Origin of the sequence: Caballeronia pedi, from assembly GCF_001544915.2 — a bacterium.
Classification (GTDB): Bacteria; Pseudomonadota; Gammaproteobacteria; order Burkholderiales; family Burkholderiaceae; genus Caballeronia; species Caballeronia pedi.
Genome location: NZ_FCOE02000011.1, coordinates 1 through 115,343, shown reverse-complemented (window position 1 = coordinate 115,343; position 115,343 = coordinate 1). Strand labels below are relative to the sequence as shown.

The 115,343-nt window shown below is 64.6% G+C and carries 106 protein-coding genes and 2 tRNA genes (1 of these 108 running past the window's edge); 73 read left to right on the top strand and 35 right to left on the bottom strand.

Translation table 11 applies throughout. The features are described 5' to 3' along the window. Positions 1-1,014, top strand: the 3' portion of a protein-coding gene (locus AWB80_RS18675; protein ID WP_061176146.1) for a PepSY-associated TM helix domain-containing protein. The gene continues 426 nt to the left of window position 1, outside the view; only the last 1,014 of its 1,440 coding nucleotides appear in the window; its start codon lies off the left edge, out of view; it ends in the stop codon at positions 1,012-1,014. A gap of 24 nt (positions 1,015-1,038) precedes the next feature. Here AWB80_RS18675 and AWB80_RS18670 read toward each other — a convergent pair whose 3' ends face one another. Next, on the bottom strand, positions 1,039-2,187 hold the full coding sequence (locus AWB80_RS18670) for a glycerate kinase family protein (protein ID WP_061176145.1): 1,149 nt from the start codon (positions 2,185-2,187) through the stop codon (positions 1,039-1,041). A 525-nt stretch (positions 2,188-2,712) separates the two neighbouring features. Between AWB80_RS18670 and tig the strand changes: the two genes are divergently transcribed. The 8 genes from tig to AWB80_RS18625 all read left to right on the top strand — a co-directional run bounded on the left by tig (position 2,713) and on the right by AWB80_RS18625 (position 11,925). Beyond that, the gene (tig, locus tag AWB80_RS18660; protein WP_061176143.1) at positions 2,713-4,059 is read left to right on the top strand and encodes a trigger factor; all 1,347 of its coding nucleotides are present in this window, start codon (positions 2,713-2,715) and stop codon (positions 4,057-4,059) included. A 139-nt stretch (positions 4,060-4,198) separates the two neighbouring features. Then, positions 4,199-4,852: an ATP-dependent Clp endopeptidase proteolytic subunit ClpP gene (gene clpP, locus AWB80_RS18655; protein WP_061176142.1), complete on the top strand. Its 654-nt coding sequence runs from the start codon at positions 4,199-4,201 to the stop codon at positions 4,850-4,852. 174 nt (positions 4,853-5,026) lie between these two features. Then, positions 5,027-6,298, top strand: coding sequence for an ATP-dependent Clp protease ATP-binding subunit ClpX (clpX, locus tag AWB80_RS18650; protein ID WP_061176141.1), 1,272 nt, complete (start codon positions 5,027-5,029; stop codon positions 6,296-6,298). A gap of 186 nt (positions 6,299-6,484) precedes the next feature. Then, positions 6,485-8,908: an endopeptidase La gene (gene lon / locus AWB80_RS18645; protein ID WP_061176140.1), complete on the top strand. Its 2,424-nt coding sequence runs from the start codon at positions 6,485-6,487 to the stop codon at positions 8,906-8,908. A 219-nt stretch (positions 8,909-9,127) separates the two neighbouring features. After that, a complete protein-coding gene (locus AWB80_RS18640; RefSeq protein ID WP_225936243.1) occupies positions 9,128-9,454 on the top strand; it encodes an HU family DNA-binding protein in 327 nt (108 codons plus the stop codon). A gap of 75 nt (positions 9,455-9,529) precedes the next feature. Continuing rightward, positions 9,530-9,605 (top strand) — tRNA-Val (locus AWB80_RS18635). Between the two features lie 26 nt (positions 9,606-9,631). Further along, a tRNA-Asp gene (locus AWB80_RS18630) sits at positions 9,632-9,708 on the top strand. 294 nt (positions 9,709-10,002) lie between these two features. Further along, positions 10,003-11,925 carry a SurA N-terminal domain-containing protein gene (locus tag AWB80_RS18625; RefSeq protein WP_061176138.1) on the top strand — a complete coding sequence of 641 codons (1,923 nt, stop codon included), beginning with the start codon at positions 10,003-10,005 and terminating at the stop codon, positions 11,923-11,925. A 104-nt stretch (positions 11,926-12,029) separates the two neighbouring features. Here AWB80_RS18625 and AWB80_RS18620 read toward each other — a convergent pair whose 3' ends face one another. Then, a complete protein-coding gene (locus AWB80_RS18620; RefSeq protein WP_061176137.1) occupies positions 12,030-12,371 on the bottom strand; it encodes a hypothetical protein in 342 nt (113 codons plus the stop codon). A gap of 127 nt (positions 12,372-12,498) precedes the next feature. Further along, positions 12,499-13,170 (bottom strand): arylesterase, encoded by a 672-nt coding sequence (locus AWB80_RS18615; protein ID WP_061176136.1) that lies wholly within the window; start codon positions 13,168-13,170, stop codon positions 12,499-12,501. Here AWB80_RS18615 and AWB80_RS18610 point away from each other — a divergent pair. Further along, positions 13,169-13,870, top strand: coding sequence for an ABC transporter ATP-binding protein (locus tag AWB80_RS18610; RefSeq protein WP_061176135.1), 702 nt, complete (start codon positions 13,169-13,171; stop codon positions 13,868-13,870). The genes AWB80_RS18615 and AWB80_RS18610 overlap by 2 nt on opposite strands. 49 nt (positions 13,871-13,919) lie before the next feature. Here the strand turns inward: AWB80_RS18610 and pgi are convergent, their stop codons facing one another. The 3 genes from pgi to AWB80_RS18595 all read right to left on the bottom strand — a co-directional run bounded on the left by pgi (position 13,920) and on the right by AWB80_RS18595 (position 18,673). Continuing rightward, positions 13,920-15,554 (bottom strand): glucose-6-phosphate isomerase, encoded by a 1,635-nt coding sequence (gene pgi / locus AWB80_RS18605; protein WP_061176134.1) that lies wholly within the window; start codon positions 15,552-15,554, stop codon positions 13,920-13,922. Between the two features lie 191 nt (positions 15,555-15,745). Next, positions 15,746-17,308, bottom strand: coding sequence for an NAD(P)H-hydrate dehydratase (locus AWB80_RS18600; protein WP_061176133.1), 1,563 nt, complete (start codon positions 17,306-17,308; stop codon positions 15,746-15,748). 72 nt (positions 17,309-17,380) lie between these two features. Continuing rightward, entirely contained in the window at positions 17,381-18,673 is a 1,293-nt protein-coding gene (locus tag AWB80_RS18595) for an FAD-dependent oxidoreductase (protein WP_061176132.1), read from the bottom strand. Positions 18,674-19,125: 452 nt separating this feature from the next. Here AWB80_RS18595 and purL point away from each other — a divergent pair, with 452 nt between their 5' ends. After that, positions 19,126-23,163 carry a phosphoribosylformylglycinamidine synthase gene (purL, locus tag AWB80_RS18590; protein WP_061176131.1) on the top strand — a complete coding sequence of 1,346 codons (4,038 nt, stop codon included), beginning with the start codon at positions 19,126-19,128 and terminating at the stop codon, positions 23,161-23,163. 870 nt (positions 23,164-24,033) lie between these two features. Next, positions 24,034-26,466, top strand: a complete 2,433-nt coding sequence (locus AWB80_RS18585; protein ID WP_061176130.1) for a family 20 glycosylhydrolase — start codon at positions 24,034-24,036, stop codon at positions 26,464-26,466. 75 nt (positions 26,467-26,541) lie between these two features. Here AWB80_RS18585 and AWB80_RS18580 read toward each other — a convergent pair whose 3' ends face one another. From AWB80_RS18580 to AWB80_RS18560, 5 genes are all read right to left on the bottom strand, one after another. After that, a complete protein-coding gene (locus AWB80_RS18580; protein WP_061176129.1) occupies positions 26,542-27,324 on the bottom strand; it encodes a peptidylprolyl isomerase in 783 nt (260 codons plus the stop codon). Positions 27,325-27,406: 82 nt separating this feature from the next. Next, entirely contained in the window at positions 27,407-27,721 is a 315-nt protein-coding gene (locus tag AWB80_RS18575; RefSeq protein WP_061176128.1) for a BolA family protein, read from the bottom strand. Next, entirely contained in the window at positions 27,718-28,254 is a 537-nt protein-coding gene (locus AWB80_RS18570) for a septation protein A (protein WP_061176127.1), read from the bottom strand. Before AWB80_RS18570 ends, AWB80_RS18575 begins: the two co-directional genes overlap by 4 nt. A 131-nt stretch (positions 28,255-28,385) precedes the next feature. Then, a complete protein-coding gene (gene msrB, locus AWB80_RS18565) occupies positions 28,386-28,802 on the bottom strand; it encodes a peptide-methionine (R)-S-oxide reductase MsrB (protein ID WP_061176126.1) in 417 nt (138 codons plus the stop codon). A 46-nt stretch (positions 28,803-28,848) separates the two neighbouring features. Continuing rightward, positions 28,849-30,441, bottom strand: a complete 1,593-nt coding sequence (locus tag AWB80_RS18560) for a protein adenylyltransferase SelO (RefSeq protein WP_061176125.1) — start codon at positions 30,439-30,441, stop codon at positions 28,849-28,851. 88 nt (positions 30,442-30,529) lie between these two features. Between AWB80_RS18560 and AWB80_RS18555 the strand changes: the two genes are divergently transcribed. The 10 genes from AWB80_RS18555 to AWB80_RS18510 all read left to right on the top strand — a co-directional run bounded on the left by AWB80_RS18555 (position 30,530) and on the right by AWB80_RS18510 (position 40,372). Then, positions 30,530-32,188, top strand: a complete 1,659-nt coding sequence (locus AWB80_RS18555) for a 3-(methylthio)propionyl-CoA ligase (RefSeq protein WP_061176124.1) — start codon at positions 30,530-30,532, stop codon at positions 32,186-32,188. Positions 32,189-32,359: 171 nt separating this feature from the next. Next, positions 32,360-34,444, top strand: coding sequence for a 3-hydroxyacyl-CoA dehydrogenase NAD-binding domain-containing protein (locus AWB80_RS18550; RefSeq protein WP_061176123.1), 2,085 nt, complete (start codon positions 32,360-32,362; stop codon positions 34,442-34,444). Further along, on the top strand, positions 34,437-35,087 hold the full coding sequence (gene pncA, locus AWB80_RS18545; RefSeq protein WP_425266867.1) for a bifunctional nicotinamidase/pyrazinamidase: 651 nt from the start codon (positions 34,437-34,439) through the stop codon (positions 35,085-35,087). Before AWB80_RS18550 ends, pncA begins: the two co-directional genes overlap by 8 nt. Beyond that, on the top strand, positions 35,084-36,262 hold the full coding sequence (locus tag AWB80_RS18540) for an acetyl-CoA C-acyltransferase (protein ID WP_061176121.1): 1,179 nt from the start codon (positions 35,084-35,086) through the stop codon (positions 36,260-36,262). Before pncA ends, AWB80_RS18540 begins: the two co-directional genes overlap by 4 nt. A 72-nt stretch (positions 36,263-36,334) precedes the next feature. Then, positions 36,335-36,637, top strand: a complete 303-nt coding sequence (locus tag AWB80_RS18535) for a Dabb family protein (protein ID WP_061176120.1) — start codon at positions 36,335-36,337, stop codon at positions 36,635-36,637. Between the two features lie 5 nt (positions 36,638-36,642). Beyond that, the gene (locus AWB80_RS18530; protein WP_061176235.1) at positions 36,643-37,122 is read left to right on the top strand and encodes a PaaI family thioesterase; all 480 of its coding nucleotides are present in this window, start codon (positions 36,643-36,645) and stop codon (positions 37,120-37,122) included. 25 nt (positions 37,123-37,147) lie between these two features. Beyond that, entirely contained in the window at positions 37,148-38,152 is a 1,005-nt protein-coding gene (locus tag AWB80_RS18525; RefSeq protein ID WP_061176119.1) for an NADP-dependent oxidoreductase, read from the top strand. Between the two features lie 17 nt (positions 38,153-38,169). Next, a complete protein-coding gene (locus AWB80_RS18520; protein WP_061176118.1) occupies positions 38,170-39,030 on the top strand; it encodes an SDR family oxidoreductase in 861 nt (286 codons plus the stop codon). A gap of 50 nt (positions 39,031-39,080) precedes the next feature. After that, complete coding sequence (locus AWB80_RS18515) at positions 39,081-40,040, top strand: alpha/beta hydrolase (RefSeq protein ID WP_061176234.1); 960 nt, start codon at positions 39,081-39,083, stop codon at positions 40,038-40,040. A 107-nt stretch (positions 40,041-40,147) separates the two neighbouring features. Continuing rightward, positions 40,148-40,372 (top strand): hypothetical protein, encoded by a 225-nt coding sequence (locus AWB80_RS18510; RefSeq protein ID WP_061176117.1) that lies wholly within the window; start codon positions 40,148-40,150, stop codon positions 40,370-40,372. Here the strand turns inward: AWB80_RS18510 and AWB80_RS18505 are convergent, their stop codons facing one another. Further along, a complete protein-coding gene (locus AWB80_RS18505; protein ID WP_061176116.1) occupies positions 40,373-41,191 on the bottom strand; it encodes an NRDE family protein in 819 nt (272 codons plus the stop codon). Positions 41,192-41,203: 12 nt separating this feature from the next. Continuing rightward, positions 41,204-42,190, bottom strand: coding sequence for a CAF17-like 4Fe-4S cluster assembly/insertion protein YgfZ (gene ygfZ, locus AWB80_RS18500; protein WP_061176115.1), 987 nt, complete (start codon positions 42,188-42,190; stop codon positions 41,204-41,206). 115 nt (positions 42,191-42,305) lie between these two features. On the opposite strand from ygfZ, the gene mltG reads away from it, so the two are divergent. The 9 genes from mltG (at position 42,306) to AWB80_RS18455 (ending at position 51,284) form a co-directional block, all read left to right on the top strand. Next, a complete protein-coding gene (mltG, locus tag AWB80_RS18495) occupies positions 42,306-43,316 on the top strand; it encodes an endolytic transglycosylase MltG (protein WP_061176114.1) in 1,011 nt (336 codons plus the stop codon). Next, positions 43,317-43,937 (top strand): dTMP kinase, encoded by a 621-nt coding sequence (gene tmk / locus AWB80_RS18490; protein WP_061176113.1) that lies wholly within the window; start codon positions 43,317-43,319, stop codon positions 43,935-43,937. It abuts the gene before it with no gap. A gap of 18 nt (positions 43,938-43,955) precedes the next feature. After that, positions 43,956-44,993 carry a DNA polymerase III subunit delta' gene (locus tag AWB80_RS18485; protein WP_061176112.1) on the top strand — a complete coding sequence of 346 codons (1,038 nt, stop codon included), beginning with the start codon at positions 43,956-43,958 and terminating at the stop codon, positions 44,991-44,993. Between the two features lie 48 nt (positions 44,994-45,041). Continuing rightward, a complete protein-coding gene (locus tag AWB80_RS18480) occupies positions 45,042-45,827 on the top strand; it encodes a TatD family hydrolase (protein WP_061176111.1) in 786 nt (261 codons plus the stop codon). Between the two features lie 54 nt (positions 45,828-45,881). Then, complete coding sequence (locus AWB80_RS18475) at positions 45,882-46,652, top strand: ankyrin repeat domain-containing protein (RefSeq protein WP_244206587.1); 771 nt, start codon at positions 45,882-45,884, stop codon at positions 46,650-46,652. 113 nt (positions 46,653-46,765) lie between these two features. Next, complete coding sequence (locus AWB80_RS18470) at positions 46,766-47,122, top strand: Rap1a/Tai family immunity protein (RefSeq protein WP_014191314.1); 357 nt, start codon at positions 46,766-46,768, stop codon at positions 47,120-47,122. Positions 47,123-47,277: 155 nt separating this feature from the next. Further along, a complete protein-coding gene (locus tag AWB80_RS18465) occupies positions 47,278-48,501 on the top strand; it encodes a mechanosensitive ion channel family protein (RefSeq protein WP_061176109.1) in 1,224 nt (407 codons plus the stop codon). Positions 48,502-48,577: 76 nt separating this feature from the next. Continuing rightward, entirely contained in the window at positions 48,578-49,963 is a 1,386-nt protein-coding gene (gene otsA / locus AWB80_RS18460; RefSeq protein WP_061176108.1) for an alpha,alpha-trehalose-phosphate synthase (UDP-forming), read from the top strand. Positions 49,964-50,213: 250 nt separating this feature from the next. Further along, a complete protein-coding gene (locus AWB80_RS18455; RefSeq protein ID WP_061176233.1) occupies positions 50,214-51,284 on the top strand; it encodes a glycosyltransferase family 4 protein in 1,071 nt (356 codons plus the stop codon). A gap of 93 nt (positions 51,285-51,377) precedes the next feature. Here the strand turns inward: AWB80_RS18455 and AWB80_RS18450 are convergent, their stop codons facing one another. From AWB80_RS18450 to AWB80_RS18440, 3 genes are all read right to left on the bottom strand, one after another. Further along, on the bottom strand, positions 51,378-51,968 hold the full coding sequence (locus tag AWB80_RS18450) for a BPSL1445 family SYLF domain-containing lipoprotein (RefSeq protein WP_061176232.1): 591 nt from the start codon (positions 51,966-51,968) through the stop codon (positions 51,378-51,380). A 402-nt stretch (positions 51,969-52,370) separates the two neighbouring features. Then, positions 52,371-52,841, bottom strand: a complete 471-nt coding sequence (locus tag AWB80_RS18445; RefSeq protein WP_061176107.1) for a hypothetical protein — start codon at positions 52,839-52,841, stop codon at positions 52,371-52,373. Positions 52,842-53,062: 221 nt separating this feature from the next. Continuing rightward, a complete protein-coding gene (locus tag AWB80_RS18440; protein ID WP_061176106.1) occupies positions 53,063-53,359 on the bottom strand; it encodes a PsiF family protein in 297 nt (98 codons plus the stop codon). A 257-nt stretch (positions 53,360-53,616) separates the two neighbouring features. Here AWB80_RS18440 and AWB80_RS18435 point away from each other — a divergent pair, with 257 nt between their 5' ends. From AWB80_RS18435 to AWB80_RS18370, 14 genes are all read left to right on the top strand, one after another. Beyond that, a complete protein-coding gene (locus AWB80_RS18435; RefSeq protein ID WP_061176105.1) occupies positions 53,617-53,898 on the top strand; it encodes a hypothetical protein in 282 nt (93 codons plus the stop codon). A gap of 254 nt (positions 53,899-54,152) precedes the next feature. Further along, positions 54,153-55,115 (top strand): sugar ABC transporter substrate-binding protein, encoded by a 963-nt coding sequence (locus AWB80_RS18430; RefSeq protein WP_061176104.1) that lies wholly within the window; start codon positions 54,153-54,155, stop codon positions 55,113-55,115. A 98-nt stretch (positions 55,116-55,213) separates the two neighbouring features. Next, positions 55,214-56,815 carry a sugar ABC transporter ATP-binding protein gene (locus tag AWB80_RS18425; protein ID WP_061176103.1) on the top strand — a complete coding sequence of 534 codons (1,602 nt, stop codon included), beginning with the start codon at positions 55,214-55,216 and terminating at the stop codon, positions 56,813-56,815. Next, positions 56,816-57,805 (top strand): ABC transporter permease, encoded by a 990-nt coding sequence (locus tag AWB80_RS18420; RefSeq protein WP_061176102.1) that lies wholly within the window; start codon positions 56,816-56,818, stop codon positions 57,803-57,805. Between the two features lie 207 nt (positions 57,806-58,012). Next, the gene (locus AWB80_RS18415) at positions 58,013-59,038 is read left to right on the top strand and encodes a LacI family DNA-binding transcriptional regulator (RefSeq protein ID WP_061176101.1); all 1,026 of its coding nucleotides are present in this window, start codon (positions 58,013-58,015) and stop codon (positions 59,036-59,038) included. Positions 59,039-59,062: 24 nt separating this feature from the next. Further along, positions 59,063-59,995, top strand: a complete 933-nt coding sequence (gene rbsK / locus AWB80_RS18410) for a ribokinase (RefSeq protein WP_061176100.1) — start codon at positions 59,063-59,065, stop codon at positions 59,993-59,995. 256 nt (positions 59,996-60,251) lie between these two features. After that, on the top strand, positions 60,252-61,976 hold the full coding sequence (locus AWB80_RS18405; RefSeq protein WP_061176099.1) for a methyl-accepting chemotaxis protein: 1,725 nt from the start codon (positions 60,252-60,254) through the stop codon (positions 61,974-61,976). A gap of 106 nt (positions 61,977-62,082) precedes the next feature. Then, a complete protein-coding gene (locus AWB80_RS18400) occupies positions 62,083-62,844 on the top strand; it encodes a hydratase (protein ID WP_061176231.1) in 762 nt (253 codons plus the stop codon). Between the two features lie 397 nt (positions 62,845-63,241). Further along, entirely contained in the window at positions 63,242-65,164 is a 1,923-nt protein-coding gene (locus tag AWB80_RS18395; RefSeq protein WP_061176098.1) for a PrkA family serine protein kinase, read from the top strand. Positions 65,165-65,368: 204 nt separating this feature from the next. Next, a complete protein-coding gene (locus AWB80_RS18390) occupies positions 65,369-66,634 on the top strand; it encodes a YeaH/YhbH family protein (RefSeq protein WP_061176097.1) in 1,266 nt (421 codons plus the stop codon). Further along, on the top strand, positions 66,631-68,295 hold the full coding sequence (locus AWB80_RS18385; protein WP_061176096.1) for a SpoVR family protein: 1,665 nt from the start codon (positions 66,631-66,633) through the stop codon (positions 68,293-68,295). Before AWB80_RS18390 ends, AWB80_RS18385 begins: the two co-directional genes overlap by 4 nt. A 225-nt stretch (positions 68,296-68,520) precedes the next feature. Continuing rightward, positions 68,521-69,252 carry a LysM peptidoglycan-binding domain-containing protein gene (locus tag AWB80_RS18380; RefSeq protein ID WP_061176095.1) on the top strand — a complete coding sequence of 244 codons (732 nt, stop codon included), beginning with the start codon at positions 68,521-68,523 and terminating at the stop codon, positions 69,250-69,252. Further along, positions 69,249-69,671, top strand: a complete 423-nt coding sequence (locus AWB80_RS18375) for a lysozyme inhibitor LprI family protein (RefSeq protein WP_061176094.1) — start codon at positions 69,249-69,251, stop codon at positions 69,669-69,671. Before AWB80_RS18380 ends, AWB80_RS18375 begins: the two co-directional genes overlap by 4 nt. Before the next feature lie 72 nt (positions 69,672-69,743). Beyond that, entirely contained in the window at positions 69,744-70,280 is a 537-nt protein-coding gene (locus tag AWB80_RS18370; protein WP_244206586.1) for a lysozyme inhibitor LprI family protein, read from the top strand. Here AWB80_RS18370 and AWB80_RS18365 read toward each other — a convergent pair. Continuing rightward, entirely contained in the window at positions 70,234-71,286 is a 1,053-nt protein-coding gene (locus tag AWB80_RS18365) for an AI-2E family transporter (protein WP_061176093.1), read from the bottom strand. The genes AWB80_RS18370 and AWB80_RS18365 overlap by 47 nt on opposite strands. Before the next feature lie 224 nt (positions 71,287-71,510). Between AWB80_RS18365 and rarD the strand changes: the two genes are divergently transcribed. Next, positions 71,511-72,386, top strand: a complete 876-nt coding sequence (gene rarD, locus AWB80_RS18360; protein ID WP_061176092.1) for an EamA family transporter RarD — start codon at positions 71,511-71,513, stop codon at positions 72,384-72,386. A gap of 8 nt (positions 72,387-72,394) precedes the next feature. On the opposite strand, the gene AWB80_RS18355 is transcribed toward rarD, so the two are convergent. Together AWB80_RS18355 and AWB80_RS18350 are read right to left on the bottom strand one after the other, a co-directional pair. Then, positions 72,395-73,390 (bottom strand): aldo/keto reductase, encoded by a 996-nt coding sequence (locus tag AWB80_RS18355; RefSeq protein ID WP_061176230.1) that lies wholly within the window; start codon positions 73,388-73,390, stop codon positions 72,395-72,397. A 55-nt stretch (positions 73,391-73,445) separates the two neighbouring features. After that, positions 73,446-74,831: a DHA2 family efflux MFS transporter permease subunit gene (locus AWB80_RS18350; protein ID WP_061176091.1), complete on the bottom strand. Its 1,386-nt coding sequence runs from the start codon at positions 74,829-74,831 to the stop codon at positions 73,446-73,448. A 161-nt stretch (positions 74,832-74,992) separates the two neighbouring features. Between AWB80_RS18350 and AWB80_RS18345 the strand changes: the two genes are divergently transcribed. Beyond that, a complete protein-coding gene (locus AWB80_RS18345; RefSeq protein WP_061176090.1) occupies positions 74,993-75,853 on the top strand; it encodes a LysR family transcriptional regulator in 861 nt (286 codons plus the stop codon). 191 nt (positions 75,854-76,044) lie between these two features. After that, positions 76,045-77,640, top strand: coding sequence for a tannase/feruloyl esterase family alpha/beta hydrolase (locus tag AWB80_RS18340; RefSeq protein ID WP_244206590.1), 1,596 nt, complete (start codon positions 76,045-76,047; stop codon positions 77,638-77,640). Between the two features lie 12 nt (positions 77,641-77,652). On the opposite strand, the gene AWB80_RS18335 is transcribed toward AWB80_RS18340, so the two are convergent. Continuing rightward, positions 77,653-78,060, bottom strand: a complete 408-nt coding sequence (locus AWB80_RS18335) for a DUF2917 domain-containing protein (RefSeq protein WP_061176089.1) — start codon at positions 78,058-78,060, stop codon at positions 77,653-77,655. A gap of 337 nt (positions 78,061-78,397) precedes the next feature. Between AWB80_RS18335 and AWB80_RS18330 the strand changes: the two genes are divergently transcribed. The 4 genes from AWB80_RS18330 to AWB80_RS18315 all read left to right on the top strand — a co-directional run bounded on the left by AWB80_RS18330 (position 78,398) and on the right by AWB80_RS18315 (position 82,242). Next, the gene (locus AWB80_RS18330; RefSeq protein ID WP_061176088.1) at positions 78,398-78,751 is read left to right on the top strand and encodes a YciI family protein; all 354 of its coding nucleotides are present in this window, start codon (positions 78,398-78,400) and stop codon (positions 78,749-78,751) included. Positions 78,752-78,848: 97 nt separating this feature from the next. Next, positions 78,849-79,247, top strand: coding sequence for a VOC family protein (locus AWB80_RS18325; protein ID WP_061176087.1), 399 nt, complete (start codon positions 78,849-78,851; stop codon positions 79,245-79,247). Next, entirely contained in the window at positions 79,244-80,548 is a 1,305-nt protein-coding gene (locus tag AWB80_RS18320; RefSeq protein WP_061176086.1) for an RNA polymerase sigma factor, read from the top strand. The genes AWB80_RS18325 and AWB80_RS18320 overlap by 4 nt, the downstream gene beginning before the upstream one ends. Positions 80,549-80,853: 305 nt before the next feature. Beyond that, the gene (locus AWB80_RS18315) at positions 80,854-82,242 is read left to right on the top strand and encodes a glycosyltransferase family 9 protein (protein ID WP_061176085.1); all 1,389 of its coding nucleotides are present in this window, start codon (positions 80,854-80,856) and stop codon (positions 82,240-82,242) included. Between the two features lie 6 nt (positions 82,243-82,248). Here AWB80_RS18315 and AWB80_RS18310 read toward each other — a convergent pair whose 3' ends face one another. Together AWB80_RS18310 and AWB80_RS18305 are read right to left on the bottom strand one after the other, a co-directional pair. Further along, positions 82,249-82,755, bottom strand: coding sequence for a CBS domain-containing protein (locus AWB80_RS18310; protein ID WP_061176084.1), 507 nt, complete (start codon positions 82,753-82,755; stop codon positions 82,249-82,251). A 94-nt stretch (positions 82,756-82,849) separates the two neighbouring features. Then, positions 82,850-83,167, bottom strand: coding sequence for a TFIIB-type zinc ribbon-containing protein (locus AWB80_RS18305; RefSeq protein WP_061176083.1), 318 nt, complete (start codon positions 83,165-83,167; stop codon positions 82,850-82,852). Positions 83,168-83,411: 244 nt separating this feature from the next. Between AWB80_RS18305 and AWB80_RS18300 the strand changes: the two genes are divergently transcribed. From AWB80_RS18300 to AWB80_RS18290, 3 genes are all read left to right on the top strand, one after another. Next, positions 83,412-84,113: a carbonic anhydrase gene (locus tag AWB80_RS18300; RefSeq protein WP_061176228.1), complete on the top strand. Its 702-nt coding sequence runs from the start codon at positions 83,412-83,414 to the stop codon at positions 84,111-84,113. Between the two features lie 41 nt (positions 84,114-84,154). After that, positions 84,155-84,385, top strand: a complete 231-nt coding sequence (locus AWB80_RS18295) for an FmdB family zinc ribbon protein (protein ID WP_061176082.1) — start codon at positions 84,155-84,157, stop codon at positions 84,383-84,385. A gap of 188 nt (positions 84,386-84,573) precedes the next feature. Further along, complete coding sequence (locus AWB80_RS18290) at positions 84,574-84,849, top strand: DUF1488 family protein (protein WP_061176081.1); 276 nt, start codon at positions 84,574-84,576, stop codon at positions 84,847-84,849. Positions 84,850-84,880: 31 nt separating this feature from the next. Here AWB80_RS18290 and AWB80_RS18285 read toward each other — a convergent pair whose 3' ends face one another. Further along, positions 84,881-85,336, bottom strand: a complete 456-nt coding sequence (locus AWB80_RS18285) for a response regulator (RefSeq protein ID WP_061176080.1) — start codon at positions 85,334-85,336, stop codon at positions 84,881-84,883. 91 nt (positions 85,337-85,427) lie between these two features. Continuing rightward, complete coding sequence (locus AWB80_RS44615) at positions 85,428-85,892, bottom strand: ElaB/YgaM/YqjD family protein (RefSeq protein ID WP_061176079.1); 465 nt, start codon at positions 85,890-85,892, stop codon at positions 85,428-85,430. 335 nt (positions 85,893-86,227) lie between these two features. Here AWB80_RS44615 and AWB80_RS18275 point away from each other — a divergent pair, with 335 nt between their 5' ends. After that, the gene (locus AWB80_RS18275; protein WP_061176078.1) at positions 86,228-87,163 is read left to right on the top strand and encodes a DMT family transporter; all 936 of its coding nucleotides are present in this window, start codon (positions 86,228-86,230) and stop codon (positions 87,161-87,163) included. A 9-nt stretch (positions 87,164-87,172) separates the two neighbouring features. Here AWB80_RS18275 and AWB80_RS18270 read toward each other — a convergent pair whose 3' ends face one another. The 3 genes from AWB80_RS18270 to AWB80_RS18260 all read right to left on the bottom strand — a co-directional run bounded on the left by AWB80_RS18270 (position 87,173) and on the right by AWB80_RS18260 (position 88,416). Then, positions 87,173-87,706, bottom strand: a complete 534-nt coding sequence (locus tag AWB80_RS18270; RefSeq protein ID WP_061176077.1) for a cupin domain-containing protein — start codon at positions 87,704-87,706, stop codon at positions 87,173-87,175. A 71-nt stretch (positions 87,707-87,777) separates the two neighbouring features. Then, positions 87,778-88,026, bottom strand: coding sequence for a hypothetical protein (locus tag AWB80_RS18265; RefSeq protein ID WP_244206584.1), 249 nt, complete (start codon positions 88,024-88,026; stop codon positions 87,778-87,780). A 30-nt stretch (positions 88,027-88,056) separates the two neighbouring features. Beyond that, positions 88,057-88,416 carry a hypothetical protein gene (locus AWB80_RS18260; protein WP_061176227.1) on the bottom strand — a complete coding sequence of 120 codons (360 nt, stop codon included), beginning with the start codon at positions 88,414-88,416 and terminating at the stop codon, positions 88,057-88,059. Between the two features lie 213 nt (positions 88,417-88,629). Here AWB80_RS18260 and AWB80_RS18255 point away from each other — a divergent pair, with 213 nt between their 5' ends. The 7 genes from AWB80_RS18255 (at position 88,630) to AWB80_RS18225 (ending at position 99,709) form a co-directional block, all read left to right on the top strand. Beyond that, positions 88,630-89,583: a LysR family transcriptional regulator gene (locus AWB80_RS18255; protein WP_061176075.1), complete on the top strand. Its 954-nt coding sequence runs from the start codon at positions 88,630-88,632 to the stop codon at positions 89,581-89,583. Positions 89,584-89,736: 153 nt separating this feature from the next. Further along, positions 89,737-92,043: a two-partner secretion domain-containing protein gene (locus tag AWB80_RS18250; RefSeq protein WP_244206583.1), complete on the top strand. Its 2,307-nt coding sequence runs from the start codon at positions 89,737-89,739 to the stop codon at positions 92,041-92,043. Continuing rightward, entirely contained in the window at positions 92,016-93,779 is a 1,764-nt protein-coding gene (locus AWB80_RS18245; RefSeq protein ID WP_244206581.1) for a ShlB/FhaC/HecB family hemolysin secretion/activation protein, read from the top strand. The genes AWB80_RS18250 and AWB80_RS18245 overlap by 28 nt, the downstream gene beginning before the upstream one ends. 8 nt (positions 93,780-93,787) lie before the next feature. Continuing rightward, a complete protein-coding gene (locus tag AWB80_RS18240; RefSeq protein ID WP_061176073.1) occupies positions 93,788-94,441 on the top strand; it encodes a FecR family protein in 654 nt (217 codons plus the stop codon). A gap of 11 nt (positions 94,442-94,452) precedes the next feature. Beyond that, positions 94,453-96,675 (top strand): SLC26A/SulP transporter family protein, encoded by a 2,223-nt coding sequence (locus AWB80_RS18235; protein ID WP_143328080.1) that lies wholly within the window; start codon positions 94,453-94,455, stop codon positions 96,673-96,675. Next, entirely contained in the window at positions 96,672-98,900 is a 2,229-nt protein-coding gene (locus AWB80_RS18230) for a CHASE2 domain-containing protein (RefSeq protein ID WP_061176071.1), read from the top strand. Before AWB80_RS18235 ends, AWB80_RS18230 begins: the two co-directional genes overlap by 4 nt. 20 nt (positions 98,901-98,920) lie before the next feature. Beyond that, entirely contained in the window at positions 98,921-99,709 is a 789-nt protein-coding gene (locus tag AWB80_RS18225; RefSeq protein WP_061176070.1) for a 3',5'-cyclic-nucleotide phosphodiesterase, read from the top strand. A 14-nt stretch (positions 99,710-99,723) separates the two neighbouring features. On the opposite strand, the gene tehA is transcribed toward AWB80_RS18225, so the two are convergent. The 3 genes from tehA to AWB80_RS18210 all read right to left on the bottom strand — a co-directional run bounded on the left by tehA (position 99,724) and on the right by AWB80_RS18210 (position 102,292). Next, the gene (gene tehA, locus AWB80_RS18220) at positions 99,724-100,761 is read right to left on the bottom strand and encodes a dicarboxylate transporter/tellurite-resistance protein TehA (protein WP_061176069.1); all 1,038 of its coding nucleotides are present in this window, start codon (positions 100,759-100,761) and stop codon (positions 99,724-99,726) included. Between the two features lie 129 nt (positions 100,762-100,890). Beyond that, complete coding sequence (locus tag AWB80_RS18215) at positions 100,891-101,160, bottom strand: hypothetical protein (protein WP_061176068.1); 270 nt, start codon at positions 101,158-101,160, stop codon at positions 100,891-100,893. A gap of 157 nt (positions 101,161-101,317) precedes the next feature. Next, entirely contained in the window at positions 101,318-102,292 is a 975-nt protein-coding gene (locus tag AWB80_RS18210) for an alpha/beta fold hydrolase (protein ID WP_061176067.1), read from the bottom strand. 111 nt (positions 102,293-102,403) lie between these two features. On the opposite strand from AWB80_RS18210, the gene AWB80_RS18205 reads away from it, so the two are divergent. Further along, positions 102,404-102,727: a hypothetical protein gene (locus AWB80_RS18205; RefSeq protein WP_061176066.1), complete on the top strand. Its 324-nt coding sequence runs from the start codon at positions 102,404-102,406 to the stop codon at positions 102,725-102,727. 6 nt (positions 102,728-102,733) lie between these two features. Here the strand turns inward: AWB80_RS18205 and AWB80_RS18200 are convergent, their stop codons facing one another. Further along, positions 102,734-104,215, bottom strand: coding sequence for an NCS1 family nucleobase:cation symporter-1 (locus AWB80_RS18200; RefSeq protein ID WP_061176065.1), 1,482 nt, complete (start codon positions 104,213-104,215; stop codon positions 102,734-102,736). A gap of 152 nt (positions 104,216-104,367) precedes the next feature. Here AWB80_RS18200 and AWB80_RS44035 point away from each other — a divergent pair, with 152 nt between their 5' ends. From AWB80_RS44035 to AWB80_RS18175, 5 genes are all read left to right on the top strand, one after another. Then, complete coding sequence (locus tag AWB80_RS44035; RefSeq protein WP_160147457.1) at positions 104,368-104,538, top strand: hypothetical protein; 171 nt, start codon at positions 104,368-104,370, stop codon at positions 104,536-104,538. An 82-nt stretch (positions 104,539-104,620) separates the two neighbouring features. After that, positions 104,621-105,532 (top strand): YihY/virulence factor BrkB family protein, encoded by a 912-nt coding sequence (locus AWB80_RS18190; RefSeq protein ID WP_061176063.1) that lies wholly within the window; start codon positions 104,621-104,623, stop codon positions 105,530-105,532. A 67-nt stretch (positions 105,533-105,599) separates the two neighbouring features. Continuing rightward, a complete protein-coding gene (locus AWB80_RS18185; RefSeq protein ID WP_061176062.1) occupies positions 105,600-106,484 on the top strand; it encodes a DMT family transporter in 885 nt (294 codons plus the stop codon). Positions 106,485-106,926: 442 nt separating this feature from the next. After that, positions 106,927-107,667 (top strand): hypothetical protein, encoded by a 741-nt coding sequence (locus AWB80_RS18180; RefSeq protein ID WP_061176225.1) that lies wholly within the window; start codon positions 106,927-106,929, stop codon positions 107,665-107,667. A gap of 46 nt (positions 107,668-107,713) precedes the next feature. Next, on the top strand, positions 107,714-108,763 hold the full coding sequence (locus AWB80_RS18175) for a GGDEF domain-containing protein (protein ID WP_061176224.1): 1,050 nt from the start codon (positions 107,714-107,716) through the stop codon (positions 108,761-108,763). Between the two features lie 8 nt (positions 108,764-108,771). Here the strand turns inward: AWB80_RS18175 and AWB80_RS18170 are convergent, their stop codons facing one another. Then, on the bottom strand, positions 108,772-109,683 hold the full coding sequence (locus tag AWB80_RS18170) for a recombination-associated protein RdgC (RefSeq protein WP_061176061.1): 912 nt from the start codon (positions 109,681-109,683) through the stop codon (positions 108,772-108,774). Positions 109,684-109,734: 51 nt separating this feature from the next. Next, entirely contained in the window at positions 109,735-110,673 is a 939-nt protein-coding gene (locus AWB80_RS18165) for a DMT family transporter (protein WP_061176060.1), read from the bottom strand. Positions 110,674-110,785: 112 nt separating this feature from the next. Between AWB80_RS18165 and AWB80_RS18160 the strand changes: the two genes are divergently transcribed. Together AWB80_RS18160 and AWB80_RS18155 are read left to right on the top strand one after the other, a co-directional pair. Then, a complete protein-coding gene (locus AWB80_RS18160) occupies positions 110,786-111,256 on the top strand; it encodes an Lrp/AsnC family transcriptional regulator (protein WP_061176223.1) in 471 nt (156 codons plus the stop codon). A gap of 63 nt (positions 111,257-111,319) precedes the next feature. Then, the gene (locus tag AWB80_RS18155; protein ID WP_061176059.1) at positions 111,320-111,640 is read left to right on the top strand and encodes a hypothetical protein; all 321 of its coding nucleotides are present in this window, start codon (positions 111,320-111,322) and stop codon (positions 111,638-111,640) included. A 77-nt stretch (positions 111,641-111,717) separates the two neighbouring features. Here AWB80_RS18155 and AWB80_RS44030 read toward each other — a convergent pair whose 3' ends face one another. Next, the gene (locus tag AWB80_RS44030) at positions 111,718-111,873 is read right to left on the bottom strand and encodes a hypothetical protein (RefSeq protein ID WP_160147456.1); all 156 of its coding nucleotides are present in this window, start codon (positions 111,871-111,873) and stop codon (positions 111,718-111,720) included. A gap of 149 nt (positions 111,874-112,022) precedes the next feature. Between AWB80_RS44030 and AWB80_RS18150 the strand changes: the two genes are divergently transcribed. Together AWB80_RS18150 and AWB80_RS18145 are read left to right on the top strand one after the other, a co-directional pair. Continuing rightward, positions 112,023-113,417, top strand: a complete 1,395-nt coding sequence (locus AWB80_RS18150) for a selenium-binding family protein (RefSeq protein ID WP_061176058.1) — start codon at positions 112,023-112,025, stop codon at positions 113,415-113,417. A 20-nt stretch (positions 113,418-113,437) separates the two neighbouring features. Next, positions 113,438-114,061: a hypothetical protein gene (locus AWB80_RS18145; protein WP_061176057.1), complete on the top strand. Its 624-nt coding sequence runs from the start codon at positions 113,438-113,440 to the stop codon at positions 114,059-114,061. A 57-nt stretch (positions 114,062-114,118) separates the two neighbouring features. On the opposite strand, the gene AWB80_RS18140 is transcribed toward AWB80_RS18145, so the two are convergent. Continuing rightward, a partial coding sequence (locus AWB80_RS18140; protein ID WP_061176056.1) for an efflux transporter outer membrane subunit occupies positions 114,119-115,343 on the bottom strand: 1,225 nt, incomplete at its 5' end.

The window sequence follows — 115,343 nt, the reverse complement described above, 5'->3', positions numbered from 1 at the left end:
GTGCGCAATCTGCATCGCGGGCTGATGCTCGGCAAGACCGGCGAGCTCGTGATGGAGCTGGCGGGCTGCTGGACGCTCGTGATGATCGGCACGGGCATCGCGCTGTGGTGGCCCAGCCGGTCGAATGCCCGACAGGGCGGTGTGTGGCTGCCGCGTCTGTCGCTGCAGGGCCGCGCGTGGTGGCGCGATCTGCATGCGGTCGGCGGCGTGTGGCTCGCCATCGGCGCGTTGTTCTTCGTGCTGTCGGGATTGCCGTGGTCGGGATCGTGGGGCAAGCAGTTCAAGGCGCTCGCGACATCAGCATCGCTCGGTTATCCGAAGGGCGCGTGGGGCGAGGCGCACGTGCATTCGACCGCGCCCGGCGCAGCGGGAAAGCCAGGCGATGAACACGCGATGCACGGTATGCAGATGAAGATGGACGATCTGCCGTTGCAGCAGACGCCGTGGGCCGTCGGTGCGACGAACCTGCCGGACAGCGCGCATGCGCCGGCGCCGGCCGCGCGCGTCTCGATCGACGACGTAGTCGCGCTCGCCGCGAAAAACGGCGTCACCGACGACTACGGCATCGCGCTGCCGGCCAAACCGTCCGGCGTCTACACGGTGTCGTATTTTCCCGCCGATCCGCGTGACGAGCGCACGCTGCATATCGATCAATACAGCGGCCGCGTGCTGTCCGATATCGACTACGCGAGCTATGGAGGCGTCGCGCAGTGGATTTCGTATGGCACGTCGCTGCATATGGGGCGCTACTTCGGGCTCGCGAACCAGATCGTCTGCTCGGCGATCTCGCTCGGGCTCGCCGCGCTCGCGGTGACGGGCTTCATCATGTGGATGAAGCGCCGGCCCACGCGCGAACTCGGCGCGCCGGCACGGCCGGTCAAGCGTGCGCCCATGCGCGCATGGCGCGGCGGCCTGACCGTGCTCGGCATGATCTTCCCGCTGATGGGCGCGACGATGCTCGCCGTCTGGTGCCTGGACCGGCTTGCGTTCGGCTTGAGGCGCGCGGTGGCCTGAGGCGCCCGCGCGCGTCGTCCGGACTCAGACCGAACCGAACCTCAGCCGCGTGAGCTGCTCGGCTTCGTTGGCGAGCAGGCGCGCGGCGTCCCGGATCGCCGTGTCGAGTGTGATCGGGCCCGGCGCGGGCGAGAAGCAGCCGCTGAAGAATTCGGAAAGGCGCGGCAGCGCGGCCGAATCGACGGCGCCCGACAGCAGCGTCGCTGGCACGCCCTGGTCGCGCGCGTGCTTGCAAGCGATGAACGGCGCCTTGCCGTGCAGCGTCTGCACGTCGGAGCGGCCTTCGCCGGTGATCAGCCAGTTCGCGCCTTCGAGCGCGGCATCCAGCCCGATTTCGCGCGCGACCACTTCGGCGCCCGTCTCGAAGCGCGCGCCGAGCATATGCAGCGCGAAGCCGAGCCCGCCCGCCGCGCCCGCGCCGGGTTCGTTGCGCTTCGCGACGCCCATCGCGGGTTCGAGCAGATCGGCGAAATGGGCGAGGGCGGCGTCGATCGTCGCGACCTGTTCCGGCGTCACGCCTTTCTGCGGACCGAAGATCGCGGTCGCGCCGTGATCGCCGTTGAGCGGATTGTCGACGTCCGACATGCCGACGAACTGCGCATCCTTCACGCGCGGATCGAGCCCCGACGCGTCGATGCGCGCGATCTGCGCGAGCGCCGACGGCACCGGCGCCAGTTCCTTGCCGGCCGCATCGAAGAGCTTCAGACCGAGGCCGACGAGCAGGCCCGCGCCGCCGTCGTTCGTGCTGCTGCCGCCGAGCGCGACGTAGAACGTGCGCGCGCCGGAATCGAGCAGCGCGCGAATGGCTTCGCCCATGCCGAGCGTGCTGCGTTCGGTGACGGGCACCGCCATCCCGTCCGGGTCCGTGATGCCGACGACTTCCGCCGTCTCGACGATCGCGCCGCCGTCGGCGAGCAGACCCGTGGCGGCATCGCGGCGCGCGGCGGCCGCGCCGCGCACGTTCAGCATGCGGCGCTCGCCGCCCGCCGAGAGCATCGCGTCGAGCGTGCCTTCGCCGCCGTCGGCCATCGGGCGGATGCGGATGTCGGCGTCCGGCCGCGCGCGCCTGATGCCTTCCGCGATGGCGTTCGCGACCCCTTCCGCGGACAGCGAGCCCTTGAAAGAGTCGGGAGCGATGACAACTACAGGAGCAGCAGACGTGGCGTTAGGCATGGTGTCTCGAATGTTCTGGTGTTGAAGGAGCGATCGGAAGCGCAGCGAGGCCCGATTCATGCACTTGTTGCATGCTTCTCATGCCTTGCGGCAATGGATTGCGCGCCGCGCGGCTTCGTCGCGTGAATCATGCGCCGGCAAGCTTATCAGCGCGGCGCGCGACGCAAAATAGCGGCGCGCCGATAGCGGGAATTGTGCGCGCGCGAGCGCGTCGGGAAAACGCGGATTTACGCCAGAATCCGTCCCAAAAACGGGCGCTTTTTCGGCCAAATTCAGCAGAAACGGCAGGTTCGCGGCTCCGTTGTCCGGCCCCTCGCCATTTGTTTGCTAAAATGCTTGGCTCTGTTGACTGACACCGTGTCGGGCGACGACCCGGCACCGCCGCGAGGCGCGCATTGCGTGCGCTTCGGGCGCCTGGCGTCGCTTTCGGCCGGCTCACGCAGAGTCCGCACCCGGACCCGCGCCTTTAGAACCGCGGAAGAACCGAACACCGAATTTACGATTTACTCTAGGACGATTTCAGCCATGGCTAACGTAGTTGAGAACCTCGGCAAGCTCGAACGCCGCGTGACCATTTCCCTGCCGAAGGACACCGTGCAGAAGGAAGTGGATTCGCGCATCCGCCAGTTGGCCAAGAACGTGCGCATGCCGGGTTTCCGCCCGGGCAAGGTGCCGCTCAAGATGGTGACGCAGCAGTATGCCGGTCAGGTCGAGGCCGAAGTGCTGAGCGACAAGGTCGGTAAGGAATTCTTCGACGTCACGCGCGCCGAGAACCTGCGCGTCGCGGGCCAGCCGAGCTTCGCGCCGAAGTCGGAAGACGCCACCGACGCCTACGCGTTCGACGCGACCTTCGAGGTCTATCCCGAAGTGAATCTCGGCGACGTGGCCACCGCTGAAATCGAACGCACGGTCACGACCATCTCCGAAGCCGAAGTCGACCGCACGCTGGACATCCTGCGCAAGCAGCGCGTGCACTTCCACGCACGCGGCGAAGCCGGCGAGCACGGCGACGGCGGCCCGAGCACGGCAGCAGCCGACGGCGACCGCGTGACGCTCGACTTCGTCGGCAAGATCGACGACGTCGCGTTCGAAGGCGGCAGCGCGCAGGACTTCGCGTTCGTGCTGGGCGAAGGCCGCATGCTGCCCGAGTTCGAACAGGCCGCAACGGGCCTGAAGGCAGGCGAATCGCGCGAATTCGACCTCAAGTTCCCCGAGGACTATCACGGCAAGGACGTGGCGGGCAAGACGGCGCAATTCACGATCACGCTCAAGAAGATCGAATGGCCGCATCTGCCGGAAATCAACGCGGACTTCGCGAAGTCGCTCGGCATCGAAGACGGCGATCTCACGAAGATGCGCACCGAGATCAAGGACAACCTGGAGCGTGAAGCCAAGCGCCGCACGCAGCAGATCGTGAAGAATCAGGTCATGGACGCGCTGCTCAAGATTTCCGAGCTGGACGTGCCGAAGGCGCTGATCGAGCAGGATCAGCAGCGCCTCGTCGAAATGGCCCGCCAGGACCTGCAGCAGCGCGGCGTGCCGAACGCCGCCGACGCACCGATCCCGGCTGAAATGTTCGCCGAGCAGGCCGAACGCCGCGTGAAGCTGGGCCTCGTGCTGGCGGAACTCGTGAAGGCCAACGAACTGCAGGCGAAGCCCGAGCAGATCCGCGCTGAAGTGGACGAATTCGCCAAGAGCTACGAAGACCCGAAGGAAGTCGTCCGCTGGTATTATTCGAACCAGCAGCGCCTCGCCGAGATGGAAGCGTACGTCGTGGAAAGCAACGTCGTCGATTTCGTCCTGGGCAAGGCCAAAGTGACCGACAAGGAAGTCAGCTTCGAGGAACTGGCCAGCGCAACGGCGCAAGCCTGACGCGATAGGCAGGGGGCGTGCGGAGTCGTCGGACTGACGGCCCGCACGCCTTTTTTGCATTAAAGTTTGGGCGTTTGCATGCCGTTCTACTGGATGTTCCTTTGTCGTTCAGTATCCCTATTCCGAACAAGGAAATTGCATGACCTTTCGCGCTGAATTGCTCGATACGTTGGCGTCCCACGCAACGCGGGACTTCGAAGCCCAGGCGCTCGGCCTCGTTCCGATGGTGGTGGAGACGAGCGGCCGCGGCGAGCGAGCCTATGACATTTACTCGCGCCTCCTGAAGGAGCGCGTGGTGTTTCTCGTCGGCGAGGTGAACGATCAGTCGGCGAACCTCGTCGTCGCGCAGCTGCTGTTCCTCGAAAGCGAGAACCCGGACAAGGACATCAGCCTGTACATCAACAGCCCGGGCGGCTCGGTCTCGGCCGGCATGGCGATCTACGACACCATGCAGTTCGTGAAGCCGGACGTGTCGACGCTGTGCATGGGACTTGCCGCGAGCATGGGCGCGTTCCTGTTGGCGGCGGGCGCGAAGGGCAAGCGCGTCGCGCTGCCGAACGCGCGCGTGATGATCCACCAGCCGCTCGGTGGCGCACGCGGTCAGGCATCGGACATCGAAATCCAGGCGCGGGAAATCCTGTACCTGAAGGAACGTCTGAATCAGTTGCTGTCGCATCACACGGGTCAGCCGGTCGAGCGCATCGCGCGCGACACGGATCGCGACAACTTCATGTCGGGTGACGACGCGCAAGCTTACGGCCTCGTCGACCAGGTGCTTCACAAGCGTCCCTGACGGCGTCCGGAGCGGCGCCGCGCCGGCGCCCGGAGACGGTGCCGGCCCAGTAGCGAAGTCGCGCATGCGGCGCAACGCCAGAACGCGCTTCGTTCGCTATCGCAAGGTGCGAATCTGCGAGGGCGAATCGAAGGGCGTATCATGTAACAAGAGTGTCCGGAGGCTTACACATTTATGGCGGACAAAAAAGGTTCCAGTAGCGAAAAGCTGCTGTATTGCTCGTTCTGCGGCAAAAGCCAGCATGAGGTGAAAAAACTCATCGCTGGGCCGTCGGTGTTCATCTGCGATGAATGTATCGACCTGTGCAACGAGATCATTCGCGACGAGGCGGCTGGCGCGGCGGATGAGGCCGGGCTGACCAAGTCAGACCTGCCGAGCCCGCAGGAAATCAGCGATATCCTCAATCAGTACGTGATCGGCCAGGAACGCGCGAAGAAAATTCTCGCGGTGGCCGTGTACAACCACTACAAGCGTCTCAAGCATCTCGACAAGAAAGACGAAATCGAGCTGTCGAAGAGCAACATCCTCTTGATCGGACCGACCGGTTCGGGCAAGACGCTGCTCGCGCAGACGCTTGCGCGCATGCTGAACGTGCCGTTCGTGATCGCGGACGCAACGACGCTGACCGAAGCCGGTTACGTCGGCGAGGACGTCGAGAACATCATTCAAAAGTTGCTGCAGAACTGCAACTACGAAGTCGACAAGGCGCAGCGCGGAATCGTTTACATCGACGAAATCGACAAGATCAGCCGCAAGTCCGACAACCCGTCCATCACGCGCGACGTGTCGGGCGAGGGCGTGCAGCAGGCGCTGCTCAAGCTGATCGAAGGCACGATGGCGTCGGTGCCGCCGCAAGGCGGACGCAAGCACCCGAATCAGGATTTCATCCAGGTCGATACGACCAACATCCTGTTCGTGTGCGGCGGCGCGTTCGACGGCCTGGAAAAGGTCATCACCGATCGCACGGAGAAGACTGGTATCGGTTTCGGCGCGAGCGTGAAGAGCAAGCAGGATCGCGACGCGGGCGAAGTGCTGCGTGACGTCGAGCCGGAAGATCTGATCAAGTTCGGCCTGATTCCCGAGCTGATCGGCCGTCTGCCCGTCGTGGCGACGCTCGGCAAGCTCGACGAAGCCGCGCTCGTGAAGATTCTGATCGAGCCGAAAAACGCGCTCGTGAAGCAGTATCACAAGCTCTTCGCGATGGAACGCGTAGAACTGGAGATCCGTCCGGCGGCGCTGCAGGCCATCGCGCAGAAGGCGATTCGCCGCAAGACCGGCGCGCGCGGCCTGCGTTCGATTCTGGAACAGGCGTTGCTCGACGTGATGTACGAACTGCCGACCATGAAGGGCGTTTCGAAGGTGATCGTCGACGACAACACGATCGACGGCGACGGCAAACCGCTGCTCATCTACGAAGACGCACCCAAGGTAGCTGGATCGAACTGAAGCAGGCTGTGTGTCGGCGAAAGGCCGTTCATGGCGACGTGAACGGCCTTTTATTTTTTTCGGTTTATCTTGTGGACGTTACTGACGCGATCTTTGACTACCGACTTTTCCCTTCCGATAAAGGCTTGCAATAGCTCTGAACGGCCTTACTTACGACTGAACTGATTCCATTAATGGGGAAATGAAATGTCAGGAACCCAACTCCTCCCGCAGGAACGCATTACGCTGCCGCTGCTCCCGCTGCGCGACGTAGTCGTTTTCCCGCATATGGTGATTCCGCTCTTCGTCGGGCGGCCCAAGTCGATCAAGGCCCTCGAAGCCGCGATGGAAGGCGGCAAGCACATCATGCTCGTCGCCCAGAAGACGGCGGCGAAAGATGAACCGACCGAAAAGGACATGTACGAAGTGGGATGTGTCGCCAACATCCTGCAAATGCTGAAGCTGCCTGACGGCACGGTGAAGGTGCTCGTCGAAGGCCTGCAACGCGCCAAAACGCTCTCGATCGAAGAGCAGGAAACGCAGTTCTCGAGCGACGTGATGCCGCTCGAGCCGGATCACGCCGACAGCGCTGAAACCGAAGCGCTGCGCCGCGCGATCGTTTCGCAATTCGATCAGTACGTGAAGCTCAACAAGAAGATTCCGCCGGAGATCCTGACCTCGCTGTCGGGTATCGACGAAGCGGGTCGTCTTGCCGACACCATCGCCGCGCATCTGCCGCTCAAGCTCGATCAGAAGCAGCACATCCTCGAGATGTTCCCTGTGATCGAGCGGCTGGAGCATTTGCTCGCCCAGCTCGAAGCCGAGATCGACATTCTTCAGGTCGAGAAGCGCATCCGTGGCCGCGTGAAGCGCCAGATGGAAAAGAGCCAGCGCGAGTATTACCTGAACGAACAGGTCAAGGCCATCCAGAAGGAACTGGGCGAAGGCGAAGAGGGTGCGGATCTCGAGGAACTCGAGAAGCGCATCACCGCCGCGCGTATGCCGAAGGAAGCCAAGAAGAAGGCCGATGCCGAGCTCAAGAAGCTGAAGCTCATGTCGCCGATGTCCGCGGAAGCGACCGTCGTGCGCAATTACATCGACACGCTGATCGGCCTGCCGTGGCGCAAGAAGAGCAAGGTCAACAACGACCTCACGAACGCCGAGCGCGTGCTCGACGAAGACCACTTCGGTCTCGAGAAAGTGAAGGAACGCATTCTCGAGTATCTCGCGGTTCAGCAACGCGTCGAGAAGGTGAAGGCGCCGATTCTGTGCCTCGTCGGGCCTCCGGGCGTCGGCAAGACCTCGCTCGGGCAGTCGATCGCCCGCGCGACGAATCGCAAGTTCGTACGCATGGCGCTGGGCGGCGTGCATGACGAGTCGGAGATTCGCGGTCACCGTCGTACGTATATCGGCTCGATGCCCGGCAAGATTCTGCAGAGCCTGTCCAAGGTCGGCGTGCGCAATCCGCTCTTCCTGCTCGACGAAGTCGACAAGATGGGCATGGATTTCCGCGGCGATCCGGCTTCCGCGCTGCTCGAAGTGCTCGATCCGGAACAGAACCACACGTTCGCGGACCACTACATCGAAGTGGACTTCGACCTGTCGGACGTGATGTTCGTCGCGACGTCGAACTCGCTGAACATTCCGCCGCCGCTGCTCGACCGGATGGAAGTCATCCGCCTGTCGGGTTACACGGAAGACGAGAAGGTCAGCATCGCGACGCGTTACCTGTTGCCGAAGCAGAAGCGCAACAACGGCCTGAAGGACGGCGAGATCGACGTCACGGAGCAAGCCATCCGCGACATCATTCGCTACTACACGCGTGAAGCGGGCGTGCGTTCGCTCGAGCGTGAAATATCGAAGATCTGCCGCAAGGTCGTGAAGATGCTGCTGTTGAAGAAGGCCGAAGGCGCGGTGAAGGTCGACGGTTCGAACCTCGACACCTTCCTCGGCGTGCGCAAGTACGACTTCGGTCTGGCCGCGAAGGAAAACCAGATCGGTCAGGTGACGGGCCTCGCGTGGACGGAAGTCGGCGGCGATCTGCTGACGATCGAAGCGGCGGTGATGCCCGGCAAGGGCGGCGTGATCCGCACGGGTTCGCTCGGCGACGTGATGAAGGAATCCGTCGAAGCGGCGCGCTCGGTGGTGCGTTCGCGCTCGCGGCGTTTGGGCATCACAGATGAATCCTTCGAGAAGAAGGACATTCACATCCACGTGCCGGAAGGCGCGACGCCGAAGGACGGTCCGTCCGCCGGTATCGCGATGACCACGGCGCTGGTGTCGGTGCTGACGGGCATTCCGGTTCGCGCGGATGTCGCGATGACGGGCGAAATCACGCTGCGCGGCGAAGTGCTGCCGATCGGCGGGTTGAAGGAGAAGCTGCTTGCGGCGCATCGCGGCGGCATCAAGCTCGTGCTGATCCCCGAGGAAAACACGAAGGATCTGGCCGACATTCCCGACAACGTGAAGAACGCCATCGAGATCGTGCCGGTTCGCTGGATCGATCGCGTGCTGGAATTGGCGCTCGAACGCACGCCGGAATCCTTGCCTGAAGAAGAGGCGAAGGCGACGCCGGTGGCGGCCGAGCAGCAGAAGGACGCGCCCGCATCGGGTGAGTTCGTGAAGCACTGACGCGCGCATCGGGCAGCACGGCTTTATCGCCGTGTTGCGTGATCGACGCTAAAACCCGCGGGCTCACGCTCGCGGGTTTTTCTTTTTGCGCGCGGCTTTTCGAAGAGGTCTTCTAAAGCACCGCAAACCCTCGCCGAATAAGGCTCAACCCCCGTTGACACGGTTCTTTCGGCTAAGTTAAATGAGCGCCGCATCCAAACTTATCGAGATGCCATTCGCATCGATGCGGGACCAGATCGATTACAACGTGCCAATACTGATTCGGGGATCACAATGAACAAGACGGAACTGATCGACCATATCGCGCAGCATGCCGATATCTCCAAGGCCGCTGCCGGCCGCGCGCTCGAAGCGGTGATCGGCGGCGTGCGCGCGACGCTGAAGAAGGGCGGCACGGTGACGCTGGTCGGCTTCGGCACGTTTGCCGTTGGCAAGCGCACCGCGCGCACGGGCCGCAATCCGCGCACCGGCGATGCGATCAAGATCAAGGCCGCGAAGGTCCCGAAATTTCGCCCTGGCAAAGCGCTGAAGGATGCGCTAAACTAGCGGACTCGCTGGATACGGGCTTCGCAAAACGAAGTTTTGAATTCAGCGCTGCGCAAACCGGATGAATTGCGAACCGGGTGCTTAGCTCAGTTGGTAGAGCGGCGCCCTTACAAGGCGTAGGTCGGGAGTTCGAGCCTCTCAGCACCCACCAGGTTTCAATTCATTGCGCGCTACCCAGGAGCGGTAGTTCAGTTGGTTAGAATACCGGCCTGTCACGCCGGGGGTCGCGGGTTCGAGTCCCGTCCGCTCCGCCAGAATCGAACATGAAAGTCCCGCAGGCTGCGAAGCGTGCGGGACTTTTTGTTTTTCGCCGCGCGCTTGTCGCGTTTGCCTCTCCATCAAGAGTGCTAATCATCACAGCGCGACGATTACGCAATTTGACCCAATCGCGGGTTAAATGCCTGATAGATAAAACAATTCGCATCGATTCGAGGGTTCGACTCCGCATCTGTCGTCTGCCGGAAAGTCCATTCGCCCACCACCTTTCGCCTTTTCCTCTGCCACTGTTGTAATATCGAGCGTTTTGTTCTGACTACGCAGCGCTACGCATGCTCGACTTCTTCCGTAATCACCAGCGCCTGATGATGGCTCTGCTGATCCTGATCATCGTGCCCGGTCTGGGCATGGTCGGGATCCAGGGATTCAGCAACTATTTCGACGAAAGTTCTTACGTCGCCAGCGTAAACGGCCACAAGATCACGCGCGCCGAATTCGACAGCGCTTTCCGCCAGCAAGTGGATCGCGCCCGCTCGATGCTCGGTTCGCAGTTCGACGCCAAGATGTTCGATTCGCCCGAAACGCGCGCCGCGATGGTCGACAGCCTCGTGCAGCAGCGCGCCATGGCCGACGAAACGCAACGCCTGCATCTGACCGCGTCGGATGACGCCGTGCGTCGCGCGCTGCTTTCCGATCCGGTGATCTCGTCGCTGAAGAATCCCGACGGCACGATCGACCTCGAACGCTACAAGCAACTGCTCGCCATGCAGGGCATGACGCCCGCGCAATACGACGAACGCATGCGCTATCAAATCGCGACCGACCAGATTCCGGGCAGCATCCAGGCGACGTCGTTCACGTCGAAAGCGCTCGCGCAGAGCCTGACTGAACTCGCCGAGCAGAAGCGCTCGGTGCAGGGTCTGTCCTTGCGCGCGGCTGACTACACCGCGAAAATCCAGCCGACGGACGCGCAGCTCACGGCCTACTACGAAGCGCATCGCAACGACTTTGCGACGCCGGAGACCGCCACGATCCAGTACCTCGTGCTGTCGCCGTCGTCGATCGCTGCAGCGTCGAAGGCGACCGACGCCGATCTCAAGAAGTATTACGACGACAACATCCAGCGCTATCGCACGGAAGCCCAAGTGCGCGCGAGCCACATTCTCGTGAACGCACCGAAGGACGCGAGCGCGGCCGACAAGGCGAAGGCAAAACAGAAGGCCGAAGAACTGCTGGCGCAGGTCAAGGCGCATCCGGACCAGTTCGCGCAAGTCGCGCAGAAAAATTCGGACGATCCGGGCTCGGCGAGCAAGGGCGGCGATCTCGGCTACTTCGCGCGCGGTCAGATCGCCGGCGGCAAGGCTTTCGACGACGCCGCCTTCGGTCTCAAGAAGGGCGAAGTGAGCAATATCGTCGAGTCGGACTTCGGCTATCACATCATCCAGGCGACCGACGTGAAGCCTGGCGCGACGAAACCATTCGATGAAGTGAAGGATGCGATCGCGAAGGACTACGCGGCTCAGCAAGGCACGAAGGGCTTCGCTGACAACGCGCAAGGCTTCACCGATCTCGTCTATGAGAAGGCGAAGACGCTGCAACCCGCGGCCGACAAATACAAGCTGACGATCCAGACCGCGACAGTCGGCCCGAAGCCGAACCCTCAGTTGCCGCAGGACAGTCCGCTCAACAATCCGAAGTTCCTCGCAGCCGTCTTCGCGCCGGACTCGGTGAAGGACCGCAACAACACGCAGGCGATGGATGTCGGCAACAGTACGCTGATCGCCGCGCGTGTGACCGACTACAAAGCGTCGACCGTTCCCCCGTTCGACGTGGTGAAGGAGGACGTGCGCAAGAAGGTCATTGCGGAAATGGCCGCCGCCATGGCGAGGAAGGAAGGCGAGGCGAAGCTCGCGGACCTGCAGAAGTCGAAGTCCACCGAAGGCTTCACATCGCCGATCACGGTATCGCGTAACGACGCGCAGGGCTTGCCGCCCGCCGCGCTGAGCGCGATCTTCAAGGCGGATGCGTCGAAGCTGCCGGCTTATGTCGGTGTGGACCTCGGTGCGAGCGGTTACGCGATCTACCGTGTGAACGGCATCGAGAAAGCGGCGCCGGTCGCAGCCGACCGTCTCACGGGCGCGCAACAGCAGGTGGCGCAGGTGTATGCGCAGGCCGAAATGGAAGCGTATCTCAACTCGTTGAAGGCGCGCTCGAAGGTCAAGCTGAGCCAGGCTCCGCCGCCGTCATCGAACTGATCGGCTCCGCGATCATGGAAAAAGCCCCGCATCTGAAAGGATGCGGGGCTTTTGTTTGGGCTATGCCGCCATGAACGCGCGGCAAGCGCACAACCGAGCGCTGCTTACAGGCAAGCCTGAATGTCGCCGGTTGCCTGACTGCCGGCCGCACCCGAGGCGCGGAAACCGACCCACGAACCCGGACCGGACCACGCCGGGTGAATGATGGCCGCTGCGCCGTTCGGCGGCTGCTGGCCGGGAACGTACACGTCGACGGCCTTGTCGTTCGCGAGCGTATCCTGCGAAACGACCTGCTGCTGCGACTTGTCGGCCCACTTCTGGGCGACGCATTGCGCAATGACCTTCGGCTCTTTCTGGCTCGTGCCGACTTGCTGCACGCCGGCGGGCGGTTGCGCGGCGCACGCCGAGATCGCAACGGTCAGGGCGAGAAGAGGGGCAAGTTTCACGTGACCTCCTTGTAGAGTCGCTCATATGACGAGCGGGGTTATAAGAGTGACGCGAAAGTCTCAGATGACTGAATCGTGGCCATGTTCCGCGTTGTTGGAAAAGCTGTCGCGGGCCGGCGCGTCGTCTTCAATGCGCGGCGCTTGCGCCCAGCAAGGGTTTCAAGATTGGCCAGACGTTATCCAATAGCAATGGCTGGGCCTGCACTGTCGGATGAATCTGGTCGGCCTGAAACATGGCAGGCTTGTCAGCAATGCCGGCAAGCAGGAAGGGCACGAGCGACACTTTCTTTTCCTTCGCGATGCGCTCGTACACCGCGTGGAACTTTTGCGAATAGTCGGGGCCGTAATTGGGCGGAACGTACATGCCGATGAGTAAAACCTTCGCATGCGCCGCCTGCGACGCATCGACAATACCGCGCAGATTCGTTTCCGTCGTGGCAAGCGGAACGCCGCGCAGCGCATCGTTCGCGCCGAGCTCGACGATCACGACGTCCGGCTTGATGCGGGACAGCACGGCGGTCAGCCGCGCGCGGCCGCCGCTCGTGGTGTCGCCGCTGATGCTCGAATTGGCGACGCTATAATCGAGACGCTCCTTCGCCAGACGCTCGCGCAAGAGATTCACCCAGCCCGTGTCGCGCGGCAGGCCGTATTCGGCCGACAGGCTATCGCCTAGCACGACGATCGCGGGTTTGGGTTGCGTGGCTGCCTGCGCATCGGCGGCATGCGCGGTCCCGGACCATGCCGCCATCAATGCGATTGCGGGAACGAAGCCGCGCCAGTTCTTTTTCAGAGTGTCCATGCAAAACAATATCGAGCCGGTCATCGAAGTACGGGGTTTAAGCAAGCGGGTGAAGGACGCAACGGGCGAGCTCACGATTCTCGATCAGATCGATCTGTCGATCGCGAAGGGCAGCAGCGTGGCGATCGTCGGCGCATCAGGCTCGGGCAAGTCGACACTGCTCGGTCTGCTTGCCGGGTTGGACAGCGCGAGCGAGGGCTCGGTTCGTCTGCTCGGCAAGGAACTGTCCGCGTTGAACGAAGACGAGCGCGCCGCGCTGCGCAGCGGCGCGGTCGGTTTCGTGTTCCAGTCGTTCCAGTTGATGCCGCATCTGACCGCGCTCGAAAACGTGATGCTGCCGCTCGAATTGCGCGCGGAGATACCGCACGGCGAAATCGCGGCGCGCGCGCGATCGCTGCTCGATCAAGTCGGGCTGTCCCAGCGCACCGGCCATTATCCGAAGCTGCTTTCGGGCGGCGAACAGCAGCGCGTTGCGCTCGCGCGTGCCTTCGTCACGCATCCGGCCGTACTTTTCGCCGACGAACCCACCGGCAGCCTTGACGCCACCACCGGCTACGCGATCATCGACCTGATGTTCGAGATGAACCGTCGCAATGGCGCGACGCTCGTGCTCGTCACGCATGATGCCGAGCTGGCCGAGCGTTGCGACGCCACGGTGACGATCGAAGCCGGGCGGCTCGTGAACGGCCTGAGCGTATGAAAAAGCCCGCAACGCCGAAGCACTGCGGGCCACGAACCTACAGCGAGCCTTAACGCTTCAACGCCGCGCGCGCACGCGCGATCAACGCGGACGTCGACGAGTCATGCTTGGCCGGATCGGCGCTCGCGGCGGTGATATCGGCCTCGACGACCTTGCCGAGAATCTTGCCGAGCTCCACGCCCCACTGATCGAACGAGTTGATGTCCCACACCGTGCCCTGCACGAGCACCTTGTGCTCGTAGAGCGCGATGAGCGCGCCGAGCGTTTGCGGCGTGAGGGCGTCGAGCATGATCGTCGTGGTGGGCCGGTTGCCGGGGAAGCTCAGATGCGTCGCCAGTTCTTCCTTGCCCGGACCCGCCACTTTCTTCGCTTCTTCCAGCGTGCGGCCGAGCATCAGCGCCTCGCTTTGCGCGAAGCAGTTGGCGAGCAGTTTCGCGTGATGATCGACAAGCGGATGTTCCGGCGTCAGCACCGCGATGAAGTCGATCGGAATGATCGTCGGGCCCTGATGCAGCATCTGGAAGAACGCGTGCTGGCCGTTCGTGCCCGGCTCGCCCCAGATCACGGCGGCGGTCGGATAGTCGACCATCTTGCCGTCTAGCCGCGCGGACTTGCCGTTGCTTTCCATCTCCAGTTGCTGGAGATACGAAGGCAGATAGTGCAGCGCCTGCGAATACGGCGCGACCAGATCGCTTTGCGAGCCGAAGAAGTTGCGATACCAGATGCCGATCATGCCCATCAGCACGGGCAGATTCTTGTCGAGCGGCGCGGTGCGGAAGTGCTCGTCCATCGCCGCCGCGCCTTGCAGCAGCGCGTCGAAATTCTGCGGACCGACCGACAGCATGATCGAAAGGCCGACCGCCGACCACAGCGAGTAGCGGCCACCGACCCAGTCCCACATCTCGAAGACGTTTTCCTTGGCGATGCCGAACTTCACGACCTCGGCCGGATTCGCCGATACCCCGACGAAATGCTTCGACAGTTGATCTTCGGGACAGCCGGACTTCAGGAACCAGTCGCGCATCGAGTGCGCGTTGGTCATCGTTTCGAGCGTCGTGAAGGTCTTGGAGACGATGATCGCGAGCGTCTCTTCGGCGTCGACTTGCTGAAGGACGTTCCAGAGATCGGCGCCGTCGACGTTCGAGACGAAGTGCGTGTCGAGATCTTTCGAGGCGAGATGATGCAGCGCGTGCACGACCATCTTCGGCCCGAGGTCCGAGCCGCCGATGCCGATGTTCACCACATGGCGGATGCGTTTGCCGGTATAGCCTTTCCAGGAGCCGTCGCGCACGCGATCGGAGAAGGCGGCCATTTTGGCCTTTTCCTTCTGCACCTGCTCGTAGAAAGGCGCGTCGGGCGACTGCGCGCGCAGCGCCGTATGCAGCACCGCGCGCTGCTCGGTGATGTTGACGATATCGCCACGGAACATCGCGTCGCGGCGTTCGGTGACCTTGGCCTGCTGCGCGACCTCGACGAGCAACTTCAGCGTTTCGTCCTTGACGCGGTTCTTGGAGAAGTCGATTGCGAGGCCGCCGCCCTGAAAGGTGAGGCGCTCGGCGCGCGTCGGCGCGGCATCGTTCTGCGGCGCGAACCAGTCGCGCAGGCGCTCGCCGGAAATGGCATCGTAATGCGACTGGAGCGCCGACCAGGCAGGAAGCGAGTTCAGCATCGAGTTTTGGGTCATGAGCGGTCCGTTAGTCTGAGGGTGACAGAGGAATACGTTCGTGCGATTGCGGCTCGGCTCGCCTGTGCGTGTCGTGTTTGGTGAACGCAAGTGAACGCGACTAAACGGCCGCGGTTGCCCGAATCAAAAAAGAGTATAGCGACGATGCATGAACGGATGCTTGCAAAGCGTCACAACGCCTTCGCGGGCCGTCAGCTTCGCGCGTGTTCGGCGTAAAAACGCCGGTTGATGAGCTTGCGCACCGCGGGCGCGAGCTCGCCCGCCGTCAACCCCGCCGGGCCGATGCCGTCGTCCGTGAGCGTCTGCGCGGCGAGACCGTGGAGATACACGCCCGCGAGCGCGGCTTCGTAGGCGGGCAGTTTCTGCGCGAGCAATGCGCCGATCAATCCGCCGAGGACGTCGCCGGTGCCGCCGGTCGCGAGCCCGGCGTTGCCGGTCGGGTTCACCGCGACGCGGCCATCGGGCGAGGCGATCACCGTGCCCGATCCCTTGAGCACCGCGATCGCCGCATAGCGCGCGGCCAGTTGACGCGCGGCGGCGATGCGGTCGGCCTGAACCGCTTTCGCGTCGGTTTGCAGCAGACGCGCCGCTTCGAGCGGATGCGGCGTCAGGATGCACGGGTCGCCCTGTGCGCCGCGCGCCGCGACCGCGGACGCGAGCGCGTCGTCTTTCGCGATGAGATTGAGCGCGTCGGCATCGAGGAGCTTGGGCACGTCGAGCGTCAGCGCGTTTGCGAGCAACTGTTTCGCGCGCTCGCCCGCGCCCATGCCGCAGCCGATCGCGAGCGCGTCCATCTTATCGAGCGCGAAGCCGTCGGCGCAATGCAGCATGAGTTCCGGATGCGGCGGGTCGTAGGGCGGAAAGCCTTCGCCCAGGAACGCGACGTTCACCTTGCCCGCGCCGCCGTACAGCGCCATGCGTGCCGCGAGAACCGGTGCGCCGCACATGCCCGTGTCGCCGCCGATCACCGCGAGCGAGCCGAACGTGCCCTTGTTGGTCGCGTTGTCGCGCGGCGGCATGCACGCGCCGAAGAGTGCGGGCGCGTTCAGCACGATCGACGGCGCGGCGCTCGCGTCGACATCGAGCGTCGATACGAAAAGACGCCCAGTCAGATCGCGGCCTTGCGACGTGAAATGCCCCGGCTTCGCGCCGATGAACGTGATGGTTTCCGTCGCGCGGACGGCTTCGCCGCCGTTCACGGGCGCGCCGGTGTCGCTGTTCAGGCCGCTCGGAACGTCGAGCGCGAGCACGCGGCCCGCTGAGCGCGCACGCCGCGTGAGACGCGCGGCCACCTCGGCGAACACGCCGTCGAGCGGACGCGTCAGGCCGATGCCGAACATGCCGTCGACGAGCCAGCCGAAACCGTCGAAGGTCGCGGGCGGCTGGGTGTCGATCGGCACGCCCGCGGCGCGCGCCGATTCGAGCGCCCAGCGCGCGTCGTCCGGCTTCACTTCGACCGGCATGCACACGCGCACGGCGACGCCCGCGCGATGCAGGCGCTCGGCCATCACGAGCGCGTCGCCGCCGTTGTTGCCGGGTCCCGCCACGAGCCACACCGGCAGCGCGCGGGCGTCCGGAGCATGTTCGGATGCATCGATCAGGTATTGGGCGGCGGCCGCGCCCGCGCGCGCCATCAGCGTGTGAGGCGGCAGCGCGGCGGCAGCGCGCGCTTCGAGGTTGCGCAGCTCCGCGAGCGTCAGGAGCGCGAGCGGTTCGTCGCGCGGAGAGAACCAGGGTGAGCGGGCAGCGGTCATGGCGGCAGGCGGAAGGGCGTTTCGAGATTCGAGTCGTCGGAGCCCCGCGCCCGCAGCAACCGTGCCTGTCCGCTAGAAGCGTTCGACGCTCAGCGCGGCAAGGGTATCGGCCGGGAGATCGGGCGTGACGCCGGAAACGAGGTCCGCGACCACTTTAGCAGACCCGCACGCGAGGCCCCAGCCCGCCGGACCGTGCGCCGCGTTGACGAACAGCCGTGGATGGCGCGTCGCGCCGACGATCGGCAGGCCGTCGGCGGAAATCAGGCGCAACCCTTCCCACGGGCGCGCGACGGAAACGCGCGCCGCGCCCGGAATCCAGTCGTGCGTGCCTTGGCCGAGGATATCGAGCGCGCGGCGCGAAAGCGTGGCGTCGAGCGGTTTATCGGCCTTGGATGCGCTCTGAAACACGCCCGCGCCCGCAACGCGCAGCCGCTGGCTCACGCGCGTCATCGTGATGCGCTTGATCGAATCGACGACCGTCAGATGCGGCGCGCGCTCCTCGTACGCGACGGGCGCGGTGAGCGTGTGCACGCGCAGCGCAAAGAGCGACGCCGCCGATTTGATGCCGCCGATGAGCCCCGGCGTGCCGACGCCCGCTGCGACGACGATCGCATCGGCCGTGATCAGTTCGACCTCGGCGTGGCGCTTTTTGCCTTCGTTCGGATTGGCGAGTTCGACCGCGGCGCGCGCGCCCTCCAGACGCACCGACGCCACCGCGCGATGCATGCGGAACTGCACGCCATCGTCCTCGAGCACCTGCTTCAGCTGCTTGGTGAAGAGCGGGCAGTTGCCGGTGCGCTCCTCCGGCAGCAGCACGCCGCCCGCGAATTCGGGGTAATCGGGCACGGAAGGCTCGACGGCGACGCATTCCTCGGGCGTCAGTACCCGATACGGCACGCCGCAGCCCTTCAACAGGTCGATGGCCGGTTGCGCCTCCTCCAGCTCGCGCGGCTGGCGGAACACATGCAGCATGCCGCGGCGCTGTTCGAAATCGAGTTCCAGCCGGCCTTCGATAGACGCGATCTCGCGCCGCGACGCATCGACGAGCGGTTGCAGATGCGCGTACTGCGCGGCGAACGTTTCGGGATCGCGCAACGTCGCGAGTTGCTTGAGAAAATCGCGCGCGGCCGCGTCGAAGCCGGTCTTGACCGCCATGCCGCTTTGCTTCGAGCGGCTCGACACCATGAAGGTCGGCCCGAACCAGACATCGAGCGGCGAGGGCAGGAGCGCGCCGCCCTGACCATAGGTGGCGCCTTGCGCGACGGTCGCGTGGCGCTCTACTACGCAGACGCGGTGTCCGGCCGCATGCAGCTGATACGCGGTGGCGATGCCGGCGATTCCTCCGCCGATGACGATGACATCCATGACTTTTTTGTGCCCGAAGGCGCGAGATTGCAGTGGTGCGCGGCGTGACGCGCGGGCGGAAGCGCCCAATGCCGCGCGCCTTGACGATGAAACCTCGGGCGCGGCGGCGCGACCCGGCGCGCGTCGTACCCGAAGAAAGCGCGCCATGATAGCGCCAAAATCGTGTGCCAGGGACACGCAAGCCGCCCGGACATGCGGCCCGCCGACCGCTCCGTCCCGCACGGCCAGGCGGGCACGAGCGGGCGCGAAGTGATTTCGGGATGCGCAGCGCTGTCGCGCGGCGCTCCGACGGACCGCCCGGGCCGATTTCGAGACGCATCCGGGGTATAATCGCGGTCTTCCTTTCGCCTCACGCCGTATCGCGTGCTCGAATCCGAATTTGCGAATTTCCGGATTTGCAAACAGCGAGCGTCGCGCGAGCGGCACACAGACGTCATCGACGCACCGTCACAATGGCCCACTTCTCGTGTTTCCCCGGCGCTTCGGCCCTCTCCGATTTCCGTCAGACCCGCCTCCTCGAAACGCTCGCCCGCATCGACGCGAATATCGTCGGCGTGCGCGGTCAGTTCCTGCATTTCGTCAACGCGTCCGCGCCGCTCACGGACGATGACAACAGCCGCATCGAGGCGCTGATGCACTACGGCGCGCCGTTCGAGGAATCGAAGGAACGCGGCCACGTCGAGAGCTTCATGGTGGTGCCGCGCTTCGGCACGGTCTCGCCGTGGGCGAGCAAGGCGACCGACATCGCGCATCATTGCGGGCTCGACAAGGTGCGGCGCATCGAGCGTGGCGTCGAGTACTCGGTCATCATGAAAAGCGGCTTTCTCGGCGGCAAGAAGGCGCTGTCGGACGAAGCGCGCGCGGCCGTCGCGGATGCGCTGCACGACCGCATGACGGAAAGCGTCGCGGCATCGCGCGATCAGGCGCTGCATCTGTTCGATGAACTGCCCGCCAGGCCGCTGCAGACGGTCGACATCATCGGCGCGGGACACAAGGCGCTCGAAGCGGCGAACGCGGAACTCGGCCTCGCGCTCGCGGACGACGAAATCGACTATCTGGTGAACGCGTTCGAAGGCCTGAAGCGCAATCCGACCGATGTCGAGCTGATGATGTTCGCGCAAGCCAACAGCGAGCATTGCCGCCACAAGATCTTCAACGGCGAATGGACCATCGATGGCGACAAGCAGGACATGTCGCTGTTCCAGATGATCCGCAATACGGAAAAGCTGAATCACGAAGGGACGATCGTCGCGTATTCGGACAATTCGGCTGTCATGCGTGGCGGCGTCGCCGAGCGCTGGTTCCCGCGCGGGACGGACGAGCAGTATCGGCGTCACGTCGAACTGACGCATACGCTGATGAAGGTCGAGACGCACAATCACCCGACCGCGATTTCCCCGTTCGCGGGCGCGGCGACGGGTTCCGGCGGCGAAATCCGCGACGAAGGCGCGACGGGCCGCGGCGCGCGTCCGAAGGCCGGTCTCGCGGGCTTCACCGTGTCGAACCTCGACCTGCCCGACGCGCGCGAGAAATGGGAGAACGCACGCGATTCCGCCGTGCCGCTCGCCTCGCGCAATCCGGCCGACCAGCACGAGCCGTATGGCAAGCCCGAGCGCATCGCGTCGCCGTTGCAGATCATGATCGACGGGCCGATCGGCGCCGCCGCGTTCAACAACGAATTCGGCCGCCCGAACCTCGGCGGCTATTTCCGCACCTACGAGCAGAACGTCGCGGGCCGCGTGCGCGGCTATCACAAGCCGATCATGATCGCGGGCGGCATCGGCAATATCTCGGATCAGCACACGCACAAGAACGATCTCCCGGCGGGCACGCTGCTGATCCAGATCGGCGGCCCGGGCATGCGTATCGGCATGGGCGGCGGCGCGGCTTCGTCGATGGCGACCGGCGCGAACACCGCCGAGCTCGACTTCGACTCGGTCCAGCGCGGCAATCCGGAAATCCAGCGCCGCGCGCAGGAAGTCATCAACACCTGCTGGCAGATGGGCGAGGGCAATCCGATCCTGTCGATTCACGACGTCGGCGCGGGCGGCATCTCGAATGCGTTCCCGGAACTCGTCGATGGCGCGGGCAAGGGCGCGCGCTTCGATCTGCGCAAGGTGCAACTGGAAGAAAGCGGCCTGTCGCCGCGCGAAATCTGGTCGAACGAAGCGCAGGAGCGTTACGTGCTGGCCATTTCGCCCGCCGATCTGCCCGCGTTTCAGGCAATCTGCGAGCGCGAACGCTGCCCGGTAGCAGTCGTCGGCGTGGCGACGGAAGAGCGTCAACTGAAACTGATCGACGAGGCCAACGACGGCCAGGAACCCGTCGACATGCCGATGGACGTGCTGCTCGGCAAGCCGCCCAAGATGCACCGCGATGTGAAGCGCGAGAGCGCGCAATTCACGCCCGTCGACGTGACGGGGCTGCCGCTGTCCGAAGTCGCCGTCGACGTGCTGAAGCATCCGACGGTCGCGAGCAAGTCGTTCCTCATCACCATCGGCGACCGCTCGGTCGGCGGCACGACCGCGCGCGACCAGTTCGTCGGCCCGTGGCAGGTGCCCGTCGCCGATTGCGCCGTGACGACGATGGATTACGCGGGCTACCGCGGCGAAGCGATGACGATGGCCGAGCGCACGCCGCTTGCCGTCATCGACGCGCCCGCATCGGGCCGCATGGCGGTGGGCGAGGCGGTGACGAACATCGCGTCGGCGCCGATCGAGTCGTTGAACAAGCTGAAGCTGTCGGCGAACTGGATGGCCGCGTGCGGCAGCGCGGGGGAAGACGCCGCGCTCTACGACACCGTGAAGGCCATCGGCATGGAGCTGTGCCCGGCGCTCGGCATCAGCATTCCGGTCGGCAAGGATTCGCTGTCGATGCGCACGAAGTGGCAGGACGCGCGCGGCGGTGCGCGCGAGGTCGTGTCGCCGGTGTCGCTGATCATTTCGGCGTTCGCGCCGGTCGAGGACGTGCGCCGTCATCTGACACCCCAGCTCGTCAACGACACGAACACGGTGCTGATCGCGATCGATCTGGGCCGCGGCCGCAACCGCATGGGCGGCAGCATCCTCGCGCAAGTAACGCAGCAGGTCGGCGACACGGTCCCCGATGTCGACGATCCCGAAGACCTCAAGCGCTTCTTCAACGCGATCCAGGCGCTCAACGCCGATGGCAAGCTGCTCGCCTACCACGACCGCTCCGACGGCGGCCTGTGGGCGACCGTTTGCGAGATGGCGTTCGCGGGTCACGTGGGCGTGTCGCTGAACATCGACATGCTGACGCTCGACGCCGAACACGAATCCGATTACGGCGACGCGAAGGACTGGGCCAAGCAGACGAGCGGCCGCCGCGAAGACCGCACGATCCGCGCGCTGTTCTCCGAAGAACTCGGCGCGGTGGTGCAGGTGCGCGCAACGGAGCGCGATGCGGTGCTCGCCGCGTTGCGCGAACACGGTTTGTCGGCGTGCTCGCATGTGATCGGCAAGCCGAACGAGAGCGGCGCGATCGAGATTTATCGCGATGCAAAGAAGATTTTCGATGCACCGCGCGTGGAGTTGCATCGCGCGTGGAGCGAGGTGAGCTGGCGCATCGCGCGTCTGCGCGACAACCCGGCCTGCGCGGATGCCGAATACGACGCACTGCTCGATGCGGCTGATCCCGGCATCGCGCCGGTGCTGACCTTCGATCTGGCGGAAGACGTCGCCGCGCCCTTCGTTTCGACGCAGGCGCGGCCACGCGTCGCGATTCTGCGCGAGCAGGGCGTGAACTCGCATCTGGAGACGGCGTATGCATTCGACCGCGCCGGCTTCGACGCGCACGATGTCCACATGAGCGACCTGCTCGAAGGCCGCGCGACGCTCGCCGATTTTGCGGGCGCGGTTGCGTGCGGCGGCTTCTCGTACGGCGACGTGCTGGGCGCGGGCGAGGGCTGGGCCAAGACGATCCGTTTCAACCCGCGTCTTGCCGACATGTTCGCCGCGTTCTTCGGCCGCGCCGATACTTTCGCGCTCGGCATCTGCAACGGCTGCCAGATGATGTCGAGCCTGGCGTCGATCATTCCCGGCGCGGAGAACTGGCCGAAGTTCACGCGCAACAAGTCGGAGCAGTTCGAGGCGCGCTTCTCGCTCGTCGAAGTGCAAAGCTCGCCGTCGATCTTCTTCGCGGGCATGGAAGGCTCGCGCATTCCGGTCGCGGTCGCGCATGGTGAAGGCTTCGCTGACTTCTCGCAGCAGGGAGATCAGGCGAAGGCGCTCGTCGCGATGCGTTATGTCGATCATCGAGGTAATGCGACGGAGCAGTATCCGTTCAACCCGAACGGCTCGCCGCAGGGCATCACGTCGGTGACGACGCCCGATGGGCGCTTTACAGTGCTGATGCCGCACATGGAGCGTGTGCATCGCAATGTGCAGATGAGCTGGACGCCCGATGAGTGGACCACCGATGGCAGCCCTTGGTTGCGGGTGTTTCAGAACGCGCGGCGGTTCCTCGGGTGAGTGTTTCGGCTTACGCCGGATCCCGTTTTCGTGTCGGTGTATTAGCGTTGCCCCTGTGCGGGGCGGCACCTACTTTCTTTGCTGCTGCAAAGAAAGTAGGCAAAGAAAGCAGCTTGTCCCATCCTGAACGCTTCAAGCCGGCCGCGGCACAGGCGAGCGAGATTGGGCACAGCCGTAGCGAGTGCCTTCATAGGTCTAACCGGGCGTGGACCGCGCACGGTCTGACTCATCGCACCTCAACACAAACTGGTTCAGCACGAAATGGCTCCGGCCCGCTTCGCGGCCGATGGGTACATCGGGTCTGCGTGTGCGTGTGCTGCTTCGGTTCTCTTTGCACTTTTCTCGTCGGTTTCCCTTGCAAACCCAACGGCAGCGCGTAGCGCTGTGCCGAAGCTATTTCGTGCTGAACCAGCGCGCTAAAACGACTAGCTTGTCAGACCGTGCGCGGTCCACGCCCGAGGTGGCCTATGAGGGCACTCGCTACTGCTGTGCCCTAGCCGTTCGCCTGTGCCGCGGCCGGTGTGAGGCGTTCCGGATGGGGAAAGCTGCTTTCTTTGGTTACTTTCTTTGCAGCAGCAACGAAAGTGACTGCCGCCCCGCACAGGGGCAACGCTAACAGACCGACGCGCAAGCGGGATCCGGCGAAAGCCGAAAGTGTGCCAAGGCACTCCAACGTCAACTTTTCGACCGCCTCACCATTGCCTTCCAGCAGCTTTCTCAAAATTACCAACCTGTAAGTTACAGGTATAGTGCATCAGCGCGTCGTCATCAGACGCGTTGAATCACGGAGGAGAAATGAGGCAATTTCGAAAAAAATGTTCAGGTATGCAAAATTTATTGTCAGCTGCGCTAATGGCGATAGTGTGTCTGATGACCGCAGCCTGCGGCGACAGTTCTGACTCAAGCGCGACAAATCTGTCACCAACGGCCCGCGCAGCCGCCCTCGGCGAGAACCTGAAGGTACGCGTCGAGATCGACGCCAACGATGCCGCAAAATCCGGGACGAACTGCGCCGACCTCGGCGCCGACTGGGCGAGCTGCGCCCGCGGCAAGCTGATTCTCGAAAACACCGGCGGCCGCAGCCTCGCGTCAGGCGGCTGGACGCTGTACGTACACAGCATCCGGCGCATCCTGATGGTCGAGCATCCCGCATTCGCGTGGAAACATATCACCGGCGACCTGTACGCGCTCACGCCGCGTGCCGGCGCGTTCACGCTCGGCGCGGGCGAGCGCGTCGAGGTGCCGTTCGTCGGCGAGTACTGGTATCAGCGCTACAGCGACCTGTTGCCGCGCGCGTACGTCGTCGCCGATGGCAATGCGACGCCCGCCATCCTCAAGCACAACGATACCGATGACGAAACGCAGTACGTCGACCGCATTCCGCCGAGCGCGGACGACGCAGCCGCGTTCGCCGCAACGCCCGCGCAAGTCCAGCGCGCCCGCGCGGAAACCGCGCCGCCCTCATTGCAGCAAAGCGCCGCGCGCGCCGTGCCGGCCGTGCTGCGCGAGACGGCGGGCGAAGGCGCGGTGCAAGTCGGCGGGATCGATCTGTCAATGGCGGGATTGACGTCGTCGCAAGCGGCAGCGCTCAAATCGCGCGTGACGACGCTCGGCCTGAACGGCGCGGCCGTGCGCGTGAACGGGCAGATCGTCGGTGGCGCGCTGCCCGCCGATATCGCGCGCTCGGGCGGCTATCGCCTGACCATCGCGCAGAGCGGCGTGAACGTCGACTCATTCGATGCCGCCGGGCTCTTCTACGGCGTGCAGACGCTGCTGTCGCTCACGCCGGCGGGCGGCGGCAGCGTGCCGGCAACGACGATCGAAGACGCGCCGCGCTATGTTTATCGCGGCATGCACGTGGATGTCGCGCGCAACTTCCGCCAGCCCGCCACGCTGCACCGCCTGATCGACCAGATGGGCGCGTACAAGCTCAACCGGCTGCATCTGCATCTGTCGGACGACGAAGGCTGGCGCATCGAGATTCCAGGTCTGCCCGAACTCACCGACATCGGCGCGAAGCGTTGCCACGACCTCACCGAAACGAAGTGCCTGTTGCCGCAACTCGGCTCGGGACCGGATAACCGTTCGGGCGGCGGCTATCTGAGCCGCGCCGACTATGTCGCGCTGGTGCGCTACGCGGCGGACCGTTTCGTCGAGATCATCCCCGAGATCGACATGCCCGGGCACTCGCGCGCCGCGGTCGTATCGATGGAAGCGCGCTATCAGCGTCTGAGCGCGCTGGGCGACACGGGAAGCGCGAGCGCATACAGGCTGCTCGATCCGGCGGACACGTCGAACGCGACGACCGTCCAGTTCTACGATCGCCGCAGCTTCATCAATCCGTGCTCGGCCGGCGCGCAGCGTTTCGCGTCGAAGGTGATCGGCGAAATCGCGTCGATGCATCGCGAGGCCGGCGCGCCGCTTTCCGTGTGGCACTTCGGCGGCGACGAAGCGAAGAACATCCTGCTCGGCGCGGGCTTTCAGCCGCTCGACGGCACCGATCCCGGCAAGGGTCACGTGAATCTCGCGGCGCAGGACAAGCCGTGGGGACGCTCGCCGCAGTGCGCGGCGCTGATCGCGTCGGGCAAGGTGGCATCCGTCGATGAATTGCCGTCGATGTTCGCGCGCCAGGTGAGCCAGATCGTTCACGCGAACGGCATCGGCACGATGGCCGCGTGGCAGGACGGCATCAAGCACGCGAACGGGCCGCAGGATTTCGCGACGTCGAGCACGATGGTGACGATGTGGGACACGATCTTCTGGGGCGCATCCGACACCGTGCAGACGCTCAGCAGTCAAGGCTACAAGACGGTGCTCGCGTTGCCGGACTATCTGTACTTCGACTTCCCGTATGCGTTCGATCAGCCTGAGCGCGGTTACTACTGGGGGTCACATGCTACAGACGGCTTCAAAACCTTCTCGCTCGCGCCGGACAATCTGCCGCAGAACGCGGAGATCATGGGCGACCGTGACGGCAAGCCGTTCGAGGTGACGAGCGCGGGACCGGCGCCGCGCATCGAAGGCATTCAGGGGCAGGCCTGGGCCGAGGTGATGCGCACGGATCAGCAGTTCGAGTACATGGTGTATCCGCGTCTGCTCGCGCTGGCCGAACGCGCATGGCATCGGGCGGCGTGGGAGCGGCCGTACGTGCAGGGCGAGCGCTACAAGCTCGGCGATACCGATAAGGTCGACAAGGCCGCGCTCGCGCAGGATTGGGCGAGCTTCCTGAGTGTGGTGCAGAACCGCGAGTTGCCGAAGCTGTCGCGCTCGGGTGCTGTCACGAGGGCGAAGCTGGGCGGTTGATGGTGCTGGAAACGACAAAGCCGCCCGAGGGCGGCTTTGTCTTCGATCGCATCGCGAAAGGAAAGGCGAGGGCGCTTACTTCACCACCGCCTTGTTCCGCAGACCCTCTTCGAACGTCTGCAGCTTCTCCTGCTGAATCTGCTGCGCAATCTGCGCCTTCACCTGCTCGAGCGGCGGCGGGGCGACTTCACGCGAATCATCCAGGCGGATGACGTGCCAGCCGAACTGCGTCTTCACCGGCTGAGGCGTCACTTCACCCTTTTTCAGCTTCTCCGCTGCCGCACCGAACTCGGGCACGTAAGCCGAAGGCGACGACCAGTCCAGATCGCCGCCGTTCTTGCCCGATCCCGGGTCCTTCGAATATTGCTTCGCGAGATCCTCGAAGCTTGCGCCGCCCTTGATCTTCGCGATCAGATCCTTCGCCTGCGCTTCGTCCTCGACGAGAATGTGATGCAGATGCAGTTCCTTGCCGCCGCCGTTCTGCTTGACGAGCTGGTCATAGCGCGCCTTGATCTCGGCGTCGGTCGGCGTGTTCTTCTTCACGAAATCTTCGATCAGCGCGCGCAGCACCACGGTCTGTTGCGCGACGGCGACTTGCGCCTTCACATCGGGGCGCGTCGCGATGCCTTCGCGCGCCGCTTCCTGCATGAGGATTTCGCGGTTGATGAGTTCCTCGCGCACCGCCTGCTGAAGTTGCGGCGAATCCTGTTGACCCTGCGCCACGAGCTGTTTAACGAGCGCATCGGCGCGCGACGTGGGAATCGGCGTGCCGTTGACGACGGCGATGTTTTGCGCAAACGCGGGAGCAGCCGCGAATGCAGCGAGCAACACCCAGACGCGGGGTTTTTTCAAAGTCATCGAAGGTTCCTAACTGAGCAGACTGACGCCTTCAAGGGCGAGATTAAAGAGGCAAGGCTTGATTGATGAACCGCGCGTGTGTCTATTGGAATTGTTCTGCGAACTCCTGCGGCGTGTAAGCCCGGATCGCGAGCGCGTGCACGCCGCGCCGCATTTCCTCGGCCAGCGCATCATACACCAGCCGATGTCGCGCCACGCGCGCCCGGCCGGCGAAGCATTCCGCGACGATCGTCACCGTGTAGTGGCTGCCCGCCGCAGCGCCGGCATGGCCCGCGTGCGCGGCGCTGTCGTCGTCGATGTGTACCGAATGCGGTTGCAGTGCGGCGTTCAGGCGCGCTTCGAGATGCGCGATCTTGTCCGCCGCCGATGCGTTGGTGAAATCGAACGATGCGCTCATTGCCCGTCCTCCTTCATGTATTTCGCGAGCCAGAAGCTTTGCGCGACGATGAACACGACCAGACATCCCGTCGCGCCGAACAGCTTGAAGTTCACCCACTGATCGGTGGTGAAGTTATACGCGACGAACAGGTTCACGATGCCGAGCAGCGCGAAGAACACCGCCCACGCGACATTCAATTGTCCCCACACGCGATGCGGCAACACGATCTGCTTGCCCATCATCGCTTCGATCAGATTCTTTCTGAAACCGATCTGCGCGACGATCAGCGCGAACGCGAAGAGCCAGTACAACGCGGTCGGCTTCCATTTGATGAAGGTATCGTTGTGCAGCACGAGGGTCGCGCCGCCGAACACGACGACGACACCGAGACTGACCCACAGCATCGCATCGACCTTGCGATGCCGGAACGCGACCCAGGCGATCTGCACGAGCGTCGCGGCGATCGCGACCGCCGTCGCGGTATAGATGCCCCATACCTTGAATGCGACGAAAAAGAGGATGATCGGAAACAGATCGAACAGAAATTTCATTGGCGGCCGGAGGTGATGGGCACCGGATGCGGTGCAGGGCGCGCGAGTGGCGAGCGCCCGACCGGTAAAGGTGCGGGCGTCGATGCGACGGAATGCGGAGCGCTACCGGGCGCCCCGTGCCGGACTCGCGCTTACTTGGGTTCGAATTGTAGCGCAGCCGAGTTGATGCAATACCGCAAACCGGTCGGCGCGGGGCCGTCTTCGAATACGTGGCCGAGATGCGCGCCGCAGTTCTTGCACAGCACTTCGATACGCAACATGCCGTGCGTGCGGTCGGTTTTTTCCTGGATTACTTCGCCGTTGATCGGCTTGAAGTAGCTGGGCCAGCCGCAGCCTGCATCGAATTTCGTGTCGGATTCGAAAAGCGGTGTGCCGCAACACACGCAGTCATAGATGCCGCGCTCGTCGTGATCCCAGTATTTGCCGGTAAAAGGGCGTTCGGTCACGGCGTGGCGCGTGACCTGGTACTGCATCTCGTCGAGTTCGCGACGATAAGTGGCGTCGTCCTTTTGCAGCGGATAGCTCGTCGGGGTGTCGTCGTGGCTCATGTGATTCCTTTGATGTGGCCGCAAGGCCCTGTATATAAGGGCGATCCTACGAAGAACAACTGACTTCGAGATCGCCTGCCCAGTCGGGAGGCAGGCCAGCATAGGCCTCGTACTGGGGCTGTTCGTCGTACGGATGGCGCAGCACGTCCAACAGGCGTGCGACTTCCGAAAAGCCCTTCTCGTTCGCCTGGCGGATCGCCTGTTCCGCCAGATGATTGCGCAGCACGTATTTCGGATTCACGCGATTCATCGCCTCGGCGCGCGCGGCGTCGTCGCGCGGCTCGTGGGCGAGGCGTTCTCGATACTGCGCAGCCCACGCATCGAAGGCGGCGCGGTCGAGGAACAGGTCGCGCACGGGCGCATCGTGACTCGCGTCGGATTTCGAGAGCTTCGACAAGTTCCGGAACGTCAGCGTGAAGTCCGCGCGATTCGCGTGCATGATTTCGAAGAGGCCGTTGGCGAGCTTGTCGTCGCCTTCGCGCTCGATGTCGAGGCCGAGCTTCGCGCGCATTTTCGCGACGAGCGCGGGCCCGAAACGTTCCTTGTAGCGTTCCATCACTTTCTGCGCCTCTTCGACCACGCGCTCGGAGCGTCCTTCTTCCGGCAGGTTTTCGCCGAAGAGCGGCACGAGCGCCTGCGCAAGACAGAAGAGGTTCCAGTACGCGACCTGCGGCTGGCGGCCATACGAATAACGTCCCTGCGTATCCGAATGATTGCAGACGTGATGCGCGTTGAACGCGTCCATGAAGCCGAACGGGCCGTAGTCGATCGTAAGTCCGAGGATCGACATGTTGTCGGTGTTCATCACGCCGTGGCAGAAGCCGACGCCTTGCCACTCCGCCATCAGATCGGCGGTGGAGCGCACGGCTTCATCGAGCAGCGCGAGGTAGGGATCGTCCTGCTCCCTGCAATGCGGATAGAAACGGTCGATGACGTGATCGGCGAGCTTGCGCAGATCGTCGATGCGATCGTTCGCATAAAAATGCTCGAAGTGGCCGAAGCGCACGAAGCTCGGCGACACGCGCGTGACGATGGCCGCCGTTTCGATGCTCTCGCGGCGCACCGGCAGATCGGAGCCGATGACGGCAAGCGCGCGCGTCGTCGGGATGCCGAGATGGTGCATCGCTTCCGAGCACAGGAACTCGCGGATCGACGAGCGCAGCACCGCGCGGCCATCGCCCATGCGCGAGTAGGGCGTGCGGCCCGCGCCCTTCAGTTGCACTTCGACGCGCGCGCCGTCGTGCTGGACTTCGCCGAGCGTGAGCGCGCGGCCATCGCCCAACTGGCCCGCCCACACGCCGAACTGATGCCCCGAATAGACGGCGGCATAAGGCAACGCATCGCTGGGCCAGTCGCGCGTCGGATTGCCGGCGAAGTACGCTGCGAATTCATTCTTTTCAGGACCGGTGGCGATGTCCGGATCGAAACCGAGCGATTCGGCCATTTCGCGCGACAGCCCGATGAGATAGGGATCTGGCACCGGCGCGGCGGGAAGAGGCGTGAGAAATGCGCTGCCGAGCGCGGCGAACGAGTCAGCCAGACCGGCCTCGATCGCGCTCGCAATTTCGCGCATGGAACGCGCATCGGCTGGCGTCTCGTCGCGCGCCGCGCGCACGGCATTGCTTGGGGAAAACGACATATTGAGCGCCTCAGAGTTAAACGATATTGTAAATCCGCGTCCGCGGGCCTGCAGGAGCCGGCCCGTCAACCCATCGAGGACATTGCCTATGACGTCGCCGCTCTACGGCCAGATGATGGAAGTACCGCTGCTCGCGTCGTCCCTGCTGTCTTATGCCTCGCGCCACTTCGGCGACAACGAGATCGTGTCGCGCCGCATCGAAGGCGATATCCACCGTTATACCTACCGCGATTGCGAAAAGCGGGCGAAACAGCTTGCGCAGGCGCTGGTTGCGCTCGGCGTTGAACAGGGCGAGCGCATCGGCACGCTCGCATGGAACGGCTACCGGCATCTGGAGTGCTATTACGGCGTGAGCGGCATGGGCGCGGTCTGCCACACGATCAACCCGCGCCTCTTTCCCGATCAGATCGCGTTCATCATCGATCACGCGGACGATTCGTACATCTGCTTCGACATGACTTTTGGCCCGCTCGTCGAACTCATCGCGCCGCAGTGCCCGAACGTGAAAGGCTGGATCGCGCTCGGCGACGCCGCGTGCATCGGCGAGCATCTGTCGAACATGAGCGTGCCGGTGATGAGCTACGAGAGCCTCATCGGCGAGCAGGACGGCGACTACGAATGGCCGATGCTCGACGAACGCCAGGCTTCGTTTCTCTGCTACACGTCGGGCACGACGGGCAATCCGAAGGGCGCGCTGTACTCGCATCGCTCGACGGTGCTGCATGCCTACGGCGCGGCGCTCCCCGACGCGATGGGCGCATCAGCGAGCGATGCGATTCTCCCCGTCGTGCCGATGTTCCATGTCAACGCGTGGGGCATTCCGCACGCCGGGCCGCTCGTCGGCGCGAAGCTCGTATTTCCCGGCAAGGACCTCGACGGCAAGTCGCTCTATGACTTGATGGAAGCGGAGGGCGTCACGTATTCGGCCGGCGTGCCGACGGTCTGGATGGGCCTGCTCGCCCACATGAAGCAGCAGAACCTGCGCTTCTCGACCCTCAGGCGCACGGTGATCGGCGGCTCGGCGTGCCCGCCCGCGATGCTGCGCACCTTCGAGGAAGACTACGGCGTGCAGGTGATCCACGCGTGGGGCATGACGGAGATGTCGCCGCTCGGCACGCTCTCGCGCCTCTCCTTCAAGCAGAAGCAGCGCCCGCTCGAAGCGCAGCGTCAGTCGCTGGAGAAGCAGGGCCACGCGATCTGCGGCGTCGACATGAAAGTGGTCGGCGACGACGGCCGCGAACTCCCGTGGGACGGCCAGTCGTTCGGCGATCTGTATGTGCGCGGACCGTGGGTCATCGACCGCTATTTCCGTCGCGACGACTCGCCGCTCATCGATGGCTGGTTCCCGACCGGCGATGTCGCCACCATCGATTCGGATGGCTTCATGCACATCACCGATCGCAGCAAGGACGTGATCAAGTCCGGCGGCGAATGGATCAGTTCGATCGATCTGGAGAACGTCGCGGTGTCGCATCCGCAGGTCGCGGAAGCGGCGTGCATCGCGTGCTCGCATCCGAAGTGGACGGAGCGGCCGCTGATCGTCGCGGTACTGAAACCGGGCGCCACGGTGACACGCGAGGAACTGCTCGCGCATTTCGAGGGCAAGGTCGCGAAGTGGTGGATTCCGGACGATGTCGTGTTCGCGCAGGAATTGCCGCATACCGCAACCGGCAAGCTGCAAAAAGTGCGGCTGCGCGAGCAGTATCGCGATTACGTATTGCCGGGCGCGGCCGAGAATCCCGTTTAACGCCGATCGCCTTTTCAACGCCCCGGTCCGCGCGAGCGGAGCCGGGGCTTTCTGCTTTTTCGGCGCTGTTGATCCGCGCGAATTCTTCAATTGAACGATCGTGCTTTTTTGTGTATTCTGCGCCCATCACCGACAATTCAATCAGTATCCAGCCGAAAAGGAGACACCTTCATGGCAGTGGATTACGCGATACGCGGCGATGTCGCCGTACTCACGCTCGACAATCCGCCCGTCAACGGGCTTGGGCATTCGACGCGCCTCGGCATCGTCGAAGGCATCGAGCGCGCGAACGATAGCAACGAGGTGCGAGCCGTCGTCATCATCGGCGCGGGCAAGGCGTTTTCGGGCGGTGCGGACATCACCGAATTCAACACGCCGAAAGCCACGCAAGAGCCGACGCTCATGACCGTGATCAAGGCGCTCGAAGCGAGCACGAAGCCCGTGATCGCGGCGATCCACGCGGTCGCGATGGGCGGCGGTCTCGAACTTGCGCTCGGCGCGCATTACCGCATCGCCGCGCCCGGCGCGCAGATCGCGCTGCCGGAAGTGAAGCTCGGTTTGCTGCCCGGAGCGGGCGGCACGCAGCGCCTGCCGCGCGTGGTCGGGCTGGAAACCGCGCTGAACATGATCGTGTCGGGCACGCCGGTGCTGTCCGAGAAGCTCGCGCAAACCGCGCTCTTCGACGAACTCGCCGAAGGCGATCTGCTGGAGCACGCGCTGTCGTTCGCAAAGCGCGTCGCCGAGCGCGGCGCTCCTTATCCGAAGGTGCGCGATCGCAAGATCGAACATCCGAATGCCGAAGGCTTCATCCAGTTCGCGCGGAACGGCGTCGCGGCGGTCGCGAAGCATTTCCCGGCGCCGCACAAGTGCATCGACGCCGTCGAAAAAGGCGTGAAGGAAGGCTTCGAGCGCGGCCTCGCATTCGAGCGCGAGTGCTTTCTCGCGCTCGTGCAGACGCCCGAAAGCCGCGCGCTGCGACATGCGTTCTTCGGCGAGCGCGCGGCGGCCAAGGTCGCCGATGTGCCGTCGAATACGCCTGTCAGGAAGATCGAACGCATCGGCGTGATCGGCGCGGGCACGATGGGCGGCGGCATCGCGATGAACTTCCTCAACGCGGGGCTGCCCGTCACGCTGCTCGAAACGAAGCAGGACGCGCTCGATCGCGGCATCGCCACGATTCGCCGCAACTACGAAGCGCAGGTCAAGAAAGGCAAGCTCACGCAGGAGCAGGTCGAAACGCGCATCGCGCTGATTCAGCCGACGCTCGCCTACGCCGACCTCGCGCACGCGGACCTCATCATCGAAGCCGTGTTCGAAGAGCTGAGCGTGAAGGAACAGGTGTTCCGCCAGCTCGATGACGTCGCGAAGCCGGGCGCGATCCTCGCATCGAATACGTCGACGCTCGATCTGAACCGCATCGCCTCTTTCACGAAGCGCCCCGGCGATGTGATCGGCATGCACTTCTTCAGCCCCGCGAATGTGATGAAGCTGCTCGAAGTCGTGCGCGGCGCAAAGACGGAGAAGGACGTGCTCGCGACCGTCATGCAGCTCGCGAAGAAAATCAAAAAGACGGCGGTGGTGTCGGGCGTGTGCGACGGCTTCATCGGCAACCGCATGATCGAGCAGTACATCCGGCAAGCGCTCTTCATGCTGGAAGAGGGCGCGCTGCCCGCGCAGATCGATCGCGCGATCGAGACCTTCGGCTTCGCAATGGGCCCGTTTCGCATGAGCGATCTCGCGGGCAACGACATCGGCTGGGCGATCAGGAAGCGCCGCTATCGGGAGCAGCCGGATCTGCGTTATTCGCGCGTCGCGGATCGTCTCTGCGAAATGGGCCGCTTCGGACAGAAGACCGGCGCGGGCTGGTACGACTATCAGGCGGGCAAGCGCGATGCGGCGCCCTCGAAACAGGTCGATGAAATGATCGTCGCGTATTCGAAGGAGCAGGGCGTCGAGCGGCGCAAGATCGGCGATGAAGAGATCGTCGAGCGTCTCGTGCTCGCGCTGGTCAACGAAGGGGCGAAGATTCTCGACGAAGGCATCGCCGGCAAGGCGTCGGATATCGACATGGTCTATCTGACGGGCTATGGCTTTCCGATCTGGCGCGGCGGTCCGATGCTCTACGCGGACACCATCGGCCTCTACAACGTTGAACGCGCAATGCGCAAGTACGCGAAGCAGACCAACGGCGAAGCGTGGCAGCCTGCCGCGCGCGTGACCGAACTCGCGCAATCGAATGGACGCTTCAATGACTGAGATGAAACCCGTCGAAGATGTATTCCTCGTCGTCGATGTGCAGGTCGACTTCATGCCGGGCGGCGCGCTCGCGGTCGCACGCGGCGATGAAGTCGTGCCCGTCATCAACCGGCTTGCGCGCCGGTTCTCGCACGTCGTGCTGACGCAGGACTGGCATCCGCGCTCGCACGTCTCGTTCGCCGCGAATCACGCGGGCCGCCAGCCGTTCGAGATGATGACGCTGCCCTATGGCGAACAGGTGCTGTGGCCGGTGCATTGCGTGCAGGACACGCAAGGCGCGGCGCTGCATCGCGATCTGCATGTGCCGCACGCGCGCCTCGTGATTCGCAAGGGGCATCACGAGCACGTCGATAGCTACTCGGCGTTCATCGAAGCGGATCGCGCGACGCCGACAGGCCTCGAAGGCTATCTGCTCAATGTAGGTGCGAAGCGCGTCTGGCTCGCGGGACTCGCGACCGACTATTGCGTCGCGTGGTCCGCGCTCGATGCGCGCGCGGCGGGCTTCGAGGTCATCGTGATCGAGGACGCGTGCCGTGCAATCGACCTGAACGGCTCGCTCGACCAGGCGTGGCGCGACATGCGCGCGGCCGGCGTGCAACGCGTGAATTCGGACGACGTATTGAAAGCAAGGGAGACGACATGACCGATGCAGTCATCGTAGCGACGGCGCGCACCGCGCTCGCCAAATCGTGGCGCGGCGCGCTCAACATGACCCACGGCGCGACGCTCGGCGGCCATGTGACGAAGGCCGTCGTCGAGCGCGCGGGCATCGATCCGGCGCGCGTCGAAGACGTCATCATGGGCTGCGCGAATCCCGAAGGCGCGACGGGCATGAACATCGCGCGGCAGATCGCGTTGCGCGCCGGCTTGCCGGTTTCCGTGCCGGGCATGACGGTGAACCGCTTCTGCTCGTCGGGCCTGCAGACCATCGCGCTCGCCGCGCAGCGCGTGATGGCGGGCGAGGGCGATGTGTATGTCGCGGGCGGCGTCGAATCGATCTCGTGCGTGCAGAACGAGATGAACCGCCACATGCTGACCGATGGCTGGCTGAACCAGCACAAGCCGGAGATCTACTGGTCGATGCTGCAGACCGCCGAGAACGTCGCGAAGCGCTACGAGATATCGAAGGCGCGGCAGGACGAATACGGCGTGCGTTCGCAACAGCGCGCGGCGGCGGCGCAGGCGGCGGGCAGATTCGCCGATGAAATCGTGCCGATCACCGTGCTCGCCGGCATCGCCGACAAAACGACGGGGCGCATGTTCACGCAGGAAGTGACGCTCGCCGCCGACGAAGGCATCCGCGCCGATACGACGCTCGAAGGCGTATCGAACATCCGCACCGCGCTGCCGGGCGGCGTCGTCACGGCGGGCAACGCGAGCCAGTTTTCCGATGGCGCATCGGCGTGCGTCGTGATGAGCGCGGCGCTCGCCGAGAAAGAAGGGCTGGCTCCGCTCGGCATCTTCCGCGGCTTCGCGGTCGCGGGCTGCGAGCCGGACGAAATGGGCATCGGTCCGGTGTTCGCGGTGCCGAAGCTGTTGAAGCGCGCGGGCCTGTCCGTCGACGATATCGGCCTGTGGGAATTGAACGAAGCCTTCGCCGTGCAGGTGCTTCACTGCCGCGACACGCTGGGCATTCCCGACGAGCGCCTGAACGTGAACGGCGGCGCGATCGCGGTCGGGCATCCGTATGGCGTCTCGGGCGCGCGTCTGACGGGGCATGCGCTGATCGAAGGCAAGCGGCGCGGCGCGAAGTTCGTCGTGGTCACGATGTGCATCGGTGGCGGACAGGGCGCAGCGGGCTTGTTCGAAATCGTGTGACGGTTGCGCGCGTTGTTCGGCGCACGGCGATTTTTGCTACGCTTCAGTTCTCGTTCGAAAACAGGAGTCGCCGTGCTACGTCACATCGTCATGTGGAAGCTGAAGGAAAACGCCGAGGGCGCGAGCCGCGCCGAGAATGCCCAAAAGCTGAAGGCGAAACTCGAAACCTGCCGCAGCATCGTGAAGGGGCAAGGGCATTTCGAAGTCGGCACCGCGCAGCCGGGTTTCGATTGCACGTATGACGTCGTGCTCGTGTCAGACTTCGACGACAAAGCCGCGCTCGAAGCCTATCAGGTTCATCCGAAGCATCTGGCGCTGAAGGATTTCGTCGCGGCGGTGCGCGAAGAGCGTCAATGCGTCGACTACGAAGTGTGAGCGCGATGTCCTCTTCCGATAAGCCGGCGAGCAACGTCTCCATCGAAAGTCCGTTCATCGACGCGCTCGGCGTGCAGCTCGTCAAGGCCGCCGACGGCGAAAGCGAAGTACGCATGCCGCTTCAGGAAACGCACCTCAACACTTGGGGCATCGCGCACGGCGGCGTCACGATGACGCTGCTCGACGCCGCGCTCGCGCTCGCCGCGCGCAGCGTCGCGGGCGATGGCATCGGCGTTGTCACTGTCGAGATGAAAGTCAACTTCATGCAGCCGGGGCGCGGTGAATTGCGCGGTTATGGCCGCGTGCTGCATCGCTCGACGACGATGGCCTATTGCGAAGGCGAGATCCGTGACAGCGAAGGCCATTTCGTCGCGAAGGCGCTCGGCACGTTCAAGTACATGAAGCGGCTCGCGGTCGGGCGCGACATCGTCCGGCAGAAGATGCGCTCCGATCCGAAGGCGACGCCGGGACCGAGCGACGCCTGAACTCAACTCGCGAAGGAGAATTCGCATGGCAGATGCACAGATCAATCGCCAGATATGGCTCGTGTCGCGCCCGCAAGGCGAGGCGTCGGTGTCGAACTTCAGGCTGGTCGAGATGCCGCTCACCCCGCTTCAGGACGGCGAAGTGCGCGTGCGCAATCACTATCTTTCGCTCGATCCGTACATGCGCGGCCGCATGGACGACGCGAAATCGTACGCCGCGCCGCAGCCGCTCAACGAAGTGATGATCGGCGGCACGGTGGGCGTCGTGGCCGAATCGCGCAATCCGGCGTTCAAGACGGGCGATAGCGTCGTCGGCGTGCTCGGCTGGCAGGAATACGGCACATCCGATGGCAAGGGTTTGAACAAGGTCGATGCGTCGCAAGTGCCGCTGTCCGCCTATCTCGGCGCGCTCGGCATGCCAGGCGTCACGGCGTGGTACGGCCTGAACGGCATCATCGAGCCGAAGGCGGGCGAGACGGTCGTCGTGTCGGCGGCGAGCGGCGCGGTGGGCAGCGTCGTCGGGCAACTGGCGAAGGCGGCCGGCTGCCGCGCGGTGGGCATCGCGGGCGGGGCGGAGAAGTGCCGCTATGTCGTCGAGACGCTCGGTTTCGACGCGTGCGTCGACTACAAGGCGGGCAAGCTGTACGAGGATCTGAAGGCCGCGACGCCCAATGGCATCGATGGCTACTTCGAGAATGTCGGCGGCGAAGTGCTCAATGCGGTGCTCGCGCGCATGAAAGCGTTCGGGCGCGTCGCGGTGTGCGGCATGATCTCGGGCTACGACGGCAAACCGCTGCCGATGGACGCGCCCCGGCTCATTCTCACGCAGCGGCTCAAGCTGCAGGGCTTCATCGTCTACGAGCATCTGGATATCTGGCCGCAAGCGCTGAAGGAGCTCAGCGAGCGCGTCGTCTCGAAGAAGCTGCATTTTCGGGAGAGCATCGCCGAAGGGCTCGAGAATGCGCCCGAAGCGTTCCTCGGGCTCTTGCGCGGGAAGAACTTCGGCAAGCAACTGGTGAAGCTCGTCTGATAACGAAGGAACGCCACGTGGATCGTTTCGAAGGCAAGGTTGGCGTCATCACCGGCGCGGGCAGCGGATTCGGTCGCGAGTTCGCGAAGCAAGGCGCGGCGCTCGGCATGAAGCTCGTGCTCGCCGATCTCGACACCGCCGGACTCGCGGCGACCGTAGAAGCGGTGCGCGCGGAGGGCGGCGATGCGATCGGCGTTACCACGGACGTGTCGGACGCCGCTCAGGTCGAGGCGCTCGCGCGCGCATCGCTCGATACGTATGGCGGCGCGCATCTGCTCTTCAACAACGCGGGCGTCGGCGCGGGCGGCTTCGTGTGGGAGAACAGCGCGAACGACTGGCAATGGGTCTTCGGCGTGAACGTGATGGGCGTAGCGAACGGCTTGCGCGCGTTCGTGCCGATCATGCTGAAACAGAACGAGCCGGCGCATATCGTCAATACGGCGTCGGTGGCGGGCCTGCTCGCCGCGCCCGCGATGGGCGTGTACAACGCGTCGAAGCACGCGGTCGTCGCGCTGACGGAGACGCTGCATCATGACTTGCGGCTCGCGGGGGCGTCGCTGGTCGGGGTGTCGCTGCTGTGTCCCGCGTTCGTGCCGACTGGGATCGCGGATGCCGAACGCTCGCGGCCTGAAGCGCTCGCCAACGCGACGCCCTATACCGCGTCGCAAAAGCTCGCGGCGCGGCAACTGACCAGAGCGGTGGAGGGCGGCAAGCTCTCGGCGCGCGATATCGCCGAACTGACCTTCGACGCGGTGCGCGAGCGGCGCTTCTATGTCATCACGCATCCGAACATCATGCCGTCGGTGCAATTGCGGCTCGACGATATCGCGCAACTGCGCAATCCGACCGATCCGATGTCGCTGAAGCAGCCGCGCTAGGCGGCCGTGCTTCATGGCATCATCGTGTCCCTTTGATGCTTTTTCCGCCGATGCCGCTCAATCCGAAGATCGCGCAAATCCTGGAGATGGTCGCGCGCGCCAATCGACCGCCGTATCACACGCTCACGCCGCAGCAGGCGCGCGCCGCCTACGCGATGAGCGCGCAGATTCTCGATATCGCGCCGCTGCCGATGCACAACATCGAAGACCTGCGCGTGCCGACGCGCGATGGCGCGAGCATCGGCGTGCGCGTGTATTTTCCGGTCGAACCGGGCTGGGCCGCGCCTTCTGCGGCGCTGCTGTATCTGCATGGCGGCGGCTTCACGGTCGGCAGCGTGGCGACGCATGACGCGCTGTGCCGCAAGCTCGCGCATGACGCGGGCTGCGCGGTCGTATCGGTCGATTATCGACTGGCGCCCGAGCACCGGTTTCCCGTCGCGGTCAACGACGCATTCGACGCGCTGCAATGGCTCGCGCGCGAAGCGCCGACGCTCGGCATCGATCCGGCGCGGCTCGCGATCGGCGGCGACAGCGCGGGCGGCACGCTCGCGATCGTGTGCGCGGTGCTCGCGCGCGACGCGGGCATCGATTTGCGGCTGCAACTGCTGATCTATCCGGGTACGAGCGCGTGGCAGCAGAGCGCGTCGCATGCGCGGCTCGCAGAGGGATATTTGCTGTCGGGCGAAACGATCCAGTGGTTCTTCGCGCAGTATTTGCGCGATGACCGCGACCGCGACGACTGGCGCTTCGCACCGCTCGACGCGGCGGGCGGCGTGCCCGAATTCAAGGGCGTCGCGCCGGCGTGGATCGCGGCGGCGGATCACGATCCGCTCTATGACGAGGACATCGCGTTTGCGGCCAAACTTGAAGAAGCGGGCGTGCCGGTCACGCTCATGCGCTACGAAGGCATGATTCACGAGTTCTTCAAGATGGGCGGTTTCGTGCCGGAAGTCGCCGAGGCGCATGCGGAAGCGGTGAAGGCGTTGCGCGCGGCGTTCGACAGCGTGTAGTTGCCGGAAGGCAGACGAAAATCCGAATTCTCCCCTGCACAGAATCCGCGCTGGATCGTTAAATGGCGACCCTTGCCATTCGATCCGGTTTTCCTGTGCATATCAGAATGTTACGTCGTTCGAGCTACGCGGCCTTGCTCGTCATCGCCGTGCTCGTCGGCGCATTCAACCTGTTCAGTCTGAACGAAGCGTACGGCGACGGTCCGCCGTACTACGCGCGCACGACGAACATGGACAAATGGACCGATCCGCTACCCATCCTCGCGGCGGTCGATGCCTTCGCGCTGCTGGTCATCTTCGCGTCCTTGTGTCTGGCGCTACGAAAACGCTGATCACGCAATCCCGAATGCAAACGCCCGCTCGAACGCTCCGGGCCGCACGATGCGATGCGAACCGTCATCGTCGCTGCGCTCCTTGATGTCCAGCGACAACCCTTGCGCCGACGGACTCACGCGCAGCGCCGTCGTGCTGCGCGTCCCGTACTCCGGCGTTTCGATGAACGCCGCCGACAGCACGCGCTCACGCTCGATCGAAATTCCCGTCGATGGCAGATGCTCGTCGTTCGCGATGCGCGGATCGCGCAGGGTCTCGATCAGCACATCGAGCGACGGGCGTTCATCGGCATGAATCAGATCGCACAAGGCCTCGCGCTGCGCGACGAGTTTCGGCCACGGCGTGTTCAACAGGCTGTTCGATAAACCGTGCACGCCCGCGTCGAGCAGGGCGGGCGGCGAATCGGCGCGATTGCCGTACCAGCCGAGTTCGCGGCGCATAAAGTCTCCGCACAGCAGGTTGAAGCCGTTGTAGCGATGTCCGTCTTGCGCCACGCCATGCAGATAATCGAGCGGCGCAATGCGCTCGCCCGCTAGAAACGCGCTCACGAGCGTGCCGCGCGTCGGCGCGTTCGGCTTCATGTCATCCGGCGCGCGATAGTTCGTCAGCGCGGCGAAGCGGCCGTCGCGCGAGACGCCGAGCCACGTTCCGCCGCCCGTCAGATCGCGGCCGGCGAGCACGCCGGGGGCATCGGTCCACCAGTGCATCGGCTCGGCATCGCGGCGAAAGAATTCGTCGCGGTTGGCCGAGAGCGTCAGCAAGGCGCGGCCGTCGTCGTGCGAAGCCGTGGGCTGCCAGTCGAAGACGATCAGACACATGCGCGTGCGGCCTCAGGCATCGACGGGAAACGCGTAGGGCAGCGGCACGAAGGTGAGCGCCGGGCCTTCGGCGGAACCGACGTGCACCGAGCCGTTGTCGAGCGCGGCGAGCTTGATCTCGACCAGACAGTCGACGCCGCCATGCTCCGCGGGCGCCACGTTGACGACGAGTCCGCACGGCTGGCCGGGATCGTCGGAATGAAAGAGTTCCGCACCGGGCGCCGCCGCTTCGACGTGCGCGAGCGCCGTGCGCCGCTTGATCGTGCCGCGATACTGGCTGCGCGCGACGATCTCCTGTCCCGGATAGCAGCCCTTCCTGAAGTTCACCGCGCCGAGCACGTCGAAGTTCACCATCTGCGGGACGAACTGCTCGACCGTCGCGTGCGTGATGCGCGGCTCGCCCGCGTGGATATCGAGCCAGTCCCACATCGTTTCGGGCGCGCGTTGCAGTTTTTCATCGAGTTTCGCGAGTTGCGCCTCGACATCGGCTTTCGGGCCGACCCACAGAAAGCGCGGACGATGCGCCGCGTCCGGCACGCGGATCAGCGAGCCATGCGGGCCTTCCACCTTGACGTGCACGCCGTCGGGAAGCGCATCGAAGATGCCGGAAAGCGCCGCGCGCACATCGCCGGCGAAGCCGACCGCCGCCACTTCGGGCGTCGCGTCGGTGAGTTTCGCCTTCGAGCGCAGCACGAACATCGAAAGGCGTTTCTGCACGGCGGCCTGCACGTCCCGCGCGATCAAGAGGCGCACCGCGTCCGCCGTGCGCCACATCAGGAACGAGCCGAGCAGGCGGCCCTTCGGCGAGCAGTAGCCCGCGAGGCGCGCGGTGGAGGCATCGAGATGCTGGACATCGTTCGTGACCTGGTTATGCAGGAAAGAGGCGGCGTCCTCGCCCCTGACGTCGATCACGCCGAACTGTGTAAGCGGCATGTAGACGCCCGCGGTCTTGACGGATTCGTAATCGGAGGCGGCGAGAGCTGTGGTCTGGGAATTCATGAAATGAGCATGAGGTGGGCGGCTGTCAATCCTATCGTTTGGGCTCGGGTCGGCGAAAGCGACTCTGACGCAGGCGGCAAGTTATTATATTGGTCTTATCTCAAGCGTGTTTCGCATGTCCTTTCTGAAGAAATGCGTCGTGGCGGCGGTGTTCGCCGCGATGCTCGCGGCGGCCGTCGCGGGCGGCGTGTACTGGTGGGCGAATCGGCCCATGGAACTGTCGACGCCCGAACTCGACGTCACCATCAAGCCCCACAGCAGCCTGCGCAGCGTGAGCGCCCAGTTGAACCGCGGCGGCGTGCCGGTCGAACCGGAGCTGTTCGTGCTGATGACGCGCGTGCTCGGCCTGTCCTCACAGTTGAAGTCGGGCAATTACGCGTTCAAGAGCGGCATCACGCCCTACGAGGTGCTGGAGAAGATCGCGCGCGGCGACGTCAACGAATATGTCGCGACCGTCATCGAAGGCTGGACGCTGCAGAAAATGCGCGGCGAACTGGACAGCAATCCCGCGCTCAAACACGACACGGCGGGCATGACCGACACCGACCTGCTGCGGGCGATCGGCGCGGCCGAGGTCGACAAGGCGTCGGCAGAAGGGCTGTTCTTCCCGGATACCTATCTCTTCGACAAAGACACGAGCGATCTCGCCATCTACAAGCGCGCGTACCGGCTGATGCAGTCGCGCCTCACCGAAGCGTGGAACACGCGCGCCCAGAATCTGCCTTACAAGACGCCTTACGAGGCGCTCATCATGGCGTCGATCGTCGAGAAGGAGACAGGGCGCCCGCAGGACCGGCCGCTCGTCGCGGCGGTGTTCGCGAACCGGCTGCGCATCGGCATGCCGCTGCAGACCGATCCGACCGTGATCTACGGTCTCGGTCCGGCCTACGGCGGCAAACTGAAGAAAAAGGACCTGCAGACGGACACTCCGTACAATACCTACACGCGCATGGGCCTGCCGCCGACGCCGATCGCGCTGCCCGGCGTGGCCGCACTGAACGCCACGCTCAATCCCGCCGCGAGCGGTGCGCTGTATTTCGTGTCGCGCGGCGACGGCAGCAGCATCTTTTCCGACAATCTGGGCGACCACAACAAGGCCGTCGACAAATACATCCGGGGTCAATGAATGGCGCGCGGCAAGTTCATCACGTTCGAAGGCATCGACGGCGCGGGCAAGACCACGCATCTCGACTGGTTCCGCCAGCAACTCGCCGCGAAGCTCGAAAAGAGCGGACATCAGGTCGTGATGACACGCGAACCGGGCGGCACGCCGCTCGGCGAAACGTTGCGCGGCATCCTGCTCAATCAGCCGATGGATCTGGAAACCGAAGCGCTGCTGATGTTCGCCGCGCGCCGCGAGCATCTGGCGCAGGTGATCGAGCCGGCGCTTTCGCGTGGCGACTGGGTGCTGTCGGACCGTTTCACGGACGCGACCTTCGCGTATCAGGGCGGCGGGCGAGGCCTGCCGCGCGACAAGCTGGAAGCGCTGGAACGCTGGGTGCAGGGCGGCTTTCAGCCCGATCTGACCGTGCTCTTCGACGTGCCGACCAACACCGCGAGCGAGCGCCGCTCGGCGGCCCGCGCGCCGGACAAGTTCGAGAGCGAGTCGGACGCGTTTTTCGAGCGCACGCGCAGCGAGTACCTGCGCCGCGCGGCGGAATCGCCGCAGCGCTTTTTCATCGTCGATTCGACTCGTTCCATCGGCGATATTCGTGAAAGACTTGAAGAAGTAGTCTCAAGCCTCTGATTTAACTTGAGAATATCGATGATTTACCCTTGGCAGACCGATGACTGGCAACGTCTCCAGCAATTGCGCGCGCACTGGCCGCATGCGCTGCTGCTGCACGGAGAGGCCGGCATCGGCAAGCTTCAGTTCGCGCAGCATCTGGCGAAGGGACTTCTTTGCGAAGCGCCCACGACAAACCACGAGCCGTGCGGCGCGTGTCCGGCATGCCTCTGGTTTTCGCAAGGCAATCATCCCGATTACCGCGCGGTGCTGCCTGAAGCGCTCGCCGGGCTTGCCGCCGGAAGTGCCGACGCCGCCGATTCAGCCGAAAAAGCCGACAGCGACGAGGGCAAGAAGACTCGCACGCCCAGCAAGGAAATAAAGATCGAGCAGGTGCGCGCGCTGCTGGATTTCTGCGGCGTCGGCTCGCATCGTGGCGGCCTGCGGGTCGTGCTGCTGTATCCGGCGGAGGCGCTCAATGTCGCGGCGGCCAATGCGCTCCTGAAGACGCTCGAGGAACCGCCTTCGGGCGTCGTGTTCCTGCTGGTGTCGGCGCGCGTCGACCGGCTGTTGCCGACCATCATCAGCCGCTGCCGCCAGTGGCCGATGAGCGTGCCGCCGCAAAAGGAAGCGAGCGCGTGGCTCGCGTCGCAAGGCGTCGACGATCCGGCGGGACTGCTCGCGCAGGCCGGCGGCGCGCCGCTTGCCGCGCTTGCGCTGGCGAACGACGAGCATCGCGCCTTGCGCGACTTCACGCTTGCGCAACTGGCCGCCGGACCGAACTGCGATGCCTTCGCGTGCGGAGAGAACTTGCAGAAAGTGCCCGTGCCGCTCGTGCTCGGCTGGCTGCAGCGCTGGCTCTATGATCTGCTCGCGGAGCGCACGGCGGGCCGGCCGCGCTATTTTCCCGGCGCGGCGAAAGCGCTCGCCCGTTGCGCGCAGAGCGCCGATTCCGCCGCGCTCGCGCGCTATATGAAGACCGTCACGCGTCAGCGCGCGGTCGAGAACCATCCGCTCAACGCGCGCCTCGTGTTCGAGGAACTGTTCATCGGGTATCGCGGGATTTATACGGCCTGACGCGTTCGCGCCGCGCCGTAGTGGAAGAATTGCATCAAGGAGCACCGGATGTTCGTCGATTCACACTGTCATATCAACTTCGAAGGGCTCGCCGACCGTCTGCCCGACGTGCTCGACAAGATGCGCGCGCACGCGGTCACGCATGCGCTATGCGTGTCGGTCGATCTGGAAACGCTGCCTTCGGTGCTAGACATCGCCGAACGGTACGAGAACGTGTATGCCTCCGTCGGCGTGCATCCGGATCACGAAGACGCGAAGGAGCCGAGCGTCGCCGAGCTGGTCGAACTGGCCGCGCATCCGAAGGTGTGCGCGATCGGCGAGACGGGGCTCGACTACTATCGGCTGGAAGGGCGCAGCATCGACGAGATGGAATGGCAGCGCGAGCGCTTTCGCACGCACATTCGCGCCGCGCGCGAGACCGGCAAGCCGCTGATCGTCCATACGCGTTCGTCCTCGGAAGACACGCTGCGCATCATGGCCGAAGAGCGCGCCGACGTGCCCGGCGGCGTCATGCATTGCTTCACCGAGCCCTGGGACGTCGCCGAAAAGGCGCTCGCGCAGAATTTTTATGTTTCGCTGTCGGGCATCGTCACGTTCAAGAAGGCCACGGACGTGCAGGAGGTCGCGCGGCGCGTGCCGATCGAGCGGCTGCTGATCGAAACCGACTCGCCGTATCTCGCGCCAGTGCCGTATCGGGGCAAGCCGAATGAACCTGCGTATGTGAGTTATGTCGGACGTTTCATCGCGCAGTTGCGCGAGCAGCCGGAAGAGGCCGTCGCGCAGGCGACTACCGAGAACTTCTTCCGGCTCTTCAAGATCGCGCGGCCAGCCTGAGGGCGGCCGGACCGTGCGCAAAAAAACTGTTTCAAGGCAATCCGAAGGTCACTTATGAACAATTCCCCGATGGTTTCCATTCTGTCCGCGTCGAGCGCGCCTGACGTTTCCCGCGCACGCGCTGCGCGCCGTGCCGTGCGCGGTCTGGTCGCCGGCACGCTGCTCGCGGCGTGCGCGCTCGCGCAGCCGGTCTGGGCCGCGTCCGTGGACTCGCTCATCAAGGCGGTCAAGTTCGACGACATTTCGGCTGTCAAGAAACAGCTCGCGCAGGGCGCGGACCCGAATACGGTCGACAACACCGGCACGCCGATCATCGTGATCGCGGCGCGCGAGAAGTCCGACAAGGTCGGCCAGTTGCTCGCCGACAATCCGAAGACCGATCTGGAGAAAACCGACCCCGCCGGCGAAAACGCAATGATGCTCGCCGCGCTCAACGGCGACGCCACCTTCGTGAATCTGCTGATCGCGAAGGATGCCGAAGTGAACAAGAAGGGCTGGACGCCGCTGCACTACGCGGCGACCAACGGTCATGACGATATCGTGAAGATCCTGGTCGACCATTCGGCGTACATCGACGCGGGTTCGCCGAACGGCACGACGCCGCTGATGATGGCGGCGCGTGGCAATCATCTTTCGACCTGCAAGCTGCTGCTCGACGAAGGCGCGGATCTGCGCGTGAAGAATCAGCTCGGCATGACGGCGGTGGACTTCGCCCGCAAGTACGAAGCGCGCGACGTCGCAGAAGGTCTGCAGGCGCGCCTGGATTCGATGCCGCAAGGCGCGGGCGGCAGCGCTCCGCAAAGCGGCTCAAACGGTGCAAAATAGCGCAGCGCGAATCTCGAGCGGGGCAAGGGCGGTCAGGCGCGGCCGCGCATTGCCCCGATTGCCCCGAACCCGTCGCCCCAACACAAGCCGCCGCTCAACATACAAGGAAGATCATGCTGCGGGAATTCGTCATCGCCTGTGCTCTCGCGACGCCCGTGTGCGCGTTCGCGTTTACCGGCAACGATCTGAACAAGCTCTGCACCAAAACGGATCCCAATTCGCGAACCGCCTGCGCAGCCTACATCGAAGGGGCGGCGGACGGCATCTACAACACGATCGAGGCGATCGGCGGAACCTCCGGGCCGCAGATCGGCCAGTATTTCTGCCTGCCGGCCGACGTAAAGCCGCAGCAGCTCACGGACGCGGTGCGCAAGTACATCGCCAATAATCCCGACAAGGCCGATTTCAACGCGACGACGATGGTCTCGCTCGGTCTCGGCAAGGCGTTTCCCTGCAAGGCGGAACGCTGAACGCGCGTTCGACGCCGGTACGCCGTCGCGCGCACCGGCGTCGCGCTTGCTGAAGCGCCCGGACGGCCATCGCAGCAACGTCCCGCATCCGCGCGATGCGACCGCCGTATCCACCTCGACGCCGTCACTTTCACGAGGCTGATCCCGCGACGCTCATGCTTTCACTCGATCATTTCCTCGACCTGGCCGAACGGCCGCTCGGCACCTGGCCCGGCGCGCTCGTCGTCGCGGTCATCGCCGTGGCCGTCGCGGTGGGCGTGCATCGTATCGGCGCGCGCATTCTGACGCGCATCGCGCGGCCTTATCCGCTGATGAGCGTCGTGCTGCGCTACATCGACACGCCTGCGCTCATCCTGCTCATCATCCTCGGCATCGGCTTCATGATCTTCGAGGCGCCCGATGCGCTGCCGTTCATCGGCGTGCTGCGCGATCTCGAAACGGTCGCGCTGATCGCCGCGCTCACGTTCCTCGCGGCGCGTTCGGCGGGCGCGGTGGGCGAGGCGATCGTGCAGGCGCATCCGCTCGACACCGACGACAATCTCAACGCGCGCCGCATCCACACGCAGGCGCGCGTGCTCGCGCGCTCGGTGATGGTGGTGATCGTGATCATCGGCTTCGGCGCGGCGCTGATGGCGTTTCCGAGCGTCAGGCAGATCGGCGCGAGCCTGCTGGCTTCGGCAGGCGTCGCAGGACTCGTCGCCGGGATCGCGGCGCGGCCCGTGCTCGGCAATCTGATCGCGGGCTTGCAGATCGCGCTGTCGCAGCCGATCCGCCTCGACGATGTCGTCGTGATTCAGGGCGAGTGGGGGCGCGTCGAGGAAATCACCGGCACGTATGTGTCGATCCGGATCTGGGACCAGCGGCGGCTCATCGTGCCGTTGCAGTGGTTCATCGAGAATCCGTTCACGAATTGGACGCGCAACAGCTCGCAGATCATCGGCACGGTGTTTCTGTATGTCGATTACCGCATGCCGATCGCGCCGCTGCGCGAGGAACTGGAGCGCATACTCGCGCACGCGCCGGAATGGGACGGCCGCGTACAGGTGCTGCAAGTCACCGACGCCACCGATCGCGCCATGCAACTGCGCGTGCTCGTCAGTTCCTTCGATTCGGCGCTCAACTGGGATTTGCGCTGCCGCGTGCGCGAAGGCCTCGTGAACTTCGTGCAGGCGGCGTATCCGCAGTATCTGCCACGTGCGCGCGCGGATTTGTCGACGGACAAGGACCGCCACGTCGATTTCGCGCCGCCGCTGGAGCGCCCGGGCGCGGCGCAGGCGGCCAGCACGGCGAACACGCCCGCCGATCCGGTCGCGAGCCGTGGCGAGCCGGGCGGGCCGGACCCGCGCGCACACTCGGTGGCATCAACCGGGAAGACCTGAACCCGCACAGCATTCTCCAGTCGAAAATTTCGGGTTTATGCTGAAAAATAACGTCGGAAGAGGAAAAGGAAAGCATATGAGCCGTCTCGTCGTCGTATCCAACCGGGTCGCCACGCCGACCGAAACCAAGGGCTCCGCAGGCGGGCTCGCCGTCGGCGTCTTCGGCGCGCTGAAGGACAGCGGCGGCGTCTGGTTCGGCTGGAGCGGTGACGTGGTGACCGAAACCGTCGCGAACCAGGGGCCCAAGCTGGAACAGGACGGCGCGGTGACCTTCGCGACCGTCGGCCTGCCGAAGAAGGACTACGACCAGTACTACCGCGGCTTTTCCAACGCGATGCTGTGGCCGGTTTTCCACTATCGCAACGATCTCGCCGTCTATGACCGCGACGAATACGCGGGCTACCGGCGCGTGAACGCGTGGCTCGCGCACAAGCTCATCAAGCTGCTCGAACCCGGCGACGTCATCTGGGTTCACGACTATCACCTGATCCCGTTCGCCGAGGCGCTGCGCTCGGCGGGCATCACCAATCGCATCGGGTTCTTTCTGCACATTCCGTTTCCGTCGCCGCAGATTCTCCTGAACATCCCGCCGCACGAGGAACTGGTGAAGTCGCTGTGCTGCTACGACGTCGTCGGCTTTCAGACCGAGCGCGATCGCATCGCGTTTCACGATTACATCGTCCGGCACGCGCACGGCACCGCTACACCCGACGGCCACGTCGAAGCGTTCGGCAGAACGCTCACGACGAACGTGTATCGCATCGGCGTGTTTCCGGACGAGATCGCCGAACAGGCCGAGCGCGGCGAAGCGCGTCAGGACGTGATGGACCTGAAGCAGAGTCTCGAAGGGCGCAAGCTCATCATGAGCGTGGACCGGCTCGATTACTCGAAGGGGCTCGTCGAGCGCTTTCGCGCGTTCGAGCATTTCCTGGAGAAGTCGCCGGAGTGGCGCGGAAACGTCACGCTCGTGCAGATCGCGCCGCCGACGCGCTCGGATGTCGAGACCTATCAGCAGATCCGCCAGAACCTGGAATACGAAGCGGGGCGCATCAACGGCCGTTACTCGGGGCTCGACTACACGCCGATCCGCTATCTCAACCAGCGCTATGACCGCTGGAAGCTGATGTCGCTGTTCCGCGAATCGCAGATCGGTCTCGTCACGCCGCTGCGCGACGGCATGAACCTCGTCGCGAAGGAATATGTCGCCGCGCAGAATGCCGATGATCCCGGCGTGCTTGTGCTGTCGCAATTCGCGGGCGCGGCCGATGAAATGACGGGCGCGGTGATGGTCAATCCGCACGATATCGTCGGCACGAGCGAGGCGATCGGGCGCGCGCTCGCGATGCCGCTTGCCGAGCGCAAGCAGCGCTACGAAACCAACATGACGGCGCTGCGCAAGCACGATCTGGGCGTGTGGCGCGACGACTTTCTCGCCGATCTGCGCGGCGCGCCGAAAGCGTAACCGGCGCGCGAAACGAATGTTTCGCCCCTGTAACAGAGCGATGAAAGTGCAAGAATCGCCCGCGATGTTCACTTCGGCACCCGATAATGCGCTCATCACGGCACTCATCGACGGACAGCGCGAGACGGAATAACGCGTAAGGGCAAACCTCGTTGCCCCGCCTTACGGCCCGCTGTCATACTCGATGCGCGCCGCGGCCGGCTCGCAAAGCGTGGCGCCGCACGTCGATATCCGCATGGAGACGAGAACGATGAGAATTGCCCAGATTGCTCCGCTGACCGAATCGGTGCCGCCGAAGCTTTACGGCGGGACCGAGCGCGTCGTGTCGTACCTCACCGAGGCGCTCGTCGAGCTCGGTCACGAGGTGACGCTGTTCGCAACCGGCGATTCGCAGACCAGCGCCAACCTGGAACCCGTGTGGCCGCGTGCATTGCGGCTCGATCCGGCGATCCGCGACCGCATCGCGCCTCACATGCTGCTGATGGAACTGGTGCGCCGGCGCGCCGAGGAGTTCGACGTCCTGCATTTCCATATGGACTATTACTCTTTTTCGCTTTTCAAGCGTCAGGAGACGCCGTTTCTCACGACCATGCACGGCCGCCTCGATCTACCCGAGCAGCAGCCGGTATTCGATACCTTCAACACGGCGCCCGTCGTCTCCATTTCAGACTCGCAACGGCATCCGCTGCCGCAGGCGAAGTGGATTACCACGGTCTATCACGGCTTGCCTGAAATGCTCTACACGCCGCAGCCGGTGGAGCAGAAGTATCTCGCGTTCCTCGGGCGCATTTCGCCCGAAAAGCGCGTCGATACCGCGATCCGCATCGCGGGCCGTTGCGGCCTGCCAATCAGGATCGCCGCCAAGGTCGATGCCGCCGATCATGAGTACTTCGAGCGCGAGATCGCGCCGCTGCTGGAGTTGCCGTACGTCGACTATGTCGGCGAGATCAACGACAGCCAGAAGGCCGAATTCCTGTCGGGCGCGCATGCGCTGCTGTTCCCGATCGACTGGCCGGAGCCGTTCGGCCTCGTGATGATCGAGGCGATGGCGTGCGGCACGCCGGTCATCGCGTTCAATCGCGGCTCGGTGCCGGAAGTGCTGGATGAGGGCGTCTCGGGCTTCATCGTCGAGGATGAAATCGGCGCGGTGGCCGCGGTGAACCGGCTGCATACGCTGCCGCGCGAGCGTGTGCGCGCGCGCTTCGAGGAACGCTTCACGTCGCATCGCATGGCGCGGCAGTATATCGACGCCTATCAGGCGGTCGTACGCGCGCAAAAGCGTGCGCGCTTCAAGCTGATCGATCGCGCGACGTCGACCTGACAGGTCCGAAAAAACAGAAAAAAACCGCCGTGTGCCGCGACCCGAAGGTCGCGTCACACGGCGGCTTTGCATTCGCCGCGAAGCGGCGCGCGCTCAGTACTTGATGCGCGACACCTTCGTGCCTTGCAGCGAGACATCGGCCATCAGACCGGCATTGGTCAGCACGATGGCTTCGACCGGCTTGGTGGCGGTGGTCGTGTCGATCACGCCGTTCGCGCCCATCTTCACGAGCGCCACGGAGGCATCCGCACCCGCCGACCAGCCGTCGGAATTGCGGAATTTGTCGAGCGCGTCCTGCGTCATGAACAGGAAGATCAGCGCCTTCGATTGCGCACCCGCCTGCAGACCGAACGAGCCGGACGTCGTGCTGTAATAGCCGACGGTGCCGCCGCCCACGCGCAGCGCGCCCTTGCCGTACTGCGCACCGACGATGAAACCCGCCTGCAGCACCGACGGGAACACAAGCACGCCCCGCGCCTTCGCGACCAGTTCGCGCGAGCCGCCTACGGTGGAGTAGAGACGCTGCATGGTGCTGTCGACATCGGCGTCGATGGCGCGGCGGTCATCGGCGGCGCCCGCGGCTGCTTCGGCGCCGGTGTTCTTGTTGGCCGTGCAGCCGGCAAGCGCGAGGCCTCCCAGTGCCAGAACGGCGGTCGACTTGAGCATGAAGTTTCGTCTTTGCATCATTGTTCTCCATCGTGGAATTTAGGAAACCCCATAAGAGCGGGAGGGTGAGGCACGCAAAGTTATAGCACAGCAACGTGAAACACGAGCCTCGCCCCATGCGCCCAAAGCCTTGTCACGCTTGGGTTGTCAGGCTCCGCAACATTTCGGGCTCGATCAATCGAAATTAGAGCTTACTCCGACTTCGGCCGCGAACCGCCAGCCGGGACGGCAAATTACATAAAACTTTCGATTGTTTGATCCGCCTCATATCAGGGTAGACGAAGCTTCGACTAAACCGAAGAGAAACGGCGTTTTCGCCCGAAGGCGCCACCTCGTGGCAGGGATAATTTTCATGGCCCCTGCCGTCTGGCATTGCGAAAACCGCAAAGGCAAGTAGCAACGACCGTACCCGGCCATCGGTCAGGGGTGAGTCGTCGTTTTTACTTCGGCATGCGACGGCGACGGCGCATGCTGTGGACGCCGCAGCGCGCGCCTGATTCCGCCGATCAACATGCCGAGCACGAGCAGAAACGCCGCCGGCACGACCCAGTAGCCGACGAACGCGTGCCACAGGTAATCCGCGAGCGTCGCCTTGCGATGCGCGAATTCGTCGAGCGCTTCCTGATGCTTGACCGCGTTGGCCGCGAGAATGTCGGCGGGGCAGCCGGCGGCGCGCGCTTCGTCGGGCGCGCCGTGGCAGCGCGCGGCGGCGCCGGCGGCGCGCTGCGCGTCGGTCAGTTCCCAGGTGGAAAGCGACTTCTGGAGATCGACGTTGTTGTACGCCATCTCCTCGCGCACTTCATTGACCGCGACGATCAGCACCGGCACGAACCAGAACGTGATCACCACGAGCCACCGCCTGAACCAGCGGTTCTTGTGTCTCCATGCCATCCAATGCCTCCATGCGTGGCGTGTCGCCTCGCTCGAAACGGCGGCGGCCGATGGCGTGTTTCTTGTATTGGTGAGGGGGCCGCCTCCGCACCATCTTATGAGAAAAAGACGAAGGTGCGAATCAATTGCTTGGGTGCAGTGCAATAACAGCGGCAGAAACGGGTAAATACGAAAGACGCCGCGCGCGAACGGCGCGGCGGTAAAACAGACGCCGCCGCCAATCAGCCCTTGTTGCTGAGGCAGCTCTTCATGAACGCCTTGCGGTCGTCGCCTTTCTTGTCGGCCGCCTGGCTGTTACACGCGGTCATCTTCTGCTGTTGCGTCATCGGCGCGGAGGCGGCGGCCGGCGCCGCGGACAGGCAACTCTTCATGAACGCCTTGCGGTCGTCGCCTTTCTTGTCGCCCGCCTGCTTGTTGCAATCGGACATCTTGTTCTGCTGGCTGTTGGCGGCAAAGGCTGCGTTCGCACCGAGCGTCAGGCTCAGCACGGCGATGAGGGCGGTGGCTCGAATGGTCATGTGACGCTCCCTGGTTTGACTGACGGTTATTTTTTCGAGGCGGGTGTCGAAGCGGCATGCCGCCCGGGGCATTATGGCAAACCCAATATGAACGGTGTGCGGCATAGGGTGAAATCGGGAGGGCGGGAATGATGCTTGCAGGAAGCTTTCATGACCGGCATCAACGATGCAGTGCCGTGCATCGCAGCCGATCCGCACGAAGCAGCCTGCCGACGTATGATCGTGCGACGCATGTCCAACGCTCAAGGAGACGGTTCATGTCCACGCCGCTGTCCGACCATTACAAAGGCTTCGAAATCAAGGTGCAGGCATTGCGGCGCGCGAAGGAGCGCGACGAACCGGACGACGGTCCGCGTCACTTCGATATCGTCGTGACGATCGCGAAGAGCGCGCACGGCGACAGCGGCCGCTCGGTCATGTTCGGCGTGCCCGAACAGGAACCCTTCGACAGTCCGATCGATGCAACGCGCGCGGGCATCGACTACGCGCGCGACATCATCGACAACAAGGTGGAAGGGCAGTCGGTCGAGGATCTCTGACGCGGGCAGCGAGTCACAAAAGTTCTACACGTTAGCCCGATTGACCTCACGCGCCTCTCCAACGAGAATCGACGGCGAGCAAACGTTGAAACCGCGCCCCACAGGGCGACTGAAGGCTTGCGGTGTGTAATCGGGCGCGCGCGACAGGGCGCGCGCTGACCGCTTTCCCAGGCCGTCCGCGCGGCTCGACGCTCGGCTCACGTTCGCTGCATCTCGCATGACCAACAAACCAGAACAAAGCACTGGAGATCCGCATGAACCGAACCATCCGCCGGCGCGTCGTCAAGGCCGCCGTCGCGCTCGCCGTGTGCACGGCACTGCCGCTCGCCTCGTCATCCGTATTCGCGCAAACGCCGGCCAAGCCGAAAGTCGCGCTCGTCATGAAGTCGCTCGCCAACGAGTTCTTCCTGACGATGGAAAACGGCGCGAAAGACTATCAGGCGCACAACGCCAGCCAGTTCGACCTGATCACCAACGGCATCAAGGATGAAACCGACACCGCCGCGCAGATCCGCATCGTCGAGCAGATGATCGTCTCGAAAGTCGACGCGCTCATCATCGCGCCGGCCGATTCGAAGGCGCTCGTGCCGGTGATCAAGAAGGCGGCGGACGCGGGCATCATCGTGGTGAACATCGACAACCGGCTCGATCCGGACGTGCTCAAGTCCAAGGATCTGAACGTGCCGTTCGTGGGCCCGGACAACAAGAAGGGCGCGCGCAAGGTCGGCGACTATCTCGCGCCCAAGCTCAAGAAGGGCGATGAAGTCGCGATCATCGAAGGCGTGACCACCACCACGAACTCGCAGGCGCGCAGCGCGGGCTTCAAGGAAGCGATGGACGCGGCCGGCATGAAGGTCGTCGCGCTGCAGTCGGGCGAATGGGAAATCGACAAGGGCAACGCGGTCGCCTCGCAGATCCTGAACGCCAATCCGAACGTGAAGGCGCTCCTGTGCGACAACGACAACATGGCGATCGGCGCGGTCTCGGCGATTCGCGCGGCGGGCAAGGCGGGCAAGGTGCAGGTGGTCGGCTTCGACAACATCGGCGCGATCAAGCCGATGCTCAAGGACGGCCGCGTGCTCGCGACCGCCGACCAGTACGCGGCGAAGCAGGCGGTGTTCGGCATCGACGTGGCGCTGAAGGCGATCGCCGGCCACAAGAAGCAGTCGGAGCTGTCGCAGGTCGTGGAAACGCCTGTCGATCTCATCACCAAGTGAGCCGGCGCGAAAGCCTCAAGTTCGCGGCCATCGTGCCGATAACATGCTGACGTGCCCGTGAACCCAGCGAGGATGCACAGCGAGCCTTGAAGCGCCCCATGACCGGATCGAACGATGCGAACGTACTGACGGTGACGGGCATCGGCAAGACTTACGTCGAGCCGGTGCTGGCGGACGTGTCGCTCGAACTCGTCGCGGGCGAAGTGCTCGCGCTGACCGGCGAGAACGGCGCGGGCAAGAGCACGCTGTCGAAGATCATCGGCGGGCTCACGGACCCGACCACCGGCACGATGACGCTCGCCGGCCAGCCGTACGCGCCGAAGACCCGCTCGGACGCCGAGGCGCTCGGCGTGCGCATGGTGATGCAGGAGCTCAATCTGCTGCCAACCTTGTCGGTGGCGGAGAACCTGTTCCTGAACCGCCTGCCGCGCCGGGGCGCGCTGGGCCAGCTCGGCTGGATCGACCGCAAACGGCTGGCCGACGACGCGCGCCACGCGATGGCGCAAGTCGGGCTCGACGCGATCGCCCCGGACACGCTCGTCGGGAGCCTCGGCATCGGGCATCAGCAGATGGTGGAAATCGCGCGCAATCTGATCGGCGATTGCCGCGTGCTGATCCTCGACGAACCCACCGCGATGCTCACCGCGCGCGAAGTCGATCTGCTGTTCGAGCAGGTCGAGCGGCTGAAGGGGCGCGGCGTCGCGCTCGTGTATATCTCGCACCGGCTGGAGGAATTGCGGCGCATCGCCGAGCGCGCGGCCGTGCTGCGCGACGGACGCCTCGTGCACCTCGGCCCGATGGACGAACTCACGAGCGATCGCCTCGTCACGCTGATGGTCGGGCGCGAGATCGGCGAGCGCATCGATCTGGGCGAGCGCCGGATCGGCGGCGTCGCATTGAAAGTGGAAGGCATGACGCGCGGCGCCGTGGTGCGCGATGTCTCGTTCGACGTGCGCGCCGGCGAAATTTTCGGCGTGAGCGGGCTGATCGGCGCGGGCCGCACCGAGCTGATGCGGCTCATCTACGGCGCGGATCGCGCGGACGCGGGCACGGTGTCGATCGCGCGTCATGGCGAGGCGCTGCGGCGCGTGTCGGTGCAATCGCCTTCGGATGCGGTCGAGGAAGGCATCGCGCTGATCACGGAGGACCGCAAGGGCGAGGGGCTGTTGCTCAGCCTGCCCATCGCCGCGAACGTTTCACTGGGCAATCTGGGCGCGGTGGCGCGGCGCGGAGTCGTCGACACGCGCCGGGAAGCGGCGCTCGCGCAACGCCAGATCGACGCGATGCGTATCCGCACGTCGGGCCCGGCGCAGGCGGTGTCGGAGCTGTCGGGCGGCAACCAGCAGAAGGTCGTGATCGGCCGCTGGCTCGCGCGCGATTGCTCGGTGCTGCTGTTCGACGAGCCGACGCGCGGGATCGACGTCGGCGCCAAGTTCGATATTTACGGGCTGATGGGCGCGCTGGCCCGTGAGGGGCGCGCGCTCGTCGTGGTGTCGAGCGATCTGCGCGAGCTGATGCTGATCTGCGACCGGATCGGCGTGATGTCGGCCGGACGCATGACGGGCGTGTTCGAGCGCGCGAACTGGACGCAGGACGCGCTGCTCGCGGCGGCGTTCTCGGGCTACGCGAAGCGCGAGGCGATCCTGCACGAGCCTATCGTGCCCGACGCGAAAGCGCCCGAAGACAACGTGGAGCATTGAATGAGCGAAGCGAACCTGCCCGCCGACGCGCCGAAGAGCACGAAAGGCGTCGGCACGCGCCTGGGCATTTCGAATTACCTCGGTCTCGCGGGCGCGCTCGCCGCGATGATCGCGCTGTTCTCGGTGCTGAGCCCGCACTTTCTGACGTACGACACGTTCAGCACGATCGCGAACCAGATTCCGGATCTCGTCGTGATGTCGGTGGGCATGACGTTCGTGCTGATCATCGCGAGCATCGATCTTTCGGTGGGTTCGGTGCTGGCGCTGGGCGCGTCGGTGGTGAGCGTGGCCGCGCTCAAGTGGCACTGGCCGGCGTTTCCCGCCGCGCTGATCGGGCTGGCGGCCGCCGCGCTCACGGGCGCGGTGACCGGCCTCGTGACGGTGGCGTGGCGGATTCCGTCGTTCATCGTGTCGCTGGGCGTGCTGGAAGGCGCGCGCGGGCTCGCGTATCAGATGACGAACTCGCGCACGGCGTACATCGGCGATGCGTTCGATTTTCTGTCGAATCCGATCGCGTTCGGCATCTCGCCCGCGTTCCTGATCGCGGTCGCGGTGATGATAGTTGCGCATCTGGTCTTGACTCGAACGGTTTTTGGCCGATATCTCGTAGGGATCGGCACGAACGAGGAAGCGGTGCGGCTCGCGGGCGTCAATCCGCGCCCGTACAAGGTGATCGTGTTCGCGTTGATGGGCGCGCTTTCTGGCCTTGCGGCACTGTTTCAGATCTCGCGGCTGGAGGCCGCCGATCCGAACGCCGGCGCGGGGCTGGAACTGCAGGTGATCGCGGCGGTCGTGATCGGCGGCACGAGCCTGATGGGCGGGCGCGGCTCGGTCATCAGCACGTTTTTCGGCGTGTTGATCATCTCCGTGCTGGCTGCGGGACTCGCGCAGATCGGCGCGAACGAGCCGACCAAGCGCATCATTACCGGTGCGGTGATCGTGGTGGCGGTGGTGCTGGACACATACCGCAGCAGACGCAAACGTGTGTAATTGGCGACTGAGCGCCGACTGAGCGATGACTAATTGAGGGACGGCGACGGCGCGCGCTCCGCACGGGGTGGAGAAGCGGCCGGCGACGGTAGTGAGCATGAAGCAGGCAGGGCGCGGGGAAAGCAACGCGGCGCATGAAAATCAAGCGCCGCACGCCTTACGACCAATAAGAGAGCAGCAGGACCTAAGAAAAGCGAAGGACGATGTATGGCGACGATCAAAGACGTGGCAGCCATTGCCGGGGTGTCGTTTACGACGGTATCCCACGTAGTGAACAATTCGCGGCCGGTATCGGCCGACGTGCGGGCGAAAGTCGAGCGGGCGATTCTCGAACTCGACTACGTGCCGTCGGCGGTCGCGCGCTCGCTGAAGGCGCGTTCGACGGCGACCATCGGCCTGCTGGTGCCGAACGCGACCAATCCGTATTTCGCCGAGCTTGCGCGCGGCGTCGAGGACGGCTGCGCGAAGAACGGCTATTGCGTGTTCTTCTGCAACTCCGACGACGATCCCGCGAAGCAGCGCAGCTATCTGCGCGTGCTGCAGGAAAAGCGCATCGACGGGCTGGTGATCGCGTCGGCGGGCGAGGACGCGGTGCTCGCGCAATGTCTCGCGGGGGCGCGCGAACCACTCGTGATCGTCGATCGCAATATCGAGGGGTTGCAGTCGGACCTCGTTCAGATCGATCACGAAAAGGGCGCGTATCTCGCGACGCGGCACTTGCTGCAACTCGGGCATTCGCAGATCGGCTGCATCACCGGGCCGGTCGCGACGGCCGTTTCCGCGATGCGCCTGCACGGCTTCATCCGCGCGATGGCGGAACGCGGCATCGAGATCGAGCCGAACGCGATCGTGCAGAGCGACTTTTCCGCGACGGGCGGTTACGCCGCGGCCTCGCAATTGCTCGACAACATGAAACCGACGGCGATCTTCGCGTGCAACGACATGATGGGCATCGGCGCGCTGCGTGCGGCGGCCGAGCGCCACATCAACGTGCCGACGGATTGCTCGATCATCGGCTTCGACGATGTCGAGCTGTCGCGCTACACGTATCCGGCTTTGTCGACGGTGGGACAATCGGTGCGCGCGCTCGGCGAAATGGCCGCGCAGACACTGATCGACCGCATCACCGGCAAGCTGACCGGAACGACGCGCCGGCGCGTGGTGCCGCCGCGCCTCGTGCTCCGCGAATCGACCGCGGTCGTGCCGGAAGCGCGGCGCGCCGCGAATGGATAACGAAAGCTGTTGAAAGGAAGCAAGATGGGCGATGCAGGCAAGACCGGCCGCGTGACCGTGGTCGGCAGTCTCAACATGGATCTCGTCGCGCGCGCGCCGCGCCTGCCGCGGCCGGGCGAGACGCTGGCCGGGCACGCGTTCGCGCAGGTGCCGGGCGGCAAGGGCGGCAATCAGGCGGTCGCGGCGGCACGGCTCGGCGCGCAGGTCGCGATGATCGGCTGCGTCGGCAACGACTCGAACGGCGCGACGCTCAAAGGCAGCCTGGAAGCGGAAGGCATCGACTGCACGGCGCTCGCGACCAGCGCGGACGCGCCGACGGGCGTCGCGCTCATCGTCGTCGATGACGCGAGCCAGAACGCCATCGTCATCGTCGCGGGCAGCAATGCCGAAGTATCGCCCGCGCGCATCGAGGCGCACGAAGCGCTGATCGCGCAAGCCGACGTCGTCGTCTGCCAGCTCGAAACACCGCTGGAAACCGTGCGCGCCGCGCTCGCCACCGGCCGGCGGCTCGAACGCGTGACCGTGCTCAATCCCGCGCCCGCCGCGCGCAAACTGCCGCCGGACTGGTTTCCGCTCATCGACTATCTGATTCCGAACGAACTGGAAGCGGCGACGCTGTCGGGCGTCGCCATCGAGACGCCGGACGACGCGCGCCGCGCCGCGCAGGCGCTCAAGGCGAAGGGCGCGCGCAACGTGATCGTGACGCTCGGCGCGCAAGGCGTGCTCGCGCTGCTCGACGGCGCCGGCGACGACGGCGCGCATCTGCCGTCGCCGCAAGTCGAAGCCGTCGATACGACCGCCGCCGGCGACACCTTCATCGGCGGCTTCGCGGCGGAACTCGCGCGCGGCGCCGCAGCAATGGACGCGATCGCTTTCGGCCAGCGCGCCGCCGCCATCGCGGTCACGCGCGAAGGGGCGCAACCGTCGATTCCGCACCGCAGCGAAATTTCCGCATAACTTTTCAATGTTCGTTGAAAAACGGCGCGCCTGACGCGCCGTTTTCTTTTCATACGAAACAATTCCCTCAAGTCATGATGCTTTCGCGCCGTTTACGTCGATAGCGGACGCGCGACCTCGCGCGCACGTTCATCGACGGAAATGACGGCGCGCTTCGGCCGCGCGGACGTCAGCGGCGCGCTTTGGGCAAGGTCCCGTGCGCCGGCCGTCAAATCGGCCGGGAGACCCGCTCGCAAGCGGCATCAGGGAAAACTCAATGAAAAAGGCTTTGACGATCAAGGCGCGCCTCGGCATCTCGATGGCGTTTCTGGGCGCGCTGCTCATCGCGATCGGCGCGCTGGGGCTCACCGGCATGAGCCATTCGAACGGCGCGTTCCTCAACACCTACGCCGTGCAGATGCCCGCCGCGATCGCGGTCGGCAACGCGGAAATGTACGCGGCGCGCGAGCGGCTCGTGTTCGATCGCGCGGCGCTGCTCGCGGGCACACCCGAAGTGGCGGCGACCGTCGAGCGCGCGCGCATGATGCGCGAGCGCGCCGACGGCTTCTGGAAGGAATACACGTCGCTGCCGCAGTCGCCGGAGGAAAAACGTCTCGCCGAGGTTGCGCAGGACCGGCGTCTTGCACTGCAAGGCGTCGTCGACAAGGGCATCGCGGCGGTGCTGGCGAATGACCACGACGGCATCATCGCGAACGCCAAGTCGATGCAGTCCACCTATAACGAACTCGCCAACGCGAACGACGCGCTGCGCAAGTTTCTGACCGAGGCGTCGAAGAAGAGCTACGAGGAGACGCAAAGCCGCTTCCTGTGGTTCTGCGCGCTGAGCCTCGCCGCCATCGCGCTCGGTATCGCGGCGGCCGCGTTCGCGTGGGTGTCGCTGCGGCGCGCGATCGCGCGGCCGCTCGAAGCCGCGCTCGGCCATTTCGACGCAATCGCCGCCGGCGATCTGCGCCGCGAGGTCGTCGTCACGTCGCGTGACGAAATGGGGCAATTGCTCGAAGGCCTCGCCAGGATGCGTACGAGCCTGCTGACGACCGTGCGCACCGTGCGCTCGGGCAGCGAATCGATCGCCTCGGCGACGCAGGAGATCGCGGCGGGCAACACCGATCTGTCGTCGCGCACCGAGGAACAGGCGTCGGCGCTGCAGGAAACCGCGTCGAGCATGGAAGAACTGACGGGCACCGTCCGCCAGAACGCCGACAACGCGCGGCAGGCGAGCGCGCTCGCGGCGAACGCGTCGGAAATCGCGGGCAAGGGCAGCGCGGTGGTCACGCAGGTCGTCGATACCATGCGGGAGATCAACGGCAGCTCGTCGAAGATCGCGGACATCATCACGATCATCGAGGGCATCGCGTTCCAGACCAACATTCTCGCGCTCAACGCGGCGGTCGAGGCGGCGCGCGCGGGCGAGGAAGGGCGCGGCTTCGCGGTGGTCGCGGGCGAAGTGCGCAGTCTGGCGCAGCGCTCGTCGGCGGCGGCGAAGGAAATCAAGGAACTGATCGACACGTCGGTGGCGCGCGTGCGCACGGGCACGACGCTCGTCGACGAAGCCGGCCGCACGATGAACGAGATCATCGGCGCGGTGCAGCGCGTGACCGACATCATGGGCGAAATCGCGGCGGCGTCGGAGGAGCAGTCGAGCGGCATCGAACAGGTGTCGCGCGCCGTCACGCAGATGGACGAGGTGACGCAGCAGAACGCGGCGCTCGTCGAGGAGGCGGCGGCGGCTGCGCAGTCGCTCGAAGATCAGGCCGCGCGGCTGCGGCAGGCCGTGGCGGTGTTCCAGGTCGCGGACGGCGTCGCGCCCGCCGTGACGAGATCCACGCCGGCGGCGAACATTGCATCGCCTGCAACGGTGGTCGCGCGCGTCGCGCGCAAGCCCGTGGCGACGGCGCCGGCGAAGCGCGCCGCGCCCGTGCCGGCGAGCGCGCCCCGCGCCACAGCGACGGCGGATACAGGCGGCGACTGGGAGACCTTCTAAGCGCGCATGACGCGAATGCGCGCGAATCCACACGCGCGCGACCAATGCCGATCCGGTAACCCGTACACTGGGGGATATGCGTCACCGTTCACTCGAGGATATGAACATGACCGGATCGACACTCGCCGCGAAACTCGCGGACGCCCGCCGCCGGCATCAACTGATCGACGTGCTGGAGCCCGCCGACATTCCGGCCGATGCACCCACCGCCTACGCGATCCAGCACGAGATGCTGAGGGAGTCGGATGGGCGCATCGGCGCATGGAAGATCGGCGCGCGCGCGCCCGACGCGCTCGCCACGGGCGCGCCGATCGACGCCACGCTGGTTCATGCTTCGCCCGCGCGGCTGCCCTTCGAATCGTTCTTTCGCGTGCTGGTGGAACTCGAGATCGCGTTTCGCTTCGCCTACGCGCTGCCCGCGCGGCACGATCCTTACACACGCGAGGAAGTGTTCGATGCGATCGGCGGCGTCGCGGTCGCGCTCGAAGTGGTCGACAGCCGTTTCGCGCAGTGGCCCAATCTCGATCCGCTTGCCCAGCTTGCGGATTCGCAGAACAACGGCGCGCTCGTCGTGTCGGGCATGGAGCCTTACGACGTGATCGCGCCGGGCTTCGACTTTCTCACGCCGCGCCTGGAATTCACGCTCGATGGCGTGTCGATCGCGCCGGCCGCGCTCGGCAATCCGGCGGGCGATCCGCGCGAATTGCTGCCGTGGCTCGTCAACCATTGTTCGCGCATGGGTTTGACCGTCGAGCCCTTCTGGACGATCACCACAGGCTCCTACACAGGCGCGGTTCGCGTCGACGGACCGGCGATGCTGCATGGCGCGATCGATCGCATCGGCGAACTGGAACTGGTGCTCGCATGATGACGGAAACACCATACATCGGGAACGGTTATTGATGATGCTGCGCGTCGAGGTAATTGCATTTCATGACCGCGGGCGAACGTATGGATGCATCCTTCTATACGGGAACACGCGAGCGTGATCTACGTCGCATTGGCGGACAAGACCAGTGGATATGTAGCGGCGAGCGCGCGGCAACGAACAGGCAGGAACGATGTCGAGCAAGAGGATAGCGACATTGGGATGAGGATTGTAGGTGAACGAAAATAACTCACCAAGCTAGGAATTCTTCGAAGCAAATGAACAACGCAAGTGCGTGAAAAAAAATTCGAAAGGGTTTAGGATGATTTCAAGCGATGTCGTTTCGATTACGCGCGTTGCGCACGGCATAGCTTTCTGACTTAGGCGAGGAGGTAGCATGGATATCTACAGCAGTTTCGCGACCCGCTTCGAAAAAACCCGCGAGGAGGAATTCTCGCTCGAAGAGTATCTCGCGCTCTGCAAAGAAGATCCGGCCACATACGCAACAGCGGGCGAACGCATGTTGACGGCCATCGGGGAACCGGAGATGGTCGACACTCGCCTCGACCCGCGTTTATCGCGTGTGTTTGCAAACAAGAACATCAAGGTGTACCCGGCGTTCCGCGAGTTCTACGGCATGGAGGACGTGATCGAGAACGTCGTGTCGTACTTCCGGCACGCGGCGCAGGGTCTGGAAGAAAAGAAGCAGATTCTTTATCTGCTGGGTCCGGTGGGCGGCGGCAAGTCGTCGATCGCCGAACGGCTGAAGCAGCTCATGGAGCGCGTGCCGTTCTATTCGCTCAAGGGCTCGCCCGTCAACGAATCGCCGCTCGGCCTCTTCGATTACGACGAGGACGGCCCGGTGCTCGAAGAGCAGTACGGTATTCCGCGCCGCTACCTCAAGAGCATCCTCTCGCCGTGGGCCGTCAAGCGCCTGCATGAATACAACGGCGACATCCGCAAGTTCCGCGTGGTGCGCCGCTATCCGTCGATCCTTCGCCAGATCGGCATCGCGAAGACGGAACCGGGTGACGAGAACAATCAGGACATCTCGTCGCTCGTCGGCAAGGTGGACATCCGCAAGCTCGAAACCTATTCGCAGGACGACGCGGACGCATACAGCTATTCCGGTGGCCTGTGCCTCGCCAATCAGGGCCTGCTGGAATTCGTCGAAATGTTCAAGGCGCCGATCAAGGTGCTGCACCCGCTGCTGACCGCGACCCAGGAAGGCAACTTCAAGGGCACGGAAGGCTTCGGCGCGATTCCGTTCGACGGCGTCATCCTCGCGCACTCGAACGAGTCGGAGTGGAAGGCGTTCCGCAACAACAAGAACAACGAAGCACTGCTCGATCGTATCTTCGTCGTGAAGGTGCCGTACTGCCTGCGCTACGGCGAAGAGATCAAGATCTACGAGAAGCTGCTGCGCAATTCGTCTCTTGCCGAGGCGGTATGCGCACCGGGCACGCTCAAGATGATGGCGCAGATGGCCGTGCTCACGCGGCTGCACGAACCTGAGAACTCGAGCCTGTTCTCGAAGATGCAGGTCTACGATGGCGAGAACCTGAAGGACACGGACCCGAAGGCGAAGTCGTATCAGGAGTATCGCGATTACGCGGGTGTCGACGAAGGCATGACGGGCGTCTCCACGCGCTTCGCGTTCAAGATCCTGTCGCGCGTCTTCAACTTCGATTCGAGCGAGGTCGCCGCCAACCCGGTGCATCTGATGTACGTGCTCGAACAGCAGATCGAGCGCGAGCAGTTCCCGCCGGAAACGGAGCAGAAGTATCTCTCGTTCATCAAGGACGTGCTGGCTTCGCGCTATGCGGAGTTCATCGGCAAGGAGATTCAGACCGCTTATCTGGAGTCGTATTCGGAGTATGGACAAAACATCTTCGACCGCTATGTGACGTACGCCGATTTCTGGATTCAGGACCAGGAGTTCCGCGATCACGACACCGGCGAGAGCTTCGACCGCGCGGCATTGAACGCCGAGCTGGAGAAGATCGAGAAGCCCGCGGGCATCAGCAACCCGAAGGATTTCCGCAATGAGATCGTGAACTTCGTGTTGCGCGCGCGTGCGGCCAACGGCGGCAAGAACCCCGCGTGGATCAGCTACGAAAAGCTGCGCGTGGTGATCGAGAAGAAGATGTTCTCCAACACCGAAGAACTTCTGCCGGTGATTTCGTTCAACGCAAAGGGTTCGGCCGAAGAGCAACGCAAGCACGAGGACTTCGTCAATCGCATGGTCGCGAAGGGCTACACGCCGAAGCAGGTGCGCCTGCTGTGCGACTGGTATCTGCGCGTACGCAAGTCGTCGTGATGTAGAGTAGGGAATCGACGGGAGTGAGCGCTTTGGCGCTCGCTCCGGTCCCGCGCAAAGCGATAGTTAGCATGTCCATACCGCTCAGGCGTGCGGATTGCGACCGGGTGGTCCGATGGACACTTTGCGAGACGAAAGACGCCGCGCACCGCCGTTGGCTCGCGCAGCGCCTCTCAACCTCGCCAATAACGCGGGAGACTGGATGTGCTGCACCAAATCATCGACCGCAGGTTAGCCGGCAAGAACAAGAGCATCGCCAACCGCGAACGCTTCCTGCGACGCGTCAAGAGTTACATTCGCCGCGCGGTTTCCGACGCGGTGCGTGATCGCAGCATCAAAGACATTCAAAGCACGCAAAGCATCACCATTCCCAAGAAGGACATCTCCGAACCGTCGTTCCGTCACGGACCGGGCGGCAAGCGCGAGTACGTCCATCCGGGCAACGCCGATTACATTCGCGGCGACAAGATTCCGCGTCCGCCGGGCGGCGCGGGCGGCGGCGGCAAGAGCGCCAGCAACGAGGGCGAAGGGCAGGATGATTTCGTCTTCGAACTCTCGCGCGAAGAATTCATGCAGTATTTCTTCGACGATCTCGAACTGCCTCGCCTCGTGAAGACCCAGCTGCTGGCCGTGCCGACGTGGAAGAACGTGCGCGCGGGCTGGGCGGCGGAAGGCACGCCGAACAATATCGATGTGGTGAGATCGCTGCGCAGCGCGCTCGGGCGTCGCATCGCGCTGGGCTGGCCGCTCGCGTCGCAATTGCGCGAAATGGAACGCCAGCTCGAACAGTTGAAGGAAGAGGGCGCCGAGCCGGAAGAGATCGCGCGGCTCGAAGCAGACATCGTAATCATGCAGGGCCGCATCACGCGCATTCCGTTCATCGATCCGTTCGATCTGCGCTATATCAATCGCGTGAAGCAGCCCACGCCATCGAGCAAGGCGGTGATGTTCTGCCTGATGGACGTTTCAGGCTCGATGGACGAGCAGCGCAAGGACTTGTCCAAGCGTTTCTTCATCCTCCTGTACCTGTTCCTTCAACGCAACTACGAAAAGATCGAAGTCGTTTTCATCCGGCACCATACGCGCGCCGAAGAAGTGGACGAAGACACCTTCTTCCATTCGACGGAAAGCGGCGGTACGGTCGTTTCGAGCGCGCTCGAACTCATGAAGAAGATCATGGACGAGCGCTATTCGCCGACTGAATGGAACATTTACGGCGCGCAGGCATCCGATGGCGACAACTGGACGGACGATTCCCCGAAGTGTCGCAAGCTGCTGTCGGACGACATCCTGCCGAAGGTCCGGTATTTTGCCTATATTCAAGTAGCGCCGGAAGAGCAGAATCTCTGGCTGGAGTATGCTCAGCTTGCCATGGGCGCGCCCGAACTGGCGATGAAGAAAGTCGATTCGGCTGCGGACATCTACCCGGTATTCCGTGAGCTGTTCGAAAAGCAGCAGGCGGCCGCATGACGAGCGGGCATTTGCAAAACGAAACGCGGGGGTATCAGCTGGAAAGCACGGACGATCGTGCCGCTTCCCGGCTCGGTCCCGAAGCGGGACAACGCAAGGCGTCCGCAGAAATGGAAGAGGCGCACGAGGAAGGCAGAATGAATGTTGCAGAGAAGCGGCGGCCATTGCCGTGCCCGTCTGACTGGACGGTCGAGCTGATCGAGGAATACGACGCCGAGATTTCTCGCGTCGCGAATCGCTATGGGCTCGACACTTATCCCATCCAGCTCGAGATCATCAGCTCCGAGCAGATGATGGATGCGTATGCTTCCGTCGGCATGCCGGTGAACTATCGGCACTGGTCGTTCGGCAAGCACTTTCTCGCGACGGAGAAAGGCTATCGGCGCGGGCAGATGGGCCTCGCGTACGAAATCGTGATCAACTCGAATCCCTGCATCGCGTATCTCATGGAAGAGAACACCATGACGATGCAGGCGCTCGTGATCGCCCACGCGGCGTACGGGCACAATTCGTTTTTCAAGGGCAACTATCTGTTTCGTCTGTGGACGGACGCGCACGCGATCATCGATTACCTCGTCTATGCGAAGAATTACATCGCCGAGTGCGAGGAGCGATATGGTCTGGACCGCGTGGAGGAACTGCTCGATTCGTGTCACGCGCTGATGAATTACGGCGTCGATCGCTATAAGCGGCCGCAGAAGCTGTCGCTGGCGAAGGAAGCCGCGATGCGGCGCGAACGTGAAGCGTATCTGCAATCGCAGGTCAACGAACTGTGGCGCACGCTGCCGAAGGGCAAGGAGCCGACCGCGGAAGAAGCCGAGAGCCGCTATCCGCCGGAGCCGCAGGAAAATCTGTTGTACTTCGCGGAGAAGAACGCGCCGTTGCTGGAGCCGTGGGAGCGCGAGGTCATTCGTATCGTGCGCAAGGTCGGCCAGTATTTTTATCCGCAGCGGCAGACGCAGGTCATGAACGAAGGTTGGGCGACGTTCTGGCATTACACGCTGCTGAATACGCTCTACAACGAAGGCCGTCTCGAAGACAGCTTCATGATGGAGTTTCTGCATTCGCATTCGAATGTCGTGTATCAGCCGCCGGTGACGAAGCCGTATTACAGCGGCATCAACCCGTACGCGCTCGGCTTTTCGATGATGAGCGATATTCGCCGCATCTGCGAAAACCCGACGGACGAAGACCGCGAATGGTTCCCGGAACTTGCGGGCAGCGACTGGCTGGAGTCCCTGCATTACGCGATGCGTAATTTCAAGGATGAGAGTTTCATCGCGCAATATTTGTCGCCGCACCTGATTCGCGAGATGCGTCTATTCTCGATTCTCGACGACGACATGCGCGACGCGCTGGAAGTGTCGGCGATTCATGACGGCAGCGGGTATCGGTATGTGCGTCAGGCGTTGTCGCGGCAGTATGACATTCATCATCGCGAGCCGAATATTCAGGTGTATTCGGTGAATACGCGCGGTGATCGGAGTCTGACGCTGCGCCACTTCATGACCGATAACCGCCATCTCGCGAACGATAGCGACGAAGTGCTCAAGCATATGGCGCGCTTGTGGCAATTCGATGTTTATCTGGAAAGCGTCGATGAGAATGGGACGGTGAGGAAGCGGTTTGATTGCCGGTATGTGGCGCCGAATACGCGGTAGGGTTTGTTTCGTTGAAGGCAAGTTGAACCGGCTCCTCGTGGGCCGGTTTTTTTATTGGTGGTTCTCGTTGGGCTCATTCTGTCGCAGAAAATTCTGTTTTGGCGTTTTCGCTCAAAAAATAAGAGAAATCGTGCAGACACGCGCAGACAAACAAGTGAGAATTAGTGCGCGGTACTGATCAATATTGTCAAGAATTAAACCAACGAATTAGCTAAAGAGGCGAAAATGGCCGTTGAAGAACAAATAAAAAATAAGCTCGAAATTTGGAAAGAAGAAAGAAGAGTTGCGACGAGAGATAAAAATTGGAATAGTTGGGATAGTGAAATCCAGACGGCTGTCAGTGAGTATAACCACCATCTTTTTGGTGAGTCAGGTTACTTCTTCCTGGACTGGCGCATAATCAAGGCGATGGTGTGGGTTGAGTCCAACGCAAACAACCCGTCTTGGCAGACCAAGCCAATGCAGATCGGGGTAGGTAACGACCCAGGATTGACGTCGTTTCTTTCAGGTAAAGAGGGCGGTGATTTGATCGTACCTCCGATGTGGCGGGGGCGTCTCACGATCGCGTCGGTTCGATCGACTCCTGCTCATAACATTCGTGCTGGCATTGGCTACTTACTCATGCGTATGGCCAATTTCAAGCATCAGAGCGTATTGAACACCGACTCGGCAGTTTATGATGTTACGGTCAAAGTGGGCGATAGCCTTGAAAAGATTGCCAAAACACAAGGAAGCACGGTCGAGGTAATGAAGCGCTTGAATCCGACCGTAAGTGTTCTGCGTCCCGGGCAGGTATTGAAATACCAGAAAGCGTCGATACAAAGAGTCATCACGGGCTGGCAGCACATCTCACCGACGTCTATAGCGAATTTCTATAACGGAGGCGGCGATCCCAACTACGCGAACAAACTCCAATTTGTATTGGATTTGATTTATTCGCCAATGGAGGGGCAATGAATAAGGTCTCTGCAGGCTTGGCAATTATCTGCTTCTCGACAACCGTCCTTGCGGCCCCTACGAATCGTTCCTTGCGCGAAGAATGCAGCGAGTTTTCTCAGGGAGAAATGCGGGAATGTCTAGCCAAGAAAGCCGACGAAAGCCAACAAGCACTCACACGTGCCGAAAATTATGCGGTCGGCGCACTCACGCAATGGAACGAAGACGATAAGTATATCCGAGCCGCCAAAGCCAATCTCGCCAAGTCGAACAAAGCATTCGCTCGATATCGCGAAGCACAGTGCGGCTTCTTCCGTTCGCTCGGCGGTGGCGCGATTGGCAATGCGCTCGAGATCCGGCGGTTCGCATGCGTTGCCGAACTGAACGGCAACCGCGCCGAACAGTTGCACGACGCTGCGTCCGAACTACATACCAAATAGACGGCAATCAGACGGCAGGCGAACACCCGCTACGTGGTCGTCTGATCCTGTGAGAACGAATGTCAACTCGCCATGAACAGAGCCGACACCAACAACCCGTTTTCGAGGGGAATGAATAACGTCTCTGCAACCTTTGCAGCGCTTTGCTTCTCGACAGTCGTCCTCGCGGCTCCCACAAATCATGCCTTGCGCGAAGAATGCAGTGAGTTTTCTCAAGCAGGCATGCGGGACTGTCTAGCCAAGAAGGCTGACGAAAGCCAACAAGCACTGACGCGCGCCGAAAGCAATACGACCAGCGCACTCGCCAAATGGGACGAAGATGATAAATACGTCCGTGCGGCCAAAACCGATTTCGCCAATTCGAACAGAGCATTCGCTCAATACCGTAGCGCTCAATGCAAATTCTCGGCGTCGCTCAGCGGTGGTGGGGCTGGGAACGCTCATGAAATTCAGCGGTTCGCATGCGTCGCCGAACTGAATGACAACCGCGCCGAACAGTTACGCGCCGCTGCGTCTAGGTTGCCGCGAAATAGACAACAAGCAGACGACAGGCGAACACACACTACGCACTCGCCTGATCCTGCGAAAACAAATCCCAGCTCGCCATAAAAAGCGCCGCCACCAGCGGCCCGATCACAAACCCGTTGATCCCGAACAACGCCATCCCGCCGAGCGTGGAAATCAGCACGACCCAATCGGGCATTTTCGTATCCTTGCCGACGAGAATCGGCCGCAGCACGTTATCCACGAGCCCGATCACCACCACGCAGAACACGACGAGAATCAGCCCCTTGAAAATCGCTCCCGTCATGAAGAAATAAAGCGCCGCGGGTACCCAGACGATCGCCGCGCCAACCGCGGGCAGCAGCGAAAGAAACGCCATCAGCACGCCCCACAGCAGCGAGCCGCCGATGCCCAGAATCCAGAAAATCATCCCGCCGAGAAACCCCTGCACCGCCGCGACGGCGATATTCCCCTTGACCGTCGCGCGCACCACCGTGGTGAACTTCACGATCAGATGTTGCTTGGGCTCCGCATCGAGCGGAATCGCGCGCCGGATGCGCCGGCCGATCTCGCCGCCATCGCGCAGCAGAAAGAACACGAGATACAGCATTACGCCGAAACTGACGACGAACTGAAACGTGTTCTGTCCGATCGACAGCGCCTGCGTCGCTGCAAACTGACTGATCTGCGAAGCGCCTTCCATCAGCTTGTGCTGTATGCCGGGGATATCGTCGAGCCCGAAACGCCCGAGCAGTTGCTGAACCGATACCGGCAGCGCATGTAGCACATGCTGAAAGTACAGTCCGAAGTTCAGCTCGCCGCTCTTGATGCGCGCATAAACGAGGGCGATTTCCTGCACCAGCGTCACCGCGACGACCGCCAGCGGAATGATGACGATGAGAATCGCAGCGGCCAGCGTCGTCAGCGCGGCGAGGTTGCGGCGCTTGCCGAAGCGCGCGGCGAGATAGCGCTGCATCGGCTGAAACAGAATCGCGAGAATCGCACCCCAGAAGATCGCGCCGAAAAACGGCAGCAGCACCCACGCGAGCGCGAGCGTGACGACGAACAACAGGATGTGAAAGAAATTCTGATGTACGGTGTGGTTATCCATTATCGACCGGTAGGGCGGGCAGAAAGCGAGATACGTTCGCGCGAGGCGGGCCATGCTAGCACGGCCGTCGAACGGCTTTCGCGCTCCGGGTTCGAGCAAGAATCTCTCCAAGGGTTCGCGCGCCGCTGGAGCCTGACCCCGCGCGTCGACTAAAATCCGGCTTCCATTCCTTGCGGATCGCTTCCGGCCAGCCGGGAAACCATTTCCGCTCTACGCATCGAACAATGAATCCAGGCGTCGTCTACGCATTCGCGGCCTTTGCCATCTGGGGCCTTTTCCCGATCTACTTCAAGGCCCTGCATTCGATCGGCGCGGTCGAGATGCTCGCGCATCGCATGGCGTGGTCGATGGCCTTCCTGCTGATCGTGCTGACCGTGCGCCATCAATGGAAGTGGCTCGGGCCGGTTCTGCGCGACCGACGCCTGCTCGCGCGCTTTGCGGCGAGCGCCGTGCTGCTGTCGGCGAACTGGGGCATCTATATCTGGGCGGTGAACGACGGGCGCATCGTCGAGGCGAGTCTCGGCTACTTCATCAATCCGCTCATCAACGTGCTGTTCGGAATGGCGTTCCTGCACGAGCGGCTGCGGCCGCTGCAATGGATCGCGGTGACGATCGCCGCGCTCGGCGTCCTGTGGCTGACCTGGGTGAACGGTGCGCCGCCGTGGATCAGCCTCGCGCTCGCGCTGACCTTCGGCGGTTACGGCCTCTTGCGCAAGACCGCGTCGCTCGGCGCGCTGGAAGGGCTCACGCTCGAAACCATGCTGCTGTGTCCGGTCGCGCTGCTCTATCTGTTCTTCCTGAACTCGCATGGCGGCAGCGGCTTCGCGCACGCGTCGCTCGGCGTGAAGCTGCTGCTCGCGGCGGCCGGGCCTGTGACCGCCGTGCCGCTGCTGCTGTTCGCGGCCGGCGCGCGGCGCATTCCGCTATCGATGCTCGGCCTCATCCAGTACATCACGCCGACGCTGCAACTGCTGATCGGCGTAGTCATCTATCAGGAGTTCTTCGGCCACGATCAACTGATCGGTTATGGCGCGATCTGGACCGCGCTCGCGATCTATTCGCTCGAAGGCTTCTTTCGGGCGCGCGCGGCCCGCGTCTGACGCAAGGATCAGCGCAAGGCGTCGCCGAAACGATATTCGAGCGTCGCCTCGTCGAGCTTCGCCTTGATTTCCGGATCGATCGGCTGATCGACGGCCGCGAGCGTCTCGTTCAACTGATCCGGCCGGCTCGCGCCGATGATCGCCGACGTCACCGCCGGATTCGCCAGCACCCACGCGAGCGCCGTGCTCGCGAGCGAACGTCCCGTCGGCGCGACGATCTGGTTGATCTGCTCGATGGTGTGAAACTCCCGTTCGTGCCAGTAGCGCTCCGTGTACGTCACGCCCGCCTTGCCGACCGCGCCGGTAAAGCGGCCTTCGCTCGGACCGGCATCGTAGCGGTGCTTGCCTGTCAGTAATCCGCCCGCGAGCGGGTTGTACGGAATCACGGCGAGATTTTCCTCGGTCGCGAGCGGCAGCAGTTCGCGTTCGATCTGCCGGAACAGCAGGTTGTAACGCGGCTGCACCGATACGAAACGCGCGGCGCGCAGCACGTCCGAGCGCCCGAGCGCGCGCGCAAGCCGATACGCCAGAAAGTTCGACACGCCGATATAACGCGCCTTGCCCTGCCGCACGATGATATCGAGCGCTTCGAGCGTTTCGTCGAGCGGCGTGTCGCGGTCGTCGGTGTGGAGCTGGTACAGGTCGACGTAATCGGTGTCGAGGCGTTTGAGCGATGCGTCGATGGCGTCGAGCAGATGTTTTCTCGATGCGCCCTTGTGCCACGCGAGCGGCCCCATTTCATGCCCCGCCTTTGTCGCGAGAATGTAGTCGTCGCGACGCCCCTTGAGCCAGCGCCCGACGATTTCCTCGGTGCGGCCGGCGAGATCGTGCCCGCTGCCGAGCGGATAGACGTTCGCCGTATCGATGAAATTGACGCCCGCGTCGGCCGCGCGGTCCATGATGCTGCGCGACACGTCTTCCTCGGTCTGCAGGCCGAACGTCATCGTGCCGAGCGTGAGACGCGAAACGGTGAGACCGGTATTGCCGAATTTGCGGTATTGCACGGTTGCGCTCCAGAAAGAAAACGGTTCGATCGGACCGACAGAATAGCCGCAAGCGTCAGGACGTGCCGACGCGGGCCGGCGCGGCGCCGCGCGGCGCGTCATCGAGATAGCGGAACACGACGCCCGACAGCAGCGTCACCACGCCCATGCACACGAAGCTCAGGCGAAAGCCGGTCGAGGTCGAGAACGGGCCCTGGAACACTTGCACGAGCGAGCCGCCGATCGATACGCCGAGGCCGATCGCGAGCATCTGAACCATCGAGAAGAGGCTGTTGCCGCTGCCCGCGTCCTTGATCGAGAGGCCTTTCAGCGTGACGCTGTTCATCGCGGCGAACTGCATCGAATTGCACGCGCCGAATACGACGAGAATCGCGATCTCGACAGCGAGCGGCAACGTGGGCGAGAACAGCGCGAACGCGACGATCGACGCACCCACCAGCGCCGTGTTCACGAGCAGGAACATGTCGTAGCCGTAGCGCTTCACGAGTTGCGCGATCCAGCGCTTGCTGATGGTGCCGGCGATGGCGATCGGCAGCATCATCAGCCCCGAATGCAGCGGGCTGTAGCCGAGTTCGAGCTGCATCAGCAGCGGCAGCAGAAACGGCACCGCGCTCGAACCGATGCGGCACAGCAGATTGCCGATCAGTCCGACGCTGAAGTTCGGCTCGTGAAAAAGCGCGAGATGAAAGAGCGGATTGCGCTTGCGCCGCGCGTACGGCACATACGCGAATGCCGACACCGCCGCGAGCGCGAAGAGCGCGGCGGACACCGCGCCGCGATGCGTCTCTACCGGCGAATCGAGCGCGAGCGAGAACGACACCATGCACATCGACAGCAATCCGCAGCCGACGAAATCGAACGGCGGCGCGTCGTGCAGCGTATCGTTCGGCAGGAAGCGCTGCACCGCATAGAGGCCGACCGCGCCAATCGGCACATTGATCAGAAAGATCCAGTGCCACGAAAACGACTCGACGAACCAGCCACCGAGCGTCGGGCCGAGAATCGGGCCGACCTGGCCGGCGACGGAAATCATCGCGAGCGCGGAAACGTAGGCTTCGCCCGAGACGGCGCGCAACACGGCGAGACGCCCGATCGGCAGCAGCATCGAACCACCGATGCCTTGCAGCACGCGCGCGAGCACGAGCTGGTTGAGCGAGTGCGCGTTCGCGCAGGCGAGCGAGCCGATCACGAACAACGAGATGGAGACCAGATAGACGCGGCGCGTGCCGAAGCGGTCGGCGAGCCAGCCGGACGCGGGCGTGAACAGCGCCATCGTGAGCGTGTAGGCGACCACGATCGACTGCATCGCGAGCGGCGCGGCGTCCAGACTGCGCGCGATGGAGGGCAGCGCCGTGTTCACGATCGTCGTGTCGAGCGCCTGCATGAAAAAACCCACGGCGACGATCCAAAGGAGCGCCGTGTGCGAGGTCTGTCTGGTCATGTGATGGGGCAACGTGCTTGAGGCGCGGAATATTGGAAGTCATCGAAAGCCGTTTGAAACCGGTTTCCGCCGCGCATTGTGAAATCTTAGTGACTTGGCAGGTCATCGGGAAGACCGCTAACCACATTGACTGTCATCGCCTTTTCCGTTCACAATGGCGCATGCTCAATCCAGTCTGGTTGCACACTTTCGCGACGGTGGCCGCGTCGCACAGCTTCACCGACGCGGGACGCCAGCTCGGGCTTCGGCAATCGAGCGTGTCCGAACATATCCGGCGTCTGGAAGAGAGCGTCGGGCGGCGGCTTTTCGTGCGCGACACGCATTCGCTCGCGCTCACCGCCGACGGCGAAGCCATGCTGGTCCACGCCCGCGTGATCCTCGAAGCGATGGCGCATGCGCAATCGCAGTTCAGCTCGCCGCGTCTGCGCGGGCGCGTGCGGCTCGGTTCGTCGGACGATATCGCGCTCGGGCCGCTGCCGAGCGTGCTCGCGGCATTTCGCGACACCCATCCGGACGTCGAGCTGGAAATCACCATCGGCATGACCGGGCGGCTGTACCAGATGGTCGATGCCGGAGAACTCGATCTCGCGGTCGGCAAGCGGCGTCTGGGCGACGCGCGCGGCATGCGGCTTTTTTCCGGACGGCTCGAATGGCTCGCGAAGCCCGGCACCATCGTCGATACGAGCGGACCGCTGCCGCTCATTCTCGTCTCGGAGCCGAGCGTCACGCGTGGCGTCGTGCTCGATTCGCTGGCGATGTCCGGCGCGAGCTGGCAGATGGTCTGCACCAGCAGCAGCCACGCGGGCTGCATCGCCGCGGCGCGCGGCGGGCTCGGACTGACCGTGCGTTCGCATTTTCTGGCCGCGCGCGGACTGGCGCCGCCCGTGAATCGCGCCGAACTGCCGGAATTGCCCGAAGTGGAATTCATCGCGTTCGGCGCGAAACATCTGAGCCGTCCGGCCGAAACCTTGCTTCAGCTTCTCGAAAACAGCGACCTGCGCGGCGAATGGGACGGGGAATGACGCCGGGAACGCGCGCCCGCGAGGGCAGGGAAGCCGGTTGTGTGGCTGCAACGACCGGTAGACCCGAATGGCTATCGACAATCTGTTCTTATATATTGTGCGGCGTTTGAAGTAGCCGCTTCCAGGACGTGTTCCGCTTCTTTTCCCATTCCTTCTCCGGTCTGTTTCGCTGCGCGGCGCTCGTCTGCGTGATGGCGCTCGCGCCGTTTTCGGGCGCCCACGCGGCCGCGTACGTGACGAAGCACTGCGACGACCTCGAAGGCAAAATAGTGCCCGCGTCGATCATCGGGCTGCCGACGCGCGGCGCGACGATCGTCTCGGCCTGGGTCGTGAAGGCGGCCGCGCCCGGCAACCGCAACGGCGAGTATTGCCGCATCACCGGCTTCATCAAGGCGCTGCAGGATTCGACGCCCGACATCCGCTTCGAAGTGAACCTGCCGAGCCGCTGGAACGGCCGCGCCCTGCAGATGGGCGGTGGCGGCTACAACGGCACGATCGTCTCCGGCACCGAACCGATGCCTTTCGCGCCGGACTCCACGCCGCTCGCGCGCGGCTACGCGACTTTCGGCTCGGATTCGGGTCACGTCGGCAACGCGGGGCGCGCGGACTTCGCGGGCAACGACGAAGCCATCGTCAATTTCGGCTTCGGGCATCTGAAGAAAACGCGCGATGTCGCGCTCGCGCTGATTCAGATGGGCTACGGACGCACGCCCGAAAAAACCTACTTCGCGGGCGGCTCGACGGGCGGACGCGAAGGCTTCACCGTGATCGAGCGCTTTCCGAACGACTACGACGGCGTGATCGCCAACGCGCCCGCGATCAATTTCTCCGGCGTGCGGCTGATGGGCGTGAAGGTCGGGCAGGCGTCGTATGCGAAGCCGGGCGGTTTCGTCGGCGTCGCGCAGCAGCGGCGCGTGTTCGAGACCGTCGTGCACGAATGCGACCGGCTCGACGGCGCGGCGGACGGAATCGTCAGCAACGTCGAAGCGTGCAGGAAGCTGGAGCCGCAGATCATCGCGTCGCTGCGTTGCGCGAACGGGCAGCGTCCGTCCTTGCGCGACAGTTGTCTGTCGGACGCGCAGATCGACACGCTCCAGACCTTGCGCGACGGCGTCACGTTGCCGTACCCGCTCGCGTACGGCGTCGATAGCTATCCGGGCTACAACGTCTTTCAGGGCGTCGACTTCTCGGGCACGCTCGGACTCGGCGACTCACCGGTACTGCTCACTCCGCCGACCTTCGCCGCGAACGGCTATCTGTTCGCGCAAGGCGACGCGTATGTCCGTCACTTCGTCACGCGCGATCTCGGCTTCAGCGCGCTCACGTTCGACCTCGACAATCCCGGCCGCTTCAAACAGCGCCTCATCACGCTCGCGTACACCGTCGGCGCGATGAACCCGGATTTCTCCGCGTTCATCGCGCACGGCGGCAAGCTCATCGCGATGCACGGCCTCGCCGACGAAGTCATCAGCCCGAACCAGACGATCGCGTTCTATCGCGGACTCATCGACCGATACGGCCAGGACACCGTCGACTCGTTCATGCGGCTTTACATGGTGCCGGGCTTCCAGCATGGCAACGGCGTGTTCATTCCCGCATGGGACGAACTCGGCGCGCTCGACGAATGGGTGAGCAACGGCGTCGGACCCGAGACGCTTATCGGCAGCGACATCGCGCCCGCCACCAACGGACGCACGCGGCCGATATGCCGTTATCCGAACTATCCGCGCTACATGGGCAAGGGCAGTATCAACCTCGCGGCGAACTTCCGTTGCGTGGAGCCGTGAGCGGTTGCATCGTCAGAGCGCGTTGGCATGCCGGCCGGCGATGCGTGGCCAGTACCTCGCAAGCCAGCGCAGCAGCAAGCCGCGCTGCGCGGCGCGATAAGACGTGAGCGACACTTCGAGCGCCGCATCGCTTGCGGACGACAGCCACACGCGCTCGCCGCGCGACAGCCTCACGACATCGCCAGGCTTCATCCAGTAGTCGTACGGGTCGCGATGGCGCGTGAGCCAGAGGGCACATCCGGGCGCATCGGCCACGCGCAGTTCGGCGTCGCGCGTGAGACGCCAGGACACCATCTGATGCGGATGCACTTCGACATAGACCACGACGCGCGCGCCCGATGCGCCTGATGTGCTCAGGCGCCCCGACGCCACGCCGTGGCCGACGCCATGACCCGCGCAAACTTGCGATACCTCTTCCATCTCTGCTCTCCATGATGTGAGCCGAAGACGGAAACCTTGCACGCAAAAACAAGAAGGCCCCGTCTTGCGGCGGGGCCTTCGGAATCTGTCTGCTTGCCTGTTTCGCTAGCGCACACGCTGTCCCGATGACCCGCCACACATGGCGTTCATACGGTTTTTAATCGCGGCGATGGAGAAAAGGATGGCTGCGTGCATGTGTCGCAGTATCGTGTGGCGCGCTGGCGCTTGTCAATATCGAGATAGGGACGCGATGCAAAAAGACGGCGCAGGGCGGCCCTTGCCGATGCGCCCGCGACGGTTTAACTTGGACGCCATCGATAACTTTCGGAGGCTCGTCGTGGCTTATCTGTTACTCGTCGTGGAACCGGTCGAACAGCGCGGCCAGCGCACGCAGGAAGAGGGGCGCGAGGCGTATCGCAAAATGGGGGAGTTTGCCGAAGGGCTGAAGGCGCGCGGCGTGTTGCGCGCAGTCGAATCGCTGACCTCGCAAAAGGACGCGGCGCGCGTCACGAGCGTCGATGGCGATGCGCGCGTCATCGACGGCCCGTTCGCCGAAGCGAAGGAGATGATCGGCGGCTTCTTTCTCCTCGATTGCGAAACGCATGCGCAAGCCGTCGCGATCGCGGCGGAATGCCCGGCGGCGAAGTGGTGCACCATCGAAGTCCGCAAGGTCGGGCCGTGTTATTTGTGAAGTATTCGCGAAGTTCGTGTCGATTTTCACACGCGCGGATCGTCGTGCATGTAACGGCTGCGATGCCGCCTGACGATCCAACCCGGAGACCCTTGTCATGCACAAACAGATCTTCGTGAACCTTCCGGTTCGCGACCTCAAGCGTTCGATGACTTTCTTCAAGGCACTGGGGCTGAGCTTCAACCCGAACTTCACGAACGACGACGCCGCGTGCCTCGTCATCGGCGAAAACATCTACGCGATGCTGCTCGTCGAAAAGTTTTTCCAGACCTTCACGGAGAAGCCGATCGCCGACGCCCACGCGAGCACTGAAACGCTCGTGTGCCTGTCGTGCGAGAGCAGGGCGGAAGTGGACGAACTGGTCGCGAAGGCCCTCGCCGCGGGCGGACGCGCGCCGCGCGAGCCGCAGGATCACGGCTTCATGTACGGCCACGGCTTCGAGGATCTCGACGGTCATATCTGGGAACTCGTGCACATGAATCCGGAAGCGGCGTGAGCGGGCGCGCCCAGCGCAACGATACGGCGGACGATGCCGCGCGGCGCGCCATCGACGCGGTATGGCGCATCGAGTCCGCGAAGGTGATCGCGAGCGTGGCGCGCGTCGTGCGCGATGTCGCGCTCGCCGAGGAACTGGCGCAGGACGCGTTCGTCGCCGCACTGGAACACTGGAGCCAACCGGGCGTGGGCGTGCCCGAAAAGCCGGGAGCGTGGCTCATGACGACAGCGAAGAACAAGGCGCTCGACCGGCTGCGGCAGCACGCGCTGCACGCGCGCAAGCACGAGGAATACGGCCGCGACCTCGACGCGCAGGAAGCGCACATCACGCCCGATTTCGTCGATGCGCTCGACGCCGCGCGCGAGGACGACATCGGCGACGATCTGCTGCGGCTCATTTTCACGGCGTGCCATCCGGTGCTGTCCGTCGATGCGCGCGCCGCGCTGACGCTGCGTCTGATCGGCGGTCTCACGACCGACGAGATCGCGCGCGCGTTTCTGGTGCCGGAGCCGACCATCGCGCAGCGCATCGTGCGGGCGAAGCGCACGCTGTCGGCGGCCCGCGTGCCGTTCGAGGTGCCGAAAGCTGACGCGCGCGCGGCGCGGCTCGGCTCGGTGCTCGAAGTCATCTATCTGATCTTCAACGAAGGCTATTCGGCGACGGCCGGCGACGACTGGATGCGTCCGGGCTTGTGTGAAGACGCGTTGCGGCTCGGGCGTATCCTCGCCGAACTGACGCCGGATGAGAGCGAAGTCCACGGGCTCGTCGCGCTGATGGAAATCCAGGCGTCGCGCATGAAGGCGCGCGTCGACCGGGAAGGTCGGCCGGTGCTGCTGCCGGACCAGGACCGCAGCCGCTGGGACCCGCTGCTGATCCGGCGCGGGCTGGCGGCGCTGAAACGCTCGGAAGCGTTGGGCGGCGCGCGCGGCGTGTACGCGCTGCAGGCGGCGCTCGCGGCGTGCCATGCGCGCGCGCCGAGCGCCGGCGACACCGACTGGCCGATGATCGTCGCGCTCTACGACGCGCTGATGCAGACCGCGCCGACGCCGGTGGTCGAACTGAATCGCGCGGTCGCGGTGAGCATGGCGTACGGGCCGGAAGCCGCGCTGCCGATCGTCGATGCGTTGTCGGACGCGCCCGCGCTCAGGAACTATCACTGGCTGCCGAGCGTGCGCGCGGATTTGCTGGCGAAGCTCGGCCGCAGGCGTGAGGCGCGCGCGGAGTTCGAGCGCGCGGCGTCGCTGACGAAGAACGCGCGTGAGCGGGTGTTTCTGCTGGATCGAGCTGGGGAGATGGGGTGAATCAGACTCGACACCGGACCTCGGCTCAGCTGCTTTTTTTAATTTTACATAAGATAAATTATCGATGTTTCGATCTAAGATCAAAAGTAGACTGGAAGCGCTAGCAACCGAATGACCGCCCTGAAAGCCAAATCACCGCAGCCTATAATCAAACGAAGCCACGCACGATCATTTCAAAAATTGTCGATTTCTTAAAACATCGATCAACAATTTGAAATTTCTGTGGGAACTACGTGTCGCCGGTCCACCCGTAGCAAAGGCCTACGCAATAATGCCGCTCGCAGAATAATCCGACGCTTATTTCCATGAACACCGACGACTACCAGCAGCTCGCTCCCAAACTCTACGCTGGCGATATCGAGGCATGTTTCCAGTTTCTCGATGAGCACGAGGCAGCGGACGGGCACATGGCCGAATACTGGCACTGGCGCGCGCTCGCGCATATGCGCGCAGGCGAGTTTTCGCGCGCGCTCGACATCTGCTGCCAGATCACCCGCGAGTCGGACGTTTTCGGGTTCCAGCTCCACGCTCTGTGCGATGCGTGCGCGCATCTCGGACTGAAGGAACTCGCGCTCACCGTGATCGATTTCGTGAGAATGAAGCCCGATACGGCGCCGATCGCCGCCTTTCTCTGGCGCGTCTACGGGTGGCACTACCTCGGCGAGGACCAGCGCGTTCTGGACCTGAACGCGGACGGCGTCGATCCGCATTCGGCGTACGTGCTCGGTCATCATCGGGCACGCAGCGCAATGCGCCTCGACGGCATCGCCAATGGCGTCGAGCTGATGCATCGCTACTGGTCGTCGCACGAGGCGCGGCGCGTGCTGTTTCCGCATGTCGACGTCGAACACTACTGGTGCGGACAGCGCGTCCTGCCGGCCCATATGACGATGACGTCGATCGCGTCGGGGCACGGCGATCAGGTCAACTGGGTGCGCTACGCCGGCGCGCTCCAGGGGCTCGGCGTGCAGTTGGCGGTTGCCGACGGCTCGGACAGGAACTATCGCCTCTCGATGTCCGAGGCCCAGCAGGCCGGCGATGCGCAACGCCTGCGCGAGGCAGGTTTCACCGTCGCGCCCGACGGCGCGATGTGGACCGAGCCTTTCGCCCTCTTCACCTCGCTCTTTCCCGTGCTCGGCTATGCGTCTTCGGAACGCTACATCGAGCCGGCCGATCCCTCCTGCGCCGATGTGATCGTCGACGACATCCGTCAACGCGCGCGCGGCAAACGCTGCGTCGGCATCTTCTGGTCGTCGTGCGAGTCGGCGAACAACTTCGCCAACCGCAGCATGACCCTGCCGCAACTCGCGCCGCTTCTCGACGGCACGAGCGACATCCACTGGGTCATCATGCAGCGCGGCTTCGAGCTCAAACGCTGGCTGAACGACCCGCGCGCCAACGACCTCGAACGCTTCACGACGCTCGCCCCCGACGTCACGCTCGCGCAGAGCATCGGCATCATAGACCGGCTCGATGCGTTCATCGGCAACGACGGCGCCCTGACCCACCTCGCCGGCGCGCTCGGCAAGCGCTGCTACCTGCTCCTCAATCAGGTCGCCGAATGGCGTTACGAGCGCGAGCCGCATCACACCGCGTGGTATCCAACGATGCGCCTCGTGCGCGCGCGCCGGCTGGGCGACTGGGACGACGTCGCAAGCAAGCTGCGCCAACACCTCACGAACGACGCGCTCTGAACCAGCCTACGCAAACCGCGCCGCGAGCGTCTGCGGAATCGGACTGCGCTTCGTAAGCGCGCAGGTCGGCATCTCGGGACGCGGTCCGCGCACGTAGCTTTCGAGCTGGTCGATGGCGAACTGCTGCTCGTCGATGACATGCCGCACTAGATCGCCGATCGAAATCATGCCGACGAGCATGCCGCCTTCGACTACCGGCAGATGACGGATGCGGTGCTGCGTCATCAGCGTCATGCATTCGTCGGCGGTCGTTCTGACGCTCACGGACATCACGGGCGCGGTCATGATCTCGCATACCGTCGTCGTGCGCGAAGCCTTGTCCCGCAGGATCACCTTGCGCGCGTAGTCACGCTCCGTGACGATGCCGCACACCGTATCGCCGACCATGACGACCAGCGCGCCCACTTCCGCCCGCGACATCAGCGCGACGGCTTCGTGAACGCTCGCCTCCGCATCGATCGTGTGGACGATCAATTCGCTCTTCGCCTTCAGGACTTGCTTCACCGTTGCCATTTGCCGTTCTCCCTTTATCCGCGCGTGCGGCGTGCTGCTGCTTTTCAACAAACTCAAAAAAATTCGTCGACGTAATCGGTGCGTGCTCGTTGGCTCAGTCGAAGTCGAACAGATCGCCGAGAAACGACTTCTTGCGACGCCCGTGCTCATGCTTGCCGCGCGAGTCGCCGTAGTGATATCCGTCCTGACGATGCGGACGGCGCTCGCGTTCGTGATCGCGCTCGTGCCAGTCGTCGCGCCGGGCGGACTGTGCCTGCGCATCGGCGAGCGACTCCTGCGTGGCGCGGCGGATCATCTGATCGAGCTCGCCGCGATCCAGCCACACGCCGCGGCATTGCGGGCAATAGTCGATTTCGATGCCCTCGCGCACGGTCATCAGCAGGTCTGTCGCGGGACATACGGGACATTTCATGTCGATTCCTTTCTGTTTGCTTTCAATGCAGACAATCTAGCGGAAGGAATCGTTCCAAAAAATGCGAGATTTTGAGCGTGTCGGTTCGGAAAACTCGAAATTAGACGGTTAGTTGCGTACTAGGGCTGCCTATTCGGTCTTGAAGTCCGGCACCCGACTTGCGATTCATCTCAAAATTCCGCAAGCTTTCGGTTTGACGCGGCACGCAGCGCGCGAGCCGCCACGCAAAAGAAAGGCGACAACCATGTCCGACAAATCCACGATGAGCGAAGAACGCGACGGCGCCGAGACCGGCGACCTCCTCTATCTGCTGCAAGGCGCCGACGATTTCAGCCGTTTCGTGTTCCCCGATAGCGAAGCGCTCTTCAAGAGCCTCGCGCGCCAGCAGGCGCCGCACACGCTGTTCATCACCTGCGCGGATTCGCGCGTGTCGCCGGAAATGATCACGCAGACGCGCCCCGGCGAGCTTTTCGTGTGCCGCAACATCGGCAATATCGTGCCGGCATATGGCGAAATGCTCGGCGGCGTGTCGGCGGTCGTCGAATACGCGGTGCTCGCGCTCAACGTGCGGCAGATCGTGATCTGCGGGCACTCGGACTGCGGCGCGATGAAAGGCCTCGCGTCGGGCGCGACCATCGCCGATGAAATGCCGACCGTCCATGCATGGCTGCGCAATGCGGAAGCGGCGCGCAGCGTCGTGATGGCGCGCAAGCTGGAACAGGAGCGCATCGTCGCCGCGATGGTCGAGGAGAACATCCGGCTGCAGTTGACGCACCTGCGCACGCATCCGGCGGTCGCGGGGCGGCTCGCGCTCGGCAAGCTGCAGGTGCAAGGCTGGGTGTACGACATCGGTCGCGGCAAAGTCTCGGTGTACGACGAAGCCGACAGCAAGTTCCAGTCGCTCGAAGAAGCGCGCCTGCGCATGTTGCGCAAGGACGCGTCCTGATTTCGCGGCCATCGGGCCTTCTTTCTTCGAGTGAAAACGTCATGCCTTTCTACGATTACGAATGCGCGACGTGCGGCGCATTCGAAGCCGCCCGCCGCATTGCCGAGCGCGACGAACCCGCGGCTTGCCCGCAATGCAGCGCGACGGCCGCGCGCGTGACGATCGGCGCGCCGAGCGTGGGCGGCGCGAGTGCGAGCACGTCCGGCGCCGGTGCGGAGGATGCCGGCAGCTACGGCATGCAGCATCGCGGCGGCTGCCTCTGCTGCCGCTAGCGCCCGGGCACGGCCATTGCAAAGTCACCGTAGCGCCCGCCTCGCGCATGGCGGGCGTATCATGCAAGACGACGGTGTGCGGCGCGCCAGGCCGCGCGCAGTCTCGCCATCGCGAGGCCGGAGGCGGTTACCGTTCCTGCGATGATCGCGCTTAGCGTGTTCCGAACGAATAACAGGAGGTGATAAGGATGACGATAGAGTTCAGCGGGCGGCGTCATGTCGTGGCGGCAGCGCGTGTCGCTTTCGAAGCAAAGGTGGACGGGCGCGAAGTCTGGTGCAGCGTCTCCCTCGATGCGCTCAACGATCACTTCGGCAACAGCGGGACGTCGTCGCACGATCTCCTCTCCGCTTTCGAAGGCGGACGCGTGCAAATCGAGGACGTTGCCCGGCGCACGCTCGAGCGCAACCACGGCCAGTCGGTCGAACTGGAAACCAGCGACTTCAAGGCTTCCCGGGCAGTCTAGAACTTCATGGCGGGCGGCTGCGCGGCCGCCCTCACCCGGCATAGAAGCACTTCAACAGATCGAACATCCACCAGACCGGGCACGGCGTTCTGCAAAAGCCGTCGTAACCCGCGTCGAAGAGCGCATCGCGCGGGTCCCGGACGGCGTCGGCGGCGAGCGCAATCATCAACTGGAGCTCGCCTTCCCGCTGATCGCGAGCCAGCGCGACCCGTAATGCGCGTGCGAGCGAATGATCGTGCGGATCGCCGATGAGCGTATCGACGAACAGCGCCTGCGGCCGCCAGTTACCCACGAACTGCAAGGCGCTTTTGGCATCGCCCATCTGAATGGCTTCGAAACCGCGCATCGCGAGCAGCAGCGCAAACGAGTCGCCGACATTCGATTCCGAATGCACAAACAGCACGCGCCGCGAACCGGTGAAGATCGCGGACAGCGGATTCCATACTTCGAACCGCTCGGTGCAGAGATCGTATGATCGTTCTTCCATGTCGGCCCGATGCGGCGATGAGCACCGCACCGGTACGTTCATTTCAGCAAGGTTGAGACCCGCTTTCGTTTCGCACAGCCGCCGGCTTTTTTCAGCGCGCCGCCAGCAGGCCGACGATCAATCCTCCGACCGCCGCGAACGCGATCGACTTCCACGGATTGTCGTGCACGTAGTCGTCGGTGCCCTCCTTCGCCTGCCGATAGCGCGTCGAAACGATATCCTGCGCGCCCGCCAGCATGTCGCGCGCGCGGCGCGGAACCGGCGGCGACGGATGAAACTGGCTGCCCTGCCGCTCTGCCCTCGCGGCGGCGGGTTGCGCGAGCACCGACGGACTATCGCCGCCTTCGAGCACGCTGCCGTGCACGTGATACGGCGCGTACATCGCGGGTTTGTGCGCCGCGCCCGGCGCGAGCGGCGTCACGCTCGCGCCCTGCGCCTGCGTCATGCCCGGCGCGAGCGCCGCTTCCATCGCGCTCGCCACCGTGCGGCGCGCGAGCGGCGGTTCGTCCGAGGGCATCGTCTGGATCGTGGATGCGCTGCCGTTTGCATTGTCCATGGCTATCTCCAGTTGACTGCGTCCATCGCACTGCAAAACCCCATCATCCGCCTTGCCATCCTTCAGCAAGAGTCGCACCGAATACGCGCGCGGGCAAGCCGCCCGTCGCATGGCAATTTTTCTCACATAACGGTGAGAATTGCTCGTTTGCCGAAGACCCCGCGCGCACCTACGATGCGGGGGATAAGCGAAGCCGGGCCAGCGTCCCGAAAGAACGGCGAAGCACGCGCCGCGCCGACCGCGCTGTATCTTTCGTTTCACGCCGGGCCGAAACGTCGGCCTCGTGCGCGCCGCTACGATGGCTTCGTTACCCGACTCCCCTTGCGAAGCCCGCCATGACCCCTGTCAATCTCGCTCAATTATTCGTCCTCGCCGCGCTATGGGGCGGCTCGTTCCTGTTCATCCGCGTCGGCGTGACCGATCTCGGCGTCGCGCCGCTGATGGCGTTGCGCGTCGGCATCGGCGCGGCTTTTCTGCTTCTCATGCTCGCGCTGCGCGGCAACGCGCGACAGGCGCTCTCGACGATGCGCGAGCGCGCCCGGCCGCTCCTGGTCGTCGGCATCCTCAACTCGGCCGCGCCGTTCTGTCTGTTTGCGTATGCCGAGCTGACGCTGTCGGCCGGCGTCACGTCCGTCATGAACGCGACGACGCCGCTCTGGGGCGCGCTCGTCGCCTTCATGTGGCTCAACGACCGGCTGACGCGCCTGCGCGTCGCGGGCCTCGCGATCGGCTTTGCGGGTGTGCTCGCACTGGTCTGGGATCAGATGTTCGTCCACGACGCGTCCGCCGCTCCCGGCTCGCCGATGGCGACCGCGCTGGCCGCATTAGCCGCGCTCGCCGCGTCGGCCAGCTACGGCGTCGCCGCGAGCTACACGAAGAAGCATCTGATGGGCGTCGATTCGCTGACGGTCGCGGCCGGCACGATGAGCGCGGCGACCATCGTGCTGCTGCCCTTCGCGCTGTTCTTCTGGCCCGCGGGCACGGTGTCGCTCCATGCGTGGGGCGCGGTGCTCGCGCTCGGCGTCGCGTGCACGGGCGTCGCCTATATGATGTTCTTCCATCTCATCGCGGTAGCCGGGCCTGCGCGCGCGATCACCGTCACCTTCCTGATTCCGATCTTCGGCATCCTGTGGGGCGCGCTCTTTCTCGCCGAGCGCGTGTCGGTGGGGATGGGCATCGCGTGCGCGATCGTGCTGGTCGGCACCGCGCTCGCGACGGGCGTCGTCAAGCGCGTGCCTTTGATCGGCGCGCGCCGGACGCAGAAGGCTTGATGACGTCGATCAACGCCACTGACGTGTGAGCGGCCCATCGTCGCCCGCGACGGGATCGCTGCGCGGAAACGGTAGCGCTTCCATCGCGACGCGTTCGTCCTCGCTGAGCGCCGCGCGCCGGATATCCCACTGCTGAGCCGGCGGATACGCGCCGACCACCTGAAAGCGGCGACCGGCCGACAGCAGACAATGGCCGGTGCCGGCAGGCAGAACGAGCGCATCGCCGGCGCGGACCGAAATCACGCGGCCGTGCGGACCGCCGAGGATCAGCTCGGCGGTGCCCGATGCGATGCCGAGCGCCTCGTGCGCGGTCGAATGAAAGTGGTGATAGTCGAAGACGCCGTCGCGCCATTGCGGCGGCCAGCCGTTCTGCGCGAACAGCGTTTCGAAACGGGCGGCGGGCTCGGGTGTTTTTGGATCGATCGCGCCGTGCCACAGGAGCACCGGCAGGCGCGTGTTGTTCGGCACCCAGCCGTTCGGCGACAGCATGAAGTGCTCGCAGCGGGCGTTACTTGCCAGCAAGCTTACGGTTTGCTCAGCCATCGTGCGCTTTCTCCGGAAGAGTCGGAGAAAGCGCAGCAACGGGCGTTCCAGTCGCTCACGTGCACGGCGCGTCAGTGGCCGTGCCAGTGTCCTCCGCCGCTGCTGAAGCCGACGCCGAGCGATACCGACGGCACCGCGTAATACCCCGGCCCATACCCGTAGCCATAAGCAGGCGCGTAACCGTAAGCCGGCGCGGGCGCATAACCATACGGCGGCGCATAGACACAACCGCCGAGCCCTGCCGCCGCGATGAGCGCGACGGGCACGATCAGCGAGCGCGCGAACCACGCCATGGTTCGAGTTCGAGAAGATGGGTTCATGATGATGCTCCGCTTCCGGATGCTCTCCGCTTACCAGTGTCGATAGCCGTAGTAACCGCCATGATGCGCATACCAGTCGCGGCGTCCCCAGTAGCGATAGCCGTCCCAGTAACGGTCGCCGTGCCAGCCGACGACGATCGCGGGCGCAGGCGCGACGACGACCGGCGCCGGCTGATAGACCACCTGCGGCGGCGGCGGTGGCGGTGGGGGCGCCATATAGACGGGCGCGGGCTCGGCATACACCACCGGCGGCGGCGCGGCGTAGACGGGCGCGACAGGAACAACCGGAATCCCGAGATTGATGCCGACGCTCACGCCCGCCATCGCGGCTTCACAGGCGAGCCCTGCCGACAGCGCAATACCGACCCCGATCAAGCCCTTGGCGTTCATGTCTTCCTCTTCTGAGAAGGCCGTCATGCAGACCGCGATGCGATCCCGAACTCATATGCAGCCATGAATCCATGTTAGCCGCGCGTCCTGCGCGCTGAGTTACAAGCCGTGTAACAGATGTGAATCCTGAAACGAACGTACGAAGAAGGTCAGGTTGCGCCCCATCGGGCCGCCGTGGGATAGTTCCGGCTTCGTCAAACGGATGGCGGGACGATGGACTTATTGCGGAGCATGAGGATCTTTGCGCGGGTCGCCGAGGCGGCGAGCTTCACGACCGCGGCGCAGCAAATGGACATCACGACGGCGCAGGCGTCGCGCGCCGTCACGGAACTCGAAACGCATCTGCGTACGCGTCTGCTCAATCGCACGACGCGCCGAGTCGCGCTCACCGATGCGGGCAACCGCTATCTCACGCGCTGCAAGGAAGTGCTCGAACTCGTCGACTTGTCCGAGGCCGAAGCGAGCAACGCGCAGCTTTCTCCGAGCGGCGTGCTGCGCATGCACGCGCCGATCACGTTCGGCCAGCATTACGTGGTGCCCGCGCTCACACGATATCTGGAGGAACATCCGCAGGTGCGCGTCGAGCTGACGCTGTCGCAGCACGTCCCCGACATGCTCGACGAAGGCTTCGACGTCTTCCTGCAAGTCACGACATCCACCCTGCCCGACTCCGCGCTCGTCTCCACGAAAATCTGCTCGATGCCGAGCGTGCTCTGCGCATCGCCCGCGTATCTGAAGCGCGCGGGCGTGCCGCAAGGCATCGAAGACCTGACGAATCACGCGTGCCTGCAACTCGTGACGACCTTCTTCCCGGTCGACCGATGGGTGTTCGAAGGCCCGCGCGGACAGGTCGAAGTGGATCTCGAACCCGGCCGGCTGCGCGTCAATTCCGCCGACGCGCTCGCCGTCGCCCTGTCCAATGGTCTCGGCATCGCGCCGTTGCCGATGCTCGCGGCGCTCCCGTGGCTGCAAAGCGGCGCGCTCGTGCGCGTGCTGCCCGAGTGGGAATTGCAGACCATGACCATCTACGCGATGTATGCATCCCGTCAGTATCTCGACGCGAAGATCCGCACTTGGGTCACGTTCCTGCGCGATTTCGTCGAAGGAACGCTCGCGAACGAGCCGCCTGAAACGTCTTTGGAAACCTCGCATTCCGAAGACGAATGAAGTAGTCAGGTGCGTGGCGAAACGCACACACGCAGCGTGGACGCGCATTCTCTAAACGCGTAGTTGCAAGCATGATTCGGAACACTAAACTGCTTGATGGTGCGCCTGCATCGCCTCACGACGATGCACCGCAACAGAAAGGAGTCGGCCGACATGATCAGGACTCTGCGCGCAAGCATCGCGTCCCCCGCGCTGCGGCTCTGCACCGCCGCGCTCTTGAGCGCGGTCTTCGCGCATGCTTACGCGGAGCCGACTGGCGCGCGCGTCGTCGCGGGCGCAGGCACAGTCACGAGCGCGGGCGTGAACACCACGATTCAGCAGAATAGCGGGCGTCTCGCCATCGACTGGAATTCGTTCAGCACGCGCCCCGGCGAATCGATCACGTTCAATCAGCCGGGCGCGAATGCGATCGCGCTCAACCGCGTGGTGGGTCCGCGCCCGTCCGCGCTGTTCGGCCGGCTCGACGCGAACGGGCAGGTTTTCATCGTCAATCCTAATGGTGTGATCTTCGGGCCGAACGCGCAGGTCAACGTCGGCGGCCTGCTCGCGTCGACGCTCAATCTGTCGGCGAATGATTTCATGAGCGGTCACTACACGTTCGCGGGCAGCGGGCGTCGCTGGCACTGGCACGACCGCGGCGACGGCGCGCCGGTCGTCAATCTCGGCACGATCAAAAGCGCGCCCGGCGGCTATGTCGCGCTGATCGGCGCGCGCGCGATCAACGCCGGCACGATCGATTCTCCCGGCGGATTCGCCGCGCTCGCGGCGGGCGAACGCATCGCGGTCACGCTCGGCGATCACAGCATGATCGGCTTGTCGGTGGAGCGCGGCGCGCTGCACGCGCTCGCCGCCAATCACGGGCTGATTCAGGCCGATGGCGGTCAGGCCTGGCTCGCCGCGAGCGCCGAGGGCGCGCTGTTCGCCAATGTCGTGAACAACACGGGCGTCATTCGCGCGCGCAGCGCCGTGAACCAGAACGGCGTGATCCGGCTCGTCGCCGACAGCGGCGTCGTGCAGGTCGGCGGCACGCTCGACGCGTCCGCGCCCAACGGCGGCAACGGCGGCGCGATCGAGACGGCGGGGACGCAGGTGCGCGTCGCGCCCGATGCGCAGGTCACGACGGCGGCGGCGTCGGGGCAAACCGGCACGTGGCGCATCGCGAGCGGCTTCGCCGCGCTGGTCGGCTCGGACGATGCCTTCGGACAGCGCTTCGGCACGATCCAGAGCGCGACGCTCTCGCGCGTGCTCGAAACGACCAATGTGTCGATCAGCGCCGCAGCGCCCGCAGGCTTCGAGCCGTTCGGCTTCGTGCTGATCGACGGCCCGGTCGCGTGGCGCGGCGTCAATACGCTGTCGCTCGCGGCCCAGAGCGGCATCCGGCTCGATGCGCCGATCGACGCGCCACGCGGCACGCTGTCGATGTCCATGCCGAGCACTGGCACGGCCACGCAGCGCGCGCCCATCGAAGCGGCCAATGTCGCGCTGCGGGGCGGCACGTATCGGCTGACGAATGCGGGCAATCGGATCGGCACGCTCGCCGCCGATGCCGCGTCGGTCGCGCTCGTCGATGGCGCGCCGCTCGTCATCGGCAGTGTCGCGGGACTGAGCGGCGTATCGGCCAGCGGCGCGGTGACGCTCACCGCGCCGTCGCTCACACTTGCCGCGCCCGTCGCGAGCCGCGCGAGCGGCACGGCCATCACGCTCGCCGCCGCGACTTTCGCCAACCACGCTGGCGCGCAGGCGCTCGCCGCGCCCAACGGCCGCTGGCTGGTCTACACCGATTCGCCGGACACCGACGCCTTCGGCGGTCTGCAAAGCAGCAATCTCGCGCTCTGGGGCGACGCTTACACGGGCGGCGTCGATGCGCGCGCCGCGTCGGCCTCGGGCAACCGTTTCGCGTTCAATGCGCGCCAGCAAGTCACCTTGACGGCGATCAACATCGACCTGCCGCTCGACACGCCGCGCACGCTTGGACCGAACGACGTCACGATCGCGCTGCGCTACAACGGCGCGAATTACGGCAACGCGTTCGCCGACAGCCCGACCGTTCACGAGCCTTTCGTCTTCACGGTGACGAGCACGGGCGCGGCGCCGGGCGCGGCGGCCGGCACCTACGCGATCACCGTCACGGCGACGGGCGGTCCGACCGGCTACACGATCACGACGCAAGGCGGCACGCTGCGCATCGCCGGCACGCCGACGCCGCCGCCCACACCACCTGCGCCGCCCGCGCAACCCGTGGCCCCGGAAGCGCCTGGAACGGTGATCACGACCGCGGCGACGCTGCCCGGCGTTCTCGATTCCGTACGCACCGACGCCGCCAATCCCGCGCATCTCTCCGACGCGACGCCGGGCCTCCAGCCGGAAACCGCGCCGCTCGTGCAGCAGCGCACCGATTCGTCGAGCGACGGCAGCCGCCTGCCGGATGACGCATGGCCCGGTCACGTATGCCGCATGTGAAGCCCAGGCGCGTGCGACGCTTCGGCCCACACGCCCGGCGCAGCCTCGCTTCGACGCGGCTCGCTGTGCTGTTCGCGACGCTCGTCGCGGCAAGCGCGCGCGATCTGCGCGATGCGCGCGCGCAGGCGCTGCCGAACGCGGGCAGCATTCTGCGCGAACAGCAGCAGCAAGCGCCCGCGCCGCCGCCGCCTTCCGACCTGCGCCTGAACGTGACGCCCGCGCCCGCGCCGCCGCCCTCATCGGGCGCGCCCGGCGGCATCCGTTTCGAGGTGAAGGGTTTCACGTTCACCGGCAACACGCGCTTTGCGGCTGCGCAACTGCTCGATGCGGTGCGCCCGGTCATCGGCCCGGATCGCTCGCTCGACGATCTCGAAAGCGCCGCCGATCGCGTGAGCGCGTTCTATCGCCAGCACGGCTATCTGGTCGCGCGGGCCTACGTGCCGCCGCAGCAGATCGACGGCGGCATCGTGCGCATCGCGGTGAGCGAGGGACGCTATGGGCGCATCGACATCGACAATCAGTCGCGCACGCGCGATCCGGTCATCGCGCGCTTTCTCGGCGCGCTCAAATCCGGCGACGTGATCGACGAACACGCCCTCACCCGCGCGACGCTGCTCGCGCAGGACGCCGCCGGCACGACGGGCGCGAACGCGACGATCGCGCCGGGCGCGCTGCCGGGCACGTCGGACATGACGCTGCTGGTGCCGAAGGCGCGGCCGCTGTCGGGCAGCGTGCAGGCCGACAACTACGGCCAGACGACCACCGGCGCGGCGCGGCTGATCGGCGCGCTGCAATGGAACAATCCGCTCGGCATCGGCGATCAGTTGGGGGCCCGGCTGCTCGGTTCGATCACGGGGCAGTTCTACGGCAACATCGGCTACACGGTGCCGGTGGGCGGCAGCGGGCTCGCGTGGGGCATCGGGTACACGCGCTCGACCTATTCGGTCGGCGGCCAGTTCGACGAACTCGACGCCTACGGCAGCGCGAACGTGTTCTCCACCTTCCTCAGCTATCCCGTGCTGCGCTCGCCGTCCGCGAACGTGTACACGACGCTCGGCTACGATCACAAGCTGCTGTCCGATCATCTCGGCGCGTTCGATTCCGTCAGCGACAAGAGCAGCGATGTCGCGCGCCTGGGTCTGTCGGGCAATCTGACGCTGCAGAAAAGCATCACGACGTTCGATACCAGCATCCAGCAAGGCAACCTGCGCTTCAGGTCGCCGCAACAGGAACAGATCGAGGCGCAGATCGCCGGCTCGTTCACGAAGTTCGTGCTCGCGATGACGCATACGCAAGTGATCGGCGATCAGGCCAACGGCACGCAGTTCTACTTCTCGCTGACGGCCCAGGCGAGTTCGCGCAATCTCGATTCGTCCGAGCAGATCTCGCTCGGCGGCCCGTACGCGGTGCGCGCCTACGCCACCGGCGACGCGCCCGTCGACGAGGCGTACATCGCAACTTTCGAAGTACGGCAGACGATCCGGCAATCGCTCGTGCCGGTGCTCGTCACGCTGGCGGGCTTCATCGACACCGCCGATGGCAAGATCGTCGCGCATCCGGTCGTGCCGGGCGTCAATCACGTGCGGCTGTCGGGAATCGGCGTCGGTGCGACGCTCGCCGCGCCGCACGACTTCGTGCTGTCGATGTCCTACGCGCACACCCTCGGCTACGTTCCGTCTACCCTCGGCACCGGCCACGCGAACCGCTTCTGGGTCGCGCTCACGAAGTCCTTCTGAGACCCGTCATGATGCGCGCCCGACACGTTCTCTTGCTTCTGCTCCTGCTTCTGGCGATGACCACGCGTGCCGCCGTGGCCGAGCCGGTCGCGACGATCACCGCGCTCGTCGGCAATGTCGCGATCCAGTCGGCGGGCGGCGCGCAGCGCGTCGCGGCGGTCGGCGGCGGCATCGACAACGGCGACACCGTGCAGACCGGCGTCGCGTCCGAGATCGTGATGATCTTCACCGACAAGCAGCGCGTCTATCTGAAGCCAGGCTCCGTGTTTCGCGTCGACGATTTCCATTACGCCGCGAATGCGCCGCAGGAAGACCGCAGTTTTCTGTCGCTCGTGAAAGGCGGATTGCGCGCGGTGGACGGTCTCGTCGCGAAGGAAGGCAAGCCGGAGAACTATCGCGTGAAAACGCCGACGTCGACCATCGGCATACGCGGCACGGAATACTCCGTCACCGATTGCGCCAACCTCGAACCGGGCGGCAACGCGGATTGCAAGGGCGATCAGATCGTCGTCTACGACGGGCAGATCGTCGTGATCAATCAGGTCGACCGGCAGATCGTGCGCGCGGGCGAAGGTGCGATCGTCATCAGCGCGCGGCTGCCGTTCGGCGTGCTGCCGGCGTCGCGGGTAACGCCGGTGGTGCCGTCGGCGGCGTGCCGCTAGCGAGCACCGCGATGAGCGAGAACGCGAGCCATGGCACGGAGATCATGCGCGCATCGCAGTTGAACGCAGCGCTGACGTCCTTCGCCATCGACACGCTCGCGGGCGTGCTCACGGCGCTGCTCGCGCTCGCGTATGCCGCGGGCTACGGCGCGATGATTTTCTCGGCCGGACTCACGCCGTGGCTGCCCGCCGGCATGCCGACCGCGCTCCTGAGCTGCGTGATCGTCTCGCTCGTGATCGCGCTGACGAGCTCGGTGCCCTTCATGATCGCCGGCCCCGATTCGAACGCGACAGCGCTGCTCGCCGGACTGGCCGCGTCCGTCGCGCTGTCGGTGCATGCCGCGGGCGGCGACGATGCCGCCGTGCTCGCCACCGTGCTGATGCTGATCGCGGTGTCGTCGCTGACAACGGGCGCGCTGCTCTTCGCGCTCGCGCACTGGAAACGCGGCAACGCGATCCAGTACATCCCGTTTCCGGTGATCGGCGGCTTTCTCGCGGGCACCGGCTTGCTGCTGCTCGAAGGCGCGCTACGCGTGCTCACCGATGCGCCCGTCGGCGCCGCGACGCCCGGTATCTTCATGGCGCTGCCGTGGCTCGCGAGCGTGCCCGCGCTCGTCGTGGGCATCGGGCTGCTGGTGCTCACGCGCATCACGCCGCTGTCGCGCTATGTGATCGTATTGCCGTCGATGATCGCGCTCGGCATCGCGATCTTCTATGGCGGGCTGCACGGCTCCGGCAAGAGCCTGGAAGACGCGCGCCACATGGGCCTGCTCTTTCACTACGAGCCGGTCACCGGCATGCGGCTGCCGTTCGTGCTGCTGCACGACGCGTGGCTGCCGACGCTCTTCTCGCGCGCCCCCGAGATTCTCGCCGTCGCGGCCGTCTCGGCGATGACCGTGCTGCTCAACACGACGAGCATCGGCGTGACGGCCTCGCGCGATGTCGACTTCAACCGCGAGATGCGCGCGGCCAGCATCGCGAACGTGCTGACCGGACTGGCGGGCGGGCTCGTCGGCGCGCAATCGATGACGCGCACGATGACCAACTGGCGACTCGGCGTGAGAGGCCGGCGCGCGGGCGTGCTCGCGTCGCTCTTCTGCTTCGTCGTGATCGCGCGCTTTCCGAGCCTGATGGCGCTGTTGCCGAAGCCGGTGCTGGTCGGGCTGCAGATCTTCATCGGCGCAGCGATGCTGATCGAATGGCTCGTCAACGCGTTCCGGCGTCTGCCGTGGCACGACTATCTGCTGATTCCGGCGATCATGGTGATCATCGCGGCATACGGGATCGTCGCGGGCGTGCTGCTCGGCGTGATCGCCGCGTGTCTGCTGTTCGTGGTGCGCTATGGGCGCGTGAACTGCTTTCGCCTCGAATTCGACGGGCGCGGGCGGCGTTCGAACGTCGAGCGCACCGTCGACGAAAGCCGCGTGCTCGATGCCGAGGCGCGCGCGCTCTACGGCGTCGCCCTGCAGGGCTTTCTGTTCTTCGGCACCGCGTATTCGATCCTCACGCATATCCGCGCGCGCATCGAAGCGCCCGCCGATACCGTGCACTACGTGCTCGTCGATTTCGCGCGCGTGCATGGCGTCGATGCGTCGAGCACCGCGAGCTTCGTGCGGCTGCGCCAGGCGTGCGCGCGCGCGAACGCGCAGCTCGTGCTGACCGGGCTGTCGCCGATCCTGAAAGCGTGGTTCGCCAAGGGCATCACCGATATGAGAAGCGCGAGCGGTCCGCATGAATTCGCCGATCTCGACGGCGGCCTCGAGTGGATCGAAACGCAGATGCTGCGCGCGGCGAAACCGTCGCGCGACGCACGCGCGGGCGCATTCGCGTCGACGCCGCCCGATACGCTCGACATGCTGCGCCCGCATCTCGACACGCTCACGCTCGCGCCCGGCGAATACGTGTTCCGCCAGGCCGATCCGGGCGATTCGATCTACTTCGTCGAAACGGGACGCGTGACGGTCGCGCTGTCGGTCGGCGACGGGCGCACCTTGAGATTACGCAGTTTCGGCGCGGGCACGATCGTCGGCGAGATGGCGGTGTACACCGGCGCGCGGCGCAGCGCAGACGTCGTCGCCGATGAACCGACCGTCGTGCTGCGCCTCGCCCTCTCGACCCTGCAGCGCCTCGAAAGCGACGATCCCGCGCTCGCCGCGCGCATGCACAAGTTCGTCGCGCGCGTGCTGGCGGCGCGGCTCGTCGTTGCGAACGAGCAGATCCGGGCCGCACAATGAGCACGCGCGAGCCGCTCGCGTTCGTGCTGCGACGCTCGGGCGCGCGCTGGGCGCTGGGGCTCGCGATCGTCATCGCGCTCGCGGGACATGCGCTCGGGCGTTACGACATCCGCTTCGTCGATTCGCTCGACGCCATGATCTACGACGCCAAAGTGCGCCTCTTCATGCCGCGCACGACGGACTCGCGCATCGCGATCCTCGACGTCGACGAGAAGAGTCTCGCCGAACTCGGCCGCTGGCCGTGGGATCGCGCGCGCATGGCGGAACTGGTGAGCGCGCTGTTTTCGCGCGAGCGCATCGCCGTGCTCGGCTTCGACATGGTGTTCGCCGAACCCGATGCGAGTTCGGGCCTCGCCGTGCTCGACGGCCTCGCGCGCGGCGCACTCGCGGACAACGCCGCTTACCGCCAGGCGCTCGAACGGCTCGCGCCACGCCTCGACTACGACCAGCGCTTCGCCGATGCGCTCGCGGGCCATCCCGTCGTGCTCGGCTATTACTTCTCTAATCAGGATGTGTCGAGCGGTGCGATTCCCGCGCCGCTGATGCGCGAGGGCGCGTTCGGCGCGCATCCGTTCACGCTGTTCGACTGGACCAGCTACGGCGGCAACCTGCCCGCACTGCAACAGGCCACCCAACGCGCGGGCTACTTCAACCCGGTGATCGATTTCGACGGCTCCGTGCGGCGCGTGCCGCTCATCACCGCGCATCAAGATGGCGTCTACGGCGCGCTCTCGCTCGAAGTGATCCGCGCGCTGTTCGGCGACGCGTCCGTCACCCCGCTGTTCGGCGACCCGACCGATCCGGCCGCGCCGCTCGAAGGCCTCGCGCTCGCGACGCCGCGCGGCACGCGCGTCATTCCCGTCGATGACAACGGCGCGGCGCTGGTGCCGTATCGCGGCATCGCCGGCAGCTTTCCCTACTATTCGATCGCCGATGTGCTCGCCCAGCGCATCCCGGCGCGCGCGCTCGCGGGCAAGATCGTGCTCATCGGCACGACGGCGCCCGGTCTGATGGATCAGCGCACGACGCCCGTGGGCGAGGTTTATCCGGGCGTCGAGGTGAACGCGAACCTGATCGGCGGCATGCTCGATGGCACGATCCGTTTCGCGCCGCGGTTCGCCGCGAGGTTGCAGGCTTTCGCCCTCGCGCTCGCCGGTGTCGCGATGATTTTTCTGTGGCCGTGGCGCGCGCCCGCTCGCGCGACCCTGCTGGTCGCGATCCTGTTCGGTGCGATCGTCGCGGCGGATCTCTTCGCGTTCGGGCGCCTCGGCTGGTCGCAGCCGTTAGCCTCGCTGCTGCTCGCCGTGCTCGCGCTCTACGTGCTCAACATGTCGTACGGTTATTTCGTCGAGGCGCGCGCGAAGCGCCATTTCGCCGCGCTGTTCGGGCAATACGTGCCGCCCGAACTGGTCGAGGAGATGAGCCGCCATCCCGAGGACTACAGCATGGCGGGCCGCCGCGCGGAACTGACCGTGCTCTTCTGCGACGTGCTCGGCTTCACCGCGATTGCCGAAACGCTCGAACCCGAAGCGCTCGCGCGCCTGATGAACGAGTATCTCGGCACGATGACCGAAGTGATCCGCGCGCATCGCGGCACGCTCGATAAATACATCGGCGATGCGATCATGGGTTTCTGGGGCGCGCCCGTCGATGATCCGGACCATGCGCGCCATGCGGTCGCGGCGGCGCTCGGCATGCGCGCGGCGCTCGTCGAGCTGAACCGCACGCTCACGGCGCGCGGCTGGCCGACCTTGTCGATCGGCATCGGCATCAATACGGGGCCGATGACGGTCGGCGACATGGGCTCGTCGGTGCGCAAGGCCTACACGGTGATGGGCGATGCGGTCAACGTCGCGGCGCGGCTCGAAGGACTCACGCGCCGCTTCGATATCGACATCATCGTCGGCGAGGCGACCCGTGAGCAGGCGCCGGAGATCGTGTTTCGGGAGATCGATCGCGTGCGCGTGAAGGGCCGCATCGCACCGATCGCGGTGTTCGAGCCGCAACCCCAGCACGAACATGCCGATGCGCTCGCGCGCTGGCATGCGGCGCTCGCCCACTATCGCGCGCGCGAGTGGGACGAGGCGGAAACGCTACTCGCGACGCTCGCGGCGCAGTATCCTGAGCGGCAGGTGTATGCGATCTATCGCAGGCGTATCGATGCGCTGCGCGGCGTCGCGTTGCCCGAGGACTGGGATTGCGTAAGCGCATTCGATACGAAATGAACTCATCAGGCGGACGCACCATGAAGGTTCGGGTACTCGGCTGTAGCGGCGCGATCGGCAGCAGCCCGGACGCCGCGCACGACCCTGGCGGCACGACGGCGCTGCTCGTCGATGACGACATCATGATCGATGCCGGCACGGGCGTCGCCGTTTTGAGCGACGACGAACTCGCGCGTATCGATCATGTGTTTCTCACGCATTCGCATCTGGATCACATCGCGTATCTGCCGCTCATGATCGACGCCGTGGGCGATGCGCGCGACGCGCCGCTGACCGTCCACGCGAGCCGCGCGACGCTCGATATTCTTCGCGCGCATATCTTCAACAATCTGATCTGGCCGGACTTCACGCGCATTCCATCGCCCGATGCGCCGGGGGTGAGGTTCGAAGCGCTGGAAGTCGGCGAGTGTTTCGCGCTGAATGGGCGCGTGGTGACGGCGCTGCCCGCGCGGCATACGGTGCCGTCGATGGGCTTTGCGGTGTCGAGCGGACAGGCGTGCCTCGCGTTCAGCGGCGATACGACGACGAATCCCAAGTTCTGGGCGGCGGTGTCGGCGTTGCCGGGATTGCGTCATGTGATCGTCGAGACCGCGTTTCCGGATACGCAGATTGCGTTGGCGCATGCGGCGCAGCATTATTGTCCGAGGCTTATCGCGGATGACTTGAGTGGGGTCGGGATGAAGGCGGAGTTGCTGATTTCGCATTTGAAACCGCCGTACGGCGCGCAGATTCTCGATGAGTTGCGCGCCGCGTTGCCGGGGGTAAATTTGAGGGCTTTGCAGGCGGGTGAGGTTTTGATGTTGTTGTGATGTCGCTGCCACGCTTAGCGCGATCCCCCCACTGCCCGCCGCTCGATGGAGCGTACGTTATCGCTGATCGCCGTGACATTCGACGCCACAACCGGCAGCAGATTGCCCTTCACGACCGCCCGCACCGTCCCGACGATCAAGACTCCGATAAACACATTGGCAACGACGAACGCCACCGGCGCAATCCACACCATCGGTCCCGTTGCGCCGCGTTCGAGCATTCTGATCGCCATCGTGGGCAACGCGGCCGCGCCGAAGCTGAACGCCCAGTACGAAGGCGTGAATGCCTGCTGACGAATCCACGGCACGAGCCGGGTAAGCATCAGCGCCTGATACAAACCATAACCGAGCAGCATGTAAGCGAACATGTCCGGCACGCCATGCGTGATCGCGAGATACGACACGCCTCCCACGACCGGCGGCGCAAGCTGAATGCCGAGGGTCGGGCGCAGTGCGTCGGGCAGCGGTTCATGCACGGCGGCGCGATGCAGCACGATCGATTCGATCGCGAGCCACGAAAACACGCCCGCGCCGAAGAACAACATGCCGATTTGCGTGAACCCCAGACCCGCCGCTGCCGTTCCCGCGACGAAGCTCGGCGCGACCGTCGGCAAATAGATGGCCGGCGTGGTCGGCTCGGGCTTGCGGCCGCCCTGCCAGAAGCGACCATGAAGATAAGCACCGAGCGCAAGCGAACTCACCGTGCCGAGCGCGAACAGCGCAATGGCCAGTTCACGTGAATAAGCCTGCACGGCCTGCGCGGCGAGCATCGTCGATACCGGCACGAGCGCCGCGAAGGAAGACTGCACGGGATGACGCATCTCCGCGACGGCCGCATCCCGTTCGACGAGCCACTTGCGCCCATAGCCCACCAGCAGCGCGAACCACACCACGAGCGCCGCCGCCGTCAGAAACACGGGCAACGCATCGGGAATCGTCCATACCCGGGCCGCCGCCCGCCATGCGCCCGCGAGCGCGAGAGAACCCACTGCGATGCCGAAGAACGCCACGGGCATCGGTGCGCGATTGTTCGTACCATTGTTGCCGTTCATTGCCCTTCTCCCTGGATTTGCGTGAAAAGCGCGGTGCGCGCTTTCATTCCGTCGATGGAGAAAGGTTAATTGCGGCGGCCTTCCGCGCGAATGTCGCAGCGTCTCGTTCGGCTGCTCGCGCGTCTCAAATCATTCGCCGCCGCGCAGCTTCACCGCGATGTCGTGCCAGTCCTGCACCGCGTGCTTCAACTCGCGGCACAGCCGCGGATCGAGCGCGTTCAGACGTGACCACAAGTCGTCGAGCTTCTTTTCGCGCGCCTCGAACACGGCCACGGCCGCAAGCCTGCTCGCGCCCGAAAGCCGCGCCTCGGCGTCGACGCATTCCATGTAGAGCTGCGCGAGATGCGCATCGGCCAGTTCGACCGCGCGCAGATGAACGTCGGTAAAGCGTGACTTCATGATGGTATCCCCGGCTTTCTTGTAGTTATCGACGTGAGTGCTTTCGCATCACGATTGCGGGACAGTATGAAGGTGCGCTGAAAGCCCGCACAAGCCGGAACGTGCGCGCTGCGTGCGCCAGGAATCAGCAAACGTTTTCGTGTCGGCTCATTTCGACTCACTTCGATACGAACGCGTCGATGTGCCGCGCGAGTTCGATCGGATACTGGAACATCAAGGCGTGCCCGGCGTCCACGACCACGTCGAGCCTCGCGCGCGGAATCATCTGTTCGAGACGGCGCGCGTTGGCGTCCGCGAGGACCTCGTCGTTCGCGCCCGCGATGATCAGCGTGCGCATCGGCGAGCGGCGCAATGCAGCGGCCGCGGCGGAATCGGCGAACCAGCGCGTCATCGCCTGATTCTGCTGCGCGGCGACTGCATCGGGCACGGGCCTGCCCTTGTAATCGCGTGGCGCGAACATGTCGCCGACGAAGCACTTCGACGCATCCGCGACCGCATCGGCGGGAAACAACACGCCCATGATTTTGCCGAAGGCATCCGCGCCCGAGCTCGACAGCACCTGCTGCACCTCGGGCGTCAGCGGCACCGCCTGCGGCCCCGGCGGCGCGGTGGCGATCAGCGTCAGCGATGCGACTTTCTCGCGCGCGTCGAGCGCGAGCTGCTGCGCGATCATGCCGCCCATCGACCAGCCGACCACGTCGGCGCGTTGCAGCTTCAGGCCCGCGATGACATCGGCGGCGTCGGCGGCCATGTCGCGGACGCCGTAGTCTGGACCGAAGCGCCCTTCCACGATGGCCGAGCGTCCGACGCCGCGATTGTCGAATACGATGACGTCATGATGTTTCGCGAGTTCGCCCAGAAAATACGCGTTCCATTCGCCGAGCGTCGCGCGATAGCCCGTGATGAGCAGAAGCGGCGTTCCGCGCCCGAAGCGGGCGTAGCCGATCGGCCCGTTCCTGCCCTGCACGGTCTTCACCTGCACGGCGGCGTTGCGGTCGGGTCGCGCGGTCTGCAAGCCGCAGAGTTGATCGTGGCCGAAGGAGACATCATCGGCGAATGCGGCCGAAGCGAGCGCCAGTGTGGCAATAGCGAAGCACGACGACACGACACGGGCGAGCGGTATGGGCTTCATCCAATGCTCCGGGCAGAACAAAAAAATGCGGCGCGCGCAATGACAGCGGGGAATAATAGGCGGCGAATCACGCGCCTTCAACAAGAGCTCAAGAAAAAGGAGTGCAAGCCAATGAATCGTCTTTTCCGCTCATGCCTGATTCCCGTTGCAGTGCTGGCGCTCGCCGCGTGCAGCACGCCCGTCGAGTTCTCGGCGAGCGCGAATCCGCCTTCGTGGAACGATGCTGACGCCAACGCTGATTTCAGTGGGATGGACAACTCGATGTCCACATGCAAGGCCACCGCGAAGCAGGCGGGTGCGGGTCGCTGTACGCAGGTGCGGGCCTATGAGGCATGCATGAAGGACAAGGGCTATATCACCGTGCTCGGACCGGAGAATCCGCCGAACTGCGGCCAGCCGGAATGGGAGCAGGATGTGCGCAAGTGGCTGAAGTGACGCCTGCTATTTTCGATTCGCCATGCGCATGAACAGCACATAAAGCAACGCTCCCGCCACCGCGCCGATCAGCCAGCCGAGATTGTTCGGCGGGAGCAGCTTGAGCATCTGCGTCGAAAGCTCCCAGCCTACCGATATCGCGCCCGACAGGAGCAGCGCCGCGAGCCCAACCTTGTTCCACCCTCCGTCGTAGTAGAAGCGCCCGCCCGGCTGCATCGTATAAAGCTCGGCGGTGCGCACCTGCTGTCGCTTCACGAGATAGTAGTCGGACATCATCACGCCATACATCGGCGCAAGCACGGCGCCGAACACCGAGACGAAAATCGTGATCGCCTTCGGGCTGTCGACGAAAATCCACGGGCACACGATCACCGCGAGTATCGACGCAATGAGTCCGCCCTTCTTGAAGTCCACATGCTTCGGAAAGAGATTGGCGATGTCATACGCCGGCGAGACAAAGTTCGCGACGATATTGATGCCCATCGTCGCGATGATGAACGTGATGCTGCCGATCGCCACCCACACCTTGTTCTCGATGCGCGAGACGATCTCGACCGGGTCCATGATCATCGTGCCGAACACCTTCTCGCTGCCCGCCGTGACGATCACCGTGATGATGGCGAATGCAACAAAATTGAACGGCAGCCCGAGAAAATTGCCGATCTTCATCTGCCGCTCGCTCTTCGCGAAGCGCGAGAAGTCGCCGAAATTCAAAAGCAGCGCCGCGAAGTAACTCACCACGAGCAGGATCGCGTTGATCATCGCGTGCAATTGCTCGTCGCCGGACAGCACCTTGCCCGACAGCGTGAGGTTCAGGCTGCCGAGTCCCGCGCGATACAGAATCCAGCCCATCAGCACGAACATCACCACGTACACCGCCGGCCCGCAAAAATCGATGAACTTGCGGATGATCTCCATGCCGCGCTGAAAGATGATGAGCTGCAGAAGCCACATGAAGAGAAAGCTCACCCAGCCGAGCATGTCGAGCCGCATGAAGCTCGTATCGCGCCAGGTGATGACGGACGGCACGAACAGAAGCAGCAGTGTCGCGACAGCTTTGGACGCGAAATACGTCTGCACGCCGTACCACACGATACCGACCACGCCGCGAATCAGCGCGGCGAGATTCGCGCCCATCACGCCCATCGAGACGCGCGCCATCACCGGAAACGGAATGCCGTGCCTGAGGCTCGGCTTGCCGACCCAGTTCATCAGCACATACACGATGAGAATGCCGATGGTCAGCGCAAGCAACACCTGCCAGCCCGAGATGCCGAGCAGGAAGAGGCTCGCCGCAAAGGTGTAACCGCCGACGCTGTGCACATCCGACATCCACATCGCGAAGATGCTGTAGCCGTTCCAGGTGCGCTTCGCGCGCGGCACGGGCGCGAGGTCGTGGTTGTAGAGGCGTTCGTCGGCGTCGACGATTTCGGCGTCGGCGCCGAGCGCGGCGGCGTCGGCGGCGGAGGTTGCGTGGGATGCGGCCATGGTGTCCTCCAGTGCCTTCGACGGGCTCGTGTTATGTACTTAGAGTAATCCATCAAAAGCCTAAGGTGAAACGGCGTCACCGCTTATTAAAGTCCAATCGTGCGCCTGCCGTTATGCGGAGCATGAGAAAAAAACGCCTGAACTCCCGCGATATGAACGACGCCTTCGCCGCCGCAGCCGAGGCGCTCGCGCTCTTCTGCCGGTTGCGCAACCTCGACGCGGCCGATCTGCCCGCGCCCGAGGTGGATATCATTCTCGATCTCGCATTCGAGGAAGCCGCGCAGCAGGCGGCGGCGCGCAGTGAGGCGCGCCGGCCCGGCTGACGCGCCTTCGTCCCTCCGCGCGCATGGGTGCGAAACTTGCTGATCCGCACAGAATGGGCAGCGTTCGCGCCGCGGAGGTCCCATGTCGAAGATTCTCGGCCCCGTGCTGGGCCCGCAGGTAAAAAGCGTCGCAAGGAATCCCTTCGGCTTCGTGATGCGCACGCTGAAGGCCTTTCGCGCGAACCAGGGTTTGCTGCTGGCGGGCGCGGTGGCGTATTACGCGCTGCTGTCGATCGTGCCGATGCTGATCCTCATCGTCATCGTGCTGTCGAAATTCGTCGGACAGCAGGCCTTGCTCGATACTCTCGCGCATTTGCTCGAATGGCTCGTGCCGGGACAGGCGCGCGCGGTCGTGCGCGAACTCGCCAATTTTCTTGCGCATCGCGCCGTGCTCGGCTGGGTGTTGCTCGTCACGATGATCTTCTTCAGTTCGCTCGCCTTCACGGTGCTGGAGAACGCGATGTCCGTGATCTTCGTGCATCGCGTCGCGATCCGCCGACGGCATTTTCTGCTCTCCGCGCTCCTGCCCTACTGCTACATCCTGTTTCTCGGCGTCGGCATGCTGATCGTCACGCTCGTGTCGAACGGCCTGCAGGCGATGGGCAGCAACAGCGTCGATCTGCTCGGCGTCGAGGTGTCGCTCAGGGGCGTGTCGCGGCTGCTGCTCTATCTGCTCGGCGTCGCGGGCGAGATTTTCGTGCTCACGTCGATCTATCTCGTGATGCCGGTCGGCCGGCCCTCCGTGCGGCTCGCGCTGCTCGGCAGCATCACGGCGGCGGTGCTCTGGGAAATCACGCGGCACGTGCTCGTCTGGTACTTCGCGACGCTTTCGCAGGTGAGCGTCGTGTACGGCTCGCTGACCACGTCGATCGTCGTGCTGTTCAGCCTCGAAGCGCTCGCGACGCTGCTGCTCTTCGGCGCGCAGGTGATCTCCGAATTCGAGCGCTTCGGCATGGAAGGCGATACGCCACCGCAGCCCTTCACCACGGATTGAAGCGGCGCAGCATGTCTTTACGGCAAGCACGCGATACAGTGAGCACGCTCCCTTCCTCGCGCCGCCGATGCCCAATCAGACGACCGACGCCGCCTCGTCCGCACCTTCGGGCGCCCGCATCGCGATATCGACTGTCGTCGCAATGCTCGCCTTCGCCGGCAATTCGCTGCTGTGCCGTCTCGCGCTCAAGGGGACGCAGATCGACGCGGCGAGCTTCACGCTCGTACGCATCGCGTCGGCGGCGCTCGTGCTGGGGATCATTCTGCTCGCGCGCGGCGGCGATCGACGTAGCGCGCGCCGCGCCGGAAGCTGGCGTTCGGCACTCGCGCTGATCGTCTACGCGATGGCGTTTTCCTTGGCCTACGTGCGGCTCGCGGCAGGCACGGGCGCGCTGCTGCTGTTCGGCGCCGTGCAGGCGACGATGATCGGCTACGGCATCGCGACAGGCGAGCGGCTCGCCGTGGTCCAGTGGCTCGGTTTGCTGCTGGCGCTCGCCGGGCTCGTCTGGCTCGTGCTGCCGGGGCTCGCCGCGCCCGAGCCATTTTCATCGGCGCTGATGATCGTGGCGGGCGTCGGCTGGGGCGTGTATTCGCTGCGCGGACGCGGCCAGACCGATCCGGTCGCGGCGACGGCGGGCAACTTCCTGCGCGCGCTGCCGTTCGCGGTGGCCGTCTCCGCGCTCGCATTCACGCATGCACGCTTCGATCGCGCCGGTTTTGCCTACGCCGCCGCGTCGGGCGCGTTGACCTCGGGTCTCGGCTATGTCGTCTGGTATGCGGCACTGAAAGGATTGAAGCCCGCCGTGGCCGCCACGGTGCAACTGAGCGTACCCGTCATCACGGCTGCGGGCGGGGTCCTGCTGCTCGGCGAAGCGCTCACCGCGCGGCTCGTCGCGAGTTCCATCGCGATACTCGGCGGTATCGCGCTCGTCGTGTTGTCGAAACGCCACTGAGCCGTTGCGGAGATACGCGCATTCACGCCTCGGCGTGCCCCGTATGTGCGCAAGCTCACATACGCGGGGCGACTTCCTCTGAAGAATGATGCATGACCGATCCATCAAAAAAGGGGGTGGAACGAAGCATGCTAGTGTAGTGGCTCGAACATGCTCCCCGTCGCGAGTGCGTCGGGCGTCGCATGACAGTCGCATCAGCGGTTCGCTGCCGCATCGCCACGCCTGATTGTCGCGCTGTGTGGTGCGAGTTACATTGTTTGGCAAATTCCAGCCGGAAGGCGCAAGCCGAACCGGCGACGGCTGTCATGTCCGACGAAGCCGCATCGCGCTTATCGATTCATATGATGGAACGCGTTGCATTTCGCGCCATTCGCGCTGTACCGGACCCTGCGCGCGCGTCCGACGCCGCGGTCCGATGAATCCGTACTGGGAGAGCGCTGTCATGCCTCACCACGCAAAGCTGCCCGAAGAGACCGTCGCGGACCACGCGAGTCCCGCGAACGATCCCACTGTCATCAACCTGCCCGAGCCTGCAATCGATTTCGACGACGACCGTGGACCCGTTCGCGCGCCACTGCGCTTCGGGCGTCTGGCCCTGTGGATGGCGTCGGCGACGGCGCTCGGCATCGGTGTGCTCGGCACCGTCGCGTACAGCATGTGGTTCAACCACGACCAGCGCGTCTACGCCGAAGCGATGGCGAGCGCGCGCAGGACGCTCGGCATCGACCAGCCGGCCATCGCCGCCGCGCAAACGCAGTCGTCGGGCATGGTGGAAGCGCCCGCTGCCGGAGCCATCCCCGTTTATACCGGCGCGTACGCGACGAACGAGGCACCGGCGCCCGTCGATACCGCTTCGCTCGCCGACAACGTACCCGCCGACGAAACCCCGCCGCTCGCCGATGCGTCGGACAGCGCGGGCGCGGCCGGCGCTGCAGCGCTCGCAACGGCCGCCGCAGCGCCCGTGCAAAGCGCCGCCGTGCAACGCCGTGGCAACTCGTCGGCGACGCAGCAGGCCGCCGCGAACCGCGCGGGCCAGGCCAATTCGTCCGCACAGGCGCGCAAGCATCAGGCGCACGCGAAGCCCGAAGGCGGGCTGTTCGCGCGCGTGGGCGCGTTCTTTCATCGAGTGAGCTATCGAAACAATGTCCCGAACCGTCAGCGAGAGGAGTATTCCCGCCCCTGAGGGGACACTGGCAACGCGCGTGCGGCGCGCGCTCGAACGCGCGCGCATGCCGGGCCCCGCGCCGCTCGCGGGCGCGGCGTTGCTGTGCCTTCTGATCGGCCTGCTGTTTCTGGCGTTGCAGGTCCGTGCGATCTTTTCCGCGCAGTTGCAGCAGGAGTACGTTGGGCTGGTGCTCGAAGCCGTCGAGCGCGCCGATGCCGCCCGCGCCGCCGCACTTTCGCTGCAGAGCGTGCCGGCTGACGATCCGCGGCATCAGGCCGCGTATCGCGATGCGCGCATGGAACTGGCCGCACGGCTCGCCGCGCTGCATGCGCTCGTATCATCGAGCCCGATGCCGGCGCCCGCCGTGCCATCGGCCGTGCTCTCGCCGGCCACCGCGCTCGGCGAGGCGAGTTCCGCGCTCGATTCCGCCTATGCATGGTGGCGCACCGCGCGCGACCGCACGAGCGCGGACGTGCGCGAACGCATCCTGAGCGTGTCGCATACGCTGATCGCGCTGTCGGCGATCGTCTTCGGCGTGCTCATCACCGCGCTCGGCATGTATGCGAAGCGCAACCGGCAGCTTCTCGGCATCTCCAACGAATTCGAACAGGCGTCGCTACATGATCCGATGACGGGTCTGCCCAATCGCCGCAAGCTCTTCGCGGCGCTCGAGGAAGCGGCCAGCGCGCTCGCGGGCGGCACGGCGCGCATCGCCGTGCTGTATATCGATCTCGATGGCTTCAAGCGCGTCAACGATACGCACGGTCACCGCATCGGCGACGAGTTTCTGATCGCGGTGTCGCGGCGATTCCGTCAGACGGTGCGCGGCGGCGATCTGGTCGCGCGCATCGGCGGGGACGAATTCGCGCTGCTCGTGCGCGAGTTTTCGAGCGATGGGGAACTCGCCGCGATCGCGCAACGAATCATCGCGTGCGTCGGCGAGACCGACGCGCAGATGGGGCTGTCGATCGTGCGCGCGAGCATCGGCATCGCGAGCTTTCCGGATCGCGTCAACGATTACTGGCGGCTCGTGGCCGCCGCCGACGAGACCATGTACACCGTCAAGCGCAATGGCAAGAACGGCTACGCGTTCGCGTCGGCGCCGTCTGCCTGATCCGGTTTCTACGCGGCGGCGCGCAGATCTTCTTCGCCGCCCAGCGCGTCGGTAAGCGCCGACAGCATCTTCGCCAATTCGCCCGTCATCAGGATGAAATCGGATTCGAAGCGCTCGTCGTCGTTCGTCGCGGTGGGATCGGCGGCTTCCTTGATGACGTCGAGCGCGCTCACGCGCTTCAATGTCAGCGACGGCGTGAGCACGTAGGACACGCGGTCGTTCCATGTCATCGCGAGACGCATGCACTGCTTGCCCGCTTCGATATGGCGGCGCATGTCTTCCGTCTCGAGCGCGTGGCCGACGTAGCGCACCGTGGCGTTGCCTTCGCCCGTCGAGCGCAGTTCGGTATCGCGGTCGAGCGTGAAGCCCGCGGGCGCGTCGCCGGAGAGCAGCCACTCGGTCATCGCGGAGACGGGCGCGCGCGCGGTGCGCACGCTCGCGAGCGGCAGATCGGTGACGGATTTCACGAGCAGACCGATGATGTCGTCGCACAGCGTCGCCGATGCCGAATCGATCGCAAGCCAGCCGTTCACCGGATCGATCCACACGCGGGTGTCGCGGCGAATGCTGAAGGCGCGCGGCAGGAGTTCATCGGTGATCTGCTCTTTCAGTTCGCGCAACTGCTTTCTGCCCGGTTTGAAGCCTTGCTGCTCTTCGAGTTCGGCCGCGCGCTCCTTCACGAATTGCGTGACGACCGACGCGGGCAACAGCTTTTTCTCCGCCCGATAAGTGATGAGCATCTGACGATTCGCCGTGTAGACGAGCGCATCGTCGCCGCGCGGCGAGACCCAGCCGCGACGCTCGTTCTCGATGCTCGACGCGTCGCTGAAGGCGAGCGGCGCGAGCCATTGCTGCATTTGATTCGGCGTGACGGACCAGTGCGCGGGAAGACGGTGAAGCTGAAGATTCTTGAACCACATGGCGGCATTTCGATGTAGTCGGAAAGGGGCGCCATTCTATACGAGTGCGCGTCAATCGTTTGCGCGCTGTTTTTGCGGCACGATCCGCCACTGCAGATTCACCCCCGCCGCCGCGAGCAGAATGAGCACGGCGCCAGCCACTTGCAGCCATGCGAGCCTTTGCCCGAACGCGAGCCAGTCGACCACGATCGCGACCACCGGATAGATGAACGACAGCGCGCCCGTCGTCGCGGTCGGCAGCTTCTGGATCGCGCCGTAGAGCAGCACGTACATGAGCCCCGTGTTGACGACGCCGAGCACGACGAGATCCGACCATCCGCCGAGCGACGCGGGCGTCTGATCGAAGCGCGCGAACGGCGCGAGCATCACGATGCCGAACAGCACATGCAGCATCGCGATCAGATGCGGCGGCGTGCCCTTCAGGCGCTTCGTGACGATCGACGATATCGCGTAAAGAAAAGCCGCCCCGAGCGCATACGCGATACCTTCGAGATACTGCCCCGGCATCGCCAGCACGGCGGGCTCGACGCGCACCACCATCACGAGTCCGATGAACGCGATGCCGAGCCACGCGAGTGTCGACGCCGACACGCGCTCGCGCAGCACCAACGCGCCCAGCGCGACGAGCATGAACGGCTGCGTGTTGTAGACGGTGGTCGCCATCGAGATCGACGCGCGCGAGTACGCGGCGAACAGCAAGAGCCAGTTGCCGACGATCGCGACACTGCCGAGCGCGACCAGCCCGATCATGCGCCACGAGAAATAGCGTTGCTTCAGAAAGCCCAGCGCCGCGCACACGGCGATGAGCGTCGCCCCGCCGAACACGCAGCGGAAAAACACCACGTTCCACGGCGTCTGCCCCGACGACACGACCAGCCAGCCGATCGTGCCCGACATCAGCATCGCGAGCGACATTTCGATCGCGCCACGACGCAGCTCATTGGCGTTCGATGCGGCGGCCACGCGCGTATCGATTCTTTCCGTATTCATCTCATCGCTGCCATGCAAGTTTCGATGTCGTCAAGTCTATCGATGCACTTTACCCAAAACCATGCCTAAAATGAGGCACGCACATCTTTCGACCTTTGAATCGAAGGCCATCATGGGAAAGAACCTAAGCATCCTGCCATCGACGGGCGTCGACGCCATCGATCGCGAACTCATCGGCGTACTCGCGAGCGACGGACGTATCGCGATCAGCGAGCTGGCGAAGCGCGTCGGCCTGTCGGCGCCGAGCACCGCCGAGCGCGTGCGGCGGCTCGAAACGCAGGGCGTGATCCGCGGCTTCACGGTGGATATCGATCCGCGCGCGCTCGGTTACACGCTGCAGGCGATCGTGCGCGTGCAGCCGCTGCCCGGACAACTGCATCTCGTCGAGGACGCGATCAGGCGCATCCCGGAATTCGTCGAATGCGACAAGGTAACCGGCGACGACTGCTTCGTGTGCCGTCTCTATCTGCGCTCGATCGAACATCTCGACGATATCCTGTCGCGCGTCACGGAGCGCGCCGCGACGAGCACGGCCATCGTGAAAGCGACGCCGATCGAAAGGCGCCTGCCGCCGCTCGGCTGACTGGCGCGTTTTTACCTGCAGACGAACGGCGTTACACTAGGGTCATGCGCGACAGGAGCGAACATGAGTGACTTCGACGCCAACCGCACCTTCCGCGGACTTCCGCTGACTGCTGAACAGGATGCCGAAGTGCGGCATTACATCAAGAAGAAAAAGCAGCGCGGCGAACCGTGGGATACGCCGGAACTGGAAGCGATGCTGCACGACATGCTGGAGCCGCCCGCCGACGAGGACGGCCTCATCGACGACGACACCGAAGACGAAACCCGCTCGGTGGCGGAGCGCGCGACGGCGTCCATCGACGAAGGCATGGACCCGATCGAGAACAGCGAGGAATGGAACGCCGCGCGCGAAGCCGAGGCGATGAAAGGGCCAAGACGCTAAGTCGCTTTTTCGCGCTGCACAAAGACAAGGCGCCGGTCCGTGCCGGCGCCTTGGTCGCTTACTTCAGATAGCACTCTTCAATGCCTGTGCCGCCAGTCGCGCGGTGGATGCGAATCCAGCCAGCGTGCCTTCGGGGTCTGGATGTGCGGGTGTCGGTGATGCATCACGAGAACCACCGCGATGCATAGCACCAGGACGATTCCCGCCAACAGGCTGATCATCGGCTCGGCCATCGCGTCCTCCTCTTTCGGTGTCGGGGCGATGCCTCTATTGTAGGCGCAGATCGGCGCGCCGGAGCCAGCCGCAGCGTGCCGCGCCCTAGTGTCCTATAGTGCTTCTGCACGTCTGCTTTGCAGTCAGGCACATCAACTGGGAGACGCACATGGCAACATGGAAACCGGACCCGAGCTTCTATCCTTCCCCGCGGCTCGCGGCCAAGGCGCCGCGCGAAACACTCGCCTACGTGGCGACGTTCGATCCCGAGCGCAAGACGCCCGACAAAATCGCCGTCGTCGATGTCGATCCCGATTCGCCCGACTATACGAAGATCGTCGGCGAACTCGCGATGCCCGATACCGGCGACGAGCTGCATCACTTCGGCTGGAACGCGTGCTCGTCCTGTCTGTGCCCGAACGCGCCGCACCCGCATATGGAGCGGCGCTATCTCGTCGTGCCGGGGCTGCGCTCGTCGCGCATCCATATCCTCGACACGAAGCCCGATCCGAAGAAACCCGTCATCGTGAAGACGATCGAGCCTGAAGAACTCGCGGAAAAAACCGGCTATACGCGCCCGCACACCGTGCACTGCGGCCCGGGCGGCATCTACGTCACGGCGCTCGGCAACGCCGAAGGCAAGGCGCCCGGTGGCGTGCTGATCCTCGATCAGCAGAGCTTCGATCCGCTCGGCCGCTGGGAGGTGGATCGCGGCCCGCAGCAACTCGCGTACGACGGCTGGTGGCATCTCGGCTACGACACGATGGTCACGAGCGAATGGGGCACGCCCGACACCTTCGAGGACGGTCTCGTTCCCGAAATACTGCTCGGCGCGAAGTACGGGCGCAAACTGCATTTCTGGGATTTCACGAAGCGCAAGCATATTCAGGAAATCGACTTCGGCGACGAATATCAGCTCGTGTTCGAGCTGCGTCCCGCGCATGATCCGACCAAGGCGTATGGCTTCGTCAACTGCGTGATCAGCCTGAAGGATCTGTCGTCGTCGATCTGGACCTGGTATCGCGACAAGGACAAATGGGCGGTGAAGAAAATCATCGACATACCCGCCGAGCCCGCCGACGCCGATGCGCTGCCGCCGCTGCTCAAGGGCTTCGGCGCGGTGCCGCCGCTCGTCTCGGACATCGATCTGTCGATGGACGACCGCTTTCTCTACGTGTCGTGCTGGGGCACCGGCGACATGCTGCAGTACGACGTCTCCGATCCGTTCGCGCCGAAGCTGACGGGCAAGGTTCGCATCGGCGGCGTGGTCGCGCGCGCGACGCATCCGGGCGCGGCGAACGGTGCGTTGAACGGCGGCCCGCAAATGGTCGAAGTGAGCCGCGACGGCCGCCGCGTCTACTTCACGAATTCGCTGTACGGCGCGGTGGATGCGCAGTTCTATCCCGATGGCATCGAAGGCTGGATGGTGAAGCTCGACGCCGATCCGAACGGCGGCCTCGCCGTCGACGAGAAGTTTTTCATCGACTGGCCGAAAGGACAGCGGCCGCATCAGATCCGGCTGCAGGGCGGCGATTGCTCGTCGGATTCGTACTGTTATCCCTGACGCGTTACGAGCCGCCTCGCATGGACGCCGCGTCACCCGCGCTCCTCTTCACCGCTGCGGGCCTCGGCGCGTTCCACGGCCTCAATCCCGCGATGGGATGGCTCTTCGCCGTCGCGCTCGGGCTGTATGCGCGCAGCCGCCGTGTCGCGCTCGTCTCGCTCGTGCCGATCGCGCTGGGTCACGCGGTGTCGGTCGCGCTCGTGCTGGCGGGCGCGCTCACGCTCGGCGCGTTCATCGGCCACGACATGCTGGCGCGCGCGTGCGGCGCGCTTCTGATCGGCTGGGGCCTGTGGAGCGCGTGGCGCGGGCATCGCGGACGCCCGACCGTCGGCATGCGCACCGGGCTTGCCGGGCTCGCGTTGTGGTCGTTCGTGATGTCGAGCGCGCACGGCGCGGGGCTGATGCTCGTGCCGGCGCTCCTGCCGCTTTGCACGGGCAAGGTAGCCGGGGACGCGTTCGAGGCCAGCGCGCTCGCGCTGACGGTGCATACCGGCGCGATGCTGGCCGTGATCGCCGCGATCTCCATGTTCGCGATGTCGGTTCAGGAACGTGGCGGCCTCGGGTTTTTGCGCAGCGGCTGGATCAACATCGACTGGCTGTGGAGCGCTGCGCTTATCGCATGCGGCGTGTTTCTGCTCGTGTAGTCGATCGCATTTTGCATTCATCATGCACGATGGCATTTTGCATGCATGGTGCGAAATTCAATCCCGCCGCGATACCTCTTCCGGGGCCGGCAGCGCAGTCGTGGTCCATCCGCCCCCCAGCGCCTTCACGAGTGCGACGCTCGCCGCCATGCGCCGCCGCTCGATGCGCACCGCCGTGCGCTGATCCGACAGCACGATGGCCTGCGTCACGACCACGCTCAAATACGTGATCGCGCCGTTTTCGTAGCGGTTGCTCACCTTGCCGAGCGCGCGCTGGGCGGCATCGACCGCATCGCGCTGCGCTTCGCCCTCGCGGCGCAACACTTCCAGCGCGTTCAGGTTGTCTTCCACCTGCCCGAATGCCGTCAGCACCGTCTGCCGGTAGTCGGCGACGCTCTCGTCATAGGCCGCTCGCGCCGCATCGCGGGCGGCCGCCCGGCCGCCGAAGTCGAGCACCGTGAAAGCGAGTTGCGGCCCGAGCGACCAGAAACGGCTCGGCGCTTCGAGCCACGAGCTCAGGCGCGTCGCTTCGAGGCCGCCCGTCGCGGCGAGCAGCAGATTCGGGAAGAACGCCGCCGTCGCCACGCCGACGCGCGCATTCGCCTCCGCGACGCGCCGCTCCGCCGCTGCGATATCCGGCCGCCGTTCGAGCAGCGCGGAGGGCACGCTGAGCGGCAGCGCGGCAAGCGCCGCGGACGGACGCGGAGAATGAGCTTCGTTGAGCGGCGCGACATCGAGCGTGAAACCCGACGGCGACTCGCCGACGAGAATCGCGATCGCATTGACGAGGCTCGTGCGCGCGGTCTCCAGATCGATCAATTGCGCCTGCGTCGCGCGCAATTGCTCTTCCGCCTGCGCGACATCCGATTCCGCCGCGACGCCGCCCGCGAAACGATCGCGCGTAAGCGCAAGGGCCTTGTCGTAGGCTTGCAGCGTCGCCTGCAGCAGCCGTTCCTCTTCGACGACGCCGCGCAGATCGAAGTAATTCGTGGCGAGCTCGGCCTGCATCGAGAGAATGGCGCTTTGCAGATCCGCCGCGCTTGCCTGCGCCTCCGCTCGTCCGCCTTCGACGGCGCGCGAGATGCGCCCCCATAGATCCGGCTCCCAGGAGATTTGCGCATCGATCAGATAGTCGGGCACGGTGACGCCCGCGCTCGATTTGTACAGCACGTTCGACGACACGCGCGACTGGTTGAACGCCGCGTTCGCGGTGATCGTCGGGAAGTAAGCCGAACGCGCCTGCGCGGCGGCCGCGCGCGCGCCGCGAAAACGCGCGGCCGCC

Coding starts and splice junctions, on each gene's coding strand:
- AWB80_RS18670 (WP_061176145.1), bottom strand. CDS start 2,187: ATGCCTAACGCCACGTCTGCTGCTCCTGTAGTTGTCATCGCTCCCGAC.
- tig (WP_061176143.1), top strand. CDS start 2,713: ATGGCTAACGTAGTTGAGAACCTCGGCAAGCTCGAACGCCGCGTGACC.
- clpP (WP_061176142.1), top strand. CDS start 4,199: ATGACCTTTCGCGCTGAATTGCTCGATACGTTGGCGTCCCACGCAACG.
- clpX (WP_061176141.1), top strand. CDS start 5,027: ATGGCGGACAAAAAAGGTTCCAGTAGCGAAAAGCTGCTGTATTGCTCG.
- lon (WP_061176140.1), top strand. CDS start 6,485: ATGTCAGGAACCCAACTCCTCCCGCAGGAACGCATTACGCTGCCGCTG.
- AWB80_RS18625 (WP_061176138.1), top strand. CDS start 10,003: ATGCTCGACTTCTTCCGTAATCACCAGCGCCTGATGATGGCTCTGCTG.
- AWB80_RS18610 (WP_061176135.1), top strand. CDS start 13,169: ATGCAAAACAATATCGAGCCGGTCATCGAAGTACGGGGTTTAAGCAAG.
- AWB80_RS18615 (WP_061176136.1), bottom strand. CDS start 13,170: ATGGACACTCTGAAAAAGAACTGGCGCGGCTTCGTTCCCGCAATCGCA.
- pgi (WP_061176134.1), bottom strand. CDS start 15,554: ATGACCCAAAACTCGATGCTGAACTCGCTTCCTGCCTGGTCGGCGCTC.
- AWB80_RS18600 (WP_061176133.1), bottom strand. CDS start 17,308: ATGACCGCTGCCCGCTCACCCTGGTTCTCTCCGCGCGACGAACCGCTC.
- AWB80_RS18595 (WP_061176132.1), bottom strand. CDS start 18,673: ATGGATGTCATCGTCATCGGCGGAGGAATCGCCGGCATCGCCACCGCG.
- purL (WP_061176131.1), top strand. CDS start 19,126: ATGGCCCACTTCTCGTGTTTCCCCGGCGCTTCGGCCCTCTCCGATTTC.
- AWB80_RS18585 (WP_061176130.1), top strand. CDS start 24,034: ATGACCGCAGCCTGCGGCGACAGTTCTGACTCAAGCGCGACAAATCTG.
- AWB80_RS18580 (WP_061176129.1), bottom strand. CDS start 27,324: ATGACTTTGAAAAAACCCCGCGTCTGGGTGTTGCTCGCTGCATTCGCG.
- AWB80_RS18575 (WP_061176128.1), bottom strand. CDS start 27,721: ATGAGCGCATCGTTCGATTTCACCAACGCATCGGCGGCGGACAAGATC.
- AWB80_RS18570 (WP_061176127.1), bottom strand. CDS start 28,254: ATGAAATTTCTGTTCGATCTGTTTCCGATCATCCTCTTTTTCGTCGCA.
- msrB (WP_061176126.1), bottom strand. CDS start 28,802: ATGAGCCACGACGACACCCCGACGAGCTATCCGCTGCAAAAGGACGAC.
- AWB80_RS18560 (WP_061176125.1), bottom strand. CDS start 30,441: ATGTCGTTTTCCCCAAGCAATGCCGTGCGCGCGGCGCGCGACGAGACG.
- AWB80_RS18555 (WP_061176124.1), top strand. CDS start 30,530: ATGACGTCGCCGCTCTACGGCCAGATGATGGAAGTACCGCTGCTCGCG.
- AWB80_RS18550 (WP_061176123.1), top strand. CDS start 32,360: ATGGCAGTGGATTACGCGATACGCGGCGATGTCGCCGTACTCACGCTC.
- pncA (WP_425266867.1), top strand. CDS start 34,437: ATGACTGAGATGAAACCCGTCGAAGATGTATTCCTCGTCGTCGATGTG.
- AWB80_RS18540 (WP_061176121.1), top strand. CDS start 35,084: ATGACCGATGCAGTCATCGTAGCGACGGCGCGCACCGCGCTCGCCAAA.
- AWB80_RS18530 (WP_061176235.1), top strand. CDS start 36,643: ATGTCCTCTTCCGATAAGCCGGCGAGCAACGTCTCCATCGAAAGTCCG.
- AWB80_RS18525 (WP_061176119.1), top strand. CDS start 37,148: ATGGCAGATGCACAGATCAATCGCCAGATATGGCTCGTGTCGCGCCCG.
- AWB80_RS18515 (WP_061176234.1), top strand. CDS start 39,081: ATGCCGCTCAATCCGAAGATCGCGCAAATCCTGGAGATGGTCGCGCGC.
- AWB80_RS18510 (WP_061176117.1), top strand. CDS start 40,148: ATGTTACGTCGTTCGAGCTACGCGGCCTTGCTCGTCATCGCCGTGCTC.
- AWB80_RS18505 (WP_061176116.1), bottom strand. CDS start 41,191: ATGTGTCTGATCGTCTTCGACTGGCAGCCCACGGCTTCGCACGACGAC.
- ygfZ (WP_061176115.1), bottom strand. CDS start 42,190: ATGAATTCCCAGACCACAGCTCTCGCCGCCTCCGATTACGAATCCGTC.
- mltG (WP_061176114.1), top strand. CDS start 42,306: ATGTCCTTTCTGAAGAAATGCGTCGTGGCGGCGGTGTTCGCCGCGATG.
- tmk (WP_061176113.1), top strand. CDS start 43,317: ATGGCGCGCGGCAAGTTCATCACGTTCGAAGGCATCGACGGCGCGGGC.
- AWB80_RS18485 (WP_061176112.1), top strand. CDS start 43,956: ATGATTTACCCTTGGCAGACCGATGACTGGCAACGTCTCCAGCAATTG.
- AWB80_RS18480 (WP_061176111.1), top strand. CDS start 45,042: ATGTTCGTCGATTCACACTGTCATATCAACTTCGAAGGGCTCGCCGAC.
- AWB80_RS18475 (WP_244206587.1), top strand. CDS start 45,882: ATGAACAATTCCCCGATGGTTTCCATTCTGTCCGCGTCGAGCGCGCCT.
- AWB80_RS18470 (WP_014191314.1), top strand. CDS start 46,766: ATGCTGCGGGAATTCGTCATCGCCTGTGCTCTCGCGACGCCCGTGTGC.
- AWB80_RS18465 (WP_061176109.1), top strand. CDS start 47,278: ATGCTTTCACTCGATCATTTCCTCGACCTGGCCGAACGGCCGCTCGGC.
- otsA (WP_061176108.1), top strand. CDS start 48,578: ATGAGCCGTCTCGTCGTCGTATCCAACCGGGTCGCCACGCCGACCGAA.
- AWB80_RS18455 (WP_061176233.1), top strand. CDS start 50,214: ATGAGAATTGCCCAGATTGCTCCGCTGACCGAATCGGTGCCGCCGAAG.
- AWB80_RS18450 (WP_061176232.1), bottom strand. CDS start 51,968: ATGCAAAGACGAAACTTCATGCTCAAGTCGACCGCCGTTCTGGCACTG.
- AWB80_RS18445 (WP_061176107.1), bottom strand. CDS start 52,841: ATGGCATGGAGACACAAGAACCGCTGGTTCAGGCGGTGGCTCGTGGTG.
- AWB80_RS18440 (WP_061176106.1), bottom strand. CDS start 53,359: ATGACCATTCGAGCCACCGCCCTCATCGCCGTGCTGAGCCTGACGCTC.
- AWB80_RS18435 (WP_061176105.1), top strand. CDS start 53,617: ATGTCCACGCCGCTGTCCGACCATTACAAAGGCTTCGAAATCAAGGTG.
- AWB80_RS18430 (WP_061176104.1), top strand. CDS start 54,153: ATGAACCGAACCATCCGCCGGCGCGTCGTCAAGGCCGCCGTCGCGCTC.
- AWB80_RS18425 (WP_061176103.1), top strand. CDS start 55,214: ATGACCGGATCGAACGATGCGAACGTACTGACGGTGACGGGCATCGGC.
- AWB80_RS18420 (WP_061176102.1), top strand. CDS start 56,816: ATGAGCGAAGCGAACCTGCCCGCCGACGCGCCGAAGAGCACGAAAGGC.
- AWB80_RS18415 (WP_061176101.1), top strand. CDS start 58,013: ATGGCGACGATCAAAGACGTGGCAGCCATTGCCGGGGTGTCGTTTACG.
- rbsK (WP_061176100.1), top strand. CDS start 59,063: ATGGGCGATGCAGGCAAGACCGGCCGCGTGACCGTGGTCGGCAGTCTC.
- AWB80_RS18405 (WP_061176099.1), top strand. CDS start 60,252: ATGAAAAAGGCTTTGACGATCAAGGCGCGCCTCGGCATCTCGATGGCG.
- AWB80_RS18400 (WP_061176231.1), top strand. CDS start 62,083: ATGACCGGATCGACACTCGCCGCGAAACTCGCGGACGCCCGCCGCCGG.
- AWB80_RS18395 (WP_061176098.1), top strand. CDS start 63,242: ATGGATATCTACAGCAGTTTCGCGACCCGCTTCGAAAAAACCCGCGAG.
- AWB80_RS18385 (WP_061176096.1), top strand. CDS start 66,631: ATGACGAGCGGGCATTTGCAAAACGAAACGCGGGGGTATCAGCTGGAA.
- AWB80_RS18380 (WP_061176095.1), top strand. CDS start 68,521: ATGGCCGTTGAAGAACAAATAAAAAATAAGCTCGAAATTTGGAAAGAA.
- AWB80_RS18375 (WP_061176094.1), top strand. CDS start 69,249: ATGAATAAGGTCTCTGCAGGCTTGGCAATTATCTGCTTCTCGACAACC.
- AWB80_RS18370 (WP_244206586.1), top strand. CDS start 69,744: ATGAACAGAGCCGACACCAACAACCCGTTTTCGAGGGGAATGAATAAC.
- AWB80_RS18365 (WP_061176093.1), bottom strand. CDS start 71,286: ATGGATAACCACACCGTACATCAGAATTTCTTTCACATCCTGTTGTTC.
- rarD (WP_061176092.1), top strand. CDS start 71,511: ATGAATCCAGGCGTCGTCTACGCATTCGCGGCCTTTGCCATCTGGGGC.
- AWB80_RS18350 (WP_061176091.1), bottom strand. CDS start 74,831: ATGACCAGACAGACCTCGCACACGGCGCTCCTTTGGATCGTCGCCGTG.
- AWB80_RS18345 (WP_061176090.1), top strand. CDS start 74,993: ATGCTCAATCCAGTCTGGTTGCACACTTTCGCGACGGTGGCCGCGTCG.
- AWB80_RS18340 (WP_244206590.1), top strand. CDS start 76,045: ATGGCGCTCGCGCCGTTTTCGGGCGCCCACGCGGCCGCGTACGTGACG.
- AWB80_RS18335 (WP_061176089.1), bottom strand. CDS start 78,060: ATGGAAGAGGTATCGCAAGTTTGCGCGGGTCATGGCGTCGGCCACGGC.
- AWB80_RS18325 (WP_061176087.1), top strand. CDS start 78,849: ATGCACAAACAGATCTTCGTGAACCTTCCGGTTCGCGACCTCAAGCGT.
- AWB80_RS18315 (WP_061176085.1), top strand. CDS start 80,854: ATGAACACCGACGACTACCAGCAGCTCGCTCCCAAACTCTACGCTGGC.
- AWB80_RS18310 (WP_061176084.1), bottom strand. CDS start 82,755: ATGGCAACGGTGAAGCAAGTCCTGAAGGCGAAGAGCGAATTGATCGTC.
- AWB80_RS18305 (WP_061176083.1), bottom strand. CDS start 83,167: ATGAAATGTCCCGTATGTCCCGCGACAGACCTGCTGATGACCGTGCGC.
- AWB80_RS18300 (WP_061176228.1), top strand. CDS start 83,412: ATGTCCGACAAATCCACGATGAGCGAAGAACGCGACGGCGCCGAGACC.
- AWB80_RS18295 (WP_061176082.1), top strand. CDS start 84,155: ATGCCTTTCTACGATTACGAATGCGCGACGTGCGGCGCATTCGAAGCC.
- AWB80_RS18290 (WP_061176081.1), top strand. CDS start 84,574: ATGACGATAGAGTTCAGCGGGCGGCGTCATGTCGTGGCGGCAGCGCGT.
- AWB80_RS18285 (WP_061176080.1), bottom strand. CDS start 85,336: ATGGAAGAACGATCATACGATCTCTGCACCGAGCGGTTCGAAGTATGG.
- AWB80_RS44615 (WP_061176079.1), bottom strand. CDS start 85,892: ATGGACAATGCAAACGGCAGCGCATCCACGATCCAGACGATGCCCTCG.
- AWB80_RS18275 (WP_061176078.1), top strand. CDS start 86,228: ATGACCCCTGTCAATCTCGCTCAATTATTCGTCCTCGCCGCGCTATGG.
- AWB80_RS18270 (WP_061176077.1), bottom strand. CDS start 87,706: ATGGCTGAGCAAACCGTAAGCTTGCTGGCAAGTAACGCCCGCTGCGAG.
- AWB80_RS18265 (WP_244206584.1), bottom strand. CDS start 88,026: ATGAACCCATCTTCTCGAACTCGAACCATGGCGTGGTTCGCGCGCTCG.
- AWB80_RS18260 (WP_061176227.1), bottom strand. CDS start 88,416: ATGAACGCCAAGGGCTTGATCGGGGTCGGTATTGCGCTGTCGGCAGGG.
- AWB80_RS18255 (WP_061176075.1), top strand. CDS start 88,630: ATGGACTTATTGCGGAGCATGAGGATCTTTGCGCGGGTCGCCGAGGCG.
- AWB80_RS18250 (WP_244206583.1), top strand. CDS start 89,737: ATGATCAGGACTCTGCGCGCAAGCATCGCGTCCCCCGCGCTGCGGCTC.
- AWB80_RS18245 (WP_244206581.1), top strand. CDS start 92,016: ATGGCCCGGTCACGTATGCCGCATGTGAAGCCCAGGCGCGTGCGACGC.
- AWB80_RS18240 (WP_061176073.1), top strand. CDS start 93,788: ATGATGCGCGCCCGACACGTTCTCTTGCTTCTGCTCCTGCTTCTGGCG.
- AWB80_RS18235 (WP_143328080.1), top strand. CDS start 94,453: ATGAGCGAGAACGCGAGCCATGGCACGGAGATCATGCGCGCATCGCAG.
- AWB80_RS18230 (WP_061176071.1), top strand. CDS start 96,672: ATGAGCACGCGCGAGCCGCTCGCGTTCGTGCTGCGACGCTCGGGCGCG.
- AWB80_RS18225 (WP_061176070.1), top strand. CDS start 98,921: ATGAAGGTTCGGGTACTCGGCTGTAGCGGCGCGATCGGCAGCAGCCCG.
- tehA (WP_061176069.1), bottom strand. CDS start 100,761: ATGAACGGCAACAATGGTACGAACAATCGCGCACCGATGCCCGTGGCG.
- AWB80_RS18215 (WP_061176068.1), bottom strand. CDS start 101,160: ATGAAGTCACGCTTTACCGACGTTCATCTGCGCGCGGTCGAACTGGCC.
- AWB80_RS18210 (WP_061176067.1), bottom strand. CDS start 102,292: ATGAAGCCCATACCGCTCGCCCGTGTCGTGTCGTCGTGCTTCGCTATT.
- AWB80_RS18205 (WP_061176066.1), top strand. CDS start 102,404: ATGAATCGTCTTTTCCGCTCATGCCTGATTCCCGTTGCAGTGCTGGCG.
- AWB80_RS18200 (WP_061176065.1), bottom strand. CDS start 104,215: ATGGCCGCATCCCACGCAACCTCCGCCGCCGACGCCGCCGCGCTCGGC.
- AWB80_RS44035 (WP_160147457.1), top strand. CDS start 104,368: ATGAACGACGCCTTCGCCGCCGCAGCCGAGGCGCTCGCGCTCTTCTGC.
- AWB80_RS18190 (WP_061176063.1), top strand. CDS start 104,621: ATGTCGAAGATTCTCGGCCCCGTGCTGGGCCCGCAGGTAAAAAGCGTC.
- AWB80_RS18185 (WP_061176062.1), top strand. CDS start 105,600: ATGCCCAATCAGACGACCGACGCCGCCTCGTCCGCACCTTCGGGCGCC.
- AWB80_RS18180 (WP_061176225.1), top strand. CDS start 106,927: ATGCCTCACCACGCAAAGCTGCCCGAAGAGACCGTCGCGGACCACGCG.
- AWB80_RS18175 (WP_061176224.1), top strand. CDS start 107,714: ATGCCGGGCCCCGCGCCGCTCGCGGGCGCGGCGTTGCTGTGCCTTCTG.
- AWB80_RS18170 (WP_061176061.1), bottom strand. CDS start 109,683: ATGTGGTTCAAGAATCTTCAGCTTCACCGTCTTCCCGCGCACTGGTCC.
- AWB80_RS18165 (WP_061176060.1), bottom strand. CDS start 110,673: ATGAATACGGAAAGAATCGATACGCGCGTGGCCGCCGCATCGAACGCC.
- AWB80_RS18160 (WP_061176223.1), top strand. CDS start 110,786: ATGGGAAAGAACCTAAGCATCCTGCCATCGACGGGCGTCGACGCCATC.
- AWB80_RS18155 (WP_061176059.1), top strand. CDS start 111,320: ATGAGTGACTTCGACGCCAACCGCACCTTCCGCGGACTTCCGCTGACT.
- AWB80_RS44030 (WP_160147456.1), bottom strand. CDS start 111,873: ATGGCCGAGCCGATGATCAGCCTGTTGGCGGGAATCGTCCTGGTGCTA.
- AWB80_RS18150 (WP_061176058.1), top strand. CDS start 112,023: ATGGCAACATGGAAACCGGACCCGAGCTTCTATCCTTCCCCGCGGCTC.
- AWB80_RS18145 (WP_061176057.1), top strand. CDS start 113,438: ATGGACGCCGCGTCACCCGCGCTCCTCTTCACCGCTGCGGGCCTCGGC.